The sequence below is a fragment of the Bradyrhizobium sp. B025 genome, assembly GCF_042257955.1.
GTDB lineage: Bacteria > Pseudomonadota > Alphaproteobacteria > Rhizobiales > Xanthobacteraceae > Bradyrhizobium > Bradyrhizobium diazoefficiens.
In genome coordinates, this window is record NZ_CP170150.1 from 2,522,854 (window position 1) to 2,637,648 (window position 114,795).

94 protein-coding genes and 1 pseudogene (2 of these 95 cut by a window edge) are annotated in these 114,795 nt (G+C 65.5%); 49 read left to right on the forward strand and 46 right to left on the reverse strand.

The features are described 5' to 3' along the window. The 4 genes from ACE10W_RS11625 to ACE10W_RS11640 all read right to left on the reverse strand — a co-directional run. Positions 1–979 carry the 5' portion of an SMP-30/gluconolactonase/LRE family protein gene (locus tag ACE10W_RS11625; protein ID WP_304551653.1) on the reverse strand. The gene continues 140 nt to the left of window position 1, outside the view, so 979 of the gene's 1,119 nt are visible here — the first part of the coding sequence; its start codon is at positions 977–979; its stop codon lies beyond the left edge, outside the window. A 128-nt stretch (positions 980–1,107) separates the two neighbouring features. Next, on the reverse strand, positions 1,108–2,022 hold the full coding sequence (locus tag ACE10W_RS11630; protein WP_028172363.1) for an SDR family oxidoreductase: 915 nt from the start codon (positions 2,020–2,022) through the stop codon (positions 1,108–1,110). A gap of 106 nt (positions 2,023–2,128) precedes the next feature. Further along, positions 2,129–3,268 carry a thiolase gene (locus tag ACE10W_RS11635; RefSeq protein ID WP_304551656.1) on the reverse strand — a complete coding sequence of 380 codons (1,140 nt, stop codon included), beginning with the start codon at positions 3,266–3,268 and terminating at the stop codon, positions 2,129–2,131. A gap of 3 nt (positions 3,269–3,271) precedes the next feature. After that, the gene (locus ACE10W_RS11640; RefSeq protein ID WP_028172362.1) at positions 3,272–3,685 is read right to left on the reverse strand and encodes a Zn-ribbon domain-containing OB-fold protein; all 414 of its coding nucleotides are present in this window, start codon (positions 3,683–3,685) and stop codon (positions 3,272–3,274) included. A gap of 179 nt (positions 3,686–3,864) precedes the next feature. Here ACE10W_RS11640 and ACE10W_RS11645 point away from each other — a divergent pair, with 179 nt between their 5' ends. The 5 genes from ACE10W_RS11645 to ACE10W_RS11665 all read left to right on the forward strand — a co-directional run bounded on the left by ACE10W_RS11645 (position 3,865) and on the right by ACE10W_RS11665 (position 8,887). Further along, on the forward strand, positions 3,865–5,214 hold the full coding sequence (locus ACE10W_RS11645) for an amidase (RefSeq protein WP_304551659.1): 1,350 nt from the start codon (positions 3,865–3,867) through the stop codon (positions 5,212–5,214). After that, positions 5,207–5,893 (forward strand): DUF2848 domain-containing protein, encoded by a 687-nt coding sequence (locus ACE10W_RS11650; RefSeq protein WP_060911117.1) that lies wholly within the window; start codon positions 5,207–5,209, stop codon positions 5,891–5,893. Before ACE10W_RS11645 ends, ACE10W_RS11650 begins: the two co-directional genes overlap by 8 nt. 282 nt (positions 5,894–6,175) lie before the next feature. Further along, positions 6,176–6,922: a 2OG-Fe(II) oxygenase gene (locus ACE10W_RS11655; RefSeq protein ID WP_011085746.1), complete on the forward strand. Its 747-nt coding sequence runs from the start codon at positions 6,176–6,178 to the stop codon at positions 6,920–6,922. A gap of 9 nt (positions 6,923–6,931) precedes the next feature. Then, complete coding sequence (gene alkB / locus ACE10W_RS11660; RefSeq protein WP_304551663.1) at positions 6,932–7,585, forward strand: DNA oxidative demethylase AlkB; 654 nt, start codon at positions 6,932–6,934, stop codon at positions 7,583–7,585. Positions 7,586–7,642: 57 nt separating this feature from the next. Then, positions 7,643–8,887, forward strand: coding sequence for an MFS transporter (locus ACE10W_RS11665; protein ID WP_304551664.1), 1,245 nt, complete (start codon positions 7,643–7,645; stop codon positions 8,885–8,887). Here ACE10W_RS11665 and ACE10W_RS11670 read toward each other — a convergent pair. The 6 genes from ACE10W_RS11670 to hpaH all read right to left on the reverse strand — a co-directional run bounded on the left by ACE10W_RS11670 (position 8,865) and on the right by hpaH (position 15,266). Continuing rightward, positions 8,865–10,490, reverse strand: a complete 1,626-nt coding sequence (locus ACE10W_RS11670) for a thiamine pyrophosphate-dependent enzyme (protein WP_304551665.1) — start codon at positions 10,488–10,490, stop codon at positions 8,865–8,867. The two genes, ACE10W_RS11665 and ACE10W_RS11670, sit on opposite strands and share 23 nt — an antisense overlap. Positions 10,491–10,515: 25 nt before the next feature. Next, complete coding sequence (locus ACE10W_RS11675) at positions 10,516–11,385, reverse strand: fumarylacetoacetate hydrolase family protein (RefSeq protein ID WP_304551666.1); 870 nt, start codon at positions 11,383–11,385, stop codon at positions 10,516–10,518. A gap of 3 nt (positions 11,386–11,388) precedes the next feature. Continuing rightward, positions 11,389–12,372 (reverse strand): 3,4-dihydroxyphenylacetate 2,3-dioxygenase, encoded by a 984-nt coding sequence (hpaD, locus tag ACE10W_RS11680; RefSeq protein WP_304551667.1) that lies wholly within the window; start codon positions 12,370–12,372, stop codon positions 11,389–11,391. Positions 12,373–12,498: 126 nt separating this feature from the next. Then, positions 12,499–14,037, reverse strand: coding sequence for a 5-carboxymethyl-2-hydroxymuconate semialdehyde dehydrogenase (hpaE, locus tag ACE10W_RS11685; RefSeq protein WP_304551670.1), 1,539 nt, complete (start codon positions 14,035–14,037; stop codon positions 12,499–12,501). Beyond that, positions 14,030–14,428 carry a 5-carboxymethyl-2-hydroxymuconate Delta-isomerase gene (locus ACE10W_RS11690; protein ID WP_304551672.1) on the reverse strand — a complete coding sequence of 133 codons (399 nt, stop codon included), beginning with the start codon at positions 14,426–14,428 and terminating at the stop codon, positions 14,030–14,032. The genes hpaE and ACE10W_RS11690 overlap by 8 nt, the downstream gene beginning before the upstream one ends. Positions 14,429–14,459: 31 nt before the next feature. Next, complete coding sequence (gene hpaH, locus ACE10W_RS11695) at positions 14,460–15,266, reverse strand: 2-oxo-hept-4-ene-1,7-dioate hydratase (protein WP_304551674.1); 807 nt, start codon at positions 15,264–15,266, stop codon at positions 14,460–14,462. Between the two features lie 111 nt (positions 15,267–15,377). Here hpaH and hpaR point away from each other — a divergent pair, with 111 nt between their 5' ends. The 17 genes from hpaR (at position 15,378) to ACE10W_RS11780 (ending at position 38,922) form a co-directional block, all read left to right on the forward strand. Beyond that, the gene (hpaR, locus tag ACE10W_RS11700; RefSeq protein ID WP_304551676.1) at positions 15,378–15,896 is read left to right on the forward strand and encodes a homoprotocatechuate degradation operon regulator HpaR; all 519 of its coding nucleotides are present in this window, start codon (positions 15,378–15,380) and stop codon (positions 15,894–15,896) included. A 126-nt stretch (positions 15,897–16,022) separates the two neighbouring features. Then, positions 16,023–16,214 (forward strand): hypothetical protein, encoded by a 192-nt coding sequence (locus ACE10W_RS11705; protein WP_370204060.1) that lies wholly within the window; start codon positions 16,023–16,025, stop codon positions 16,212–16,214. Positions 16,215–16,329: 115 nt separating this feature from the next. Continuing rightward, positions 16,330–17,106, forward strand: a complete 777-nt coding sequence (locus ACE10W_RS11710; RefSeq protein WP_008549964.1) for an HpcH/HpaI aldolase/citrate lyase family protein — start codon at positions 16,330–16,332, stop codon at positions 17,104–17,106. 168 nt (positions 17,107–17,274) lie between these two features. Continuing rightward, the gene (locus ACE10W_RS11715; RefSeq protein ID WP_011085758.1) at positions 17,275–18,798 is read left to right on the forward strand and encodes a UxaA family hydrolase; all 1,524 of its coding nucleotides are present in this window, start codon (positions 17,275–17,277) and stop codon (positions 18,796–18,798) included. A gap of 171 nt (positions 18,799–18,969) precedes the next feature. Next, positions 18,970–19,491 carry a PAS domain-containing protein gene (locus ACE10W_RS11720; RefSeq protein WP_304551679.1) on the forward strand — a complete coding sequence of 174 codons (522 nt, stop codon included), beginning with the start codon at positions 18,970–18,972 and terminating at the stop codon, positions 19,489–19,491. Then, complete coding sequence (locus ACE10W_RS11725; RefSeq protein ID WP_304551680.1) at positions 19,469–20,773, forward strand: methyl-accepting chemotaxis protein; 1,305 nt, start codon at positions 19,469–19,471, stop codon at positions 20,771–20,773. Before ACE10W_RS11720 ends, ACE10W_RS11725 begins: the two co-directional genes overlap by 23 nt. Before the next feature lie 294 nt (positions 20,774–21,067). Then, complete coding sequence (locus ACE10W_RS11730; RefSeq protein WP_304551681.1) at positions 21,068–24,337, forward strand: DUF2126 domain-containing protein; 3,270 nt, start codon at positions 21,068–21,070, stop codon at positions 24,335–24,337. Between the two features lie 27 nt (positions 24,338–24,364). Continuing rightward, a complete protein-coding gene (locus ACE10W_RS11735; protein ID WP_304551682.1) occupies positions 24,365–26,878 on the forward strand; it encodes a circularly permuted type 2 ATP-grasp protein in 2,514 nt (837 codons plus the stop codon). After that, positions 26,875–27,753 carry a transglutaminase family protein gene (locus ACE10W_RS11740; protein WP_304551683.1) on the forward strand — a complete coding sequence of 293 codons (879 nt, stop codon included), beginning with the start codon at positions 26,875–26,877 and terminating at the stop codon, positions 27,751–27,753. The genes ACE10W_RS11735 and ACE10W_RS11740 overlap by 4 nt, the downstream gene beginning before the upstream one ends. Positions 27,754–28,068: 315 nt before the next feature. Continuing rightward, positions 28,069–28,896, forward strand: a complete 828-nt coding sequence (locus ACE10W_RS11745; protein WP_028172344.1) for a metal-dependent phosphohydrolase — start codon at positions 28,069–28,071, stop codon at positions 28,894–28,896. 113 nt (positions 28,897–29,009) lie between these two features. Further along, positions 29,010–29,906 carry an alpha/beta fold hydrolase gene (locus ACE10W_RS11750; protein ID WP_304551684.1) on the forward strand — a complete coding sequence of 299 codons (897 nt, stop codon included), beginning with the start codon at positions 29,010–29,012 and terminating at the stop codon, positions 29,904–29,906. A gap of 78 nt (positions 29,907–29,984) precedes the next feature. Beyond that, the gene (locus ACE10W_RS11755; RefSeq protein ID WP_304551685.1) at positions 29,985–31,502 is read left to right on the forward strand and encodes an FAD-dependent oxidoreductase; all 1,518 of its coding nucleotides are present in this window, start codon (positions 29,985–29,987) and stop codon (positions 31,500–31,502) included. Positions 31,503–31,687: 185 nt separating this feature from the next. Beyond that, positions 31,688–34,321 (forward strand): ATP-binding protein, encoded by a 2,634-nt coding sequence (locus tag ACE10W_RS11760; RefSeq protein ID WP_304551686.1) that lies wholly within the window; start codon positions 31,688–31,690, stop codon positions 34,319–34,321. 3 nt (positions 34,322–34,324) lie between these two features. After that, positions 34,325–35,440 (forward strand): response regulator, encoded by a 1,116-nt coding sequence (locus ACE10W_RS11765; protein ID WP_304551687.1) that lies wholly within the window; start codon positions 34,325–34,327, stop codon positions 35,438–35,440. Positions 35,441–35,569: 129 nt separating this feature from the next. Beyond that, entirely contained in the window at positions 35,570–36,151 is a 582-nt protein-coding gene (locus tag ACE10W_RS11770; RefSeq protein WP_028172340.1) for an HdeD family acid-resistance protein, read from the forward strand. 119 nt (positions 36,152–36,270) lie between these two features. Then, positions 36,271–37,482 (forward strand): ABC transporter substrate-binding protein, encoded by a 1,212-nt coding sequence (locus ACE10W_RS11775; RefSeq protein WP_304551688.1) that lies wholly within the window; start codon positions 36,271–36,273, stop codon positions 37,480–37,482. 222 nt (positions 37,483–37,704) lie between these two features. Continuing rightward, complete coding sequence (locus ACE10W_RS11780; protein ID WP_304551691.1) at positions 37,705–38,922, forward strand: acyl-CoA dehydrogenase family protein; 1,218 nt, start codon at positions 37,705–37,707, stop codon at positions 38,920–38,922. A gap of 83 nt (positions 38,923–39,005) precedes the next feature. Here the strand turns inward: ACE10W_RS11780 and ACE10W_RS11785 are convergent, their stop codons facing one another. Continuing rightward, positions 39,006–39,995: an MBL fold metallo-hydrolase gene (locus tag ACE10W_RS11785; RefSeq protein WP_304551693.1), complete on the reverse strand. Its 990-nt coding sequence runs from the start codon at positions 39,993–39,995 to the stop codon at positions 39,006–39,008. A 586-nt stretch (positions 39,996–40,581) separates the two neighbouring features. On the opposite strand from ACE10W_RS11785, the gene ACE10W_RS11790 reads away from it, so the two are divergent. Then, on the forward strand, positions 40,582–41,073 hold the full coding sequence (locus tag ACE10W_RS11790) for a septal ring lytic transglycosylase RlpA family protein (RefSeq protein ID WP_011085776.1): 492 nt from the start codon (positions 40,582–40,584) through the stop codon (positions 41,071–41,073). Positions 41,074–41,316: 243 nt separating this feature from the next. On the opposite strand, the gene ACE10W_RS11795 is transcribed toward ACE10W_RS11790, so the two are convergent. Further along, entirely contained in the window at positions 41,317–43,047 is a 1,731-nt protein-coding gene (locus tag ACE10W_RS11795; protein WP_161535808.1) for a methyl-accepting chemotaxis protein, read from the reverse strand. Between the two features lie 212 nt (positions 43,048–43,259). Between ACE10W_RS11795 and ACE10W_RS11800 the strand changes: the two genes are divergently transcribed. The 4 genes from ACE10W_RS11800 to ACE10W_RS11815 all read left to right on the forward strand — a co-directional run bounded on the left by ACE10W_RS11800 (position 43,260) and on the right by ACE10W_RS11815 (position 49,745). Beyond that, a complete protein-coding gene (locus tag ACE10W_RS11800) occupies positions 43,260–44,642 on the forward strand; it encodes an ethanolamine ammonia-lyase subunit EutB (protein WP_304551698.1) in 1,383 nt (460 codons plus the stop codon). A 152-nt stretch (positions 44,643–44,794) separates the two neighbouring features. After that, on the forward strand, positions 44,795–46,381 hold the full coding sequence (locus tag ACE10W_RS11805) for a B12-binding domain-containing radical SAM protein (RefSeq protein ID WP_304551700.1): 1,587 nt from the start codon (positions 44,795–44,797) through the stop codon (positions 46,379–46,381). 6 nt (positions 46,382–46,387) lie between these two features. Continuing rightward, complete coding sequence (gene eutC / locus ACE10W_RS11810; protein WP_161535806.1) at positions 46,388–47,173, forward strand: ethanolamine ammonia-lyase subunit EutC; 786 nt, start codon at positions 46,388–46,390, stop codon at positions 47,171–47,173. Between the two features lie 205 nt (positions 47,174–47,378). Continuing rightward, a complete protein-coding gene (locus ACE10W_RS11815; protein ID WP_304551703.1) occupies positions 47,379–49,745 on the forward strand; it encodes an RND family transporter in 2,367 nt (788 codons plus the stop codon). Positions 49,746–49,773: 28 nt separating this feature from the next. Here the strand turns inward: ACE10W_RS11815 and ACE10W_RS11820 are convergent, their stop codons facing one another. Together ACE10W_RS11820 and ACE10W_RS11825 are read right to left on the reverse strand one after the other, a co-directional pair. Beyond that, positions 49,774–50,607, reverse strand: coding sequence for a hypothetical protein (locus ACE10W_RS11820; protein ID WP_304551704.1), 834 nt, complete (start codon positions 50,605–50,607; stop codon positions 49,774–49,776). Between the two features lie 75 nt (positions 50,608–50,682). Then, on the reverse strand, positions 50,683–51,180 hold the full coding sequence (locus tag ACE10W_RS11825; protein ID WP_027544089.1) for a hypothetical protein: 498 nt from the start codon (positions 51,178–51,180) through the stop codon (positions 50,683–50,685). A 459-nt stretch (positions 51,181–51,639) separates the two neighbouring features. On the opposite strand from ACE10W_RS11825, the gene ACE10W_RS11830 reads away from it, so the two are divergent. The 6 genes from ACE10W_RS11830 to ACE10W_RS11855 all read left to right on the forward strand — a co-directional run bounded on the left by ACE10W_RS11830 (position 51,640) and on the right by ACE10W_RS11855 (position 57,814). Beyond that, positions 51,640–51,873 (forward strand): hypothetical protein, encoded by a 234-nt coding sequence (locus ACE10W_RS11830; protein WP_028172330.1) that lies wholly within the window; start codon positions 51,640–51,642, stop codon positions 51,871–51,873. 191 nt (positions 51,874–52,064) lie between these two features. Then, a complete protein-coding gene (hpnC, locus tag ACE10W_RS11835) occupies positions 52,065–52,949 on the forward strand; it encodes a squalene synthase HpnC (RefSeq protein WP_060911136.1) in 885 nt (294 codons plus the stop codon). Further along, positions 52,939–53,778 (forward strand): presqualene diphosphate synthase HpnD, encoded by an 840-nt coding sequence (gene hpnD / locus ACE10W_RS11840; protein WP_011085786.1) that lies wholly within the window; start codon positions 52,939–52,941, stop codon positions 53,776–53,778. Before hpnC ends, hpnD begins: the two co-directional genes overlap by 11 nt. Further along, positions 53,778–55,034: a hydroxysqualene dehydroxylase HpnE gene (gene hpnE, locus ACE10W_RS11845; RefSeq protein ID WP_304551709.1), complete on the forward strand. Its 1,257-nt coding sequence runs from the start codon at positions 53,778–53,780 to the stop codon at positions 55,032–55,034. The genes hpnD and hpnE overlap by 1 nt, the downstream gene beginning before the upstream one ends. Positions 55,035–55,085: 51 nt before the next feature. Beyond that, the gene (gene shc, locus ACE10W_RS11850) at positions 55,086–57,068 is read left to right on the forward strand and encodes a squalene--hopene cyclase (RefSeq protein ID WP_304551711.1); all 1,983 of its coding nucleotides are present in this window, start codon (positions 55,086–55,088) and stop codon (positions 57,066–57,068) included. Next, positions 57,065–57,814, forward strand: a complete 750-nt coding sequence (locus tag ACE10W_RS11855; protein ID WP_028172326.1) for a phosphorylase — start codon at positions 57,065–57,067, stop codon at positions 57,812–57,814. Before shc ends, ACE10W_RS11855 begins: the two co-directional genes overlap by 4 nt. Positions 57,815–57,891: 77 nt before the next feature. Here ACE10W_RS11855 and hpnH read toward each other — a convergent pair whose 3' ends face one another. Continuing rightward, positions 57,892–59,052, reverse strand: a complete 1,161-nt coding sequence (gene hpnH / locus ACE10W_RS11860) for an adenosyl-hopene transferase HpnH (protein ID WP_028172325.1) — start codon at positions 59,050–59,052, stop codon at positions 57,892–57,894. Positions 59,053–59,087: 35 nt separating this feature from the next. Further along, the gene (ispH, locus tag ACE10W_RS11865) at positions 59,088–60,014 is read right to left on the reverse strand and encodes a 4-hydroxy-3-methylbut-2-enyl diphosphate reductase (RefSeq protein ID WP_011085791.1); all 927 of its coding nucleotides are present in this window, start codon (positions 60,012–60,014) and stop codon (positions 59,088–59,090) included. A gap of 463 nt (positions 60,015–60,477) precedes the next feature. Between ispH and ACE10W_RS11870 the strand changes: the two genes are divergently transcribed. Continuing rightward, on the forward strand, positions 60,478–63,066 hold the full coding sequence (locus ACE10W_RS11870) for an MMPL family transporter (protein ID WP_011085792.1): 2,589 nt from the start codon (positions 60,478–60,480) through the stop codon (positions 63,064–63,066). Here ACE10W_RS11870 and ACE10W_RS11875 read toward each other — a convergent pair. Then, the gene (locus ACE10W_RS11875; protein WP_028172324.1) at positions 63,034–63,696 is read right to left on the reverse strand and encodes a DUF2147 domain-containing protein; all 663 of its coding nucleotides are present in this window, start codon (positions 63,694–63,696) and stop codon (positions 63,034–63,036) included. The genes ACE10W_RS11870 and ACE10W_RS11875 overlap by 33 nt on opposite strands. 141 nt (positions 63,697–63,837) lie before the next feature. On the opposite strand from ACE10W_RS11875, the gene hpnO reads away from it, so the two are divergent. Further along, positions 63,838–65,229, forward strand: coding sequence for an aminobacteriohopanetriol synthase HpnO (gene hpnO / locus ACE10W_RS11880; protein WP_011085794.1), 1,392 nt, complete (start codon positions 63,838–63,840; stop codon positions 65,227–65,229). Positions 65,230–65,624: 395 nt separating this feature from the next. On the opposite strand, the gene ACE10W_RS11885 is transcribed toward hpnO, so the two are convergent. The 4 genes from ACE10W_RS11885 to ACE10W_RS11900 all read right to left on the reverse strand — a co-directional run bounded on the left by ACE10W_RS11885 (position 65,625) and on the right by ACE10W_RS11900 (position 68,370). After that, on the reverse strand, positions 65,625–66,392 hold the full coding sequence (locus tag ACE10W_RS11885; RefSeq protein WP_028172322.1) for an anti-sigma factor: 768 nt from the start codon (positions 66,390–66,392) through the stop codon (positions 65,625–65,627). Continuing rightward, the gene (locus ACE10W_RS11890; protein WP_028172321.1) at positions 66,389–66,937 is read right to left on the reverse strand and encodes a sigma-70 family RNA polymerase sigma factor; all 549 of its coding nucleotides are present in this window, start codon (positions 66,935–66,937) and stop codon (positions 66,389–66,391) included. The genes ACE10W_RS11885 and ACE10W_RS11890 overlap by 4 nt, the downstream gene beginning before the upstream one ends. A gap of 127 nt (positions 66,938–67,064) precedes the next feature. Further along, positions 67,065–67,400, reverse strand: a complete 336-nt coding sequence (locus ACE10W_RS11895; protein WP_011085799.1) for a cupredoxin family copper-binding protein — start codon at positions 67,398–67,400, stop codon at positions 67,065–67,067. A gap of 25 nt (positions 67,401–67,425) precedes the next feature. Beyond that, entirely contained in the window at positions 67,426–68,370 is a 945-nt protein-coding gene (locus ACE10W_RS11900; protein WP_011085800.1) for a metallophosphoesterase, read from the reverse strand. A gap of 179 nt (positions 68,371–68,549) precedes the next feature. Between ACE10W_RS11900 and ACE10W_RS11905 the strand changes: the two genes are divergently transcribed. Beyond that, entirely contained in the window at positions 68,550–69,416 is an 867-nt protein-coding gene (locus ACE10W_RS11905; protein WP_011085801.1) for a helix-turn-helix transcriptional regulator, read from the forward strand. A gap of 22 nt (positions 69,417–69,438) precedes the next feature. On the opposite strand, the gene ACE10W_RS11910 is transcribed toward ACE10W_RS11905, so the two are convergent. The 3 genes from ACE10W_RS11910 to ACE10W_RS11920 form a co-directional block, all read right to left on the reverse strand. Continuing rightward, positions 69,439–69,762 (reverse strand): putative quinol monooxygenase, encoded by a 324-nt coding sequence (locus ACE10W_RS11910; RefSeq protein ID WP_011085802.1) that lies wholly within the window; start codon positions 69,760–69,762, stop codon positions 69,439–69,441. Positions 69,763–69,807: 45 nt separating this feature from the next. After that, positions 69,808–70,170 (reverse strand): hypothetical protein, encoded by a 363-nt coding sequence (locus tag ACE10W_RS11915; protein WP_011085803.1) that lies wholly within the window; start codon positions 70,168–70,170, stop codon positions 69,808–69,810. A 147-nt stretch (positions 70,171–70,317) separates the two neighbouring features. Further along, positions 70,318–71,937, reverse strand: coding sequence for a GMC family oxidoreductase (locus ACE10W_RS11920; protein WP_028172319.1), 1,620 nt, complete (start codon positions 71,935–71,937; stop codon positions 70,318–70,320). A 174-nt stretch (positions 71,938–72,111) separates the two neighbouring features. On the opposite strand from ACE10W_RS11920, the gene ACE10W_RS11925 reads away from it, so the two are divergent. Beyond that, complete coding sequence (locus tag ACE10W_RS11925) at positions 72,112–73,284, forward strand: M20 aminoacylase family protein (protein WP_011085805.1); 1,173 nt, start codon at positions 72,112–72,114, stop codon at positions 73,282–73,284. 172 nt (positions 73,285–73,456) lie between these two features. Here ACE10W_RS11925 and ACE10W_RS11930 read toward each other — a convergent pair whose 3' ends face one another. Both ACE10W_RS11930 and ACE10W_RS11935 read right to left on the reverse strand, forming a co-directional pair. Next, entirely contained in the window at positions 73,457–75,085 is a 1,629-nt protein-coding gene (locus ACE10W_RS11930; protein ID WP_011085806.1) for an inorganic phosphate transporter, read from the reverse strand. A 98-nt stretch (positions 75,086–75,183) separates the two neighbouring features. Next, positions 75,184–76,601, reverse strand: a pseudogene (locus tag ACE10W_RS11935) (UdgX family uracil-DNA binding protein). Between the two features lie 166 nt (positions 76,602–76,767). Between ACE10W_RS11935 and ACE10W_RS11940 the strand changes: the two are divergent. The 3 genes from ACE10W_RS11940 to ACE10W_RS11950 are packed head-to-tail and all read left to right on the forward strand — an operon-like array spanning position 76,768 to position 82,551. After that, positions 76,768–77,553 carry an ImuA family protein gene (locus ACE10W_RS11940; protein WP_304551724.1) on the forward strand — a complete coding sequence of 262 codons (786 nt, stop codon included), beginning with the start codon at positions 76,768–76,770 and terminating at the stop codon, positions 77,551–77,553. Continuing rightward, positions 77,453–79,102 carry a DNA polymerase Y family protein gene (locus ACE10W_RS11945; protein ID WP_161535796.1) on the forward strand — a complete coding sequence of 550 codons (1,650 nt, stop codon included), beginning with the start codon at positions 77,453–77,455 and terminating at the stop codon, positions 79,100–79,102. Before ACE10W_RS11940 ends, ACE10W_RS11945 begins: the two co-directional genes overlap by 101 nt. Beyond that, entirely contained in the window at positions 79,099–82,551 is a 3,453-nt protein-coding gene (locus ACE10W_RS11950) for an error-prone DNA polymerase (protein WP_304551725.1), read from the forward strand. The genes ACE10W_RS11945 and ACE10W_RS11950 overlap by 4 nt, the downstream gene beginning before the upstream one ends. 251 nt (positions 82,552–82,802) lie before the next feature. On the opposite strand, the gene ACE10W_RS11955 is transcribed toward ACE10W_RS11950, so the two are convergent. Both ACE10W_RS11955 and ACE10W_RS11960 read right to left on the reverse strand, forming a co-directional pair. After that, a complete protein-coding gene (locus tag ACE10W_RS11955) occupies positions 82,803–83,573 on the reverse strand; it encodes an SDR family NAD(P)-dependent oxidoreductase (protein ID WP_038965747.1) in 771 nt (256 codons plus the stop codon). 229 nt (positions 83,574–83,802) lie between these two features. Further along, a complete protein-coding gene (locus ACE10W_RS11960) occupies positions 83,803–84,090 on the reverse strand; it encodes a hypothetical protein (RefSeq protein ID WP_028172312.1) in 288 nt (95 codons plus the stop codon). Positions 84,091–84,212: 122 nt separating this feature from the next. Here ACE10W_RS11960 and ACE10W_RS11965 point away from each other — a divergent pair, with 122 nt between their 5' ends. The 3 genes from ACE10W_RS11965 (at position 84,213) to ACE10W_RS11975 (ending at position 90,178) form a co-directional block, all read left to right on the forward strand. Continuing rightward, positions 84,213–85,613: a CoA transferase gene (locus ACE10W_RS11965; RefSeq protein ID WP_304551729.1), complete on the forward strand. Its 1,401-nt coding sequence runs from the start codon at positions 84,213–84,215 to the stop codon at positions 85,611–85,613. Positions 85,614–85,778: 165 nt separating this feature from the next. Continuing rightward, positions 85,779–87,023, forward strand: coding sequence for an efflux RND transporter periplasmic adaptor subunit (locus tag ACE10W_RS11970; RefSeq protein ID WP_304551730.1), 1,245 nt, complete (start codon positions 85,779–85,781; stop codon positions 87,021–87,023). Between the two features lie 38 nt (positions 87,024–87,061). Then, positions 87,062–90,178, forward strand: a complete 3,117-nt coding sequence (locus ACE10W_RS11975) for an efflux RND transporter permease subunit (protein WP_028172309.1) — start codon at positions 87,062–87,064, stop codon at positions 90,176–90,178. A 20-nt stretch (positions 90,179–90,198) separates the two neighbouring features. Here the strand turns inward: ACE10W_RS11975 and ACE10W_RS11980 are convergent, their stop codons facing one another. The 5 genes from ACE10W_RS11980 to ACE10W_RS12000 form a co-directional block, all read right to left on the reverse strand. Further along, positions 90,199–91,161 carry an amidohydrolase family protein gene (locus ACE10W_RS11980; RefSeq protein WP_304551733.1) on the reverse strand — a complete coding sequence of 321 codons (963 nt, stop codon included), beginning with the start codon at positions 91,159–91,161 and terminating at the stop codon, positions 90,199–90,201. 51 nt (positions 91,162–91,212) lie between these two features. Next, on the reverse strand, positions 91,213–91,770 hold the full coding sequence (locus tag ACE10W_RS11985) for a hypothetical protein (RefSeq protein WP_304551735.1): 558 nt from the start codon (positions 91,768–91,770) through the stop codon (positions 91,213–91,215). 25 nt (positions 91,771–91,795) lie between these two features. Beyond that, the gene (locus ACE10W_RS11990) at positions 91,796–93,226 is read right to left on the reverse strand and encodes a TolC family outer membrane protein (RefSeq protein ID WP_028172306.1); all 1,431 of its coding nucleotides are present in this window, start codon (positions 93,224–93,226) and stop codon (positions 91,796–91,798) included. Between the two features lie 186 nt (positions 93,227–93,412). Beyond that, positions 93,413–94,192, reverse strand: a complete 780-nt coding sequence (locus ACE10W_RS11995) for an enoyl-CoA hydratase (RefSeq protein WP_375762598.1) — start codon at positions 94,190–94,192, stop codon at positions 93,413–93,415. A gap of 182 nt (positions 94,193–94,374) precedes the next feature. Further along, positions 94,375–95,067 (reverse strand): hypothetical protein, encoded by a 693-nt coding sequence (locus ACE10W_RS12000; protein WP_060911156.1) that lies wholly within the window; start codon positions 95,065–95,067, stop codon positions 94,375–94,377. A 288-nt stretch (positions 95,068–95,355) separates the two neighbouring features. On the opposite strand from ACE10W_RS12000, the gene ACE10W_RS12005 reads away from it, so the two are divergent. Together ACE10W_RS12005 and ACE10W_RS12010 are read left to right on the forward strand one after the other, a co-directional pair. Further along, on the forward strand, positions 95,356–95,901 hold the full coding sequence (locus tag ACE10W_RS12005; RefSeq protein WP_028172304.1) for a sigma-70 family RNA polymerase sigma factor: 546 nt from the start codon (positions 95,356–95,358) through the stop codon (positions 95,899–95,901). 2 nt (positions 95,902–95,903) lie between these two features. Next, positions 95,904–96,542, forward strand: coding sequence for a DUF1109 domain-containing protein (locus ACE10W_RS12010; protein WP_304551741.1), 639 nt, complete (start codon positions 95,904–95,906; stop codon positions 96,540–96,542). Here the strand turns inward: ACE10W_RS12010 and ACE10W_RS12015 are convergent. Both ACE10W_RS12015 and ACE10W_RS12020 read right to left on the reverse strand, forming a co-directional pair. Then, the gene (locus ACE10W_RS12015; RefSeq protein ID WP_060911157.1) at positions 96,539–97,642 is read right to left on the reverse strand and encodes a DUF2336 domain-containing protein; all 1,104 of its coding nucleotides are present in this window, start codon (positions 97,640–97,642) and stop codon (positions 96,539–96,541) included. The genes ACE10W_RS12010 and ACE10W_RS12015 overlap by 4 nt on opposite strands. A gap of 62 nt (positions 97,643–97,704) precedes the next feature. Then, a complete protein-coding gene (locus tag ACE10W_RS12020; RefSeq protein ID WP_304551744.1) occupies positions 97,705–98,862 on the reverse strand; it encodes a GGDEF domain-containing protein in 1,158 nt (385 codons plus the stop codon). A gap of 439 nt (positions 98,863–99,301) precedes the next feature. On the opposite strand from ACE10W_RS12020, the gene ACE10W_RS12025 reads away from it, so the two are divergent. The 4 genes from ACE10W_RS12025 to ACE10W_RS12040 all read left to right on the forward strand — a co-directional run bounded on the left by ACE10W_RS12025 (position 99,302) and on the right by ACE10W_RS12040 (position 103,548). After that, positions 99,302–99,871 (forward strand): sigma-70 family RNA polymerase sigma factor, encoded by a 570-nt coding sequence (locus ACE10W_RS12025; RefSeq protein ID WP_038965738.1) that lies wholly within the window; start codon positions 99,302–99,304, stop codon positions 99,869–99,871. After that, positions 99,868–100,563: a hypothetical protein gene (locus ACE10W_RS12030; RefSeq protein WP_304551746.1), complete on the forward strand. Its 696-nt coding sequence runs from the start codon at positions 99,868–99,870 to the stop codon at positions 100,561–100,563. The genes ACE10W_RS12025 and ACE10W_RS12030 overlap by 4 nt, the downstream gene beginning before the upstream one ends. 15 nt (positions 100,564–100,578) lie before the next feature. Beyond that, the gene (locus ACE10W_RS12035; protein WP_304551747.1) at positions 100,579–102,264 is read left to right on the forward strand and encodes a S8 family serine peptidase; all 1,686 of its coding nucleotides are present in this window, start codon (positions 100,579–100,581) and stop codon (positions 102,262–102,264) included. 486 nt (positions 102,265–102,750) lie between these two features. Then, complete coding sequence (locus tag ACE10W_RS12040) at positions 102,751–103,548, forward strand: TIGR03809 family protein (protein ID WP_304551749.1); 798 nt, start codon at positions 102,751–102,753, stop codon at positions 103,546–103,548. Positions 103,549–103,666: 118 nt separating this feature from the next. Here ACE10W_RS12040 and ACE10W_RS12045 read toward each other — a convergent pair whose 3' ends face one another. The 11 genes from ACE10W_RS12045 to ACE10W_RS12095 all read right to left on the reverse strand — a co-directional run. Continuing rightward, entirely contained in the window at positions 103,667–105,037 is a 1,371-nt protein-coding gene (locus tag ACE10W_RS12045) for a TIGR03808 family TAT-translocated repetitive protein (protein WP_060911162.1), read from the reverse strand. Between the two features lie 213 nt (positions 105,038–105,250). Continuing rightward, positions 105,251–105,898, reverse strand: a complete 648-nt coding sequence (locus ACE10W_RS12050; protein ID WP_011085831.1) for a pyroglutamyl-peptidase I — start codon at positions 105,896–105,898, stop codon at positions 105,251–105,253. Beyond that, positions 105,895–106,884: a methylmalonyl Co-A mutase-associated GTPase MeaB gene (gene meaB / locus ACE10W_RS12055; protein WP_011085832.1), complete on the reverse strand. Its 990-nt coding sequence runs from the start codon at positions 106,882–106,884 to the stop codon at positions 105,895–105,897. Before meaB ends, ACE10W_RS12050 begins: the two co-directional genes overlap by 4 nt. 51 nt (positions 106,885–106,935) lie before the next feature. Next, positions 106,936–108,447: a tripartite tricarboxylate transporter permease gene (locus ACE10W_RS12060; protein ID WP_011085833.1), complete on the reverse strand. Its 1,512-nt coding sequence runs from the start codon at positions 108,445–108,447 to the stop codon at positions 106,936–106,938. A gap of 3 nt (positions 108,448–108,450) precedes the next feature. Further along, a complete protein-coding gene (locus ACE10W_RS12065; protein WP_011085834.1) occupies positions 108,451–108,942 on the reverse strand; it encodes a tripartite tricarboxylate transporter TctB family protein in 492 nt (163 codons plus the stop codon). 161 nt (positions 108,943–109,103) lie between these two features. After that, the gene (locus ACE10W_RS12070; RefSeq protein WP_060911166.1) at positions 109,104–110,096 is read right to left on the reverse strand and encodes a tripartite tricarboxylate transporter substrate binding protein; all 993 of its coding nucleotides are present in this window, start codon (positions 110,094–110,096) and stop codon (positions 109,104–109,106) included. 128 nt (positions 110,097–110,224) lie between these two features. Continuing rightward, the gene (locus ACE10W_RS12075; RefSeq protein ID WP_304553733.1) at positions 110,225–110,998 is read right to left on the reverse strand and encodes an RsiV family protein; all 774 of its coding nucleotides are present in this window, start codon (positions 110,996–110,998) and stop codon (positions 110,225–110,227) included. 32 nt (positions 110,999–111,030) lie between these two features. Further along, positions 111,031–111,327 carry a nucleotidyltransferase family protein gene (locus ACE10W_RS12080; protein ID WP_011085837.1) on the reverse strand — a complete coding sequence of 99 codons (297 nt, stop codon included), beginning with the start codon at positions 111,325–111,327 and terminating at the stop codon, positions 111,031–111,033. 37 nt (positions 111,328–111,364) lie between these two features. Further along, positions 111,365–113,521: a methylmalonyl-CoA mutase gene (gene scpA, locus ACE10W_RS12085; RefSeq protein WP_304553736.1), complete on the reverse strand. Its 2,157-nt coding sequence runs from the start codon at positions 113,519–113,521 to the stop codon at positions 111,365–111,367. Positions 113,522–113,544: 23 nt separating this feature from the next. Next, positions 113,545–114,009, reverse strand: coding sequence for a GFA family protein (locus tag ACE10W_RS12090; RefSeq protein WP_011085839.1), 465 nt, complete (start codon positions 114,007–114,009; stop codon positions 113,545–113,547). After that, positions 114,006–114,795, reverse strand: partial view of a methylmalonyl-CoA mutase family protein gene (locus tag ACE10W_RS12095; RefSeq protein WP_304551755.1) — the 3' end only. Its footprint extends 1,082 nt past the window's final position; the window shows 790 of its 1,872 coding nt (coding positions 1,083–1,872); its start codon lies beyond the right edge, outside the window — the gene reads right to left on this strand; it ends in the stop codon at positions 114,006–114,008. The genes ACE10W_RS12090 and ACE10W_RS12095 overlap by 4 nt, the downstream gene beginning before the upstream one ends.

A 114,795-nucleotide genomic window follows, 5' to 3' on the forward strand; every position in this document is an offset into this window, starting at 1 on the left:
CGCCGTCGTTCGGTGCGAACACCTGCACGCCGTCATAGCCCGGACCGACCCAGCCGGCGCCGACCCAGATGTTGCCCTCGGTGTCGACCCGCAGGCCGTCGGGGAAGCCTGACTTGCCGTCGAGCTTCATGTCGATCAGCCGCTTCGGGTTCGACAGCTTCGGCCCGTCGATGTCGTAGGACCACACCACGTTCTCCGCCTGCGGATAATGCGTGATGCCGGTGTCGCAGACATAGAGCTTCTTGTAGTCGTGAGAGAATGCGATGCCGTTCGGCTTGAACGGCTCGTCGGCGACCTTCGCGACCTGTCCGGTCTGCGTGTCGAGACGATAGACCGCTTCCTTCTGATACGGCTGCAACGAGCCGGTATTGGCAAGCTTGCCCTCGTAGATGCTGATCGCGCCATAACCGGGATCGGTGAACCAGATCGCCTTGTCGTTGGGGTGCACGACCATGTCGTTGGGGCCGTTGAGCGGCTTGCCGCCAGCCTGCTCGGCCAGCGTCGTCACCGAACCGTCATGCTCGTAGCGGACGAGGCGGGTGCGCTCGGCGCTGATCTGGCGGCCCTCGGTGTCGAACGAGTTGCCGTTGGCCTCGTTCGACGGCTTGTGGAACTGCTCGGAGATGTGCCCGTCGTCGTCGAGATAGCGCAGCTGCCGGTTGGCCGGGATATCGCTCCAGACGAGATATTGGCCCTGCGCATTCCACGCCGGTCCCTCCGCCCACAGGCAGCCGGTATAGAGCCGCTTGATCGCGGTGTTGCCGACCTTGGCCTTGAAGCGCTTGGGGTCGATGGCAATGATGTCAGGGTCGGGATAGCGCTGCGGCTCGGCATTGGCGCCGAACTCGCGGGCGTCAGCGCGCGAGGCGAGCAGGGCGGTTGCGGCCACCGTGGCCGCGCCCTTGAGAAGAGTGCGGCGGCCGAGACCGCCACGCTCGCTTGCAGTCGTATCGTCGGAGTTGGTCAGTATTCTTGTCATGGTTTCCTCCCAAAGTTTTGTTGGGAGGACAGCATCCGCCTGCAATCGGGCGTAAACCGGGGCGATCTCTGATCGAGACAACCAGAGATCGCAGGGCAGGGATGCCGGAAATGCGGCTGGACGGATCCTTACACGGGATCCCAGGGGAAGATGTCGGCGGAGCGGTCGAGCTTGTAGAACGAGCCCTTCAGCGCCGGCATGCCGTGTTCCGCGATCGATTGCGGCGTCCAGCCTTCGCTGCGATGCACCGAGCGCAGCGGGCGGTTCTGGCTGAACAGGAACAGCTCGTTCATGCGCGCGCCGAAGATCTGTCCGGTGACGTCCTTGGCGGCATCGGACAGCAGATAGGCGCAGACCGGCGCGATCTTCTCCGGGCCCATCTGCTTGATCTTCTCGACGCGTGCCTTCTCGGCTTCGGTCTCGGTCGGGATGGTGCCGATCATGCGGGTCCAGGCGAACGGCGAGACGCAGTTGGAGCGGACGTTGAAGCGGCCCATGTCGAGCGCGATCGACTTCGACAGGCCGACGATGCCGAGCTTGGCGGCGGCGTAGTTAGCCTGGCCAAAGTTGCCGATCAGGCCGGAGGTCGAGGTGAAGTGCACGAAGGAGCCGGACTCCTGCTCACGGAAAATCCGCGCCGCGGCGTGGCTGACGTAGAACGAGCCCATCAAATGCACCTTGATGACGGCCTCGAACGCTTCCACGCTCATCTTGTGGAAGATCATGTCGCGCAAAATGCCGGCATTGTTGACGACGCCGTCGAGCCGGCCGAAATGATCGGTCGCGGTCTTCACGATCTTGCTGGCGGGAATCGCTTCCGCCACCGACTCGAAATTGGCAACCGCCGCGCCGCCGCGCTTCTTGATCTCCTCGACCACTTCCTCGGCGGGAGAAGCGCTCGAGCCGGCACCGTCGGCGGCGACACCGGGATCGTTGACGACGACCTTGGCGCCTTCCGCCGCGCAAAGCAGCGCGATCTCCCGCCCGATGCCGCGGCCTGCGCCGGTGACGATGATGACCTTGTCTTGCAGTGATTTTGTCATGTGGGTGCCTCCTGTTATGCCCGTCATTCCGGGATGGTGCGAAGCACCAGACCCGGAATCTCGAGATTCCGGGTTCGCGCTGCGCGCGCCCCGGAATGACGGTGCGTTACCTCTCGTTCGTAAACACGATCGTGCCCGATGCCGCGAACATGCCGCCGACGCCATGGCACACCGAAATCTTCGCGTTCGGCACCTGCGCCGGCGCGATGCCGCGCATCTGGCGCACGCTCTCCTGGAGCGCGTACATGCCGTACATGCCCGAGTGCATGTAGGAGAGGCCGCCGCCATTGGTGTTGAGCGGTAGCTTAGCCCCGGGCCGCGTGTTGCCGTCGGCGATGAACTTCCCCGTTTCCTCATGCGGCATGAAGCCGAGATCGCCCAGGCCGAACAGCGGCAGATGCGCGAACGCGTCGTAGATCATGAGATGATCGACGTCCTTGTGCGCGATGCCGGCTTCCTTGAACGCGAGGGGACCCGCGGTCTTGAACGCGCGCGAGGAATTAAACGTCTCCATCTGGCTGACCATCGGCGTTTCCACGCTCTCGCCGGTGCCCATGATGTAGACGGGCTTGCGCGGAAAATCCCTGGCGCGGTCAGCCGAGGTCAGGATCAGCGCGCCGCCGCCGTCGGTGACGAGGCAGCATTGCAGCAGGCGGAACGGATAGGCGATCATGCGCGAATTGAGGACATCGGCGACCGTGATCGGGTCCTTCATCATCGCCCGCGGATTTTTCGCCGCCCATTCCCGCTGCACCACCGCGACCGCGGCAAGCTGCTCGTGGGTGATGTCGTAGGTTTTCATGAAGCGCAACACGGGGATCGGGAACATGCTGGGCGGACCATAGACGCCATAGGGCGCCTCGAACTGGCCGTTGAGGCTGTCCGCCGGCGTCGAGCGCGGCAGCTTGCCGATCATCGATTTGCCGCTCTCGGCATGGGTGATCAGCACGGTCTTGCACAGGCCGGCCTCGATCGCCGCGGCGGCATGACGAACATGCAGCATGAAGGAGCAGCCGCCGACCGAGGTGCCGTCCACCCAGGTAGGCCTAATGCCGAGATAGTGGCAGACCTGCTGCGGCGTTTCGACCGCTGTGGCAAAGCCGTCGATGTCGGAGAGCTTCAGCCCGGCATCGGCGATGGCGTTGAGCGCCGCGTCCGCGTGAAGCTGGAGCTGCGAGGCGTTGGGGACGATTCCGAGCTCGGTGGTCTCGGCCGCGCCGACGACGGCAACCTGGTTGCTGCGCATGGCTTACCCCTTCGCCGGACGGAAGACGGGAAGGGTGATCTTGTCGTCGAGCTCCTGGAAGGCGACCTCGAGCTTCATGTCGAGTTCGAGCGCTTCCGGGGTCTGCGGGCAGTCGATGATGTTGCTCATCATCCGCGGTCCCTCGGCAAGCTCCACCACGGCGATCGCATAAGGCGGCGTGAAGCCGGGCGCGGCGGGACGGTGGTTGATCACGTAGCTGTAGAGGAAACCCTTGCCGCTCGCCTTGAAGATGCTGACCTTGCGCGAGGCGCAGGACGGGCAGAACGGGCGCGGCGGGAAGTAGACATGTGCGCAGGCGTCGCAGCGCTGCAGGCGCAGTTCGCCCGCTTTCGTGCCGTCCCAGAAATGCTGGGTCTCCGGCGTCGGTTTCGGTCGCGCGCGCTGCGGTTCGGCCATGTCGGCGGGTCCTCCCGGGCGGCAGGCCTTTGTGCCTGCCTGCTTCGACCTTGATGCGACAATCGACCATGGCGCGTCAACGGTCCAGCAATGCGCATGCATGCCATCATGCGCACAATGCTTGTGTCGAACTGAAGCAGCGCTATAGATTGCGCGCGCAAATATTCCGTGAGACAGACATGCCCGATTTTCCGACACTGGCGAAGCTCGCCGAAGACCTCGAAAGCGGCCGCACCACCTCCCGCAAGCTGGTCGAGGCCTGTCTCGCCAGGATCGCCGACCCCGCCGGCGAGGGCCAGCGCACCTTCATCCACGTCGACAAGGACGCCGCGCTCGCGGCGGCGGATGCGATGGACGCCTTGCGCAAGGTCAAGGCCGCACCGTCGCGCTATGCCGGCATCCCGATCTCGATCAAGGACCTCTTCGACATCAAGGGCCAGGTGACGCGCGCCGGCTCCCGCGCGCTCGACGATTCCCCGGCGGCCGAGCACGACGCCGCGACGGTCGAGCGGCTGCGCAAGGCCGGCTTCGTCCTGATCGGCCGCACCAACATGACCGAGTTCGCCTATTCCGGCATCGGCATCAATCCGCACTACGGCACGCCGAAAGGCGCCTGGAACCGGGCCGAGGGCCACGTGCCAGGCGGCTCGTCCTCGGGCGCGGCGGTCTCCGTGCTCGACGGCATGGCGCATGGCGCGCTCGGCACCGACACCGGCGGCTCCTGCCGGATTCCGGCCGCCTTCAACGGCATCGTCGGCTACAAGCCGACGCAGCGTCGCGTGCCGCTCGACGGTGCGGTGCCGCTGTCGTTCTCGCTCGACAGCATCGGGCCGCTGGCGCGATCGGTCAGCTGCTGTGCCATACTCGACGCCGTGCTCGCGAACGAGCCGGTCGTCGCGCTGAGGCCGCGCCCGGTGAAGGGCATGCGGTTGGCGGTGCCGACCACGATTGCGCTCGACGACCTCGACAAGGCTGTGGCCGAGGCGTTCGAGCGCGCGCTGAAAACGCTGGCCGATCACGGCGCCATCATCGATCGCATCGAGATGGCCGAATTCCACGATATCGGCCCGATGAACGCCAAGGGCGGCTTTGCCGCGTCCGAGAGCTACGCCTGGCACCGCTATCTCATCACGACCAAGGGGGACGTCTATGATCCCCGCGTATCCGTGCGCATCATGCGCGGCGAGGCGCAGAGCGCGGCGGATTACATCGATCTTCTCAACGAGCGCCGCTCGCTGATCGCCCGCGTCAATGCGCACATCGCCCCCTATGACGCCTTGGTGCTGCCGACCACCGCCAACACCCCGCCGAAGATTGCCGACCTTGCCGACGACAAGGCGTTCACCACCCAGAACCTGCGCGCGCTGCGCAACTGCACCCTGATCAACATGATCGACGGCTGCGCCATCTCGCTGCCCGCACATCGCGAGGGCGACGTTCCCGTCGGCCTGATGCTGGCGGGTGCGGGCGGATCGGACCGCCGTATCTTTGAACTTGCTGCCGGCATGGAGGCCGTAATTCGTGTTTGACCTGACTTTCACCGTCGATGCCCAGGACGCCACCACGCCGCTGACGCTGGCGATCGACCAGATGGTCATCGCCGGCTGGACCGGCCGCGATCCCGTCGCGCGCGACAAGCACATCGCCGAGCTGCAAGAGATGGGCATCGCCCCGCCGGCCTCGACCCCGATCTACTACCGCGCCTCGGCGCGGAGGCTGACCATGGAAGACCGCATCGAGTGCTGCGGCGGCGACTCGTCCGGCGAGGTCGAGTTCGTGCTGATCGGCTGGCAGGGCCGCATCTTCGTCGGCTGCGGCTCCGATCACACCGACCGCAAGGTCGAGGCCTACAACGTCACAGTCTCCAAGCAGATGTGCGACAAGCCGATTGCGTCAGTGCTGTGGGAGCTCGAGGAGGTCATCGGCCACTGGGACAGGATGATTTTGCGTTCCTACGCCACGATCAAGGGCGAGCGCGTGCTCTACCAGGAGGGCACGCTCGACGCGATGCTCCCCGTCGCCGACCTGATCGCGCGCGGCTTCGACGGCACCAGGTTCCCCGACGGCTGCGCCATGTTCGGCGGCACGTTTGCGGCCAAAGGTGGCATCCGCCCCGCCGACCGGTTCGACTTCGAGCTGGAAGACCCCGTGCTGAAGCGGACGATCAGGCATGGGTACGACGTGGTGACGTTGCCGGTAAGGGGCTGAAGGCTCTCGAGCGTCATTGCGAGGAGCCCTTGCGACGAAGCAATCCAGACTGGTTCCCCGGTGGGATTCTGGATTGCTTCGCTGTGCTCGCAATGACGGGGAGGCAGTCGGAAATCGGGTGGTTACGGTCGTCAGGACTTGCGACACAACCTCCGTCATTCCGGGGCGCGACGACGTCGCGAGCCCGGAATCCATTCATCCGCAGTCTCTGCGGCTTGATGGATTCCGGGCTCGCGCCCAAGAGGGCGCGCCCCGGAATGACGGATGTGGATAGGATGAGCCATGGGCGTCGCCAAACGTATTGCCGCAACTGAATCCGGAACTGACGTTGCCTCCCAGGTCGATGCCCTCGACTGGCCCCAGATCACCGGAGACCTCGATACCCAGGGCTGCGCCGTCCTCAAGGGCCTGCTCAGCCCCGACCAATGCCGCGCCATCGCCGCGCTCTATCTCGATGACGCGCACTTCCGCAGCCGCATCGTCATGGGCCGCCACGGCTTTGGCCGCGGCGAGTACAAGTACTTCTCCTATCCGCTGCCTGATCTCATCGCGCAGCTGCGCCCGGCGCTCTATGCGCACCTGCAAGGCGTCGCCAATCGCTGGAACGAAGCGATGGGGATCGACATTCGCTACCCCGCCGCGCACGCGGCGTTCCTGAAGCGTTGCCACGAGGCGGGGCAGGCGCGGCCGACGCCGCTGCTGCTGCAATACGAGGCGGGCGACTACAACTGCCTGCACCAGGACCTCTATGGCGAGCACGTGTTCCCGCTCCAGGTCGCGATCCTGCTCTCCGAGCCCGGACGCGACTTCACCGGCGGCGAGTTCGTGCTGACCGAGCAGCGCCCGCGCATGCAGTCCCGCGCCGAGGTGGTCCCGCTGGCGCAGGGCGATGCGGTCGCCTTCGCTGTGCATCACCGCCCGGTGCAGGGGACACGCGGCACCTATCGGGTTAACCTCCGCCATGGCGTCAGCCGTATCAGGTCCGGCCAACGCCATACGCTGGGTGTGATCTTTCATGATGCCAAATGAGCGCAGGCGTTGACGGCGGATTTGTTTGATAGCGTCGCCGAGGCGCAGCCCTCGCGCGAGGAGATCGCCGATGGCGCCGTGCTGCTGCGCGCATTCGTCAGGCCGATCGAGAGTGAGCTGATTGCCGCCGTGCGCGCCATCGTGGCGCAATCGCCATTCCGGCGGATGACCACGCCCGGCGGCTATCAGATGTCGGTGGCGATGACCAATTGCGGTGAGCGCGGCTGGATCACCGATCACACCGGCTATCGCTACGACCCGATCGATCCGCGAACCGGCGCGCCATGGCCGGCGATGCCGCCGGTGTTCCGCGATCTCGCCCGCCGCGCGGCGGAGCAGGGTGGTTTTGACGGCTTTTCGCCCCAGGCCTGTCTCGTCAATCGTTACGAGCCGGGCACGCGGCTGTCGCTGCATCAGGACAAGGACGAGCTCGATTTCGCCGCGCCGATCGTCTCGGTTTCGCTCGGGTTGCCCGCGACCTTCCTGTTCGGCGGCATGGCGCGCAGCGACAAGCCGCGCCGCTTCCGGCTCGTCCATGGCGACGTCGTGGTCTGGGGCGGGGCCAGCAGGCTCGCCTATCACGGCGTGGCGCCGCTGGCCGACGGCGAGCACGCGCTGCTCGGCCGGCAGCGCATCAATCTGACCTTCCGCAAGGTGCTCTGAAGCAGTTCCTTAGGGCCTTGCCGTCGTCTAAGCTTCGGCGAGGGGGGAGGCAGCGACATGACCACTGCACAGGTCTCGACTGGCGCGAGCGCAAACGCGGCTCGCACGGGGCTTTATCTCGCCGTGCTGCAATTGGTGTTCACGCTGGGCTGGACGACGTATGTCGTCTACCTGCCAAGGCTCGCGGCCGATGTCGGCCTCGCGCCGGCGGCGGTGATTTTCATCCTGATGCTGGACCAGGCCATCTTCACCATCGCCGATACCGCGATGGGGATCGCGGCCGACAGGATCGCGCCCGTCGTCGGGCGGCTCGGTCTGTTCGTCGGCGTTCTGGCGGCGATCTCCTGCGCGGCCTTCGTCGCGCTGCCTTTCGTGGCCGGGATCGGCGCGGGTGCGCAGGTAGGGTTGATCGCGCTGATCGTGGTCTGGTCGGTCACGTCGTCGGCCCTGCGCGCGCCGCCGCTGACCTTGCTCGGCAAGTACCGCGCCAGGCCGCAGGTGCCGTTTCTCGCGGCGCTGGCCATGCTGGGCTATGGCCTCGCCGGCGCCGTCTCGCCCTATCTCGGCGTGATGCTGCGCGAGCACGACGCGCGGCTGCCCTTCGTGATCTCCAGCGCGGTGCTGCTGCTGACGGCGCTCGGGCTGTCGCGGATCGAGTACGACGTGGCGCGCGACACCTCGCCGCCGACGCCGGCCGAGGCGGCCAAGCCGCTGGGCCTGGTGCCGATCGCCTTCATCGTCGCGATGGTGGCGCTCGCGCTCGGCTATCAATTGCACTTCGCCATGAACAGCGCGCCGTTCTATCTGCGGTTCGCCAAGCCGGACGAGCTGCAATGGTTGATGCCGGTGTTCTGGATCGGCTTCAACATCGCGATGTTTCCGGCGAGCCTCGTCGTCAAGCACCGTGGCGGCCTGATCGTGATGGGCGCCGCCGGATTGCTTGGAGCGGTCGCGATCGCGGCAGCGGAGCTTGCCGGCAGCCTCAACACGCTGATCGCCGCGCAGTTTCTCGCCGGCGCGGCCTGGGGCTGCATGCTGATGAGCGCGATCTCGGCCGCGCTGGCGATCGGCTCGACCGGTGCGGAGGGGAAAGTCACCGGCCTCGTGTTCTCGGCGCTGGCGCTCGGCACCTTCGCGCGGATGGCGGCGGTCGCCGGCGGCTTGCAGAAGATGCCCGAGTACGCGCCGTTGCTGCACTGGGCCCCGGTCGCCTGCTGGTCGGTCGCAGGCGCGGGCCTGTTGGTGATCGCGGCGGCGCGACTTCAGGGCGCGCCCGGCCTCAAGGCTTCGGCGGGTGGATGAACGCCCACGGGCTGATTTCGGAGTCCCGCGTCACCTCGACCGAGATCAGATACGGCCCACCGTGGCTAAGCGCCTTCTCCATCGCCGCCTTGAACTGGTCCGGTGCGGTGACGCGCGCCGCCGCCACGCCAAAGGATTCCGCGAGCTTGACGAAATCCGGGTTGACCAGATCCGACGCCACCACGCGGCCGTCGAAGCGCTCGCGCTGGTCGCGACGGACATTGCCATAGGCGTTGTTGTTGAACACCAGTGTCACCACGCCGATGTTGAACTGCACGGCGGTGGCAAGTTCCTGCACGCCGAACATGAAGCCGCCGTCGCCGGTGATCGCCACCACCGGCTTGTCCGGGTTCGCCACCTTGGCGCCGAGCGCGGTCGGAAAGCCAGAGCCGAGCGTGCCCTGATAGCCTGACGTGATGAAGGTGCGCGGCTCGTAGATCGGGAAGCCGTACCAGGAGGCGAAGCCGACTTGCGACAATTCATCGGTGACGATCGCGTTCGCCGGCAGCACCTCGCGCAGGATGTTGAGGTACGCCATCTGCGGCTGGATACGCTGGATTTCGGCTTGCGCGGTCGCTGTGGCCTCGCGAATGGCCGCCCGGCGGCCGGCGGTCTTGCTGTAACCGGCCTTGCTGACGGCGGCGGCGAGATGGGCGGTCGCCGCCTTGGCATCGGCGACGATGGCGGTGTCCGAGATGAAGCGCCGCATCTCGACCGGATCGATGTCGATGCGGATGCTCTTCAACCCGTCGGGGCGGTAGGGCCAGCGCGACATGGTCGGCAGCTCCAGCCGCGAGCCGATGCCGATCATGAGGTCGGTGTTCGGCCACAGCTTGTAGGCGGCGGCCATGGTCAGGCCGAGCTCGTGCGCGTTGGAGACGATGCCGCGGCCGCTGCGGAAGGCGACCACGGGCGCATCGATCATCTCGGCGAGCTCGAGGATCTCCTCGCCCGCCTCGATCGCGCCGCTGCCGACGAAGATCATCGGCGCTTTGCTCGCCTTGATCAGCGCGGCCGCCTGCTTGATCATATCGGGGTCGGGAAGCGGTGCGGGCAGGGGCTCCAGCACCTGCGCCGCAGCCGTGTCCGCGCGCTGGGTGAAGATATCCCAGGGCATTTCAACCGAGGCGGGCCCGCGCCGTCCCGATGCCATCTCCTGGAAGGCGCGCGCCACGGTGGTCGGCGCGTTGCCGGGCGCTTCGATCCGGTCGGCCCATTTCACATAGGTGCGCAGGGTCGCGAGTTGGTCCGGCATTTCGTGCAGATGGCCGCGGCCTTTGCCCAAAAACTGCGTCGGCACCTGGCCGGTGACGCATAGCACCGGCTCGTTGCAGCCGTATGCGGTGAGCAGCGCCGCGCTGGCGTTGAGCACGCCGGGGCCGGGCACCACGCTGAACACGCCGGGCCTGCCGCTGGAGCGCGCATAGCCGAACGCCATGTAGCCGCAGGCCTGCTCGTGCCGCGCGCCGATCACCTTGAGCTGCGCCTGATGGAAGGCGTCGAAGAGGCCGTAGATTTGCGCGCCGGGCAGGCCGAACACGGTGTCGACGCCATGGGCGACAAGGCCGCTTACGATCGCTTCGCCGCCGGTGAGGGTGGTCATTCTGCTATTCCATTTCAATCGTTGGTCAGGCTTCGTCGACGACGCCGTTCCGCAGGCGCCCGATGCCCTCGGCTTCGATCTCGATCACATCGCCGGGCTTCAGGTATCGCGGCGGATCGAACCGCGCACCAGCGCCGGTTGGCGTGCCCGTCACGATGATGTCACCGGGAACCAGCGTTGCGAAGGTCGAGATATAGCTGATGAGGTAGCGGAACGGAAACATCAGCCGGCTGGTACGGTCGTCCTGCCGCAGCTCGCCGTTGACATGTGTGGTGAGCCTGATGTCGGCGATCTGCGATTCCCGCATGTAAGGCACCAGCCACGGGCCGAGGCTGCCGCTGGAATCGAAATTCTTGCCCTGCGTGACGTTGAACTTGGCGTGGCGCAGCCAGTCGCGCACCGAGCCTTCGTTGCAGAGCGTGAGGGCGGCGATGTGGTCGAGCGCGGTGCTTTCCGGAATGTGCCGGCCGGCCTTGCCGATGACGAGCACGATCTCGCCTTCATAGTCGAGCTGCGCGGAGGCGCGCGGACGGACCAGCGGCGTATCATGACCCACGAACGAACGGGGCGAGCGCATGAACATGCTCGGATATTTTGGCGCGTCCTGGCCGTCCTTGTACTCGGCATTGCGGTCGGGATAGTTGACGCCGATGCAGATGATCTTTTCCGGCGCAGGCACCGGCGGCAGCCAGGTGATCTCGCCGAGCGCGTGAACCGGCGTGCGGCCCGCGGCTTCCTCGGCAAGGCTGACGAGCTTTCCGGCGGCGATCACCTCGCGCAGCGTCGGATAATCCTTGGCGTAGCGCGCGGAGAGATCGACGATGCCGCCCTCGAGGACGGCGCCGTACCTGGGTTCACCCTTGACAGAATAGGTGGCGAGGCGAGGGAGCTTCATCGCTTAATCCGCCACCAGCACATCGGCGACGAATTTCGGCTCGCGCACGGTCTGGCCCGTGAAGGGTGAGCCTTGCTCGAACCAGGAGCGCGGGGCAGGTGCGCCCCACAACGTCTGGCGGCGCGGATCGCGCAGCGACCAGCGCAGCGGCTCGTGGTCGTGATCCCCGGTGAAATAGTCGCTGGTGTAGAGCTCGAGGCGGTGTCCGTCAGGGTCGCGGACGTAGAGGAAGAACGCGTTCGAGATGCCGTGGCGTCCGGGGCCGCGCTCGATGTTCTTGACGAAGCCCGAGGAGGCCATGACGTCGCAGAGATGGATGATGTTCATCGCCGTCGGCGTCCAATAGGCGAAGTGATGCAGCCGCGGGCCCTTGCCGTTGGTGATGGCGAAGTCGTGGACATTGCCCTTGCGATGCATCCAGGCGGCGGCGATGCGCCCGTTCGGCCCGTCTTCTTCCGCGTACTCGGTGAGGCGGAAGCCAAGCCGCGCATAGAAGTCCACGGTGTCCTGCACCTCGGCGGCGAAGACGTTGAAATGGTCGAGCCGCTGCGGGTGGCAGCCCCGGTAGAGGTCGTAGCGGCGAAGCAGATGCGGCCGCTTGTCCATCGCCGCATAGAGCTCGATCTGGAAGCCGAAGGGATCGGTGAATTGCAGCGTGCGGCCCTGGAACGGCTGGTCGACGAAGGCGTAAGCGAGGCCGTTCTCGGAGAGGAACGCGGCGGCCTTGTCGAGGTCCTTGTCGTTGCCGACCTTGAAGCCGAGCCGGGCGCAGGCGGGAGCAGCCGCCTTGCGCAGCACCAGCGAGTGATGCTGATGCTCCTCGGCGGCGCGCAAATACACGACCTTGTCGTCGGCATCCTCGACATGCAGGCCGACGGTGGTCTCGTAGAACGCGCGGCTGAGCTTCAGATCGGTCACGTCGAGCACGACGTGGCTCGAACGGATGATGTTGAAGGGCGGCTCGAAGATATGTTGCGGTACCGGCATTGGCGTTTCCCCTCGGTCCTGTCATTGCGGGGCGGCTCGCAGAGCCGAACCCGGAATCCATCGCGCAGCAGAGTTGGTGGATGAATGGATTCCGGGCTCGCTTCGCGCCCCGGAATGACCGTTTCCCTAAGTTCCCAGTTTCTGAATCTTGTGTGTGCCCCGCGCCAGCGAGACGTGCTTGGTTTCCATGTAGAAGTCGAACGAGTAGTCGCCGCCGTCGCGGCCGATGCCCGAGGCCTTCATGCCGCCGAACGGCGTCGGCAGATGGCGGACGTTTTCCGAGTTCAGCCAGATCATGCCGGCCTCCAGCGCGTCGGCGACGCGCAATGCGCGGCCGACGTCGTTGGTCCAGACATAGCCGGTCAGGCCGTAGCGGATGTCGTTGGCGATCTCGATCGCGTCGGCTTCGTCCTTGAAGGGCAGCACGGTGAGGAAGGGGCCGAACACCTCTTCCTGCGCGACGCGCATCTTGCCATGCGCGCCAGTGACCAGCGTCGGCTCGACATAATGTCCGCCGCCGGGGCCGTCATAGGCCTTGCCGCCGACCGCAATGGTCGCGCCGTCCTTCCGCGCGACGTCGAAATAGGAGCAGACTTTTGCCAGATGCCGCTCGTGGATCAGCGGTCCGATCTCGGTTGAGGGATCGAGGGGGTGGCCGACCTTCAGCGCCTTCACGCGCGCGGTCAGCTTCTCCACGAACTGTTCCGCGATGCTTTGCTGGATCAGCAGCCGGCTCGACGAGGTGCAGCGCTCGCCATTGAGCGAGTAGATCATGAACACGACGGCATCGAGCGCGCGGTCGAGATCGGCATCGTCGAACACGATCACCGGGTTCTTGCCGCCGAGCTCGAAATGCACGCGCTTCAAGGTCGGTGCACCCTGAACCATGATTGCCGAGCCGGTCGCGCTCTCGCCGACAAAGCCGATCGCCTTGATGGCGGGATGCTCGGTCAGCGCCTTGCCGGCCTCTTCACCGAAGCCGTGCACGGTGTTGAGCACGCCGTCGGGGACGCCGGCTTCCTTGACAAGTCTTGCGAGAATGGCGGCCGTCGCTGGCGACCACTCCGCCGGCTTGTGCACGACGGTGCAGCCGGCGGCCAGCGCAGGGGCGATCTTCCAGGTCGAGAGCATGAACGGCGTGTTCCACGGCGTGATCACGCCGACCGGGCCGATCGGCACGCGGGTCGAGACGTTCCAGTGCTCATCGCTCGGCATGTTCTGGCCGTCGCGGGCTTCCGCGCATTTGTCGGCGAAGAAGCGAAAATTCTCGGCGGCGCGGATCGCGGCCTTGGCCATGAAGCGATAGGCCTGCCCGGTGTCGATGCATTCCAGCACGGCGATGTCGTCGGCATTGTCCTCGATGGCATCAGCCACGCGATGCAGCAGCTTCTTCCGCATCGCGGGCCCAATCTCGCGCCACGACTTGAAGGCGAGCGCTGCGGCGGTTGCCGCGCGATCGATATCCTCGGCATTGCCGCGCGCGACGCTCGCGAGCACAGCGCCATCGACCGGCGACTTGGTCTCGAAGGTCTCGCCTGAAATCGAGGGGACGATCTCGCCGTCGATCATGTGGCCGATGCCGTCGGCGCGCAGCGTCTTCAAGAGCGGCGCGACGCGGTCGCGGTTGGCCTGGAACACATCGGCTTTCGGGGTGGGCTTATCCATGGGCGGCCTCCACTTTCAGGGCGTCGTGGATGTTGTTGCGCTTCCAGCTGGTGTCCTTGTCGTTGATCTGCATATCGAACGAGAGGGCGAACTTGCTGGCGGCGAAGACGGGATCGAGATGCCGCGAGAGGGCCTGGAAGACGTGCTCGCCGGCTGTCTTGCGGGTGGGGAGGTCGCGGCCCTCACCGATGCGCAGCACCATGTCGAGAAAGCCGTAGTCCTGCCTGTTATCCGCGATCGCATAATGCTCACACCTGACAGCGCGGACGCGGATGCCCCCGAGCGGGAAGATGCCGGTCTCCACCGCCGCCTTGCGCACCACTTCGCAGACCGCGCCGATGTCGAGGCGGCCATCGAGATTGGCCGAATACTCGATCGTGAAATGCGGCATGGCGGTTTCACTCCCTGTCTTTTTTGTTCGCCTAGGCGAAGTAGCAGCTCACCGAGCCGTAGGCGCCATAATCGGCCTGAATTGTGTCGCCCTTGCGGGTCTCGATCGGACGGATGAAGGAGCCGGCGAGCACGACCTGGCCGGGCTCCAGCGCAAGGCCGAGCGGCGCGATCTTGTTGGCAAGCCAGGCCACGGCGGTGGCGGGATGATTGAGCACGCCCGCGGCAAGGCCGGTCTCTTCCAACTGGCCGTTCTTGAAACACAGCGCGCCGATCCAGCGCAGATCGGCCTCCAGCGGGCGGATCGGCCGGCCGCCGAGCACGATGCCGGCATTCGCCGCATTGTCGGCGATGGTGTCGAAGATTTTTCGCGTGGCTTTGGTCTTGGGATCAACGCGCTCGATCCGCGTGTCCAGGATCTCCAGCGCCGGCACCACGAAATCGGTGGCGTTGAGCACGTCGAACATCGTGCTATCAGGCCCCGCGAGGCGCTTGCTCATGACGAAGGCGAGCTCGGCCTCGACGCGCGTCGCGATGAAGCGCTCGGTCGGGACCAGGCCGCCGTCAGCGAAGAACATGTCGTCGAGCAGCACGCCGGAATCCGGCTCGTCGATGTTGAGCGCACTCTGCATCGCCTTCGAGGTCAGGCCGATCTTGTGGCCCTTGACGAGGCGCCCCTCGGCGATCTTGACGTCGACCCAGGCCTTCTGAATCGCGTAGGCGTCAGTGATGGTGATGCCAGGGAAATCCTGCGAGAGCTGCCGGATCTGCGTGCGGGTCTTCTCCGCCTGGTGCAGACGTCTCGCGCAAGCTTGGATATCGTCGTTGGAAAGCGCCATCTGTGATCTGACAAATCGTGGTGCGGGGAGATACTTAACATGTTAAGTGAATGCGTCAAACAGAATCTGGCCGTGCTGCACTGCAAACATTTTGCGGCTTGAAAGGGCGTCATGACGAAGAGACCGGCCGATCCCGCCAACGCTAGCGCGCCTGCCGCACGGCAGGTTCCGATGCGCGATTTCTCGCGCTCGCTGCCGATGTCGCTCTTGCGCGCGCGAGAGGCGGTGATGCGGCAGTTTCGTCCCTCGCTGCGCGAGCACGGCCTGACCGAGCAGCAATGGCGCATCCTGCGTGCGTTGGCGGCCATCGACGCCGCAGAGGTCACGGAACTCGCGCGCACGGCGTTTCTGCTCGGGCCGAGCCTGTCGCGCATCCTGCGCGATCTCGAGGCGCGCAATCTGATCGAGCGCAAGATTGCGAAGGCGGACCAGCGCCGCAGCATGGTCTCGATCTCGAAGGAGGGCGTGAAGCTGATGGCCTCCGTCGCGCCGACGTCGGAGGCGATCTACGCCGAGATCACCAGCCGCTTCGGCGCCCGCAAGCTCGCCGAATTGCAGGAGATGCTCGGCGAACTCGAACAGAGTCTTGCGGGGCTCGGCGCCGGCAACGAGGCAAGTGCCGAGGAGTGAGGGCCGGGGGCGCGCTGACCGGAACCGGGGCCACCTCCTGCGGCCGGCGGTTTGCCGACGGCATGCTGGCCTTCCCTGTCGATCCCCAAGGCGGTCCATACCTCCCATGTGTTCGATGCAGAGGTCTTGCGCCATGTCGACTTCAAGCCGGTAGCAGGGCTCGATCAGGTGCTGATTCCCGGCGATCCCGGGCGGAAAACCCGCATCCAGCGCACCCAAAACGGCATCCCCTTGCCGGATGACACCCGGGCGGCGATAGTGAATACCGCCCGCGAGGTCGGCGTCAGCGAAGTCAGCATCCAGAGGGCGACTGCATAGGTCTTGCGTCATTGCGAGCGTAGCGCGGCGCTCCGGTTCGCGCTAACAGCGGGGCCGTGCTGTCGCGGCGCTCGTCATGGTGACGACGGCCCAAACAACAAAGAAGGAAGGCAACGTGGCGAACAAGGTCAAGGAAATCTGGAAGTCGGGCAAGGCCGTGGTCAACGCATGGCTCGCGATTCCCTCCGGCTTCTCGGCCGAGATGATCGCGCAATGCGGCTTCGACAGCGTCACGGTCGACATGCAGCACGGCGTGCAGGACTATCTGTCGATGGTGCAGTGCTTCCAGGCCATGGACAAGCATCCGGTGACCCCGATGGTCCGCGTGCCCTGGAACGAGCCCGGCATCATCGGCAAGGTGCTCGACGGCGGCGCCTATGGCGTGATCTGCCCGATGGTCAACACGCCCCAGGAAGCCAGGAACCTCGTCTCCTATTCGAAATATCCGCCGCAGGGCGTGCGCTCCAACGGCCCGATCCGCGCCGGCATGTACGGTACCGCGGGCTCCTACCAGAAGACGGCGAACGCCGACACCATTCTGCTGCCGATGATGGAGACCAAGACCGCGGTCGAGAACATGGAAGCGATCCTCGACGTCGAGGGCATCGACGGCGTCTATATCGGCCCGTCCGATCTCGGCTTCTCCTACGGTCTCGAGCCGAAGCTCGACCGCAGCGAACCGGAGATCCTCGCGATCTACGAGAAGATCATCAAGGAGTGCGGCAAGCGCGGCCTCAACCCGGGCATCCATTGCAGCGGCGCCGAAGGCGCGGCGCGCGCCATCAACATGGGCTTCAAGCTCGTGACGCTGTCGAACGAGGTCGGCCTGATGACGACCTACGCCAAGATGCAGGTGAATGCGACCCGCAAGGATTCGGGCGGCAAGGCCTGATCTCTCGTGTCCCGGACGCGATGCGGCGCCTAGCGCCGCTTCGCAGAGCCGGGACCCAGAAGCCAGTGAAGTACATGACGTAACAACTGGGCCCCGGATCTGCAGCGCACCGCTTCGCGCTGCGCAGCGTCCGGGGCACGATACTTTGAAGACCTAAGGAGACCTCTGATGACCATCAGCCCCGCCATCCGCCTGCATCCCGATGATGGCGTGCTGATCGCGCGCGCCAGCCTGCCGCCTGGAACAGCGGTGGCCGACGGCGTGACGACGGTCGAACGCATTCCCTCCGGCCACAAGGTCGCGATCAAGCCGATCGCGGTGGGCGAGCCGATCAAGCGCTACGGCCAGATCATCGGCTTTGCCACGGTGCCGATCGCGCCCGGCCAGCACGTGCACACCCAGAATTGCGGCATGGGCGATTTCGCCAAGGACTATGCCTATTGCGCCGACGTCAAGCCGACGCCGAACTTCGACCTGCCGGCGACCTTCGAAGGCATCCGCCGCCCGGACGGCCGCGTCGCCACGCGCAACTATATCGGCATCCTCACCTCGGTGAATTGCAGCGCGCATGTCGCGAGCCTCGTCGCCGACGTCTTCAAGAAGAACCCCTTCAGCGGCGACAACCCGCTGGCCGATTTCCCCAACGTCGACGGCGTGGTCGCGCTGACGCACAAGACCGGCTGTGGCATGACGCAGAACGAGCCGCTGGCGCTGCTCCGCCGCACGCTCGGCGGCTACGCGCGCCACGTCAATTTCTCCCACGTCATCGTGCTCGGCCTCGGCTGCGAGGTGAACCAGATCGGCGGCCTCATGGAGGAGCAGAAGCTCGCCGGCCGCCTGCGCGCGATGGACATCCAGGAGGTCGGCGGCACCCGCAAGACGGTGGAGGCGGGGATTGCCTTCGTGCGCGAGGCGCTCGCCGACGCCAACAAGGTGAAGCGCGAAACGGTGCCGGCAAGCGAGCTCACCGTGGCCCTGCAATGCGGCGGCTCCGACGGCTATTCCGGAGTATCGGCCAACCCGGCGCTCGGCGCCGCCAGCGATCTCATCGTGCGCCACGGCGGCACCGTGATCCTGTCGGAGACGCCGGAGACCTACGGCGCCGAGCACCTGCTCACCCGCCGCGCCGTCAGCCGCGAGGTCGGCGAGAAGCTGGTCGATCTCATGCGCTGGTGGGACGCGTACACCGAGCGCGAAGGCGCCGAGATGAACGCCAATCCGAGCCCCGGCAACAAGGCCGGCGGCCTCACCACCATTCTGGAAAAGTCGCTCGGCGCGATGGCCAAGGCCGGTACCACCAACCTCGTCGAGGTGCTGCGCTACGCCGAGCCCATCACCAAGAAGGGTTTCGTGTTCATGGACACGCCCGGCTACGATCCCGTCGCGGCGACCGGGCAGGTCGCCGGCGGCGCCAATCTGGTCTGCTTCACCACCGGCCGCGGCAGCGTGTTCGGCTGCAAGCCGGCGCCGTCGATCAAGCTCGCCACCAACACGCCCATGTACAAGCGCATGGAAGAGGACATGGACGTCAATTGCGGCACCATCCTCGAGGGCGAGGAGAGCGTCGAGCAATGCGGCCAGCGCATCTTCGAGCTCATCCTCAAGACGGCCTCGGGACAGCCGACCAAGAGCGAGAGCTTCGATTTCGGCGGCGCCGAGTTCGCGCCCTGGGTGCTGGGCGCGACGATGTAGCGGTGCTGATGCACCTCGCTGCAGGACGCGGACACCTAAGTAGTCATACGTAGGTGTCATATGACCGCAGGAGCTCCTGCGGTCACTCGGGATTAACATTTCGCACCGTAATCGTGAGGTGATGCGGGCGACTCCTTCGAGGGCGCTGCCCTTCGTGAGGAGTCGTCAACGATGACGCGTGCGATACGGCCGACTGGCGTGGAAAATCTCCTCGGTGAGGAGGAGCTGATCGTATCGAAGACCGACCTCAAGGGCCGCATCACCTACGCCAACGACATTTTCATCCGCATGGCGAAATACAGCTATGCCGAGCTGATGGGCGCCCCCCATAGCCTGATCCGCCACCCCGACATGCCGCGCTGCGTCTTCAAGCTACTCTGGGACACGCTTCAGTCCAAGCAGGAGATCTTCGCCTACGTCGTCAACCTGGCGAAGGACGGCAGTCATTACTGGGTGTTCGCCCACGTCACGCCGACGTTCGACGAACGCGGCAATATCGTCGGCTATCACTCCAACCGTCGCAAACCGGATCCGGCGCAGGTCGAGCGCATCAAGCCGATCTACAAGACGCTGTGCGCGGAAGAAGCGCGGCATGCCAATGCCAGGGACGGCATGCATGCGAGCTTCGATGCGATGGTCGGCCTGCTCAAGCAACAAGGTATCGGTTACGATGAATTTGTGCTCTCTCTCTAAGGCGCAGGGAGCGACCGCGCTCGCGTGTATCCTTGCCGTCGTTGCCTTCGGACTCTCGCTTCTCGGTGTGACTGGAATCATCAGTGCGGCGCTGTCAGGCGCGACGGTCGCGCTGCTCGGCTATGCCGTCTGGTGCCAGCGTCGCACGGCGGTGGCCGTCGATGAGGTCGCGGATGTGTGCCGCAAGGCGGCGCGCGGCGATCTCGAGGCGCGCATCCTGAGCGACCGTCAGGCCGGGCGGATCGGCGCTATCCAGAAGTCGGTCAACGACATGCTCGACATCACCGACGCCTATCTGCGTGAAGCCTCGGCGTCGATGGAGTATGCCAGCCGCGGCAAGTATTTCCGCAAGATCCTGGCGCGCGGATTGCCCGGCTCGTTCCGCCGTTCGGCCGCCGTCATCAATTCCGGCACCGACAGTCTCGGCCGCAGGGTCGTCGAGATCGCGGACCTCGCACAGCAGTTCGGCACGCATCTCGACCAGGTGGCCGGCACCCTCATGGGTGCCGCGACTGATCTCGAATCCGACGCCGGCCAGATGGCGGCGGCGGCCGAGAAGACCAGCCGGCAGACCTCCGGCGTGCTCAGTGCGTCCGATCATGCCTCGCGCAACGTCGCCACCGTCGCCGGCGCAGCCGAACAGCTTGCGTCCTCGATTGCCGAGATCGGCCGTCAGGTGACCGGCTCGACCGCGAGCACCGGACGCGCCGTGAACGAAGCCAATCGCGCCGGCAGCGAGATCCGCACGCTTGCGGATGCGGCGATGCGGATCGGCGACGTCGTCAAGCTGATCAGCGAGATCGCCGAGCAGACCAACCTCCTGGCGCTCAACGCCACGATCGAGGCGGCGCGTGCGGGCGAGGCCGGTCGCGGCTTCGCGGTGGTGGCCTCCGAGGTCAAGAGCCTCGCCAACCAGACCGCGAAGGCGACCGAGGAGATCAGCGCCAAGGTCGGCGAGATGCAGCAATCGACGACCAATTCGGTCGCAGCGGTCGAGGCGATCGCGCAGACCATCGCCGAGATCGACGGGATCACCGCTTCGATCGCGACCGCGATCGAGCAGCAAGGTCTTGCCACCCGCGAGATCGCCCACAACGTCCAGGAGGCGTCGGCCGGCACCTCCCAGGTCTCCTCCAACGTGACAGGTATCAGCGAGGCCGCCGCCGACACGGGGCGGGTTGCAAGCCGCGTCAACAGCGCCTCCGAACGCGTCCATGGCGAGGTCGAGACGCTCAAGCGCGAGGTCACGCAGTTCCTGCAGCGGCTGACGTCCGCGGCGTAGCGTCACCCTACAAGAGGTCGTCATGCCCGGGCTTGTCCCGGGCATCCACGTTCGTAGGGTGGGCAAAGGCGATCTTGCGCCGTGCCCACCATCGATCCACACGACGAAAGCGGTGGGCACGCTTCGCTTCGCCCACCCTACGATACTGCCCGTGTAGCTCGGATTACGCTTCGCTCCGTCCAGGCCTACGGGGCAACGACGGATACTTCCTAGGCACGGTCTGCCCGTTGTTAGTGCTTGATCGCACTGGCGTCAGGTGTTCTGCTCAAAAAAGCTGCTGGAGCACCGTACCCCGTGTCGATCTACGTCGCGTTACACCACGTCACGCACTACAAATACGACCGCCCGATCGATCTTGGTCCGCAGACCATCCGTCTGCGGCCGGCGCCGCACACGCGCACGCCGATCCTGAGCTATTCGCTCAAGGTCACGCCGGCCAACCATTTCGTGAACTGGCAGCAGGATCCGCAGGGCAACTGGCTGGCGCGCTACGTTTTTCCGGAGAAGACGACCGAGCTGAAATTCGAGGTCGATTTCACGGCGCAGATGACCGTGGTCAACCCGTTCGACTTCTTCGTCGAGCCCTATGCCGACAGCTTCCCGTTCGAATATCCCAAGGACCTGAAGACGGAGCTGGCGCCCTATCTCGAGACCGTCAAGCCGGATCGCCTGTTCGCAAAATTTCTCGACACGATCCCGCATGAAGCCCCGAACACCGTCAACTTCCTGGTCGATCTCAATCGCGAGCTTCAGAAACACGTCCGCTACATCATCCGCATGGAGCCCGGCGTGCAGACGCCGGAGGAGACGCTCTCCTCTGGCGCCGGCTCGTGCCGCGACTCCGCCTGGCTCCTGATCCAGACTCTGCGTCATCTCGGGCTCGCCGCCCGCTTCGTCTCCGGCTACCTGATCCAGATCCGTCCCGACATCGATCCGATCGAGGGACCGCCCGAGGTCGAGAACGACTTTACCGACCTGCACGCCTGGGCCGAGGTCTACCTGCCGGGCGCGGGCTGGATCGGGTTCGACGCCACCTCCGGCATGCTGGCGGGCGAGGGGCATATCCCGGTGGCCGCCACGCCGCATTATCGCTCGGCCGCGCCGATCTCCGGCGGTGCCGGCTTTGCCGAGGTCGAGTTCGCCTTCGACATGAGCGTGAAGCGCATCCGCGAGGCGCCGCGCATCACCAAGCCGTTCTCCGACGAATCCTGGGCGCGGCTCAACGATCTCGGCGAGCAGGTCGACGGCGATCTCGCGAGCGCGGACGTGCGGCTCACGATGGGCGGCGAGCCGACCTTCGTCTCGGTCGACGATCTCGAGGCGGGGGAGTGGAACACGGAGGCCGTCGGCCCGACCAAGCGCGCGCTCGGCGACGATCTGATCCGCCGCCTGCGCACGCGCTTCGCGCCGGGCGGGCTTCTGCATTACGGCCAGGGCAAATGGTACCCGGGCGAGAGCCTGCCGCGCTGGGCCTTCGGCCTCTACTGGCGCAAGGACGGCGTGCCGATCTGGAAGAATGTCGACCTGATCGCCAAGATCGAGAATCCGCGGCCGGCCCGGGCGAAGGACGCTGAGGCCTTCATGGAGGGCGCGGCGCTGCGGCTTGGGCTCGATCCCGGCTACATCATGCCGGCCTATGAAGACACCGCACTCTGGCTTCAGAAGGAGGCCGAGCTTCCCGTCAACGTCGATCCGACCGACTCCAAATTGTCCGATCCGGAGGCACGTGCGCGGATCGCGCGGGTGTTCGAGCAGGGCCTCAACACCCCGCGCGGCTTCGTGCTGCCGGTGCAGCGCTGGAACGCGCCGCCGCGCTGGCGCAGCGAGCGCTGGACGTTGCGGCGCAATCATCTGTTCCTGACGCCGGGCGATTCCCCGCTCGGCCTGCGTCTGCCGATCGGTTCGCTCGGCTACGTCCCGCCGAACCAATATCCCTACATCATCGAGCGCGACCCGATGGAGGCGCGGGGCAAGCTGCCGGTGTTCACCCTCGCGGCGCGCCCGGAAGCGCCGCCGCGGGTCGCGCCCGAGCATCTCAACACGTCGATCCCGGTGCGCACCGCGATGTCGGTCGAGGTCCGCGACGGCGTGCTCTGCGCCTTCATGCCGCCGGTCGAGCGGATCGAGGATTATCTCGAACTCGTCGCGGCGCTCGAAGCGACCGCCGAGGAGATGCAGCTCCAGGTCCATGTCGAGGGCTATCCGCCGCCGTTCGACCCGCGCATCGAGGTCATCAAGGTGACGCCCGATCCCGGCGTCATCGAGATCAACATCCAGCCGGCCAAGAGCTGGCGCGACGCGGTCGACATCACCTCCGGCCTCTATGAGGACGCGGCGAAGGTTCGCCTCGGCGCCAACCGCTTCCTGGTGGACGGCCGCCACACCGGCACCGGCGGCGGCAATCACGTCGTGGTCGGCGGCTCCTCACCTCAGGACTCGCCGTTCCTGCGCCGGCCCGATCTGCTGAAGAGTCTGGTCTTGCACTGGCAGCGGCATCCGTCTCTGTCCTACTTCTTCTCCGGCCTCTTCATCGGCCCGACCAGCCAGGCGCCGCGCATCGACGAGGCCCGGCACGACAGCATCTACGAGCTCGAGATCGCGCTCTCGCACGTGCCGCCGCCGGGCTACCAGACGCCGCTGTGGCTGGTGGACCGGCTGTTCCGGCATCTGCTCGTCGACATCACCGGCAACACCCACCGCGCCGAGATCTGCATCGACAAGCTCTATTCGCCCGATGGTCCGACGGGGCGGCTCGGCCTCGTCGAATTCCGCGCGCTCGAAATGCCGCCCGATCCGCGCATGTCGCTGGCGCAGCAGCTCCTGATCCGCGCGCTGATCGCAAAGTTCTGGCGCGAGCCGCAGGCAGGCAAGTTCGTGCGCTGGGGCACGGCGCTGCATGACCGTTTCATGCTGCCGCATTTCATCTGGGAAGACTTCCTGGACGTGCTCTCCGAGCTGAAGCAGTTCGGCTATCCGTTCGAGCCGGAATGGTATCTGGCCCAGCTCGAATTCCGCTTCCCCGCCTTCGGCCGCGTCCATCATGGCGGCGTGACGCTGGAATTGCGCCAGGCGCTGGAGCCTTGGCATGTGCTCGGCGAGGAGGGGTCGGCCGGCGGCACCGTGCGCTATGTCGACTCGTCGGTCGAGCGCCTCCAGGTCAAGGCGGAGGGTTTCGTCGAGGGCCGCCACATCGTGACCTGCAACGGCCGCCGCCTGCCGATGACCTCGACCGGTCGCTCCTCGGAGGCCGTGGCCGGCGTCCGCTTCAAGGCCTGGCAGCCGGCCTCCGGCCTGCACCCGACCATTCCGGTTCACGCGCCCCTGACCTTCGACCTGATCGACACCTGGAACGGCCGCTCGCTCGGCGGCTGCGTCTATCACGTCGCCCATCCGGGCGGGCGCAGCTACGACACGAAGCCGGTCAACACCTATGAGGCCGAGGCGCGGCGGCTGGCGCGCTTCCAGGACCATGGCCATACGCCGGGGCCGATGCAGCCGCCGCCCGAGGAACGCACAAATGAGTTTCCGCTGACCCTCGACTTGCGAACCCCGCTCCTGCAATGAGTATGAGGGTGGGGCAGGGAGAGGCGCATGGGCGAGGGCGCAGCCGAAGAGGACGACAAGGCGGGTAAGGCGCAAAGCCAGCGCCGGCTCGCGCAATGGGTCCGCGACTATAGCCGCCTGCCCGGCATTCCCGACGAGTTCCTGGGGCCCGACGGCGCCCCGCGCGCGGTCTGGAGCCGCTTCTTCGATGCCTTCGGCGCGCTTGCGCCCGACGAGATCGAGCGGCGGTTCGGCATGGCCGACCGCCACCTCCGCGAGGCCGGCGTCACCTACCGCGCCCCCGGCGACAGTGCCGACCGGCCGTGGTCGCTCAGCCATCTGCCGCTGCTTATCGACGAGGCCGACTGGAAGCAGCTTTGCGACGGCATCACCCAGCGCGCCGAGCTGCTCGAGCTCGTGCTGCGCGACATCTATGGCGAGGGCCGGCTGGTCGCGGAAGGCGCGCTGCCGGCGGCCGCGATCGCCGGCAGTCCCGAATATCTCCGTCCCGTCTGCGGCGTGCCGCCGCCGGGCGGGCGCTATCTCTCGCTCTACGCCGCCGATGTCGGCCGCGGGCCCGACGGTCGCTGGTGGGTGCTCGGCGATCGCACGCAGGCGCCCTCAGGCGCGGGCTATGCGCTGGAGAACCGCCTGGTGCTCTCGCGCGCCTTCTCTGATCTCTACAAGTCGATGAACGTGCCGCGCGTCGCGCCGTTCTTCGAGGCGTTTCGCGACAGTCTTCGCGCACGCGCCGACCGTGACGAGCCCAGGATCGGCGTGCTCACGCCCGGCAGCTTCAGCGAGACTTATTTCGAGCACGCGACGCTGGCGCGCTATCTCGGCTTCCTCCTGGTCGAGGGCGACGATCTCGCAGTCAGCGACAACCGCATCCACATCCGCACCGTCGCCGGCCTGAAGCGGCTCGACGTGCTGCTCCGCCGCGTCGATTCCAACTCGCTCGATCCGCTCGAGCTCGATGCGTCTTCGCGGCTGGGGGTGCCCGGCCTGATCGACGTGCTGCGCAAGGACGGCGTCGTCGTCGCCAACATGCCGGGCTCCGGCGTGCTGGAGGCGCGGGCGCTGCTCGGCTTCCTGCCGGCGCTCAGCCGCCGCCTGCTCGGCGAAGAGCTGAAGATGCCGCACATCGCGACCTGGTGGTGCGGCCAGCGCATCGCGCGCGACGAGGTGTTGTCGCGGCTCGACGAGGTCGCGATCGAGGGCGCCTACCGCCGCGGCGTTCCCGGCTTCGACAGCAACGGTCCGGTGCTGGCGAGCGAGCTCGACGCCGCCGGACGCCAGCGCCTGATCGACGCCATCGGCGCACGCGGCATGGACTATGTCGGCCAGGAGGTGGTGCGGCTCTCGACCATGCCGGTGTGGGAGCAGGGCCAGATCACGCCGCGCCCCTTCGTGCTGCGCGTGTTCGCAGCCGCCACGCCTGACGGCTGGGCCATCATGCCCGGCGGCTTCTGCCGCATCGCCGAGCAGGCCGATGCGCGCGCGGTGTCGATGGGCGACGGCGCCCGCGCCGCCGACGTCTGGGTCGTCTCGGGCAAGCAGGTCTCGACCGCGACGCTGCTGCCCGCGACCGACAAGGTGCGGATCCGCCGCATCGCCGGCGTGCTGCCGAGCCGCGCCGCCGACAATCTGTTCTGGCTCGGCCGCTATCTCGAGCGCGCCGAGGCGACCCTGCGGCTGGTGCGCGCGCTGGGCTCGCCGAGCGGGCCCAACAAGGGCACCGCGGCCTCGCTGCAATCGGCCGAACGCATCCAGCGCCTGCTGGTGGCCTGGGGCGCGATCTCGCAGACCTCGCGCGCGGCCCCCGGGCGGATCGCCGCCGAGGCGTTGCAGAGCGCGGAGCGCTTCGGCTCGGCCTTGTCGCTGGTGCGCGCGGCGCAGCGCACCGCGACCTCCCTGCGCGAGCGGCTGTCGCCCGATGCCTGGCAGGTCATCACCGAGATGGCTGAGCGCCTCGCCTACGAGGTCGAGGACGACGACAGCGTGCTGAGCGCGGCCGAGCTGACCTTGCAGGAACTGGCGAGCTTTGCCGGCCTTGCGCAGGAGAACATGAACCGCGCCGCCGGCTGGCGCTTCCTCGACATCGGCCGCCGCACCGAGCGCGCCATCAACACGGCGCGATTCGCGCGCCAGTTCGCCTATGACGAGGCCGGCGACGAGGATCTCGACATCCTGCTGACGCTGGTGGATTCCCAGATCACCTACCGCTCGCGCTATCTGCTGGCGCCGATCCTGGCGCCGGTGCGCGACCTCGCGGTGCTCGACGGCTTCAACCCGCGTTCGGTCGCGTTCCAGGTGGCGACGCTGAACGAGCACATCGCGGCGCTGCCGAGCCTGAAGGAGCACGGCCTGATCGAGCAGCCGCAACGGCTCGCGGTGGCGGTGCAGGCGATGCTGGCGACGGCCGAGGCCGAGAAGCTCGAGGTCAAGACGCTGTTCTCGCTGGAGCAGGATCTGCTCAGCCTCGCCGAGGCGATCGGGCTGCACTACTTCCCGCATGGCCCCAATGCCAGCCGGCCGGAAAAGCTGACGGGGCTGGCGTGATCTACGACATCCGTCACGTCACCACCTACGAATACGAGAGTCCGGTCAGCTTCGCCCGCTGCACGCTGCGGCTGGAGCCGAAGAGCGGCAGCGGTCAGGAACTGATCTCGCACCAGGTCGAGATCCGTCCGCGCCCGTCCGAGCGCAATATCCGCCGCGACTTCTTCGGCACGCTGACCGAGAGCGTGGTGATCGAAGCCGCGCATCGCAATTTGCGCATCGACTCGCGCTCGCGCGTCGCCGTCTCGCGCCAGCCGCCGGCGCGCGATGCTGTCAGCCCGGCCTGGGAGAGCATCCGCGACATCGCGTTCGAGGCAACCAGCCTCGGGCCGTCATCGCCGGTCGGCTACGTCTTTGCGAGTCCGCTGGTGCCGGTGCTGCGTCCGGTCAGCGCCTATGCGGCGGAGAGCTTTCCACCCGGCGAGGGCATCCTCAAAGGGGCGGTCGATCTCATGCACCGCATCCGCAACCAGTTTCGCTACGATCCCAAGGCGACAGTGATCTCGACGCCGCTCAACGAGGTCTTCGACAAGCGGCACGGCGTCTGCCAGGACTTTGCCCATGTGATGATCGCAGGGCTGCGCGGGCTCGGCCTGCCGGCGGCCTATGTCAGCGGCTATTTGCGCACCATCCCGCCGCCGGGCCAGCCGCGGCTGCAAGGCGCCGACGCCACCCACGCCTGGGTGTCGCTGTGGTGCGGGACGGAGCTGGGCTGGGTCGATTTCGATCCGACCAACGATCTTCTGGTCGCTGGCGACCATATCGTGCTCGCGGTCGCGCGCGACTTCTCCGACGTCTCCCCGGTCGATGGCATTATCGTCGGTTCGCCGAAGCAGAAGCTCGGCGTCGCCGTCGACGTGCTGCTGGTGGAATGACCGCGGGTCTCCGCCGTCCAGGACGATGCAGGCGCATGCGCCAGGCGGCGGCCCGTTCCCGTGGTCTCTTGTCAACATCCGATAAAGCGAATTTGATTTGTGTTGGGCGGCCGCAGTCCTGCCGGGCCCGCCCCGGGTGTATCGCGCCGTGACCGCAAACGCGATGTCGCAGCGCGCAACGCAACATATTTCCGTATTTTTGTTCCGGGATTTGGTCACCCGGCAAAAGATGGGCTATGCTGGCCTTTGCGTCGAGGACATGAATGAGACGTGGGGAGTTGGCGTGGAACACCACCGACAAGCGGGGCTGCATCCATGATCACGTTACCGAGGCTGGCGGCCGAATCCCTGGAGAAGTTGCTCGGTACGTTCATGCGTCGCCGGTACGATGAGACTTCTGCAAGTATCGTCGAGAGCGCGACCCGCACCGCGATGGAATGCATCGGCAATAGCGATGCGCTCTATCACAATATCGAGCATACGATGCTGGTGACGCTGGCCGGCCATTCCATCCTCAGTGGCCGAAGTCTTCATACGCATCTGTCGGCCGCGGATTACGTCCATATCCTGATCGCCTGCCTTGCCCACGACATCGGCTATGTGCGCGGCCTGTTCGAGGAGGATGACGTCGACGGCTTCGTGATCGATGCCGCCGACACCAAGATTTGTTTGCCGCGCGGCGCATCGGATGCCAGCTTGATGATGTATCACGTCGATCGGTCGAAGCTTTACGTGACGCGGCGGCTGCGACATATTCCCGGACTCGATCCGGAACGCATTGCCCGCGCCATCGAGGGCACGCGGTTTCCGGCCCGGGAAGGCCAGGACTATGACGACGAGGCCTCGATCCTGCGCGCCGCCGACTTCATCGGCCAGCTCGGCGATCCCAACTATTTGCGCAAGGCCAACGCGCTCTATTACGAGTTCGAGGAGGTCGGCATGAACCGACAACTCGGCTACGACTCGCCCGCCGACATCGTGAACCGCTATCCACAGTTCTATTGGAACAGCGTCGCACCGCATATCCAGACCGAGATCGGCTACCTCAACAAGACCGAGATCGGCCGGCAGTGGATCGCCAACCTCTACAGCAACGTGTTCCGCGCCGAACGCGACATCTCGCTGTCGGGCCCGCAGAAATAGCCCCGTTGTAGCCTGGATGGAGCGCAGCGACATCCGGGATTCGCGGATACAGGTGTCCCCGGATTGCGCTGCGCTCCATCCGGGCTACGAAGTCCCAAATCCGTAAGCAAATCATGCAACAAAAAACCATCACTACGGATGTCCTCGACATCGCCTATCTCGAATACGGCGCGCCTGACGGCTGGCCCTGCATCATGGGCCACGGCTTCCCCTACGACGTGAATGCCTATGCCGAGACTGCGCCGATCATCGCGCAGGCCGGCGCGCGGGTGCTGGTGCCCTGGCTGCGCGGCTACGGGCCGACGCGGTTTCGTTTCCCGGAAACGCTGCGCTCCGGTGAGCAGGCGGCGCTGGGCGCCGATCTGCTGGCCTTCATGGACGCGCTTCGCATCGAACGCGCGGTCGTCGGCGGCTATGACTGGGGCGGCCGCGCGGCCTGCGTGGTTGCGGCGCTGCACCCCGCGCGCGTTGTCGGGCTCGTCTCCGGCAATTCCTACAACATCCAGGACATCGCCCGCGCCATGGAGCCCGCGGCACCGGCGCATGAGGCGGCGCTCTGGTATCAATATCTCTTCCACAACGAGCGCGGCCGCCGCGCGCTGGAGCGCAACCGGCGCGGCTTCGCCCGCCAGCTCTGGTCGATGTGGTCGCCGACATGGGCCTTCGACGATGCGACGTTCGAGCGGAGCGCAACCTCGTTCGACAATCCCGATTTCGTCGAGGTCGTGATCCACTCCTACCGCCACCGTTACGCGCTGGTCGCGGGCGATCCCGCCTATGCCGGGATCGAGGAAAAGCTTGCGGCACAGCCGCCGATCCGCGTCCCGACGATCGCAATCGACGGCGACAGCGACGGCGTCAATACCGGCACCGCCCATCACGCGCGCAAGTTCGAGGGCTTTTTCGAGCGGCGCGTGTTCGCAGGCGCCGGTCATAACCTGCCGCAGGAGCGGCCGGCCGAATGGGCGCAGGCCGTGGCCGACGTGCGCAAGGCGGTTGCCGGGTCCTGATTTTAGCGATCGCGGGAACTTTTCGCCGGTCCCGCCGTCCAATCCTGAGCTGCGCGTTGAGTTGCGAGGGAGATGACCATGAGCGAGGAAAGCAAGCCCAGCGGACCGGATCTGACCGAAGGCGTGGCGCTCACCGCGTTCAGGGACGGCAAGCTGCTCGGCCATGTCGGCGCGGAAGATGTGCTGCTGGTCCAGGCGGGCGGCGAGGTCTTCGCGATCGAACCCGCCTGCAGCCATTATCACGGCCCGCTCGCCGAAGGCCTGGTGGTGGACGACACCATCCGCTGTCCCTGGCATCACGCCTGTTTCTCCTTGCGATCGGGCGAGGCGACGCGCCCGCCGGCCTTGAGCGCGCTGGCCGTATGGGAGGTGACGCGGGACCAGGACAGGATCATCGTTCAGCGCAAGCGTGAGGCACCGAAGCCGACCGCCCGCAGCGCGCCGGCGCCCGAGAAATTCGTCATCGTCGGCGGCGGCGCGGCCGGCTTCGCGGCGGCCGAGATGCTCCGGCGCGAGGGCTTTGCCGGCGCCATCACCATGCTCAGCGATGACGGCGCCATGCCGGTCGACCGGCCGAACCTCTCCAAGGACTATCTTGCCGGCAACGCACCGGAGGATTGGCTGCCGCTGCGGGGCGAGGACTATTATCGGGATGCGGGCATCGATCTCCGGCTGAACACGAATGTCTCCGCGATCGATGCGAAGACACGCAGCGTCACGCTGGGCAATGGCGACAGACTGCCGTTCGACCGGCTGCTGCTCGCGACCGGCGCCGAGCCGGTCAAATTGCAGATTCCGGGCGCCGACCAGCCCCATGTCCACACCTTGCGCTCCGTCGCCGACAGCCGGGCCATCATCAAGGCCGCCGGCAGCGCCACGCGCGTGCTGGTGATCGGCGCCAGCTTCATTGGCCTCGAAGTCGCGGCCTCGTTACGGGCACGCAAGCTGGAGGTCCATGTGGTCGCTCCGGAGGAGCGGCCGATGCAGCGCGTGCTCGGACCGGAGATGGGCGATTTCGTTCGCGCGCTCCATGAAGAGAATGGCGTCAACTTCCACCTCGGGGACACTGTGGAGAGGCTCGACGGTACGCGCGCGACGCTGAAGAGCGGCGGCGTCATCGAGGCCGACCTCGTCGTGGTCGGCATCGGCGTCAAGCCGCGCCTTGCGCTGGCCGAGAAGGCGGGGCTTGCGGCGGATCGCGGTGTCAGCGTGAGCGAATATCTCGAAACCAGCATCGCCGGCATCTTTGCGGCTGGCGACATCGCGCGCTGGCCCGATCCGCATTCGCGGCAAACCATCCGCGTCGAGCACTGGGTGGTGGCGGAGCGGCAGGGCCAGACCGCGGCGCGCAACATGCTGGGCCGGCGCGAACGCTTCGATGCCGTGCCGTTCTTCTGGAGCCAGCACTACGATGTGCCGATCAACTATGTCGGCCACGCCGAGAGTTTTGACGACATCGCGATCGACGGCAGCATTGCCGGCAGGGACTGTCTGCTGAAGTACCGCAAGGCCGGCCGCGTGCTTGCGGTCGCCTCGATTTACCGCGATCTCGACAGCCTCAAGGCCGAGCTCGAGATGGAGCGGCGGGGCCTGTGAGCCGCCGCCGTCGCTCCGGCGGTGCCCCCGGCGCGCCAATTCACCTGCCGGATCGTCGCAGGCGAGCAGTCGCGGCTCTGCCGCTTCCCTCGCGGCTGCTGCACGTATAGATTGCATACGTTGCAAAAAAGGCGGAAACATCGCTGACGTTCGATTCGAGCCGTCCCTTTCTCAAAGATAGCGATATGGACAGCGGGGCCAGCACTGCAAATCGATCGCTCAGTGTCGCGGGCGTCCTGATCGCCTTTGGCATTGGCAGCGTGTTTCTGCTCGGCGCCGGACGACAGAACTATCCGGAACTCCACACCATTCTCGACACCAGCATCACCCTCATCACGGGGCTGCTGGCATTGCTGCTCTGGGATATGGGCGCGCGCATCGAACAGCCGCTGTCCAAGCGGCTCGCGATCGCCTTCGGCGCGACCTTCGTCCTGGAGTTCCTCCACGTGCTGGTGATCGTGGAATGGTCGGGGTCGCTGGCGTTCGTCATGCAACTGCGGGAATTTCTCCGGCCGGCGACATGGCCGCCGGCCGCCCACATCCTCGCGATCGGAATTCTCGCCGCGATCTGGTCGGCGCGGCGGGATCGGGTCGGGATGCCGGCCTTTGCACTGTTCATGGCCGTCGTCGCCGTGCTGCTGATTGCGATCTTCCAGCGCCTTCCACCATATCGCCCGCCGGGTCTGCTCGATATCACCCGTCCGGTGTTGATCGTGGCGCCGCTGTTGTGGGCGATCACCTGCGTTCTGTGCTGGCGGCTGCGAGCGACGGACCGCATCTTCGGGCCGCTGGCCCTGATGGGCGCGGTCGTTCTGCTCGGCCACGTCGCGATGCTCTACTCGCAGGCACCGCACGACACCGAGGCGATGGTCGCTCACCTCGGCAAGGTCGCCGGGCGCCTCGTCCTGCTGCTCTCGATGATGCGGATGGCCTCGTCGGACATGCTGGAGCGGATGCGGGCGGAAGCCCAGCTCGCGCGCTTGAACGAGGAGCTGGAAGTGCGTGTCGAGGAGCGGACCGCACAGCTTGCAGCGTCCAATCTTGCGCTGGAATCCGAAATTCTCGTGCGCAGGCACGCGGAGCAGAAGGCCCAGGCGCAACTCGCCCGATTGAGCCTGCTGCACCAGATCACCCGCGCGATCGGCGAGCGGCAGGATCTCAACAGCATTTTCCAGGTGGTGGTTCGCAGTCTCGAAGACCAGTTGCCGGTGGATTTCGGCTGCCTGTGCTTTCACGACGCGGTCGATCACGTGCTGACGGTGGAATGCGTCGGGATCAAGAGCGGTGCACTGGCCATGGAACTGGCGATGCCCGAACGGTCGCGGATCGACATCGACGAGAACGGCCTTTCGCGTTGCGTGATGGGTCAGCTCGTCTATGAGCCTGACATCACGCGGTCGTCCTTTCCGTTCCCGGTCCGGCTCGCGCGGGGCGGGCTGCGGGCGATGGTGCTGGCCCCGCTGCAGGTGGAGAGCCGGGTGTTCGGCGTCCTCGTCGCGGCGCGGAAGGAGCGGGACAGCTTCAGCAGCGGCGAATGCGAGTTCCTGCGGCAGTTGAGCGAGCACGTCGCGCTCGCCGCCCATCAGGCGCAGCTCCATGGCGCCCTGCAACAGGCCTACGAGGATCTGCGGCAGACCCAGCAGGCCGTGATGCAGCAGGAGCGGCTGCGCGCCCTTGGGCAGATGGCGAGCGGCATTGCCCATGACATCAACAATGCGCTCTCGCCGGTGTCGCTCTACACCCAATCGCTGCTGGAACGGGAGCCGGGCCTGAGTGCGCGCACGCGCGATTATCTGGAGACGATCCAGCGGGCGGTCGAGGACGTGGCCCATACCGTGGCGCGCATGCGCGAGTTCTACCGCCAGCGAGAGCCGCAACTGACGCTGATGCCGGTTCATCTCAACCAGCTCGTGCAGCAGGTCGTCGACCTCACGCGGGCGCGGTGGAGCGACATGCCGCAGCTTCGCGGAACCGTGATCGCGCTGCGCACCGAGCTCGCGGAGCAATTGCCTGCGATCTCCGGCATCGAGAGCGAAATCCGCGAAGCGTTGATCAATCTCATCTTCAATGCCGTCGATGCGGTGCCCGGCGGCGGCACGCTGACGCTGCGCACCAGGCTTGCCGGCGGCGCGGACGGGCACGGCCAGGTGCGGGTCGAGGTCGGTGACGACGGGCTGGGCATGGACGAGGAGACCCGCCGGCGCTGCCTCGAACCGTTCTTCACGACCAAGGGGGAGCGCGGAACCGGATTGGGCCTCGCGATGGTCTACGGTGTCCTGCGGCGGCACAACGGCGAGATCGAGATCGACAGCGCCGTCGGTCGCGGCACCACCGTGTCGTTGAATTTTCCGGTCCCGCAGGCGGCGCCGGCCACGCCGTCGCAGGACAGGCTCGATTCCGCGAGGCTCTCCCGGCTGCGGCTGCTGCTGGTCGACGACGATCCGCTCCTGCTGAAATCATTGTGCAATACGCTGGAGGCGGAGGGGCACGTCGTGACGACGGCCAATGACGGCGTCGCGGGCATCGCCGCGTTCCGCGCCGCCTCCGCGCGCGGCGAGACCTTCGCCGCCGTGATCACCGATCTCGGCATGCCTGATGTCGACGGCCGCAAGGTGGCGAGCGCGATCAAGGCCGCGTCGCCCGCCACGCCCGTGATCATGCTGACAGGATGGGGCAAGCGCCTGATGTCCGAGGATGACATTCCGGCCCATGTCGACCACCTCCTGAGCAAGCCGCCGAAGCTTCGCGAATTGAGGGAAACGCTGGCGCAATGCTGCGAGCCTGGCCGCGCACAGGGTGCGATAGAGGTGAGCGAATAGGAAATGCCGACCGCAAAGTCAAAGGCCCGCATCCTGGTGGTTGACGACGAGGCTGCGCAGATGCGGGCGCTGTGCGACACGTTGCCCGCCGAGGATTACGATGCGGTCGGCTTCACCGACGCCAGATCCGCGCTGGCGGAGCTGCAGCGCACGAAATGCGACCTCCTGCTCGCCGACCTGATGATGCCGGGCATGGACGGCATCGAGCTGCTGCGGGCCGCGCGGGAGATCGATCCGCATCTGGTCGGCATCATCATGACCGGTGACGGAACCATCGCGACGGCGGTCGAGGCCATGAAGGCGGGGGCACTCGACTACATTCTCAAGCCGTTCAAGCTCAGCGTCGTCATTCCCGTGCTGGAGCGCGCGCTCGCGGTGCGGCGCCTGCACCTGGAGAATGCGGAGCTGGCGCTGCGGGTCCGCGAGCGGACCCTCGAGCTCGAAGCCGCCAACCGGGAGCTCGAGGCATTCGCCTATTCCGTCGCGCACGATCTGCGCGGTCCGCTCTCGGTCATCGTCGGCTATGCGGAGACGCTGATCGAGGATCATTCCGCGCAATGGCCGGACCAGCCGCGGCAGCTGGCCGGCGCCATCCTGGCAAGCGGCGAGCACATGCAGCGCCTGATCGACGGACTGTTGCGCCTGTCGCAGTTCGGCCGCCAGCCGCTGTCGAAGGGGCCGGTCGATACCAGAGCACTCGTCGGCGAGGTCGTCGACGAACTGCGCCGGCAGCATGCCGGCCGTGAGGTCTTCGTCCATGTCGGCGAAATTCCCGGATGCGTCGGCGATCAGGCACTGCTGCGGCAGGTGCTCGTCAATCTTCTTTCCAATGCGTTCAAGTTCACCCGCACCCGGGAGAAGCCGCTGGTCACGGTGATCGGCTGGACCGAAGGGCGCGAAACGGTCTATTGCGTGCGCGACAACGGCGCCGGCTTCGACATGCAGCAGGCCGACAAGCTGTTCGCGGCGTTTCAGCGATTTCACGATTCCGATGAGTACGAGGGCACGGGGATCGGCCTCTCGATCGCATCGCGCATCGTGCAACGCCATGGCGGACGCATCTGGGCCAGCGCCGAGGTGGGCAAGGGGGCGGCGTTCTATTTCAGCATTCCGGACTGAAGCGCCGCATTCGATCTTGATTTGCGTCAATGTTGCTGCCGGTGAAGGCTGCTCTGCTGGCTGTTGCCCGGGTGCGGTGCGTGCTAGTCTGGCGTGTGCCCGCGGGCTTCGCATGCAGGAGTGGCCGCCATGACAAGTGCTTCGGATACGTCTCACCATCCCAGTCTCGGCTCGGGCATCACCGCGCTGCATGCCAAATGGGGATGGATCGTCGCGCTCGGTGTCGTTTATCTCGTCGCCGGCTTCGTAGCGCTCGGCAGCATGGTCATGGCGACGGTGGCGAGCGTGATCGTGGTCGGTGCGATGATGATCGTGGCCGGGGTCACCGAAATCATCGGGGCGTTCCAGATGAAGAGCTGGGGCAAGTTCTTGATCTGGGCCCTGCTCGGCGTGCTCTACGTCGTCGCGGGCTTCCTGACCTTCGAGAATCCGCTGTTCGCCGCCGTCCTGCTGACGCTGTTCCTCGGCGCCTCGCTGCTCGCTTCCGGCGCGGTCAGGTTGTTTCTCGCCTTCAGCATGAAGCGCGAAAGCCCGTGGGTGTGGGTGGCGCTCTCGGCCGTGATTACGCTGCTGCTCGGATTGTTGATCCTGGCGCGCTGGCCGGTCAACAGCGTCTACATCCTCGGCCTGTTCCTCGGCATCGATCTGATCATGGCGGGCGCGGGCTGGGTCAGCCTGGGCTTCAGCCTGCGGCGGCGCCACACTAGCTAACCAGCAACTCGACGCAAGACCGTGTTGCGGAACTCCGGTGATCTGACGCGCTGACAAAAAGCAGCGCGTCGCGCGTTCGCCTGATGGCGTCGCGCGGCGATAATCATCGGGGAGAAACCATGAAAGCCGCTTTGGCCCTGGCCGCAGCATTGGCTGCCGCCTGCCTGTCCACGCCCGCTTCCGCACAGAAATCCTACGGTCCCGGCGTCAGCGACACCGAGATCAAGATCGGCAACACCATGCCCTATAGCGGGCCGGCTTCGCCGCTCAGCATCACCGGCAAGGTCATCGCGGCCTATTTCGACGAGGTCAACGAGAAGGGCGGCGTCAACGGCCGCAAGCTCAATCTGATCTCGCTCGACGACGCGTTCTCGCCGCCCAAGACCATGGAGGCGGCGCGCCGGCTGGTCGAGAGCGACGGCGTCGCCTTCATCTTCGCCACCATGGGCACGGCGCCGAGCTCGGCGATCGCGAAATATCTCAACAGCAACAAGGTGCCGCAGCTCTTCTTGATCAGCTCCGCCTCGAAGTGGAACGATCCCGTCAACATGCCGTGGTCGATGGCGCTGCCCTGGGCGCCGAACTACACCAGCGAGGCCGCGATCGACGTCGCCTATGCCCGCGCCAAGAACCCGAATGCGCGGTTCGCCGTGCTCTATCAGAACGACGACGCCGGCAAGGAATATCTGCGCGGCGTCAAGGAAGCGCTCGGCGCTGACGCCGACAAGGCGATCGCGATGGCCTCGAGCTTCGAGGTTGCCGATCCGACCGTCGATTCCCAGGTGCTGACGCTCGCCAACACCAAGGCCGATGTCTTCCTGATCTATTCGGTGACGCCGCGCGCCTGCGCGCAGGCGGTCCGGAAGGCGCACGAGGTCGGCTGGCAGCCGCAGCGCTTCATCGCCAGCGGCTGCGCCAACAAGGCCACCGTGATGGTGCCGGCCGGCCTCGATGCCGGCAAGGGCGTGCTGTCGCTCGGCTCGCTCAAGCCGTTCGTCGAGGCGCCGAAGGACGATCCGGCGATGACGGCCTATATCGACTTCATGAAGAAGCGCCTGCCCAATGCCGACATCAATAATGTCGCCGGTCTCTACGGCTACACCGTCGCCGAGGCCCTGGTGGTCCTGCTGAGGCAGTGCAAGGACAATCTGACGCGCGAGAACATCATGGCGCAGGCGGCCAACTTAAAGAGCGTGCCGCTGTCGCTGCTGATGCCCGGCATCACGCTCAACACCACGCCGCAGGATTTCCGCCCCATCAAGGACGGCTATATGCTCCAGTTCGACGGCAACGACTGGGTCGTGGCGAGCGAGCTGTTGCGCGGGACGTGAGGCGAATAGGCCGGCAAGCAACCACGGAGAAGGTGCACCCTCTCCCCCCTATGGGAGAGGGTGGATGCGCGAAGCGCAGCCGGGTGAGGGGTATCTCTCCGCGACTCGTCTCTACATTTGAATGCGCGGATACAACCCCTCATCCGGCGCTTCGCGCCACCTTCTCCCACAAGGGGAGAAGGGAAGAGGCATCTGCTTTGGCGGCACGAACAGGAGACCCCAATGGACTTTCAACACTCCGCCCGTTCGCTGGAGCTCCAGGAGCGCGTCCGCCGGTTCATGCGGACGCATGTCGAGCCGGTCGAGGAGCTCTATTACGAGCAGGTGAAACCGGAAGCCACGCGTTACAAGACGCCGCAGGTGCTGCAGGACCTGAAGCGGCTGGCGCGCGAGCAGGGGCTCTGGAACCTGTTTCTGTCAAGCGAGCACGGACCCGGATTGACCAACCTCGAATACGCGCCCGTGAAGGAAATCATGGGCCGCATCCTCTGGGCGCCCGAGGTCTTCAACTGCTCGGCGCCTGATGTCGGCAACATGGAGGTGCTGGCGAATTACGGCACGCCGGCGCAGCAGGAGCGCTGGCTGACGCCGCTGCTGGAGGGGCGCATCCGCTCCGGCTTCTCGATGACGGAGCCGCAGGTCGCCTCCAGCGACGCCACCAACATCCAGTGCGAGATCAGGCGCGATGGTGACAGCTACGTCATCAACGGCCGCAAATGGTTCACGTCAGGCGCCATGAACGAGGATTGCGAGATCCTGATCGTGATGGGCAAGACCGCGCCCGATCATCCCGACCGCCATCGTCAGCAATCCATGATCCTGGTGCCGAAGGCGACGCCGGGCGTGCGCATCGTCCGCGACATGCTGACCTACAGCTACGACGACGCCCCGGTCGGCCATCCCGAGATCGTCTACGACAACGTCCGCGTGCCCGCGGAGAACATCCTGCTCGGCGAGGGCCGCGGCTTCGAGATCGCGCAAGGGAGGCTCGGCCCCGGCCGCATCCATCACTGCATGCGGCTGATCGGTTGCGCCCAGCGTGCGCTGGAATTGATGTGCCAGCGCTCCGTGTCGCGCGTCGCTTTCGGCAAGCCGCTGGCCGAGCAGGGCTCGGTGCGCGAGGACATCGCCAACTCCTTCTGCGAGATCGCGCAGGCGCGGCTCTTGACGCTGCAGGCCGCCGACAAGATGGATCGCGAGGGCAACAAGGCGGCGCGCGACCTGATCGCCGCGGCCAAGATCGTGGTGCCCAGCATGGCCGCCCGCGTCATCGACCGCGCCATCCAGATCCACGGCGCCGCCGGCGTCTCGCAGGACACCTTCCTCGCCCGCGCCTATGTCTACGCCCGCTTCATCCGCATCGGCGACGGGCCTGACCAGGTGCATCTGGCCGCGGTCGGCAAGGAGCTGATCAGGCGGGGCGGGGTGGGCGTGGCGTAACGACCCGGGCGCCGTGAACTAACCCAGTCGCTCCCCGATTTCGACTTGATCGGCCGATGGCAGCGCCGCTCTCTCGCGGGAAATCAGTCTTCGCGACTGGCAAGCTTGCGATAGACCGCGAAATCGTCAAGCGCCGGCGCCTCGCCACGCCGGACGTTGGAATTGATGTCGGGCCCGATAACCAGCGATGTACCGAGACCGGCATAGATGTATCGCGCGCCGAATGCCTTCTTCAGCGCCGCAAACGTCGGTTCACCCGTGCAGTGACCGGGGGCAATGTTCTCGACCCGGAACTTGTCCTTGAGGGCGATCACGATCTTCTCGATGGCGTCGTCGGTGGCAACCACAAGGTGGAAGCCGCCGGCAACGAGATGAATCTTCGGATTGATGACTGTTGCGGCCTCTACGATGCGTTCGATTCCGGGATGCGAACAGCCGACCACGAGAACCACACCATCCGGCGTGTTCACGGCAAGAGAAAGTTCCTTGAGTTCCTTCGTCCCGGGAAGATCGGAGATCAGAGCGATCAGGGTGATGCCCGGCATGATCTCCGTCGTCTGATCGATCAATTGGAAGTTGGCAGTGGGCCAGGCGGTGCCGAACTCTATGATTTTCGGCGGTTTGCCGCTGTAGTATCGCATCTCCTCGGGCAGGGAGTCGTCCTTGCGATAGAACGTCGAGGGGAGCGATGAACCGTAGATGCCAAATCCTTCCTTGGGTGCGTAAATCGTGATCTTCGGGTTCACACTCAGGACATGGCTCAATCCAGCCATGTGATCGGCGTGACGATGGGAGAGAACGACGAAATCGAGCGTGGTAAGATCAACCCCCTTCGCCTTGACATTCTTCTCGAAGATCTCGGCGTTATCTCCAGTGTCAAAGAGAATGCGCTTTCCTGCGACTTCCACCAGCGCAGAGAAACCCCAGTCCTTTGTCATTGCTGGATCGGCGCCGAACGCGTCATACAAGATCGTAATCCTGCCGTTCGGCTCAGCTGCGATGGTGGCCGGAGAGATCGCCGTCGTGGCGCACATCGAAAGGGCGGCGATGAAAATCCATCTTGCGAATTTCATGGTCGTGCCTCCTCTTCGGTTGGGATGGGCCGAAACAGTACTCCTGTAGCTTGCCTGCGGCGCATTGCGTGCGCGGGGCCTCCGCCTGACGACGGTTTCGGCCTAATGCGTTATCTTCGGATGCTATCGACCAACCGGCAACACGATATTTGCACGCTAAAGACTTAACCCTTTCGGCGGCTCCAAAGCCGGGAGCGCGTCAATACCCCCAGGTCGTCGCGATCTCGTTGTTTGTATGCGCGCGGTCGTTTGCCTGCGCGATCTTCTTGATTTTGGAGCTGCACGATCCCTTCACGGGACTCCTCGGGATTGCAAGCTCGATACTGCGCACTTTTACCGCCGTACTCACACGGTCGCGCTATTTAGCGGTGGCTCTCGTCGGTCATTCTGCTGACGCAATCCCTGTCTTAGACGGCGAGAATTAAAACACTCCGTGGGACCGCTCTGGTTCCCACAACGGTTCCGTAGCCAGGGGTTGGCTCGAATCCGCAAAAGATTGGCGCAAGTTCCTGAACGCTTCAGCGTTCGCTTGTTCATGTCTTGCGGCATCCGGAACCGGACGATCGAGAAAATCAAAGGAGATATAATGGTGTTCCGCTCGAGCGCCGCAATTTGCGGCGCCGTGGTTGCGCTTGCCGTTTCTGTTACCGTTGCTCGAAGTGAAACGGGTGGAGCTCACTCAAGCGCTATCGTCAATGCCGCCTCTGGGGATGCGATCGTTGGCGCAGCATCCATGTACAATCCGTTCAAGCCCGGCAAGGAGGAGGGCGGCCCAAGCACAGCCTCGGGCGAGCGTTATGATCCCTCGCTGTGGACGGCTGCCATCAAGACGAGTTTGCGTCAGAAATTTGGTGGGGTCCAATTTGGCGCTCGGCCGAAATATGCTCTCGTCGAGGCCGCAGGCAAGAAGGTCATCGTCAAGATAAACGACGTGGGGCCGCTCAGGCCTGGCCGCATCATTGATCTCAATGAGCGGACGATGCGCCATTTCGATCCGAGCCTGGAGCTCGGGGTCATTCCCGACGTAACAGTGAGGCCGCTTTCCGGCGACGATTGGATTCCCGGACCGGTTGGCTGAACAAAGAGGCAGAGCACAGCCGTTCGGGACGGAAGGGTACGGTTCGGCGAACTGCACCGCCGCCATGGTGACATCATGCCGGTGTTTTGCCGGACGAGTCAAATCGACTTCGTAAAATCCGCACAGTGTCGCGCCGCCGGCCAAGCTATTGAAAAAACTGTCCCCGGCTACTGTGCATGGGGTTGTTTTCGCGTTTTTTGTCTGGGGCATGCCCCCGCCGGCTTCACGGCGGCGAACGCGCCGCTATCCCGCCCTGGCGGCGCGGGCATCCGACCGCAGGTTCTGGAAGAACTTCTCCACCTCGCGCGACAGCGTCTCCGCGGTCGCGGTCAGGCTGCTCGCCGCGGTCAGCACGGAGGATGCCGCCGTATCGGTCTCGCCGATGGCGTCGCGCAGCGAGGTGATGTTGGCGACCAGCGTCTCGTTGCCCTGGGCGGCGCTTTGCGCGTTGGAGGAGATCTCGCGCGTCGCCTGGTCCTGCTGGCCGACGGCGCCGGCGATCGCCGAGGTGACCTCGTTGATCTCGCGCACCGCGCCGCCGATCTCGCGCACGGCATCGACCGCGTTGCGGGTGGAGGCCTGGATCATGGAGACGTTCTCACCGATCTCGGCGGTCGCCTTGGCGGTCTGGCCTGCGAGCGCTTTCACTTCGTGCGCGACAACGGCAAAGCCGCGGCCGGCGTCGCCGGCGCGGGCGGCCTCGATGGTGGCGTTGAGCGCTAGCAGATTGGTCTGCTCTGCGATCGCCTGGATCAGGTTGAGCACGCCGTCGATGCGCTGGGTGGCGGCGGCGAGGCTCTCGATCTCCGAGATCGATTTCTCGGTGCGCTGGCCGGTCTGCTCGACCGCGCCGGCGCTCTGCCGGACCTGCCGGCCGATCTCTTCGACGGAGGCCGACAGCTCCTCGGCCGCGCCTGCGACCGCCGTGACATTGTGCGAGGCCTGCTGGCTGGCGTTTGCGGCCATGCCGGCCCGGTTGCTTGCATCCGCGGTGACGCGCGTGATGGTCTGCGCGGTCTCGCGCATGACCGAGGCGTTGTCGCCGAGGCCGCGCATGATCGCGCCGATCGCGTCGCGAAACTCCTCGACGGATTGTTCGATATGGCGGGCGCGCTGCTCGCGCGCGGCGGAATCCTGCGAGACCTGCGAGGCGAGGTTGCGGTTGCGCCCCATCGCGTCCTGGAAGATCTGGATCGCGCGGGCCAGCCCGCCGATCTCGTCGGCGCGGTTGCCGTACGGCACCACGACGTTCTCGGCGCCATCGGCGACCTGCTTGATGGTGGCGGTGATCGAGGCGAGCGGCCGGGCGATCGAGCGGGCGATGATGACGATGCCGATCACGACGAGCGCCAGCGCCACGCCGGCAAGGCTGGTCAGGACGAAGGACAGGGTGCGATTGGTCTCGGTCTGCCGGGCGATCTGTTTGCCGCGCTCGGCATAGACCTTGGACAGCGCCTCGAGATCCTTGTTCAGCGCCGAGCGCACGGCGCGGTTGGCGTCGTTGTCGCCCCATTCGCGGCCCGCGGCCGCATTGATTTCGACGCCGCGGCGGACCAGCTCCTTGCGAAACTCGACGAACTGCTCGATGCGCTTCCTGAAGGTGGCGAACTGCTCGGCATCGTCGTCCCTGACGATGGTTTCCCAGCGCTTCACGACGTCGAGGATCTGCGCGTTGAACTTGAGCAGGCCCTCGCCGTATTTCTTCACGACGGCAGGCTCCGTCGACATGTAGACGCCGCGCGATTCCATCACCACCGCATAGACCAGCGAGTTGACGCGCTCGACGTTCAGCGCGGCCGCGTTCGCCGTCTCGATCGCGCTGATCAGGTCGGCGCTGCGGCGGCTGTTGTAGTCGGACAGCATCGCAATCGCCGCCGTGAGCAGTGCGAACAGCGCGAAGATCGCATAGAGCTTGGTGGCAAGCGTGAAGCGGCCGGCCAGGCCGGCGGCATTCCCAGATTGGTCGATGGTCATGGTTTTCAGGGGCCCGAATGGCCTGAGGCGGCCGGTGAGCGCGGTCGTGTAAAAATCTATGCAAAACTATGCAGAACGAAGATGGACGCGGCGTTAACGCGCCTTTGTCCTTGGTCGAAAGAAAGGTAAGTTATTTCAGCGTCTTGATCCGAAGGTATAGTTTCAGGATAGTCCTGGAGTCGGCCTTTGGCCGACGAACCCCGGAGGGGACCTTGGTCTATCGCCATACCATCGACGCCACGACCTATGCCTTCCCGGATCTGCGCGACCTGCTCGCCAAGGCGACGCCGCCGCGCTCCGGCGACCGGCTGGCCGGAATTGCCGCTGCCAGCGCCGAGCAGATGATCGCGGCGCGGATGGCGCTCGCGGATGTTCCGCTCGGACAGTTCTTGCAGGAAGCGCTCATCCCCTACGAGACCGACGAGGTCACCCGCCTCGTCATCGACAGCCATGACGCAAGGGCCTTTGCGCCGGTGGCCTCGCTCACGGTCGGCGCCTTCCGCGACTGGCTGCTGTCGGACGCAGCGACGCCCGAGATCCTGCGCAAGCTCGCCCCCGGCATCACGCCGGAAATGGCGGCCGCGGTCTCGAAACTGATGCGCAACCAGGATTTGATCCTGGCGGCGCGGAAATGCGAGGTGACCACCGCCTTCCGCAACACCATCGGGCTGAAGGGGCGGATGAGCACGCGGCTCCAGCCCAACCATCCGTTCGACGATGCCAGGGGCATCACCGCCTCGATCCTCGACGGCATCCTGCTGGGGGCCGGCGATGCCTGCATCGGCATCAATCCCGCCAGCGACGACCCGACCGTCATCGCCCAATTGCTGCGCCTGCTCGACGAGATCATCGCGCGGCTGAAGATTCCGACGCAAGGCTGCGTGCTCACCCATGTCACGACGACGCTGTCGCTGATCGGGCAGGGCGTGCCGGTCGACCTCGTCTTCCAGTCGGTCGCCGGCACCGAGGCCGCCAACCGTAGCTTTGGCGTCGATCTCGACTTGCTCCGGGAGGCGCAGGAGGCCGGGCTGTCGCAGCGGCGCGGCACGGTCGGGCAGAACGTGATGTATTTCGAGACCGGCCAGGGTTCGGCGCTGTCCGCCAATGCCCATCACGGCGTCGACCAGCAGACCTGCGAGGCGCGCGCCTATGCGGTCGCACGCGCCTATGCCCCGCTGCTGGTCAACAGCGTGGTCGGCTTCATCGGCCCGGAATATCTCTACGACGGCAAGGAAATCATCCGGGCGGGGCTGGAGGATCATTTTTGCGGCAAGCTGCTCGGCCTGCCGCTCGGGGTCGACATCTGCTACACCAACCACGCCGAGGCGGACCAGGACGACATGGACAACCTGCTGACGCTGCTCGCCGCCGCCGGCGTCACCTTCATCATGGGCGTCCCCGGCGCCGACGACGTCATGCTGAATTACCAGTCGACGTCTTTTCACGACGCGCTCTATGTCCGCGACGTCTTCGGTTTGCGCCGCGCGCCGGAATTCGACGACTGGCTGGCGCAGTCGGGCATCGTGGGCGCCGATTTCCGCCTTGCCGGCGATGCAGGCCTGCTGCCCGATTTTGCCTCCCGGCTGATCGCCTGAGGTGAGGGAGGCGCCAGCTCGCCCCCGGAAACCATTGGCCGCTCTCGGAATTAAGCTCACGCCACAATATTGAGAAATTCCGGCGACAGCATTACGCTATGTGTCTGGCTGGCAATTTCCGCAACCAGGTCGAGCGTGGCGGGGGAGCTTTGATGCGAGCTGAAAGCAACGGTACGTCGCGGCGGATTCTTTGCGTGTTTCCGCGTTACACATCGTCGTTCGGTACGTTCGAGCATTCCTATCCGCTGACCGACGGCGTCCGCGCCTTCATGCCGCCGCAGGGGCTTTTGCTGCTCGCGGCCTATCTGCCCGAGGACTGGCAGGTCAAATTCGTCGACGAGAACCTGCGCCGCACCACGAAAGAGGAGTTCGGCTGGGCGGAAGTCGTCTTCGTCAGCGGCATGCACATCCAGCGCCAGCAGATGAACGACATCTGCCGCCGCGCCCATGAATTCGATCTCCCGGTTGCGCTCGGCGGGCCCTCCGTCAGCGCCTGCCCGGATTATTATCCGTCCTTCGACTATCTGCATGTCGGCGAGCTCGGCGACGCCACCAACCAGCTGATCGAGATTCTGTCGCGCGACATCTCGCGCCCCGAGACCCAGGTGGTGCTGACCACCAAGGACCGGGTGCCGATGACGGAGTTTCCGATCCCGGCCTACGAGCTTGCCGACGTGAAGAAATACTTCCTCGGCAGCATCCAGTATTCAAGCGGCTGTCCCTATCAGTGCGAGTTCTGCGACATCCCCGGCCTCTACGGCCGCAACCCGCGCATCAAGTCGCCGGAGCAGATCATCGCCGAGCTCGATCGCCTGCGCGAATGCGGCATGACCGACACGGTCTATTTCGTCGACGACAATTTCATCGGCAATCGCAAGGCGGCGATGGACCTGCTGCCGCATCTGATCGAATGGCAGAAGAAGACCGGCTACGTGGTGCGGCTCGCCTGCGAGGCGACGCTCAACATCGCCAAGCGCCCCGAGATCCTGGAGAAGATGCGCGAGGCTTATTTCATCACCATCTTCTGCGGAATCGAGACGCCCGATCCCGATGCGCTGAAGGCGATGCACAAGGACCACAACATGATGGTCCCGATCCTGGAGGGCGTGCGCACCATCAACTCCTACGGCATGGAGGTGGTGTCCGGCATCATCATGGGGCTCGACACCGACAAGCCGAACACCTCGGAGGCGCTGCTCGCCTTTGTCGAGGAGTCCCGGATTCCGCTGCTCACGATCAACCTGCTCCAGGCGCTGCCGAAGACGCCGCTGTGGGACCGTCTGGAGCGGGAAGGGCGCCTGATCGAGGACGACGGCCGCGATTCCAACGTCGACTTCCTGCTGCCCTATGACGACGTCGTCGCATCCTGGAAGCACGCCATGGGCGTCGCCTACGAGCCTGAGAAGGTTTACGCGCGCTTCCAGTATCAATGCGACCAGGTTTATCCTCACCGTCTCAAGATGCCGGTGCCGGACGAGATGAAGACCTGGCCCAACATCAGGCGCGGTCTCGTCATGCTGCGCAACATCTTCTGGAAGGTCGGCGTGCTCGGCGACTACAGGCGCGTGTTCTGGAAGTTCGCGTTGGGTCGCATCAAGCGCGGCGACCTCGAAGGCCTGATCGGCTGCACCCTGATCGCGCACCATCTCATCACCTTTGCGCGCGCGGCCTCCAGCGGCAAGCAGAACGCCTCGAACTATTCGATCCGGCTGCGCGAGGCTTCCGTTCCCGCCGAATGACGCAACATGTCTGATCCGGCCGTCCCGCGCCGCCCGACCCTCGATCTGCGGTCGTTCACGCCTGCGCGCGTTGCACTCGGCCGCAGCGGCGCAAGCGTGCCGACACGCGCGCTGCTCGACTTCACGCTGGACCACGCCCGCGCCCGCGATGCCGTGCATGCAGTCTTCGACGTACCGCGGCTGCTCGCGGATCTCGGTGCGCTCGGCCTCGCCGTCACCGAGGCGAGGAGCCAGGCGGCCGACCGCAGGGACTATCTGCGGCGGCCGGATCTGGGGCGGCAGCTTGATGCCGGCTCAATCGAGGCTCTGGCGCGAATTGCCTCAAGGCCATGCCAGCTTGCGATCGTGATCGGCGACGGCCTGTCGGCGGCGGCGGTCCACGCCCATGCGGTGGCGCTGGTGACGCGCCTGCTGCCGCTGCTCGCAGCCGACGATGCTGTCGCGCTCGGCCATGTTGTCGTCGCCTCCGGCGCGCGCGTCGCGCTCGGCGACCAGATCGGCGCCATTCTCGGCGCGCGCATGGTCGTGACGCTGATCGGCGAGCGGCCCGGCCTGTCCGCGCCCGACAGCCTCGGCGCCTATCTGACCTTCGCGCCGACGCCGGGCCGCACCGATGCCGAGCGCAATTGCGTGTCGAACATCCACCACGCTGGGTTGAGCAATGACGAGGCCGCCTTCAAGATCGCCTGGCTCCTCCGGGAGGGGCTGGCAAGGGAGGTCACCGGCGTCGCGCTGAAAGACGAGAGCGCGGACCGGGCGCCGCGTCGAATTGGCACGTCCTTGCCCGAATAACGGGCATTCCGGCAAAATCGCTACATCTTGATCGATTTGGCCACACTTCGCCTGCTTGCGAGGGAGGCTATGGACCTGCTAAACCCCTCGCGGCGATTTTCCGCGCATTTTCAAGGGGCAAGCCTCCCATTGGTATGGCGTTTTCAAGCCGTTCGCGGAGCGCAATAAGCTCACAGACCGAGCCGTTTTAGGAACTGGATAAGGCATGCTCGAAAAGCACAGCGAGAGTGAGGTTCATGTCGACAAGGTCGAGCAGGGACCCGCGTCCTCCATCGCCTTCGGGTTGGAGCGCATCGGGCTGATCGCCGTCCGGGCGCCGATCGTCTCCTGCATCGTCCTGTTCGTCCTGATCGTGGGCGCCGTTTTCGGCATCCACCGGATCAAGATCGACGATTCGCTGTCGCAGCTGTTCCGCTCCGACACCCGCGAATTCCACCAGTACGAAGAGGTGACGAAGAAGTTTCCGGCCGAGGAGTTCGACGTCCTCGTCGTGGTCGAAGGCAAGAACCTCCTGGCTCGGAACAACCTCGAGAAGCTGCGCGACTTCATCACCGACATGCAGCTGGTCGAAGGCACCCGCGGGCTGGTCTCGCTGTTCTCGGCGCGCCAGGCGCCGGCCCCGGGCAAGCTGCCGGCGGCGCTGTTCCCGCCCGAGCTGCCCGAGGGCGCGGCCTATGACAAGTTCATCGAAACCGTCAAGAACAACGAGATCATCCGCGGCAAGCTGTTGTCGGAGGACGGCACGCTGGCGCTGATCGTGCTGTCGCTCGATCCGGAAGTGGTCGCCTCCAGCAAGCTGACCAAGACCGTCGCCGACATCCGCGCGCTGATGAAGGAGGATCTCGGCGACACCGGGCTCAACGTGCAGCTGTCCGGCGTGCCGGTGATGCAGCTCGAGATCCGCAACGCGGTCGAGCGCGACGGGCTGACCTACAACATCCTCGGCATTCTCGCCGGCTGCGTCATCGCCATCATCTTCTTCCGCAAGATCTCGTTCATGATCGCGGCCGCGTTCCCGCCGATGATCGCGATCCTGTTGGCGCTCGGCGCGCTCGGCTGGGCCAATTTTAATCTCAACATGTTCCTGAACGTGATGACGCCGCTCATCATGGTCATCAGCTTCTCGGACTCGATGCAGCTGACTTTCGCCGCGCGCGACCGGCTGATCGCGGGCCAGGACAAGTTCACCGCGTTCAAGAACGCCGTGCTCGTGGTGGGACCCGCCTGCGTGCTGACGCACGGCACCGCCGGTATTTCCTTCATCGCGCTCCAGTTCTCCAGCTCCGACCTGATCCGCAAGTTCGGCGAGGCGGGGCTCGCCGCCACCATCATCGCGCTGGTCGCGGTGCTGTCGCTGGTGCCGGTGTTCGGCGTGCTGTTCGTGCGCAACGAGAAGGTCTTCGCGGTCAAGTTCCAGGGGGCGGACGCCGGCGTCCAGGCGCTACGCAATTTCTGCTACTGGATCGCGGTGCGCATGGTCGGCCGGCCAGGCCTGTTCAGCCTGATCGCGGTGCTGTTCGTCGGCGGCCTCGGCGTCATCTACGCCAATCTGGAGCCCCGCTACCGGCTTGCCGACCAGGTGCCGGACAAGCGCCAGGCGGTCGCCGCCAGCGACCGGCTCGACGCCAAGCTCACCGGCGCCAACCCGGTCAACGTGCTGGTCCAGTTCCCCAAGGGTGAATCGCTCTATTCGCCGGAGACGCTGCAGACGATCGCCGACGTGCATGCGACCGTGGAGAAGGCGGCCGGTGTCGGCAACGTCTGGTCGGTCGAGACCCTGCGCCGCTGGCTCGCGGAAAAGGCCGGCAGCGCCGACGTTGCGACGCTGAAGGAATATATCGGCGTCATTCCCGAGCATCTGGTGCGGCGGTTCATCGACGCCGAGCAGGATGCGGTCGTCGTCGCAGGCCGCGTGCCGGACAAGGATTCCAGCCAACTCCTGCCGATCGTGGACAAGCTCGATTCCGAGCTCGACGCCGTCCGCAAGAAGCATCCCGGCTACGAGGTCGCGGTGACGGGCCTTGCCGCCATCGCGGCGCGCAATTCGGCCAGCATGATCGAGAAGCTGAACCGTGGGCTCACCGTCGAATTCGCGCTGGTCGCGATCTTCATCGGCCTCGCCTTCCGCTCCTGGGTGGTGATGTTCGCCTGCATCCTGCCGGGCATCTTCCCTGTCGTGATGTCGGGGACGGTGCTGTGGGCGATGGGCGAGGGGCTGCAATTCGCCAGCGTCGTCGCGCTCACCGTCTCGTTCGGCCTGGGATTGAGCGCCACCATCCACTTCCTCAATCGCTTGAGGCTGGAGAGCAAGCCGGGCGTCGGCTCGGCGCTCGCGGTGGAGCGGGCGACCGTGCTGGTCGGACCGGCCTTGATCCTGACCACGGTGGTGCTGGCCTGCGGCCTCGTCGTCACCGTGTTCTCCGACTTGCCGTCGCTGCGGCTGTTCGGCTGGCTCAGCGCCTTCTCGATGGTCATGGCCCTGGTCGCCGACCTCTTCATCCTGCGGCCGACGGCGATGTGGCTGATCAACCTGCACGCCAAGCTTCAGGGCGCGGACAAGCGCGCGATCTAAGCGCGGGGCGGCGAACGCTGCCCTGTGCTCAGGCTTCGATGCGGATGATGCCGTACGGGTTGAACTTGAAGTCGTCGTCGGCGTAGTCCTGTTCCCGCGAGAGTGTAAGCTTGCGATCGCGCAGCGTCGGGTCGATGCCGCGCGCGGCCATCGCGTTTGCGATCTCCTCCATGAGCATCACCGCGGACCATTCGTTGCCGCGCGATTTCGCGACATAGATCTCCGGTAATCCGACGAGGTGATAGCCGACGGTCTCGTAATAGCGATCGCCGCCGAGCGGGCGCTTGGCGAAGGCAAGACGACAGGCCTTCGCGAGGGCGAGCGTCATGCCAAGGCCCTCGCTGGTCTTTGCGCCTGTGCGTGCCTGATCGGCGAGACTGCGCCATCGCGCAAGCCCGTGGGCAACGCCTGCGCTTTCGCCCTTCACGGCGGTGGCACCGGCCTCGATCATCTCCTCGACGATGCGCAACGCCGCGGCCGAATAGGTGACCGTCTTCTGCTGGTCCATCGGCGGGCTCAGCACGTAGAGCACCGATTTGTGGTTGGCCACGGCTGCTTCGTCGGCGGCAGACCATGCATTGGGAAAGACACGGTCCCAGCACACGCCGAACGACCGCTCCATGTGCGGATCGGGCTTGGCTTGCGAATACGTGCGGTCGATCTCGAAGTTGAAATCCGCGATCGTCCTGGCCACCGCCTTCGGTGGCTGCAGCAGGCTGTCGTCCTTGCCGAGGAAGCAGAGCACGTGACGTGGCTTCACGGACGAAGGCTGCATGCTCGTTCCCTGCTGGTCATTTGCGAAGGCGCGACTGGCGACGATAAGGCCGGCGGCCTTGAGCAGATGTCTGCGAATTGGGTCCATGTCCGCAACAATGTCAGCAAAAAGCCCCCGGTTCGCGAGAACCGGGGGCGTGTTCCTCTCGACGCGGGAAGGGCTTCAGCCCTTCGTCATCGTGATGTTGACGCCGCGGATCTCGCCCTTGGAGCTGATCTGCACCGTCTGCTTGGTGCCGTTGGTGCGCAGCGACAGGTTGGCGGCGAAGCCGTTGGCCTCGACGAACACCTCGATCTGGCCGCCGCCGGCGGTGCCCTGGAGATTGCCGAAGATGTTGCGGCTGGCCTCGCTCCAGTTGCCGGAGATGCGGTCGCCCTGGCTCGTCACGTCGCTGGTGAGGTCGAACTTGTAGCTGTCGGACGCGCAGTGCAGCGCCTGCTTCAGGTTGAGACCGCTGCCGGCGACCTTGTAGTCGGCCTTGCAGCGGATGCGCTCGGTGGAGCCGTCGGACAGCGACACCGTGCCGGTGCCGGTCCACGCGCCGTCAAAACCGGCAAACGGTCCGGACGACTGTGCGTGGCTTGCCGAAACCGAGAAGAGCAGCGCAGCCCCGATGCCGGCCGCCTTGATTGCCAGTCCAGATCGCCCAAAGAATTTCATCACAAATATCCCGTTTTGGAACGACGTCCGCTCAAGATCGGGACGTCTCGCCACATCGAAGGTTTAGTGCTTCGAGCCCGTGTCAGGTTCAAAGCCTGGCCGCCAGAGATGGCGGTTCATGAGGCCTTGCGCCATGCCCGGCGGCTGCGATCTCCCATGTTTCGGCATGTTTCCGGCCGAAACGGAGGGGTTGAGCGATGCAGCTCTGCAACAGGCGTGCAGCAAAATGCGGGCCGCCTGAATTATGACGTAGTATCAACCTCTTACATCTGCCAATGAAGGCGCAGGGAAGACCTGATTTGGTGGGTGTGGCGCCAATTTGGCCGCATTTGCCAGTGCTTGTGCCTTCTCCGAGGCCGCACGCTCCGCGGCGACTTGCCATCAGAACATTCCGTTCCGGTCGTCCGCCCTGTGCTGTCCGGGATTGGTGCGATTCTGCCGTCAGAATGAAGGAATACAATGCGTAAGCTTCTCGTCGCTCTCACCCTGCTGTCGGCGTCCCTTTCCACGGCGGCATTTGCCCAGCAAGGGCGTGGCACGGACTCCGAGCAGAAGGCCTGCACGCGCGATGTGCAGAAGTTCTGCCGTCCGGTCATCGATCAGGGCGATTTCACCATCCTGGCCTGCCTGAAGGAGAACCGGACCAAGATCTCGCAGGCCTGCGACCAAGTTCTGAAGAACCACAACCAGTAAGCTCGGCCACTGGCCCACAAGGGCGGCCCCGGGGCCGCCTTTTTCAGGCCGGATCCGCAGGGCAGCCTTCGAGAGACAGGATTGGTTTTGCGGCCGTATTCCCCTATATGGGGGCCGCGGCGGCATCGCCGGCACGAGCCCGCGCGAGCGAAAAAGCTCTTCCTGTCCAAACGATTGTAAACCAGCCCTCGATGACCTCTGCGAGCGAATTGCGATCCGGCAAGGGTGACCGCGACGAGAATTTTCCCGTCGCGTCCTGGATCATTCATCCGCGTCATCGCGCGCTGATCCTGGCGTATTACAATTTCGTCCGTACTGCCGACGACATCGCCGACCACGCGACGCTGCCAGGCGACCAGAAGCTCGCCTATCTCGACCTGCTCGAGGCGGAACTGCTCGGCAAGGGCGACACCCAGGCCGAAGCCGTCGTCTTGCGGCGCGCGCTCGCCGAGCGCGGCATGGCGCCGCGCCACGCGCTCGACGTGCTCATCGCCTTCCGCATGGACGTCACCAAGCTGCGCTACGAGAACTGGGACGAGGTGATCCACTATTGCCGTTACTCGGCGATGCCGGTCGGCCGTTTCATGCTCGACGTCCACGGCGAGAGCACCTCGACCTGGGCCGCGTCGGACGCGCTTTGCGCGGCGCTCCAGATCAACAACCACCTCCAGGATTGCGGCAAGGATTTTCGCGAGCTCAACCGCGTCTATCTGCCGCGCGATGCGCTGGCCGCGAGCGGCGCCTCGGTCGAGCAGCTCGGCCTTGCCCAGTCGCCGCCGGCGATGCTGGCCTGCCTGCAGTCGCTCGCCGCGCGCAACGAAGCGCTGCTCGACGAGGGCAGGTCGCTAGCTGCGGAGATCCGGGATTTCCGCCTCGGCATCGACGTCGCGGTGATCCAGGCCTATGCCGACCGCATCGTGCGCCTGCTCAAGGTGCGCGATCCCCTGCGTGAGCGCGTGCATCTCAACAAGTTCGAGCTCCTCACCTTCAGCCTCGCCGGCATGATCGGCGAAGTCGGCCGCCGCGCGATCGGACGCAAGGCCATTTCCAGACCGGGGACTGCACATGACGCTTGAGGCGACCTCGCCCGGCGCCAGTTATGGCTCGACCGCATCCGGCAGCTCGTTCTACGCCGCGATGCGCATCCTGCCGCATGACCAGCGCGAAGCGATGTTCCAGATCTACAGCTTCTGCCGGCAGGTCGACGACATCGCCGATTCCGACGGCCCGCGCGAGGAGCGACTCGCCGCGCTTCAGGCGTGGCGCACCGACATCGACGCGCTCTATCAGGGCAATCCGCCGCCGCGGCTGAAGGACTACGTCGCCTCGGTGAAGACCTTCGGGCTCAAGCGCGAGGATTTCCTGGCCATCGTCGACGGCATGGAGATGGACGTGCCGCAGGACATCCGCGCGCCCGACATGGCGACGCTCGATCTCTATTGCGATCGGGTCGCCAGCGCCGTGGGGCGGCTGTCGGTGCGGGTGTTCGGCCTGCCGGAAGAAGACGGCATCCAGCTCGCCTATCATCTCGGCCGCGCGCTCCAGCTCACCAACATCCTGCGCGACATCGACGAGGACGCCGGCCTCGGCCGGCTCTATCTGCCGCGCGAAGCGCTGCTGCATGCCGGCATCACCTCCAACGACCCGAATCGCGTCATCGCCGAACGCGCGCTGCCGAAGGTCTGCCTGCCGCTGGCGCAGCGTGCGAAGGTGCATTTCGAGAAGTCGGACGAGATCATGAACCGCAACAAGCGCCGCACCGTGCGTGCGCCGCGGATCATGTCGAAATACTATCATTCCATTCTGGACCTCCTGATCGCGCGTGGCTTCAACGCGCCGCGCGAGCCGGTGCGTGTGTCGAAGGTCACACGCATCCTGATCCTGCTCCGTTACGCTTTCATCTGATGCAAAACACAGCTCACATCATCGGCGCTGGAATTTCCGGCCTCTCCGCCGCCGTGCGGCTCGCCAATGCCGGCTTCAAGGTCGCCGTGCACGAGGCGACGCACCAAGCCGGCGGCCGCTGCCGTTCTTATTTCGACGGCGCAACCAACCTCACCATCGACAACGGCAATCATCTGCTGCTGTCGGGCAACAGCCATGCGCGCGCCTATGCGCGCTCGATCGGGACCGAGGCGGGCCTGGTCGGCCCTGAAAGCGCGCAGTTTCCCTTCGTCGATATCAAGACCGGGCAGCGCTGGCAGATCGATCTCGGCACCGGCCGGCTGCCGACCTGGGTGCTCGACGAGAGCCGCCGCGTTCCCGACACAGGCCTCACCGACTATCTCAAGCTGGCGCCGCTGATCTGGGCCTCGGAGGAGACGCTGGTCGGCAAGTCCATTCCTTGCGAAGGCGTGCTCTATCAGCGCCTGGTGCAGCCGCTGCTGCTCGCCGCGCTCAACGTCGATCCGCCCGAGGGCTCGGCCGGGCTCGCCGGCGCGATCGTGCGCGAGACGCTGCTTGCCGGCGGACAGGCTTGCCGTCCCTTGATCGCGCGCGACGGCCTTAGCGCCGTGCTGATCGAGCCCGCGGTGAAGTTCTTGCAGGAGCGCGGCCACTCGGTTCAGCTCGGCCATGAGCTGCGCGCGTTCGTGACCAATGACGGCAAGGCCGGCGCGCTGAATTTCGGCGGCGAGGACGTGATCCAGCTCGCCGACGGCGATGTCGTCGTGATGGCGGTGCCGCCGCGTGCCGCCGCCAGCCTGCTGCCGGGCCTGAAGACGCCGACCGAATTCCGCGCCATCGTGAATGCACATTTCCGTTTTGAGCCGCCGCCGGGTTCGCCGCCGATCCTGGGCGTGATCGGCGGCATCGTGGAATGGCTGTTCGCGTTTCCGAACCGGCTCTCGGTGACCATCAGCAACGGCGACCGTCTCGTCGACATGCCGCGCGAGGAACTCGCGCAGACGATCTGGAACGATGTCTGCGAGGCAGGCGGCGTCTCCGGCGAGCTGCCTCCCTGGCAGATCGTGCGCGAACGCCGCGCCACCTTTGCCGCCACGCCGGCGCAGAATGCCCTGCGTCCGGGGCCGGTCACCGCGCTGAAAAACCTGTTCCTCGCCGGCGACTGGACTGCTACGGGATTGCCTGCAACCATCGAGGGATCGGTCCGGTCCGGTGATCGCGCCGCCGATCTGGTGCTGGCCGCACAGCGGCCCTGACGGGAATTTGTCCCGGTCAATTCAAATCAACTATCGGAGTAATCGAGCCAGATGGATTCCTTGAACGCGACCGCCCGCGAAGCCCAGGAATCCAAGATCTTGGAATCGAAGATCTTGGAATCGAGCATTGCGTCCGCCACGCAAGGCGTCCTCGGCTTCCAGCAATCCGACGGCCATTGGGTGTTCGAGCTCGAGGCCGACTGCACGATTCCGGCCGAATACGTTCTGTTGCGCCACTATCTCGCCGAGCCGATCGACACCGTGCTCGAGGCCAAGATCGGCAATTATCTCCGTCGCGTGCAGGGCGCCCATGGCGGCTGGCCGCTCGTGCATGACGGCGAGTTCGACATGAGCGCCAGCGTGAAGGCGTACTTCGCGCTGAAGATGATCGGGGATTCCATCGACGCCCCGCACATGGTGCGTGCGCGCGAGGCGATCCACGCCCGCGGCGGCGCCATTCACAGCAACGTCTTCACGCGCTTCATGCTCGCGATGTTCGGCATCGTGACCTGGCGCGCGGTGCCGGTGCTGCCGATCGAGATCATGCTGCTGCCGTTCTGGTCGCCGTTCCACATCAACAAGATCTCCTACTGGGCGCGCACCACCATGGTGCCGCTGATGGTGATCGCCGCGCTGAAGCCGCGCGCGAAGAATCCGAAGGGCGTCGGCATCGACGAGCTGTTTCTCCAGGATCCGCGCTCGATCGGCATGACCGCGAAGGCGCCGCACCAGAGCATGGCCTGGTTCCTGCTGTTCCGTTCGCTCGATGCGATCTTGCGCGTCATCGAGCCGCTGTTTCCGAAGAGCCTGCGCAAGCGCGCCATCGACACCGCGCTCGCCTTCAGCGAGGAGCGGCTCAACGGCGAGGACGGCATGGGCGCGATCTATCCGCCGATGGCCAACCTCGTCATGATGTACGACGCGCTCGGCAAGGACGAGAACTATCCGCCGCGCGCGGTCACGCGCCGGGGCATCGACAAGCTGCTCGTAATCGGCGACGACGAGGCCTATTGCCAGCCCTGCGTCTCGCCGGTGTGGGATACGACGCTGACCGCCCACGCGCTGCTGGAAGCCGGCGGCGACAAGGCCGTGCCTGCGGCGAAGCAAGGCCTCGACTGGCTGATCCCGAAGCAGGAGCTCGAGGTGAAGGGCGACTGGGCCGTGAAGCGGCCCGACGTGCGCCCGGGCGGCTGGGCGTTCCAGTACAACAATGCCTACTATCCCGATCTCGACGACACCGCGGTCGTGGTGATGTCGATGGACCGGATGCGCCGGGAGCACGGCGTCACCGGCTATGATTCCGCGATCGACCGTGGCCGGGAGTGGATCGAGGGCATGCAGAGCGACGACGGCGGCTGGGCCGCCTTCGACGTCAACAATCTCGAATATTACCTGAACAACATCCCGTTCTCGGACCACGGCGCACTGCTAGATCCGCCGACCGAGGACGTCACCGCGCGCTGCGTCTCGATGCTGGCCCAGCTCGGCGAGACCGCCAAGACCAGCAAGCATGTGGCCGACGGGGTCGCCTACCTCCGCAAGACCCAGCACCCGGAAGGGTCCTGGTACGGCCGCTGGGGCATGAACTTCATCTATGGAACCTGGTCGGTGCTCTGCGCCCTGAACATGGCCGGCGTCCGCCACGACGACCCGATGATTCGGAAAGCCGCCGACTGGCTGGCCTCGATCCAGAACAAGGACGGGGGCTGGGGCGAGGACGCCGTCAGCTACCGGCTGGACTACAAGGGCTGGGAAGCCGCCCCCTCGACCGCCTCGCAAACGGCATGGGCCTTGCTTGCCCTGATGGCGGCAGGCGAGGTTGATCACCCGGCCGTCGCCCGCGGGGTGGAGTACCTGATTGCAACACAGAACGAAAAAGGACTGTGGGACGAGCAGCGGTACACCGCCACAGGCTTTCCCCGTGTATTCTATCTACGGTATCATGGTTACTCGAAGTTCTTCCCGCTGTGGGCGCTGGCGCGGTACCGGAACTTGCGGAACACCAACAGCAGGGTGGTAGGGGTCGGAATGTGACTTTGGGGACGGGGGACTATCTTACCGCGGGCAATGCCATTGATCCGCGGCCAATACTCATTGTGACCGGTCTGGTTCAGGAGGCCCGCATCGCGGCGGGCCCCGGAATGGCCGTCATCTGCTCGTCCAGCAGCCCGACCCAGTTGCGGGCGCTCCTGACCGTGGTGGATCCTGAGACGATTCGCGGCGTGATCTCGTTCGGCGTGGCCGGCGGGCTCGACCCGACGCTGCGCTCCGGCGACGTCGTGCTGGCGACCGAGGTGCTGTCAGGCGACACCCGTTGGGCTGCTGGCCTATCGCTCGGCGACGACCTGATCGACCGCCTCACGTCAGGGCGCCGCCGCGTGGTGCGCGGCAGCCTCGCCGGCGCCGAGGAAGTGGTCACCGGGCGGTCCTGCAAGGCGGCGCTGCATTCGGAGACCGGCGCCTCCGCCGTCGACATGGAAAGCCACATCGCGGCCGCCTACGCCGCCGAGGCGGGGCTGCCCTTTGCCGCGGTCCGCGTCATTAGCGACCCCGCCCATCGCGCGCTGCCGGCGCTCGCCCGCGCCGCGATCAAGCCGAACGGCCAGATCGACCTCGCGGCCGTCCTGCGTGGCATCGTGCGCAATCCGACGACGCTGCATGCCCTGGTCTCGACCGGCATCGACTTCAACCGCGCGCTGCGCTCCCTGCGCGGCTGCCGCGACTTCCTGATCGGCACCGAGCTGGTCGACAGCGAGGCGCTGGTCGCCGAGACGGTCTGAGCGTCTCGATCTGACAAAAGAAAAGGCCCGGTCGCCATTGGCGACCGGGCCTTTTTCGTTCGTGGCGTTGTTCTCGCTTACGCCGCCGTCGAGGCCTTCCGTGCGGCCTTCTGCTCGGCGGCGGCGGCCTCGTCCTTGCGGATCTCGGAGAGCTTCTTCTGGACCTGCTCCGAGAAGATGTACTGCGCCGGGCGCTGCTTGCTCATGTCGATCTCCGGCGCCATCGGGCCAGAGGTCTTGACGCCGCGCAGCGACACCCACATCGCCTTCAGCGGGTTGTTCAGCGCTGCGGTCGCCGCGGTCGGCTCGTAGCCGCAATGGGCCATACAGTCGGCGCACTTCTCGTACTTGCCGGTGCCGTAGGTCTCCCAGTCGGTGGTGTCCATCAGCTCCTTGAAGGTCTTGGCATAGCCTTCACCGAGCAGATAGCAGGGCTTCTGCCAGCCGAAGATGTTGCGCGCGGGCATGCCCCACGGCGTGCACTCGTATTCCTGGTTGCCGGCGAGGAAGTCGAGGAACAGGCCGGAATGCATGAAGTTCCACTTCTTGCCCTTGCCCATCGCGAAGACGTCGCGGAACAGCTTCTTGGTCTTGGTGCGGTTGAGGAAGTGCTCCTGGTCCGGCGCGCGCTCATAGGCGTAGCCCGGCGACATCGAGACGCCGACACCGAGCTCGACCGTGAGGTCGAGGAACTTCGCGATCTCCTCGGCCGGATGGCCGTCGAAGATGGTGGCGTTGACGTTGACCGTGAAGCCGCGCGCCTTGGCCGCCTTGATCGCGGAGACGGCGCGGTCGAACACGCCCTTCTGCGACACCGCCTTGTCGTGATGGTCCTTCAAGCCGTCGAGATGCACGGAGAAGAACAAATACGGGGAAGGCTCGAACAAATCGAGCTTCTTCTCGAGCAGCAGCGCGTTGGTGCAGAGCGACACGAACTTCTTGCGCGCGACGAGGCCGCGCACGATCTCGCCGATCTCCTTGTGGATCAGCGGCTCGCCGCCGGGAATGGCGACCATCGGCGCACCGCATTCGTCGGCCGCGTCCCAGCACTCCTGCGCCGTCATGCGGCGGTTCAGGATCGCATCCGGATAATCGATCTTGCCGCAGCCGACGCAGGCGAGGTTGCAGCGGAACAGCGGCTCCAGCATCAGCACGAGCGGATAGCGTTTGCGGCCAAGCAGTTTCTGCTTGAGCAAATAGCCGCCGATACGCATTTCCTTGAAGAAGGGGATAGCCATTACACGTTTCTTTCTGGGCTTGAAATTCGGGTGGGTCAGCTCGCAGCCAGTTCGGCCGGAAGCCGGAATTCGATGTTTTCCTCGCGGCCCGGCAGCACCTGGACCTTGACTGGTCCGATCCGCCGCATCGCTTCGATCACGTCATCCACGAGTACCTCGGGCGCCGAGGCGCCGGCCGTGACGCCGACGGTCCTGGCATCTTTCAACCACTCCGGATTGAGCTCGCTGCCGTCGGCAATCAAATAACTCGCGACACCGGCTTCAGTGCCGATTTCGCGGAGCCGGTTCGAGTTCGAGCTATTGGCAGCGCCCACCACCAAGATCACGTCGACCAGCTTGCTCAAGTCCCTTACCGCAGATTGGCGGTTCTGTGTCGCATAGCAGATATCCCGGATATCCGGGCCTTGAATATCTGTAAAGCGGGCCTGAAGGGCCGAAATGATGTCCCTGGTGTCGTCCACCGACAGGGTGGTCTGGGTGATGTAGGCCACTGGCGTATCCGCCGGCAGCGTGAGGGCGTTAACCTCTTCAACGCTTTGAACAAGCAGCACGGGGGCGGGAACCTGGCCCATCGTGCCCTCGACCTCGGGGTGGCCGGCATGGCCGATCAGGATCAGGGTGCGGCCCTTGGTGATATAGCGCTTCCCCTGATTGTGAACTTTCGTGACCAGGGGGCAGGTGGCATTGAGCACCGGAAGGTCGCGCGCGGCGGCCTCTTCCTCGACGCTGCGGGCGACGCCATGGGCGCTGAAAACGGTCACCGCCTTTGGCGGAACCTCGGACAGCTCCTCGACGAAGATAGCACCCTTGTTCTTCAGGCTCTCGACCACGTATTTGTTGTGCACGATCTCGTGGCGCACGTAGACGGGCGGGCCGAACTTCTCCAGCGCCCGTTCCACGATCTCGATCGCCCGCACCACGCCCGCGCAGAAACCGCGCGGTTGCGCTAGATAAACTTCCATAGGACGCCCATCACGCAAGTTGCACCAATCCGCTTCAAAGTTCCCGGCGGCACCTCGATACTGACCAATGAGTTGCAATATCCGCACCATTGGTTTCGCGCACGCGGTAGCCACCCACCCCCGTCGGGGCTCCGGCGCATGGAGGCGCAATACTTTGTGTCAAAAAATCGGCAGAAAGGAAAGGTCGGATAGACCTTTGGTTCCCCGCCGGCTCAATCGCACGGTATTATAGTATGGAAATTGCCATGAGCAAAATGGCGACATTTGTGCTCACCCCTTCGTCACTTTCCCGCCTCAACTCCCCGGCTATACCGACCGCCCCGCATGATTTTGCCACGGTCCGCGCCGTTTACCTCGAACCTTCTTGCGGCGAGAGCCACTTAAAACAGCAATAGGTTTCGCCCGGGAACTCCGATAAACAGCGGGCGTTTTCGGCAAGCTGTTAACACCAGAAAGAAAAGATGTGCTGCAAAGCGTAGTCGTTGCCATCGTCAGGGCCTGTACCCGGTTTGCCTCCCTCGTCGTCGTTCTCGGGCTCCTGCTTGCGGTGGGGGCCGGCTATTACACGTCCAAGCACTTCGCCATCAACACCGACATCAACTCGCTGATTGCCCAGAATCTGGACTGGCGCCAGCGCGACCAGCAATTCGACCGCGCCTTCGACCGCGACGCGACGATTACGGCAGTGGTCGAGGCAAAGACGCCGGAAATGGCGACCGCGGCATCGGACGCGCTGTTTGCCAAGCTAAAGGACGACAAGACCAACTTCCAGTCGATGCAGCAGCTCGGCACCGGCGAGTTCTTCGAGAAGAACGGCCTCTTGTTCCTGCCGACCGAGGAGGTCGCCAAGGTCACCGGCGAGTTCGAATCGGCGGCGCCCCTGATCGAGATCATGGCGGGCGACCCCTCGATCCGCGGCCTGACCGGCGCGCTGGAGACGGGACTTGCCGGCGTCAAGCGCGGCCAGGTCAAGCTCGACAATACCGCGCGGCCTTTCAACCTGATCGCGCAGACGGTCGAGACCGTGCTCAACAAGGGCAATGCGAGCTTCTCGTGGCGCGAACTCGTCAGCGACGAGCCGCTGTCGGATTCCGACAAGCGCGCCTTCATCGAGTTCAAGCCGATCCTCGACTACAACGCGCTGGAGCCCGGCAAGGGCGCTACCGACGCGATCCGCAAGGCTGCGGCGGATCTGGATTTCGCGACCAAATACCAGGCGCGGGTGCGACTGACCGGCCCGGTGCCGATCGCCAATGAGGAATATGCCACCGTCCAGGAAGGCGCCGTCGTCAACGGCGTCGGCACCGTCCTCGTCGTGCTGCTGATCCTGTGGCTGGCGCTGCACTCGGCGAAGATCATCTTCGCGGTGTTCGTCAATCTCTTCGTCGGCCTTGCCATCACGACCGCCGCCGGCCTGATGATGGTCGGATCGTTCAATTTGCTGTCGATCGCGTTCGCGGTGCTGTTCGTCGGCCTCGGCGTCGATTTCGGCATCCAGTACAGCGTCCGCTACCGCTCGGAGCGCTACAAGCACAACGACCTTTCGGGTGCGCTGGTGCTGGCAGCGAAGCGCTCTGCGGTGCCGCTGTCGCTTGCGGCGATGGCGACCGCGGCAGGCTTCCTTTGCTTCATGCCTACGGACTATCAAGGCATCGCGGAGCTCGGCCAGATCGCCGGCGTCGGCATGCTGGTGGCTTTCCTCTCTTCGATCACCGTTCTGCCGGCAATGCTGAAGCTGCTCAACCCACCCGGCGAGAAGGAGCCGGTGGGCTACGCCTTCCTGGCGCCGCTCGATCACTTCCTGGAGAAGCATCGTGTGCTGGTGGTGGGGGGCACGCTGCTGCTCGCGCTCGCCGGCTTGCCGCTGCTCTATTTCATGAAGTTCGACTTCAACCCGATGAACCTGCGCAACCCGAAGGCCGAATCGATCGCGACCTTCCTCGACCTGCGCAAGGATCCCAACACCGGTGCCAATGCCATCAACGTGATGACGACGTCCGAGGAGCAGGCACGGCAGGTCGAGGCGAAGCTGGAGAAGGTGCCGGAGGTGCTGCGCGTGATGTCGCTCGACAGCTTCGTGCCGCAAGACCAGCAGCCGAAGCTGAAGCTGATCGCACAGGGCGCCAAGGTGCTGAACCCCGCGCTCAATCCCGACCAGATCGATGCCGCGCCGTCGGACAAGGAGAACGTCGATGCGCTGAAATCCTCGGTCGACAATCTGCGCCGGACCGCCGGCGATGCGAAGGGGCCGGGCGCGGTCGCCTCGCGCCGCCTTGCGGACGCGCTCGAGAAGCTCGCCAATGCCGACGAGGCCATGCGCAACAAGGCGCAGGACGTGTTCGTCACGCCGATGAAGATCGTGTTCGACCAGCTCAGGAACGCGATGCAGGCCGAGCCGGTCACCCTGAAGTCATTGCCGCCCGATCTGGTCAGCGCCTGGAAGAGCAAGGACGGCATCATCCGCGTCGAGGCGCTGCCCAAGGGCGATCCCAACGACAACGACACCCTGCGCAGATTTGCGGCGGCGGTGCTCGTTGCCGAGCCGACCGCGATCGGCGGGCCGGTCTCGATCCTGAAATCCGGCGACACCGTGGTGAAGGCGTTCATCCACGCCGGCGTCTACGCGCTGCTGGTGATCGGCCTTCTGCTGTGGATCACGCTCCGCCGGTTCGTGGACGTGCTGATGACGCTGGTGCCGCTCCTGGTTGCCGGCGCGGTCACGCTCGAGATCTGCGTGCTGATCGGCCTGCCGCTCAACTTCGCCAACATCGTCGCGTTCCCGCTGCTGCTCGGCGTCGGCGTTGCCTTCAAGATCTACTATGTCGTGGCCTGGCGCTCGGGCAGAACAAACCTGCTTCAGACCAGCCTGACACGCGCGATCTTCTTCAGCGCGCTGACGACGGCGACGGCGTTCGGCAGCCTGTGGCTGTCGAGCCATCCCGGCACGTCCAGCATGGGCAAGCTGCTGGCGCTCTCACTGGTGACGACGCTCGCCGCCGTGCTGCTGTTCCAGCCGGCCCTAATGGGCAAGCCCCGCAATCTCAGGGAGTAGGCAGATGTCGCCGACGGGGTCGGCGGCGCCCTTCTGACCGGGCTTGGCCGTCGTGGCGGTTTTCGGGGCCGGCGCGGGCGCAGGCGCTGTGGCGCCCGTCGTGCCTTGGGGCGCCGTGCCTTGGGGTGGTGCAGTGCCTTGGGCTTTCGGCGCCGCGCCGGTGGGCTTCGGCGCGCCCTTGGCCATGGCGTTGGCGGGGCTCAAGGGGATCGGCGGTCCGACCCGGGTCCAGGTTTCGCCGCCGCAGAGGAAGCCCATCACGCAGCCCTTGATCTCAAGCTGGTCGGTACCGGCCGGAGTGATGGTCGCGCTGTAGAGCTGGCCGTCTTTCGCGTTGTAGACCTGTCCTTCCCACTGATCGACGCCGGGCTTCTTCTTCATGTCGATCAGGGTCGCCATGCCCAGCGTCGGCCTGTTCTGTTTCGAGACATCCGGGTTGTTCTCGTCACGGCCGCCAGGCTGCTTTTCCCAGGAAACCGCGCCCCACATGCTGCCATTGCATTGGGCGACACGGATGTTGGCGACGCCGTCGGCGACCCGCCAGTCGCCGGTGGGGTCGGCGGCGAGAGCAGGAGTCAGGCAGGCGTAACCGCCAGCCAGTATAATTCCGGTGTAAAGGGCCAAACGCATGAGTGTTCCTTGGCAGTGCAACATGGTTTAAAGCTGTGCTTGCGAAGATGGTCCGAAAAAGGGCAAAAGGCCGCACAGACCGTTTTCTGTAACGGTCCGTTTCCAGTTGACGAGACGGCCCTCAACCGAAGTATGTAGCGGATGCACAGCCCAAATCCAGACATGTCTCAACTGTTCGCGGACCGTCAGGCCCAGCGCAGTGCCCTGCATAATCGGTATCTGAACGAGCAGTTCGTTCGGGTTCTCAAGACCATCGGCTACGACGTCGGCTTCCAGAAGGGGCAGGGGCAGTACCTCTACGACCGCGACGGGGCGCGCTATCTCGACCTGTTGTCCGGCTTTGGCGTGTTTGCGATCGGGCGCAATCATCCGGTCATGCGCGATGCGCTCAAGAGCGTGCTCGATGCCGACCTGCCCAACCTCGTCCAGTTCGACGTCTCGACGCTCGCCGGCGTGCTCGCCGAGCGCCTCCTGAAATACGTTCCCTATCTCGACAAGGCGTTCTTCGCCAATTCCGGGGCGGAATGCGTCGAGGCCGCGATCAAGTTCGCACGTGGCGCCACCGGCCGTCCCGGCATCGTCTATTGCGCCCACGGCTATCACGGCCTGACCTATGGCGCGCTGTCGCTGACGGGTGACTCGAACTTCCGCACCGGTTTCGAGCCGCTGCTGCCCGGCTGCACCCCGGTCCCCTTCAACGATCTCGCCGCGCTCGAAAAGGCGCTGGCCTCGCGCGAGGTCGCGGCCTTCGTCGTCGAGCCGATCCAGGGCAAGGGCGTCAACATGCCCACCGACGAGTTCCTGCCCGGTGCGGCAGCACTCTGCAAGAAATACGGCACGCTGTTCGTCGCCGACGAGATCCAGACCGGCATGGGCCGCACCGGCCGCTTCCTCGCGGTCGAGCACTGGAACGTCGAGCCCGACATGGTGCTGCTGTCGAAGTCGCTGTCGGGCGGCCACGTGCCGGTCGGCGCGGTGCTGACGCGCAAGGGCATCTTCGACAAGATCTTCAACCAGATGGATCGCGCGGTGGTGCACGGCTCCACCTTCTCCAAGAACGATCTGGCGATGGCCGCGGGCATCGCCACGCTCGATGTCATGGAGTCCGAGAAGCTGATCGAGTCCGCCGCCAAGCGCGGCGCCGAGCTGCGCCTTGCGCTGACGCGCATGGTGCCCGGCTACGAGCTGATGAAGGAAGTGCGCGGCAAGGGCCTGATGATCGGCGTTGAGTTCGGCCCGCCGAAGTCGCTGCGCCTGCGGGCGTCCTGGAACGTGCTGGAGGCCGCCAACAAGGGCCTGTTCTGCCAGCTCATCACCGTGCCGCTGTTCAAGGATCACAAGATCCTGACGCAGGTCGCCGGCCACGGCAGCCACACCATCAAGCTGCTGCCGCCGCTCACCATCACCGAGGAAGACTGCGGCTGGATCGAGCGCGCCTTCGACGACGTCATCGCCGGCAGCCACAAGGTCCCCGGTGCGATCTGGTCGCTCGGCAAGACGCTGGTGGACAACGCGGTGCGAAGGTCGGCTTAGGCACCGTCCGCGTTATCGATATAGTTTGCGGGAGCGCTTGGCCTCGCGCAATGCGGGCAAGGGTAGAGATCTCGTTCTATGCGATCGATGATTGCGCTTGTCTCGGTTCTCTTATTTCTGACGTTCGCGATATCCGTCTCTTTCGCTTGGCTCAGCTATGATAGTTACAAGCGATCGGTGCCTAAACCCCACATAGTCGGACCTCTCACCGCCATACGTGCGTCCATGCGTACAGTGCACCTTCCTTACGAGCCTGCTCTGTCCGAGGCCTGCTTGATGTACCTTAAGCGCTTCAGGATCGCGGCCATGGTTGCCGCCATGGCGTCGATCCTGATGGTGGCATTTGTCGTGGCAGTGCGAGCGCTTGATCTCCAGCGTCACCTTGACTGAAGAAGCTACCCCTCCACATTCACCTTCATCGCCGCCCCGAACTTGTCGACGAACTCGGCGAGCTCGTCGGCGCCGAGATCGCTGACCGCCCAGAAATTCAGGCCGCGATCGCCCCAGCGGCGGCAGTTGAAGCCCTGCATGGTCTGGGTCTTCGGCGGCCGGTGTTCGGTGCTCGAGGTCTGCGACACGAACAGGTTGATCACGTGCTGCCGGCGCCGGTAGACGACGGCGCCGATGGCGCGGGCGTCGATATAGTCGAGCCGGCCGCCGACCAGCGTAAAACCCTGCGCGGTGAGGTCGATCACGGGCGGGGCGACGTCGAGCTTGCCGTTGAACCAGGGTTTGACGGTGTGCTGGTCGGTCGAGATCACGTCGGTGAGATGGCCGGCCTGAAGCGAGCGTAGATGGGCGGAGACGACCTCCGACAGGATGCGCTGCTGGTCGTCCTGGCGCAGCACCACGGCGACGACGCCGGAGGCGGCGAGCGCGGAGACCGCCGAGCCCATCGCAAAGCCGCGCAGCACGGAGCGGCGGGTCGGTTGCAGGCGCTGCGGCTGAGGCATCGAGGCCTCGATGCGGGCGCGCAGGCTCGCCGGTGCGGTGTAGCGCAGATTGGTGTCGGCCAGCACGCGCTGCATGTCGCGTTGTGCCGCAAGCTCCGCGGCGCAGGCCGGGCAGCCGGCGATATGGGCTTCGACTTCGCGCGCGTGGCCGGCATCGAGCTCGTTGTCGATCAGCGCGTGAAGCAGGATTCTTGCCTCGTCGCAGGTCATCTTGGATGCTCCTCTTCCGCCGTCCAGGCCGCGCGCAGCATGGCGCGGGCGCGGGCGAGGCGGGACATCACGGTGCCGACGGGGGCGCCGACGGCCTCGGCGATTTCACGATAGGACAGGTTGTTGATCTCGCGCAGCACGAAGGTTTCCTTGAACGGCTCGGCGAGCGTGTCGATCAGCTTGCGGATGGCGCCGGCATCGCGGCTGCGCAGCACTTCGGTTTCCGGGCTTGCCCCGGTCTCCTGCCAGATCGGCGTCTGCTCGGCGGCGCCGGGCGTATCCTCGATCGCGCTGGGCCTGTGCGCGCGACGCGCATATTCTGCGTTGCAGACGTTGCGCAGGATCGCGAACAGCCAGGGCTTCATCGCCGGCCCGCGATAGCTGTCGAAGTGCTTCAGCGCGCGCAGATAGCACTCCTGCACCGCGTCCTCGGCATCGGAGGCGTCGCGCAGCAGATAGCGCGCGAGCGTGTAGACGTCGTCGAGATAGGGCAGCGCCGCTTCGCGGAAGCGCTGCGCCTTCTGCAGATCGTCGGTGGCGGGCATCGCTCCTCGCTTTGCCTCTTGTTCTGCCTGTGGCTTCGTTCCGTCCCTGTGTGTGACGGAACGCACACGAGCCCGGCCGGCGTGGGACCACCGGCCGGGCAAGACGTTGATGCCTTGGTTGGAGACGTTACTCAACCTTGATCATCCCCGTCATGTGCGGGTGCAACGAACAAAAATATTTGTAGTCGCCCGCATTGGTGAAGGTGAACGAGAACTTGTCGTCGGTGTCCAGGGTCTTGGACCTGAACTTGCCGGCCGAGACGATCGTGTGCGGGATGTCGTCCCGGTTGGTCCAGGTCACGGTGGCGCCGACCTTGATCTTGAGTTCGGCCGGCTGGAAAACGAAGTTGTCGATGTGCACGTCCATGTCGTCGGCACGGGCGGTTGTTGCGGGCAGCAGGACGGCCGCGGCCAGAGCGAGACCGAGGTCGACGCCGAAGTCGCGGCGATTGAGTGTCTTCATTGTCAGCTTCCATTCAACCTTGGATTCAGCCCTGGAGCGGCGTGTCGATGATCGCGAGCCGCTGCTCGTTCTGCTTGAAGTTGATGCTGGCGACGCCGAGCATCGAGCGCAGCCTTGCGTCCTCGACCTTCATCGGTCCGGGCGAAGGAGCTGCCCCCGGCGCCGGCTGCGGGAAGGCGGTCGAGCGCGCGGTGTGGAAGGTGACGTTGCCCTCGACCTTCTGCATCACCTGGTGGATGTGGCCGTTCAGCACGGTGACCGAGCCGAAGCCCTTGACGTATTCGAGCGCGCGGCCGCCATCCTCGGTGCCCCAGCCCCATTCCGGATAGACGGTCCAGAGCGGGATGTGGGCGAACAGCACGACCGGCGTCGATTTCGACTTGCCGCGGAGATCGTCCTCCAGCCAGGCAAGCTGCTCGGCGCCGAGATTGCCGAGGCCGCCGGCCTTGAGGTCGACGACGTTGACGAGGCCGACGAAGTGCACGCCGCCGGCATCGAAGGAGTACCAGCCGTGCCCCTTGGTGCCGCGGCCGTAGCGCTCGCGATAGAGCTTCACCTCCTCGTCGATGAAGTCATGCTCGCCGGGGACGTAGTGCACGTCGAGCTTGGTCTGCGAGATGATGCGTTCGGCATTGTCGAACTCGGCGGCCTTCGACAGATGGGTGATGTCGCCGGTGTGGATCATGAACGACGGCTTGGCCGGCATCGCGTTGATCTTGTTGATGGCTTCCTCCAGCGTGCCGAGCGCGTTGGGATTGGCCGGCTTGTCGAAGCCGACATGGCTGTCGCTGATCTGGAGGAAGGTCATGCCGGGCGCGGCCGCGGTCGCGGCCTGCGCGGAATCGATGATGCCGAGCGAGCGCGGCACGCCGCCCGTGATGGTCCAGAGCACCCCGGTGCCGGCCCAGGTCATGCATTCCAGCACCTTGCGGCGGTTGACGCCGTCATCCCCGTGATCGTGTCCGCTCATCGCAACGTCTCCACTTCGCCCGGAATTGGGCTTCGGGGAGGTGATTGGGGGAGGGCGGGGTTTATTCCTGGATGGGATGACGATTTCGTGAAGTCGGAAGGTGGCGCGACTTGGAATGCATGGCAATCTTGACCTCGGAGGTCATTTTCTATGGCCGGGCCCAAAGCTAGGCTGGCCCCATGACAGCGCACCAGCTTCCTTTCGGGATCCTCTTGAGACGTTGGCGCGAGCGGCGACGCCTCACGCAGACCGATCTGGCTCTCGCGGCCAATAGCTCAACCCGGCATTTGTCATGCCTCGAAACCGGGAAAGCGCAACCAAGCCGGGCCATCATCAACCGTCTGACAGACCTTCTCGATGTTCCGCTTCGGGATCGCAACAGATTGCTGCTCGCGGCGGGGTTTGCGCCAGCGTACGAGGAGACGTCGATCGACGGCCTCGAAGCAGCGAGGGCGGCGATGGATCGCATTCTCCAGGCACACAAGCCCTTTCCCGCCTTCGCAGTGGATCGGCGTTGGAACGTGGTGCTTTCAAATGGCGCGCTTCCCCAGCTCTATGAAGGATGTTCGGAAGCACTCCTAGAGCCACCCATCAACGCGATGCGTCTCATGCTGCATCCGGAAGGCATGGGACCGCGAATCCTGAACCTCGCGGCATGGCGCGCCTATTGCTTGAGTGTGTTGCGTCAGCAGATCGAGGCCGGGGCCGATCCCTGGCTGCAAAATCTGCTCGCAGAGGTCGCAGCGTATCCCGCCCCGTCAGACTCGACCACCAGCATGGGCTTCGAGCAGTCCGAGCGGCTAGCCACCCCGCTGCGTATCACGACGCGCCTCGGCACCATGTCCTTTCTGAATACCGTGACCGTCTTCGGCACCGCCACTGACATCACCTTGGCCGAACTCGCCCTCGAAATGCTGTTTCCGGCAGACAACCGTACGATCGAGCTTGCAAACCTGATGCAGTCGGAGCTTGTCGATCAGGCATCGCCGGTCGCTGTCGAGAGGGGACGGGCAGGCGCCAGAGAGCACGTGCTCATGCGCAGATAGCGCCGCCCGATTCTCCACGAGGTCATCTGGTCTTCGGGGAGCGCTTCGGATCCGCCCTAATTGGTTCCCACACGCCGATTTTGCGCTCACTCGCCAGTATTCTCGGGAGAGCATCATGCCACGCGTGCCGGTAGGGACGGTTCAGTTGCACGTTGACGACATCATCGTGGTTGTCCCACGTCTCGTAGAGCATGAAGTGGTTTTCGGACGTCGGATCCTGGTGCAGGACCGCCTCACAATATGTCGTCTCGACCTTCATCGCGTCCAGGACTTCACAGAGGCGCTCCAGAAATTCCTCCCGCTTGCCGGGGACAACTTGAAACTCGATGGCATATGAAACGGGCATGAATCACTCCGCCTTCGTGTCGTCGGACATTGCGATGCGGGCCTGTCAGGCCGGATAGAACTGGTAGTCCTGGACTATCTTTCCAGCATCCGAGACGACAACGAATTCCAGGCCTTTGCCCAGCACGGTATCCGCGTTGGCCGGCAACATCTCCCAATAGAATGCCACCACGTTGCCTTCCCGGCGAGCGCCGGGCACTGCGCGAAAGCGATTTCCCGCATCGCGCACGAATTCGTTGTGCGATTCAATGATGCGCAGCTCGAGCGCATCATGCCCAACGACCTTGCGCGACTCGACATAGTGCTCACCTTGCGGAATCCATAATTCCGCGACTTGTCGCTTCCGCTTTTCAGAGTCCCGCTCGTTCCACACAGCCACATATCGATCGGCAAGCTCGTTCAAATTCATTTTCTGCTTCCTCGTCTTGCGTCACCCGCTGAGAGCGCAGACGCCTGTCCGCGCTGCGCCTGGCCCTCATACCTGCAGGCCGACGGGCGGTCGATGACGTGGGAAGTCAAAAACGAAATCATCCGACCTAAGGACTGGAAGTTCGACTTACTTCGCATCCTCCAAAATCATCGTCGCACCTTTCTCGGCGATCATTGCGGTCGGCGTGTTGGTATTGCCCGACGTGATCGTCGGCATGATCGAGGCATCGACGATGCGAAGGCCGCTGAGGCCGTAGAAGCGGAGGCGTTCGTCGACCACCGCCATCGGATCGTTCGCCGCGCCCATCTTCGCCGTGCCGACGGGATGGAAGATGGTGGTGCCGATATCGCCCGCGGCTTTGGCGAGCGAGGCATCGTCGTCGCCGACGGAAGGGCCGGGCAGATATTCGCTCGGGTGATATTTTGCCAGCGCCTTCTGCTGCATCAGGCGGCGGGTGGTGCGGATGGCGTCGGCGCCGACCTGGCGGTCGTCGTCGGTCGACAGGTAGTTCGGCGCGATGATCGGCTTCTCGTCCGGGCTCGCCGAGCGCAGCCGCACGGTGCCGCGCGAGGTTGGCTGCAAGTTGCAGGCGCTCACGGTGATGGCGGGGAAGCGGTGCAGGGGATCGCCGAACTTGTCGAGCGACAGCGGCTGTACGTGGAACTGGATGTTGGCGCGTGCGCGCGTCGCATCGGAACGCGTGAAGATGCCGAGTTGCGACGGCGCCATCGTCAGCGGTCCGCGGCGGCGGAAGGCGTAGTCGAGCCCCATCAGGCCGCGGCGGAACAGGTTGTAATAGGTCTCGTTCAGCGTGCGCACACCCTCGACCTTGTAGATCGCGCGCTGCTGGAGATGGTCCTGCAGATTGCGGCCGACACCGGGCTTGTCCATCATCACGTCGATGCCGAGCGGCGACAGCCAGTCGGCAGGCCCGATGCCGGAGCGATGCAGCACTTGCACCGAGCCGATCGCGCCGGCCGACAGGATCACCTCGCGCTTCGCGCGCGCTTCGATGATCTCGCCGTTCTGGACGAAACGCACGCCGACGGCGCGGCCCTGCTCGATGATGAGACGGTCGACCAGCACGTGCTTCTCGAGCCGCAGGTTGGGCCGGTTCAGCGCGGGCTTGAGGAAGCCGCGCGCCGAGGACCAGCGCCGGCCGCGCTTCTGGTTGACGTGGAAATAACTGGTGCCTTCGTTGTCGCCGGTGTTGAAATCCGGGATGCGCTTGATGCCCATCTCTTCTGCGGCATCGCCGACGGCATCGAGAACCTCCCACGACAGCCGCGGCGCCTCGATGCGCCAGCCCCCGCCGACGCCGTGATGCTCGCTCGCGCCCAGGAAGTGATCCTCGATCCGCTTGAACAGCGGCAGCACGTCGTCATAGCCCCAGCCGGTCATGCCGAGCTGGCGCCAATGGTCGTAATCGGCGGCCTGTCCGCGCATCGAGATCATGGCGTTGATCGCCGAGCAGCCGCCGATCACCTTGCCGCGGGGATAGGCCAGCGCGCGGCCGTTCAGGCCCGGCTCGGCCTCGGTCTTGAACATCCAGTCCGAGCGCGGATTGCCGATCGCGAAGAGGTAGCCGACCGGAATGTGGAACCAGATCCAGTTGTCGTCGCCGCCGGCTTCGAGAATGAGGACGCGATTTTTCGGATCGGCCGACAGGCGGTTGGCGAGAATGCATCCTGCCGTGCCTGCCCCGACGACAATGTAGTCAAACTCACCTTCGAGCCGCCTTGGCATTCTGCTTCCACCCGGATGGTCACTTGATGTTCCGTCCTAATAGGCAGACGCAGCGGTTCGGGACAAGTCCGGCCATGACGAGAGGGCAGGGCTCCCCCCGATCCGCGGCGGTTAGGTGGACTGCGGCTTGCATGGTAGACAGTCCTGTATTCCCAACAAAGCTTGAGACCATCCATGCCCATCGTGAACCGCGTCGCCGACCTTCAACCCGATATTCAGGCCTGGCGCCGGGACATCCACCAGCATCCCGAATTGCTGTATGACGTTCACCGCACCGCAGCATTCGTCGCGGACCGCCTGCGTGAATTCGGCTGCGATGAGGTTGTGACCGGCCTCGGCCAGACCGGCGTGGTCGGCGTGATCAAGGGCAACAAGCCAGCCGGCGAAGGGCTCAAGACCATCGGCCTGCGCGCCGACATGGACGCGCTGCCGGTCGAGGAGCAGACCAACCTGCCTTACGCCTCGAAGAATCCGGGCAAGATGCACGCCTGCGGCCATGACGGCCACACCGCGATGCTGCTTGGGGCGGCCCGCTACCTCGCCGAGACCCGCAATTTTGCCGGCGATGCTGTCGTGATCTTCCAGCCGGCCGAGGAGGGCGGTGCCGGCGGCGCGGCCATGGTCAAGGACGGGCTGATGGAGCGCTTCGGCATCGAGCAGGTCTACGGCATGCATAACGGCCCGGGCATCCCGATCGGCTCGTTCGCGATCCGGCCGGGCCCGATCATGGCGGCGACCGACGAGGTCGATATCATGATCGAGGGCCTCGGCGGCCATGCCGCGCGACCGCACAAATGCATCGATTCCGTGCTGGTCGGCGCGCAGGTGATCACCGCGTTGCAGTCGATCGTGGCGCGCAGCGTCGATCCGCTGGAATCGGCGGTGATCTCGATCTGCGAATTCCACGCCGGCAACGCCCGCAACGTCATTCCGCAGACCGCGACGCTGAGGGGCACCATCCGCACGCTGTCGCCGGACGTGCGCAAGCTGGTCGAGAAGCGCGTGCACGAAGTGGTGGCGGGCGTGGCGCAGATCACCGGCGCGAAGATCGACCTGCACTACAAGCGCAACTATCCCGTCGTGAACAACCACGCCGCGGAGACCGAGGTGGCGCGGCGTATCGCAAGGCAGGTCGCGGGCGAAGCCAATGTGCACGAGATGCCGCCGCTGATGGGCGGTGAGGATTTTGCCTATATGCTGGAAGCGCGCCCCGGCGCCTTCATCTTCTGCGGCAACGGCGACAGCGCCGGCCTGCATCACCCCGCCTATAATTTCAACGACGAGGCGATCGTGTTCGGCACGTCCTACTGGGTCAAGCTGGTCGAGGAGTCGCTCGCAGCGTCGTAGGCGCGGCGTCCTTCACCTCGCCCCGCTTGCGGGGCGAGGTCGGATTTTTCGCGAAGCGTAAAATCCGGGTGAGGGGGACTCTCCGCGAGTCCGTCTCTCACCGTGATCGCGGAGGCAGCCCCTCACCCCAACCCTCTCCCCGTAAGAACGGGGAGAGGGAGAGGAGAGGTCTTCAGAAGATTCGCGAGAAGATCACGTAGAGCGTGGCCGACAGCATGATCGCGCAGGGCAGCGTCAGCACCCAGGCCATCAGCAGGTTGCGGATAGTCGCCATCTGCAGGCCCGAGCCGTTCGCGGCCATGGTGCCGGCGACGCCGGACGACAGCACATGGGTTGTCGAGACCGGCAGGCCGAACACGTCGGCGGCACCGATCGTGGCGGCGGCGACGAGCTCGGCGGAGGCGCCCTGTGCGTAGGTGAGATGGGTCTTGCCGATCTTCTCACCGACCGTGACGACGATGCGCTTCCAGCCGATCATGGTGCCGAGGCCGAGCGCGATGGCGACCGCGATCTTCACCCAGTTCGGGATGAACTTCGTGGCGGCGTCGAGCGAGCCCTTGTAGGCGTTCAGGGTCGCGACCTCGTCCTTGTTGAGATCGTTCTCCTTGTCCTTCATCAGGAAGCGGATCGCTTCCGAGGTCAGGTACATGTCGTTGCGGGTGTTGCCGACGGCTTCCGCTGGCACCTTGTTCAGCGTGCCGTATTTGGCGACCTGGTCGCCGACATCCTTCACCAGCACGGCGAGCGAGGGATAGGTGCCCTCGTTGATCTGATGCAGTGCGATGTACTGCGTCACCGCCGGACGGGGATCGCCGATGATGCTGTGCCCGGCGCCCTTGGCCGAGATCACCCTGGCGGCGGCCTCCGAGGTCTTCTGGAACTGGGCGACCTGGGATTCCGGTAGAGCGCGGTTGAGCGCGTAAGCGGTTGGAACGGTGCCGATCAGGATCAGCATGATCAGGCCCATGCCCTTCTGGCCGTCGTTCGAGCCGTGCGCGAAGCTGACGCCGGTGCAGGTCAGGATCAGGAGGCCGCGGATCCAGAGCGGCGGAGCCTTGTTGCCTTCGGGCGCGGCGTACAGAGCCGGGTTGCGCACGATGAACTTGAGCACCAGCAGCAGCACGGCGGCGCAGGCGAAGCCGACCAGCGGCGACAGCAGCAGCGCGTAGCCGATCTCGGTAGCCTTGCTCCAGTCCACGCCCGAGGTGCCGTCGCGGCCGCGCATCACGGCGTTGGCGATGCCGACGCCGATGATGGAGCCGATCAGCGTGTGCGAGGAGGAGGCGGGCAGGCCGAAATACCAGGTGCCGAGATTCCACAGGATCGCGGCGATCAGCAGCGCGAACACCATTGCGAAGCCGGCGCTGGAGCCGACCTGGAGGATCAGCTCGACCGGCAGCAGCGAGACGATGCCGAAGGCGACCGCGCCGGAGGACAGCAGCACGCCGAGGAAGTTGAAGAAGCCCGACCACATCACGGCGACTTCAGCCGGGAGCGAATGGGTGTAGATCACGGTCGCCACCGCATTGGCGGTGTCGTGGAAGCCGTTGACGAATTCGAAGCCGAGCGCGATCAGCAGCGCGACGAACAGCAGGATGTAGGGCAGGAAGGTCGTGACCCGCGTGCCGGTCGCGTTGACGTCGGCATAGATGCTGTAGGCGACGAACAGCAGGCCCGCGGCGAGGATGCCGAAGAACAGGATCATCGTCAGCGGATTGAAGCCCTTGTCGAGATTTGGCCGCGAGGCCGGCTGGATCGGCGCGGGATCGGCTACCGCGCGGTCGAATGCTACATCGGTCATGTCTGGACGCCCCTTAACTTTCAGGTAAGGGTATTGTCCGCGATGGATTTGAAGGCTGGATGACAAGCGGTGGTTGAAAGGCGTTTTCCCGCCCGTATTTAGGCGGCGCGCGCGGATTTCCTCTGCAGGCTGGCGGCGATCTTCAGGTCTTCGACAAAGCGCTGATATTCCAGCACTTTGGCTTCCGGGTCGGGCAGTCGCAGCAGATAGGACGGGTGCACCGTCACCAGCGCCTTGCGGCCGTCGGGAAGGTCGATGAGCCGGCCGCGGGTCTTGCCGATTGGGGTGATCTTGCCGAATACGCTTTGCGCGGCGGTGGCGCCCATCGCGACGATGAGCTCGGGCTGGATTGCCGCAACTTCCCGCTCATACCATGGCCGGCACGCTTTGATTTCCGGTGTTGCCGGCTTCTGGTGCAGGCGGATCTTTCCGCGCGGCATTTGAAGTGCTTCACCGCATTGGTGACATAGACCTTCTTGCGGTCGACGCCGGCTTCCTCCAGCGCGCGGTCGAGCATCTGCCCGGCCGGTCCGACGAAGGGATGGCCGGCGAGGTCTTCCTTGTCGCCGGGCTGCTCGCCGACCAGCATGATGGTGGCGTCTTTCGGGCCTTCGCCGAACACGGTTTGCGTCGCGTCCTTGTAGAGCGGGCAGGCACGGCAATGCGCGGCCTCCTCGCGGAGCGCTTCGAGATCGTTGGCGGCGGCTTTGTGTCCCATGATGGCTTCCGGACGTGGGGAGATCCGTCCGCCGGTCCAGCGTTCGGCATCGGCGAGCAGGGGTCCAAGTATCGATCCAAGTACCGATCCAAGTACCGATGCGTCCTGGAGGTTCCTCCGGAGCTTCACCGGCGCGTCGGTCGTCATCAGCCGGCCGGGCTGGAAATGGCGCCGCCAGGTTTCCTCCAGGCGGCCTGGGGCCGGCCACTCCGTCCGGCTGATTCCGGGCGTGAAGGAGATCGCGTGACCATTCCAATGGGCACAAACGTCAGGCGTGAGGATCGACCAGGGCATGTCGGCAAAACGACGCGCAAAGAACGGCGCGGCGAATGCGACGATGTGATGCTCCGGCTCGAACCAGGCGGCGTAATGCGCCTTCTGCTCGCGCCCGATCTCGCGGAAGCGGACGAGATCGCGCATCCGCTGTGCATCGCGCTGCACGCTGCCAGCCATCGCGGTTGCCTGCGCCACGTCGGGATCGCTCATCGTTACGAGCAGGTCGTGATCGGCCTTCAACCGCCAGAGCAGGCGATAGAGCAGCGCAAATCGCTCGCCCTCGCGATGCAGGATCGCGATGCGGGCAAGCTCGATGAAATTGGCCGGCACGGTGAACGTGCTCTCGGTCTCGATCGGCGGAAGGCTCGGCGCTTCGGACAGGCCGGGCGGCATCTGGTCTTTCGTCTGGCCTTGCACGTGCCACACCACGTCCGCCGGGGCGACGTGGTGCAGCGCGAATGCGCGTGCGGCTTTACGCCAGCCGTCGAAATCGGTCTCGCTGTCCAGGGTGACGAGGTACATGGCACTCGAATCCTCTTGATTCCGCTCATGAATCCATGGGCGCGCCAATTCGATTGACTCCAGGGGCGCCGTTAGCTGTATATTAGAACATATCATGAACAAATGAGCCAGCCGCTGGTTCTCTTTTTGAGAGCCACCGGCAATCACCTCTGAAGGAGCGGCGTATATGAGCGGCGCACGCACAAGCGCGCTTGCGACCTTGCGCAGCCAGATCGAGCGCATCGAGACGGCGGAGGTCGTGCATCAGCATGATCGCGTCGCGCTTGGCCACGGCGAGGTCGACAGCGCGCTGAAGGGCGGGCTCGCGCGCGCGGCGATCCACGAGGTGTTTTGCGAGGGGCGCCAGGGCGCCGCCGCGACCGGGTTTGTCATGGGTGTTGCGGGACGCGTGACCGCGCGCCGGCCGCTGTTGTGGGTGCGGCAGGATTTTTCGGAACTGGAAGCCGGCGCGCTGTCGATGAGCGGGCTCGCCGAGCTCGGCCTCGACCCGCGCCGCGTGGTGATGGTGCGCGCGGCCGATGTCGAGAGTGCGCTGCGCACTTCGGCCGATGCACTGGCCTGCGATGCGCTCGGCGCGGTCGTACTCGAGCTCTGGGGCGAGACGCGGCAATTCGATCTCGTGGCGAGCCGCAAGCTGACGCTGGCCGCGCAAGGCTCCGGCGTCACCGGCCTGCTGTTGCGGATGGCCGCGCAGCCGCTGCCCTCGACTGCCGAGACCAGATGGATGCTGCGCGCGGCGCATTCGCCGCCGGGCACGATGTGGAATGCCTGGGGCGCGCCGCGCTTCGATGCCGAGCTGTTGCGCAATCGTCATGGCCCGTGCGGCCGGTGGATCATGGAATGGAAATGTGATGAGTGCCAGTTCAGTGAACCGTCGACGTATTCTCAGCCTGTGGCTGCCGCGCCTGCCCATCGACCGGATCCAGCGGTTCTTCAACGGCGGGCTGGGTAAGACCAAAGCGTTTTCGAGCGAAGTGGGTACCGGTTCGCGTGAAGAAAACGCGTCAAAACAAAAAGACGAGCCCAGCATCGTCGTCATCAAGGAGACCAATGCGCTGGTGATCCATGCGCTTGACGATGCGGCGTCGCGGCTGGGCCTGCATATCGGTCAGCCCCTGGCCAATGCGCGGGCGATGTGCCCGGACTTGCGGGTGTTCGACGCCGATGTCGTCGCCGATGCGAAGACGCTGAGCGACATCGCCGACTGGTGCGACCGTTTCACGCCGCTGGTGGCGCTAGATCCGCCGCACGGGCTGTTCCTTGATATCACCGGCTGCGCGCATCTGTTCGGCGGCGAAGCCGCGCTGTTGCAGACGCTCATTCGCGCGCTCGGCCGACAAGGCTTTGCCGTCAGCGCGGCGATTGCCGGCACCTCGGTCTGCGCGCGGACGCTGACGCGCCAGGTCACAGGCACCATCGTCGTCGATGGCGGGGAGGCGGAGGCGATCAGCCGGCTGCCGGTGTCCGCGCTCGGCGCGGGCGAGGCCATCACCACCGGCCTGCGCCGTGCCGGCCTGAAGACCATCGGCGATGTCGCATCGCGCGGCGCCCACGAGATCACGGCGCGGTTCGGCGCGCGGTTCTCCACGCTGCTCGCGCATGCGCTGGGGCAGGGCGATGCGCCGATCAATCCGCGAAAGCCGCTGCCTGACTACATCGTGGAGAAGCGCTTTGCCGAGCCGATCGCGACCGACACGATGATCGCGATGACGCTGTCGCGGCTCGCCGACACGTTGATCGCGTCCATGGAGAAGCAGGGCAAGGGCGCGCGGCGGCTGGAAGCCGCCTTCTTCCGCACCGACGGCGTGGTGCGCGCGATCATGGTCGAGACCGGACGGCCGGTGACGCGAAGCGCCGTCATCGACCGCCTGTTCCGCGAGCGGCTCGATGCGCTCGCCGATCCCCTCGATCCCGGCTTCGGCTTCGACATGGTGCGGCTGTCGGCGAGCCGCACCGAGATCGTGGTGCAGGAGCAGCGCGATCTCGACGCCCATGTCCACGACAATGACGAGCTCGCCGCGCTGATCGACCGCATCGCGGCGCGGATCGGCGGAAAGCGCGTCGTCGTGCACCTGCCGCAGGACACGCATGTCCCTGAATGTGCGGTGCTGGCCGCGCCGGCGCAGCATCACCTTGCCGCCGCCATGCAGGCCGAATGGCCGGCGCGCGCCGAGGGCGAGCCGCCGCTGCGCCCCTTAAGGCTGTTCGACAAGCCGGAGCCGGTCACAGTGCCGTTCGCGACCGTGCCGGATGGTCCGCCGCATCAATTCACCTGGCGGCGCGCGAAACACGCGGTGGTGCGGGTGGAAGGGCCCGAGCGCATCGCGATGGAATGGTGGCGTCAGGACGGCAAGCAGTTGACGCGGGATTATTTCCGCATCGAGGATGCCGAAGGCCTGCGCTTCTGGATTTTTCGCGACGGTCTTTACGAGGGGGAGGTGTTCGACGCCGACGGCAAGCCCGCTCCTCCCAACTGGTATGTGCACGGTCTCTTCGCATGAACACGCCTGCTTATGCCGAGATCGGCATCACCACCAATTTCTCCTTCCTGCGGGGCGGTTCGGATCCGCGGGCCTATGTGCATCAGGCGAGCATCCTCGGCATTCCCGTGATCGGCATTGCCGATCACAACACGCTGGCCGGCGTGGTGCGGGCCTACAAGGAGCTCGACAATGACAAGGTGCTGCACAAGCCAAAACTGCTGATCGGCGCGCGCATCGTCTTCATCGACGGCACGCCCGACATTCTTGTCTATCCGCGCGACCGTGCGGCCTATGGCCGGCTCTGCCAGCTTCTCACCCGGGGCAAGCGCGGCGACGACGTCACGCGGATCGAGAAGGGCGAGTGCCGTCTTGCCTTCTCCGATCTCCTCGCGTTTTCGGAAGGCCAGCTCCTGGTCTTGACCCTGCCGCATCGCTTCGAGCCGGCGCAGGCGCTGGATGTCCTTGCAAAGCTCAAAGCGACCCGCGCCGAGGGCGTGTGGCTGGCGGCGAGCCTGGTCTATCGCGGCGATGACCGACGCCGCCTGGCGCGGCTCGACGATCTCGCGACGACGGCAAAGGTGCCGCTGCTCGCGACCAACGAGGTGCTCTATCACGATCCTGCGCGCCGTCCCCTCCAGGACGTGCTCACCTGCATCCGGGAAAAGACCACGATCGAGGCGGTCGGACGAAAGCTCGAGGCCAATGCCGAGCGCTTTCTCAAAACTCCGCGCGAAATGTCGCGGCTGTTCCGTGACTTCCCCGACGCGATCGCGGAGACCATGCGCTTTGCCAACAAGATCGACTTCTCGCTCGACCAGCTTAGATATCAATATCCGGACGAGCCGGTGCCGCCGGGCAAGACCGCGCAAGGGCATCTGGAGGACCTGACCTGGGCGGGCGTCGATAAATATTTCGCCGGCAAGATCGATGACAAGCTGCGTGCGACACTCAAGAAAGAGCTCGCGCTGATCGCCGAGCTGAAATACGCGCACTACTTCCTCACCGTGCACGACATCGTCCATTATGCGCGCAGCCAGAACATCCTGTGCCAGGGGCGGGGATCGGCGGCGAATTCAGCGGTGTGCTACGTGCTCGGCATCACCTCGGTCGACCCGACCAAGGTCGATCTCTTGTTCGAGCGCTTCATCTCCAAGGAGCGGCTGGAGCCGCCCGACATCGACGTCGATTTCGAGCATTCGCGGCGCGAGGAGGTGATGCAATATGTCTATCGCCGCTATGGCCGTCACCGCGCCGCGATCATCGCCACGATCATCCATTATCGTCCGCGCAGCGCCATCCGCGACGTCGGCAAGGCGCTGGGCCTGACCGAGGACGTCACCGCCGCGCTCGCCGACACCGTCTGGGGAAGCTGGGGCAGTGGCCTCAACGACATGCAGGTGAAGCAGGCCGGGCTCGATCCGCAAAACCCCATGATCAACCTCGCGGTCGAGCTTGCGACCGAGCTGATCGAATTCCCGCGCCATCTCTCCCAGCATGTCGGCGGCTATGTGCTCACCCAGGACCGGCTCGACACCTATGTGCCGATCGGCAACGCCGCGATGGACGACCGCACCTTCATCGAATGGGACAAGGACGACGTCGACGCGCTCAACATGATGAAGGTCGACGTGCTTGCACTGGGCATGCTGACCTGCATCCGCAAATGTTTTGACTTGATCGACCAGCACAAGGGCGAGCGCTGGGTTCTGGCGAGCGTTCCGCAGGACGATCCGAAAGTCTACGACATGCTGTGTGACGGGGAGTCGCTCGGCGTGTTCCAGGTCGAGAGCCGCGCCCAGATGAACATGCTGCCGCGCCTGAAGCCGCGGACCTTCTACGACCTCGTGATCGAGGTCGCGATCGTGCGGCCGGGGCCGATCCAGGGCGACATGGTGCATCCGTATTTGCGACGACGGAACGGCCAGGAGAAGGTGAGCTATCCCTCGCCATCGCCCGAGCATGGTCCCGCGGACGAGCTCTACAAGGTGCTGCACAAGACGAAGGGCGTGCCGCTGTTCCAGGAGCAGGCAATGCGCATCGCGATCGAGGCGGCCAAATTCACCTCCGAGGAGGCCAACGGCCTGCGCCGCTCGATGGCGACCTTTCGCAATGTCGGCACGATCGGCCAATACGAGGAGAAGCTGATCGGCAACATGGTCGCGCGCGGCTACGATCCCAACTTCGCCAGAAGCTGCTTCGACCAGATCAAGGGTTTTGGTTCCTACGGTTTTCCGGAGAGCCACGCCGCGAGTTTTGCGCAGCTCGTCTACATTTCGTCATGGCTGAAATATCATCATCCCGATGCGTTCTGCTGCGGCCTCTTGAACTCGCAGCCGATGGGCTTTTACGCGCCGGCGCAGATCGTCGGCGATGCCCGCAAGAACGGCGTCGAGGTGCGCGACATCGACGTGTCCTACAGCTTTGCGCAGAACACGCTGGAGCAGGGGAGCGGCAAATATTGCGCGGTACGCCTCGGCTTCCGCCAGATCGACGGTTTTCATTGGTTGGACGAGGATGAGGAGCGCCTGAAACACTCCCAGCTGTCATTCCGGGGCGACGCGTCAGCGTCGAGCCCGGAATCCATAACCACGATCGGGAGTATGGATTCCGGGCTCGCGCCAAGAGGCGCGCCCCGGAATGACGGCGGAGCGTTAGACTGGGCCGACCGCATCGTCGCCGCCCGCAACCGCCGTCCCTTCACCTCGCTCGAAGATTTCGCCCGCGACACCGGCCTGCCCAAGCGCGCGCTGATCCTGCTCGCCGATGCCGACGCCTTCCGTTCGCTCGGGCTCGATCGCCGCGAGGCGCTGTGGCAGGTGCGGCGGCTGCCAGATGACGTGCCGTTGCCGCTGTTCGAGGCCGCCACCGCCCGTGAGCAGCCCGACGAGCATGCAAAGCCATTGCCCTTGATGCCGCGCCCCGAGCAGGTGGTCGCGGACTACCAGACCATCCGGCTATCGCTGAAGGGCCACCCGATGGAATTCCTGCGCGAGATGTTTTCGCGCGAGCGCGTCGTCGCCTGCAAGGACGTCAATCATCAGAACGAGCGGCGGCGCGTCCGCTGCGCCGGCGTGGTGCTGGTCCGGCAGCGGCCGGGCAGCGCCAGCGGCGTCGTGTTCATGACGCTGGAGGACGAAACCGGCATCGCCAATGTCGTGGTGTGGCCCAAGATCATGGAGCAGTACCGCAAGGAGGTGATGGGCGCGCGCCTCATCCTGGTCGAAGGCTATATCCAGAGCAGCCCCGAGAAGGTGACGCATCTCATCGCCCAGCGCATGGTCGACCGCTCGCACGATCTGATTGGACTGGCCAACGATGCCTTGACCCGCAGGCATCCGGTGCCATCAGGCGCCGCCCTGATCGAGCCGCTCAACGACGACCGTCGCGACCACGCGGATGCCCCGGCACAGAAAATCCGCCACCCCCGCAACGTCCGCATCCTGCCGCCGTCGCGGGATTTTCATTGAGGTTGTCGCGCGGGATGCTGCCACGCCGTCATTGCGAGCGTAGCGAAGCAATCCAGACTGTTGCCGCGGAAAGATTCTGGATTGCTTCGCTGCGCTCGCAATGACGAGTTTGTTGAAGCGATCGCGCCTCACTCTCAGTCGTCATACCCCGCAAAGGCGGGGTATCCAGTACGCCGCGGCCTCTCGGTTCTAGCCGCACTGTCTCTGGAATACTGGACCGCCCGCCTTCGCAGGCGATGACAGCGTGCCCCTCAAAAATTCACCCGGTTCGAGATCGCGCCGTCCACGACCAGATTGGATCCCGTGGTGAACCCCGACACCGGGCTGGCCAGAAACACCGCCGCGCTTGCGATCTCCTGCGGCGTTGCCATGCGGCCGGTAGGGTTGCGCTTCATCGCATCCTTGTAGCGCTCGGGCATGTTCTGCTCGATCGTGTTCCAGACGCCGCCCTTGAAATAGACGGTGCCGGGCGAGACCACGTTGACGCGGATCTTCTTCTTCGCATATTGCCGCGCCAGCCCCTTGGCCATGTGGATCAGCGCCGCCTTGATCGGGCCGTAGGAGCTCGCGAGATCGGCCTGTGCCGCCGAGATCGAGGCGATGATGACGAAGGCTGCGTCGCCGCTTGTCTCGCCGCTCGCCTCGAGGAACGGTCGCGCGGCATCGAACGCATGCACGGCGCCGAGCACGTCGAGCCGGAAGTTCTGCTCCCAGGACGCTGCATCCTGACCTTGCGCCATCGCGCCGGCATTGGAGAACAGCATGTCGATGCCGCCGAGCTCCTTTGCAGCGCCCTCGACCCAGGACTTCAACGCCGCGCCGTCGGTGACGTCGACCGGGCTGCCGGTGGCGCGGATGCCGCTCGTCTTCAGCTCAGTGACGGTGGCGGCAACCTGATCCGCATTGCGCGCGCACACCGCGACATTGGCGCCTTCGCCGGCCAGCGTCGCCGCAATCGCCCGCCCGATGCCGCGCGTGCCGCCGAGCACGATGGCGTTCTTTCCCTTGAGACCGAGATCCATTGTTTTGTCTTCCTTGTTGTTGGTCGCGCGCCGTCGTCGCGAACGAAGCGCAGTGCCTCCTCCAATGTCGTCCTGGCGAAAGCCAGGACCCATTACCACGAACTTGCGCTGCTGTGCGATGTTGTGGCCAAGACGTGCTGTAACAACATTCGACCGGGGTAATGGGTCCTGGCTTTCGCCAGGACGACACCGAGCGTGTGGTTAGGTTGCTTCGCCTGCGGCGACGACCTCACTCCGGTGCCGCCCCCACCGGCGGGCCGCCGGGCGGGCGGTGCAGGTAAGTCAGCGAGACGTAGGCGCCGGCCCAGGAGCCGAGCGCCGCGAAAGCGACATAGAAGGCGTTTTCGGTGTAGCTGATCACCGCGTAGGAGGAGAGCAGGTACCAGACCGCGCTCCAGTTCGCCGCTGGCACGCGCTTGCGCGCGATCACGGCGGAGGTGAACATGACATAGACCGCGTCGGTGGCCGCCGTTGCGATGAACACGGCGCCGGCGGTAAGGGGATCGATGGCGGCCATTGCATTCCTTTCTGCGATCATGACATGGTCGCGAAAAGTACAGCATGATCCGGTAAAGTGCGCAGCGGTTTTCCGGAAGGATCGTACGCAAAACAAATAACCCGAAAGGGAGAGAAGCGGCCATGCAAAGCCCTGCCGATATTCTCGAGGGCATCTGGACCTCCGCCGGCGGCGATAAGGCCGCGCTTGCACGCGTGCGACTGACCGGCGAAGAGCCGCAGATCCCGTCCTCGTTTCGTGTCGCTGTCGCCGGCCAAACCACAATCGCTGCCGCGGGCCTTGCTGCCGCCGAAATCTGGCGATTGCGCAGCGGCGAGGTGCAGGACGTCCATGTCGACATGCGCCATGCCGTGGCCGAATGCCGTTCGGAGCGCTATTTGCGGCTCGACGACAAGCCGCCGCCACCGGCCCGGGACGCCATCGCCGGCGTCTACAGCACAGGCGATGGCCGCTTCGTCCGCTGCCACACCAACTTTCCGCATCACCGCGACGCGGTCTGCAAGGTGCTGGCTTGCGAGGCGGAGCGCGAGAAGGTGCAGGCCGCGTTGATGCGGTGGAAGGGCGAGGATTTCGAAACCGCGGCCTACGCTGCCGGCGGCGTCGTTGCCCTGATGCGCTCTCACGACGAGTGGTCCGCACTGCCGCAGGCACGTGCGCTCGCCGAACTGCCGTTGATCTCGATCGAGGAGATCGGCGAGGCCCCGCCAAAGCCGTGGCCTGAAGGCGATCGCCCGCTCGCCGGCCTCCGCGTGCTCGATCTCTCCCGCGTCATCGCGGGCCCCGTCGCCGGCCGCACGCTCGCCGCGCACGGTGCGGATGTGCTCCTGGTCTCGGGGCCTGAGTTGCCCGCCATTCCCTGGCTCACCATCGACACCGGCCGCGGCAAGCTCACCACCTTCATCGAGCTGAAGAGCGAGGCGGGCAGGGCGCAGATGCGTGCGCTGTTGAAGGACGTCGACATCTTCTCGCAAGGCTATCGCCCGCACGCGCTCGCAGCTCTGGGCTTCTCGCCCGAGGAGGCAGCGAAGATCAATCCCGGCATCGTCTACGTGACTTTGTCAGCCTACGGTCATGCCGGACCCTGGGCCGAGCGGCGCGGCTTCGACTCTCTGGTGCAAACCACCACCGGCTTCAACCATGCCGAGGGGAAGGCCGCCGGCATCGACGGTCCCAAGGAATTGCCGGCACAGATACTCGATCACGCCACCGGCTATCTCATGGCGTTCGGCGCGATGATGGCCAGGGCGCGCCAGGCCCGCGAAGGCGGCAGCTGGCACGTGCGCGTGTCGCTGGCACAGACCGGCCGCTGGTTGTGGAATCTCGGCCGGCTCGACGGCGGACTGGACACCCCGGATATTACGGGCGAGGCCGTACATGCAGCGTTCATCGAGAGCATGCCATCTGGCTTCGGCACGTTGAATGCGGTGCGCCATTCGGCGCTGCTGTCGAGAACGCCGGCGCAATGGAGCCGTCCGGCGATGCCGCTCGGCAGTCATCCGGCGCAGTGGCCGGTGAGAAGCTGACACTGAGCTTACTTGGCTTACTTGGAGCTGACGCGTCGCAAAATTTTAACGCAAACGGAAAGGTGCCGGGCGTTTTTTAGGTTGTTTGAAATCTGAATTCGGCACTATTAGCGCGACCGATGAGGCAATTGTTTGCCGAGATCGTCGCAGACATGACCGGGCCCCATGGTAGTTGAAAATACCAAGCGATTGCAGGTGCTTACAAAACAGCGGGTGATCTCATCCGTAGTTTTACTGGCACTCGCCGGCGCCGGTGCCTACGGCTTCCTCTATGCGGGGGCCAAGGAAAAGAGTCATTCCGAGGTCTCCAGCCAGTCGCGCAGGAATGCGCAGAATTTCACGCCGACCCCGTCCGAATGGGCGACCCTGACGATCGAGCCGGTCAAGGCCAAGACCTTCCGGGCCGAATATGTCACCGAGGGCAAGGTCGCGGTCGACGAGGACCGCTCGACACCGGTGTTCTCGCCCTATGCGGGCCGGGTCACCAAGCTGCTCGCCAAGCCCGGCGAGATGCTGAAGCAAGGTCAACCGCTGTTCACGATCGAGGCCGCCGACACCGTGCAGGCCCAGAACGATTTCATTGCGGCGATGACCTCGCAGAACAAGGCGAAGTCGGCGATCGATCTTGCCGACATCCAGTTCAAGCGGGCCAAGGATCTCTATGAGGGCCACGCCATTCCGCTGAAGGACTATCAGCAGGCGGAAGCCACCCAGGTCCAGGCGCAGAACGACATGCGCTCCTCGGCGACGGCGCTGGAAGCCGCACGCAACAAGCTGCGGATTCTCGGCTTCACCGACGAAACCATCAAGGCGTTCCAGGACAAGGGCGTCATCGATCGGGAGATCACGATCTACTCGCCGATCTCCGGCACGGTCGTGCAGCGCAAAATCGGCCCGGGCCAGTACGTCAATTCCGGCGCCAGCGATCCGGTCTTCGTGATCGGCGACCTTTCCACAGTCTGGCTCACCGCCTTCGTGCGCGAGAGCGATGCGGCCGCGGTGTGCATCGGGCAGGACATCACCGTCAACGTGATAGCGCTGCCGGGCCGGCCGCTGACCGCCAAGATCAACTACGTCGCCGCCGCGATCGATCCCAGCACCCGCCGTCTGCTGGTTCGCGCCACCATCGACAACAAGGACGGCGTGCTCAAGCCGGAAATGTTCGCCAACGTCACGATCTACTCGGCCGGCGACCGCGCGGCACCTGCGGTGCCGAAACAGGCGTTGATCTATGAAGCCGACAAGGTTCGCATCTGGGTGGCGCGCGAAGACAAGTCGGTCGAGCTGCGCCAGATCAAGATCGGCCTGATCAACGGCAACCTCGTCGAAGTCACGAGCAACCTGCAACCCGGCGAGCAGATCGTCACCAAGGGCAGCCTGTTCATCGACCGCGCGGCGTCCGGCAGCTGATCGACGACCCAAAAACTGAAAACAAACTGAAGACCTGAATGGATCGTCTCGTCGCCCTTGCCGTCAACCGGCGCTACCTGATGGTCGGCATGTTCGTTGCCGTGCTGATCGGCGGCTTGATCGCGTTCAACCAGCTCAATATCGAGGCCTATCCCGACCCGACCCCGCCGATGGTCGACATCGTGACGCAGAGCCCGGGCCTGTCGGCCGAGGAAATCGAGCGTTACATCACGATCCCGATCGAGACCCAGGTCGCGGGTCTGAAGAACCTCACGACCATCCGCACCATCTCGCTCTACGGCCTCTCTGACATCAAGCTCCAGTTCTCCTTCGCCTACACCTACGACGAGGCGTTGCAGCAGGTCTTGAACCGCCTGGCGCAGCTCGCGCCGCTGCCGGGCAATGTGCAGCCGCAGATCTCGCCGCTCAGCCCGATCGGCGAGATCTTCCGCTACCGCCTGGTCGGCCCGCCGAACTACAGCGTGCTCGACCTCAAGACCATCCAGGACTGGATCCTGCAGCGCCGCTTCCGCGCCGTGCCAGGCGTCATCGACGTCACCGGGTGGGGCGGCAAGAGCAAGACCTACGAGCTCCAGGTCGATTTCAACAAGCTCGTCGCCAACGGCCTGACGCTGCCGCAACTGCTCCAGGCGGTCGGCAATGCGAACGTCAATGTCGGCGGCAACACCGTCAATATCGGCCAGCAATCGGCCGTGGTGCGCGGCGTCGGCCTGATACGTTCGATCGACGACCTTGCCAACACCATGGTCTCGCAGACCAACGGCAACCCGGTGCTGGTCAAGGACGTCGCCACAGTCACGGTCGGGCAGAGGCCTCGCCTCGGTATTGCCGGCATCGACGATGCCGACGACATCGTGCAGGGCATCGTCCTGATGCGCCGCGGCGAGCAGAGCTCGCCAACCATCAAGCGCGTCCACCAGCTCGTTCAAACCATCAACAACTCCAGCATTCTGCCGCCCGGCGTGCGCATCGAGCGCATCTACGACCGCGGCGACCTGATTGAGCTCACGACCCACACCGTGCTGCACAACATGGTGGTCGGCATTCTGCTGATCGTGCTGTTGCAGTGGATCTTCCTCGGCGACCTGCGCAGCGCGCTGATCGTCGGCGCCACCATTCCGTTCGCGCTGTTCTTCGCGGTGATCATCCTGGTGCTGCGCGGCGAATCGGCGAACCTGCTGTCGGTCGGCGCGATCGATTTCGGCCTGATCGTCGATGCCACCGTCATCATGGTGGAGGCGATCTTCCGCCGCCTGACGCAGACGACGCCGGTGTCCGAATCCGAGCACATGTCGTCCGAGACGCTGTTCGGCATGAAGAGCCACGCCATCCTCAGCGCCGCGGCCGACGTGTCGCGCTCGATCTTCTTCGCCGCCGCCATCATTATCGCGGCCTTCCTGCCGCTGTTCACGCTCTCCGGTGTCGAAGGCAACATCTTCGGACCGATGGCGCGCACCTATGCCTATGCGCTTGCCGGCGGGCTGCTGGCCACCTTCACGGTGACGCCGGCGCTGTCCGCGATCATCCTGCCCGCGCATGTCGAGGAAACCGAGACCAAAGTCATGTTGATCCTGCACCGGATCTACATGCCGGTGCTGCATTGGGCCGTCGCCAATCGCGGCATCATGCTCGGCGGTGCGGTCGGCCTCGTGCTGATGACGGTGGCGCTCAGCCGGCTGCTCGGCCTCGAATTCCTGCCCAAGCTGGAAGAGGGCAATCTCTGGATCCGCGCCACGCTGCCGCCGACCATCTCGCTCCAGGAAGGCAACACCTACGTCAACGAGATGCGCAAGGTGATCCGCGCCCGGCCCGAGGTGGAATCGGTGGTGTCGCAGCACGGCCGTCCCGACGACGGCACCGACGCGGCCGGCTTCTTCAACGCCGAGTTCTTCGCGCCGCTCAAGCCCGTGAGCCAATGGCCCGGCACGCGCGACAAGGAAGAGCTGACCGCGCAACTGCTCAAGCAGCTCGACGACCGCTTCCCCGGCGTCGAGTTCAACTTCTCGCAATATCTCCAGGACAACGTCTCCGAGGCCGTCTCCGGCGTGAAGGGCGAGAACTCGATCAAGCTGTTCGGCAGCGATCTGCAGGCGCTTACCGACACCGCCAACAAGATCAAGCAGGTGCTGTCGACGGTGCAGGGTGTCACCGACCTTGCGGTGTTCACCTCGCTCGGGCAGCCGACCATCCAGATCGACATCGACCGCGCCAAGGCCGCGCGCTACGGCCTCGCACCGGGCGACATCAACGCCACCATCAAGGTCGCGATTGGCGGCGACACCGCGGGCGATCTCTACGAGCCCGGAAGCGACCGCCATTTCCCGATCATCGTTCGGCTTGCGCCGGAATACCGCCGGAGCGCGGAGGCGATCCAGAACCTGCGCATCGGCGCGCCGGGGCCGAACGGGACCGTCACGCAGATCCCGTTGAGCGAGGTCGCCACCATCAGCCTCGTCTCGGGCGCGGCCTACATCTACCGCGAGCAGCAGGAGCGCTACCTGCCGATCAAGTTCTCGGTCCGCGAGCGCGATCTCGGCAGCGCGATCCGCGAGGCGCAACAGAAGATCGCCGACCAGGTGCAACTGCCGCCCGGCTCGCACATGGACTGGGTCGGCGAGTTCGGCAATCTCCAGGACGCGATCCGGCGCCTGTCGATCGTGGTGCCGATTTCGCTGGCGCTGATCGGTGTTCTGCTCTGGTTCAATTTCGGCTCGATGACCGACACGCTGCTCGCGATGAGCGTGATCCCGATGGCGATCTTCGGCGGCGTGCTCGGGCTGTTGATCACCGGCACGGCGTTCAGCGTCTCTGCGGCGATCGGCTTCATCGCGCTGTTCGGCATCGCGGTCATGGATGGCATCATCATCCTGTCGCAGTTCAACCAGCTCATCGAGGAAGGCATGGACCGCGTGAGCGCGGTGATCCGCACCGGCGAGCTTCAGCTTCGGCCCGTGCTGATGACCTGCGTCGTCGCCGGCGTCGGCCTCTTGCCCGCTGCCCTGTCGGAGGGCATCGGATCGCAGGTGCAGAAGCCGCTCGCGGTCGTCGTCGTCACCGGCATGATGCTGGCGCCGGTCGTGATCCTGGTGACCTTACCGGTCCTGATCTCCTTCTTCTCCCGTCGTGCGCGCTGATCGCGGGCGGCCGTCGCGACTCAGAATCCGTAGAGCCGCCCCGGATTGTCGACCAGGATCTTTTTGCGCACATCCGCATCCGGTGCCCACACCGGAAGCTGGTTGAGCAGGCGGCCGTCATCGATCTGGTAGAGAGGCGCGATGTCGGTGGCTTTCCGTCCCTCGACATGGCTCGAATCCGGATGCGGCCAGTCGGTGCCCCAGACGATGCGATCCGGATTGGCCTCAATCAGCGCGCGCGCAAAGGGCACCATGTCCTGATAGTCCGGCGCGAGTTTTGACGAGCGATAGGCGCCGGAGATCTTCACATAGACCTTGCCGGATTTGACGAGCGCGACCAGGTCGGAAAATCCCGGCTGCTCCAGCCCGAGCGAAGCCTCGAGGCCGCCGAAATGATCGAACACCGCGGGCACGGGCGCGGCCAGCACCAGGTCCTTGATCGCCGAGATCATCGGCAGCGTGGTGTAGAGCTGCACGTGCCAGCCGCGCGCCTTCATGCGCTCGACGGCCGCAGTGAAGCGGGCCCGGCCGACATTGGGATCGCTGATGCCGCCGGTCGCAAGGTTGATGCGGATGCCGCGGAAGCCTTCCTGCTGCATCGCATCGAGCTGCGCGTCGGTCGTCTTGTCGTCGATCACGGCGACCCCGCGCGCGGTTCCGCCACGCGCCTTCATGCCGAACAGAGTGGAGGAGTTGTCGGTGCCGTAGACGCTTGGCGTCACGATCACCACGCGCTCGATATGCAGCGCCTTGTGCAGCGCGGCCATTTCTTCAGGGCTCGCCAGCTCCGGCGTATAGACGCGGCCTGCGAAGAACGGAAACTTTTCGGGATCGCCATGGATGTGGGTGTGGCAGTCGCAGGCATCCGCCGGAACGTCGAAATTGACCGGCGTCGCGGGCTGCGACGCGCGGGCGTGGGCTTTGCTGGTCATGGCTACTCCGGCGGCAAGTGAGGCAAGCAGGACGCTGCGTCGGTCGAGCATGGTTTCTCTCCCTGCTTCGTTATTTGGAGGTTGGACCGAGACAGTATCACATCAGCCCGGCAATCGCTCCGCTTCGCTGCATAGCTGCTCGACAAGGTTCGCAAGCGGGTGTGAGCCGTCAACGCGCACGACCGGGCAGGGCAGGCCCGCGAGCCAGGCCTCATCTCTTGCGAGACTGCGGCCCTCGCGATCGCCGGCTTCGTAGCGCGAGGCCCATTCGACGAACGACTCCGTCTCCTCATGACGCCAGCCGCCCTGTGCGACGGCATCAGCTCCGAAATGCGCAGCCTCGCGGCCACGCAGGCGCTGCAAGCGAAGCTCGCGCGGCGTCGTCACAGAGACGACAAGATCGAAGAACGGGACGAGCTCGTTGCCCCAGCCGGTGACGGTTCCGCTCAGCACCCAATCGAGACGCGGCAGAAACATCTCGCGCATCAGGCGCAGGCGCTCTGCGGCGGGGCGCGTCGTCTGGTAGGGCGGCGCGGTCGGCAGCCAGAAATAATCATCGCTGTCGTGATGCGGAAGCGCAAGCCGCCCGGCGAGCGCGCGACCGAGCGTCGTCACGCCGGAGCCCGAAGCTCCCATCAGATGGATGCGGCGGCTCTTCATGGGCACCGGGGCCAGAAGATTGAAACTACTGCCCCGACGGCGTGCGCAGGCCGTGCCAGGCGTCGCGGACCTGCTGGTAGTGCACCTCCGGCAGGTAGTCCGGCGTGTTCAGGCTCAAGGTCTTGACGTCGAGATGGCCGACGGCGCTGAGTAGCGTGTAGGAGGCGATCACGCGGTCGCGCAGCGCGCCGATCAGACGGGCCTTGGCCTGGATCAGATCGGCCTGCGAGTTCAGCACGTCCACCGTCGTGCGCTGTCCGCCGGCGGCCTCGCGCTGCACGCCCTGGAGCGCGACGGTCGCCGCCTTCACTTCGGACTCGGAGGCCGAGACCGCGATCTTGGCGCCTTCGTTCGCAACCCAGGCGCTGACCGCCGCGGTGCGGGCCTGATTGCGCACCTGGTCGAGCACGAGCCGGCTCTGAGCGGTGATCTCCTTGGCCTGCCGGGTCTGCGCGGCGGCCTGGCCGCCGTCATAGATCGGCGCGGTGACGTTGGCGACGATCGAGGCCTGGTCCTCTGCGAACGTGCCGAGTGTGGGGTCGTTGTTGCGGCTTTTGCTGGCGCTGCCCTGGATGCTGGCGCTCGGCAGCAGGGCGCCTTCCGCGACGCGGATGTTGGTGGAGGCGACATCGACGTCGAAGCCTGCCGCCATCACGGCTGGATGCTGACGGATCGCCATTGTCAGCGCATCCTCGCGGCTCTTCGGCAGATAGCGGTCGACCACTTCGGCGGCCCGAAGCTGCGATGGCGCATTGCCGATCACCTGCGCGTATATTGCCTGGCTCACCGCGAGCGCGACTTCGGCGGCATTGAGGTCGGAGAGCCCGCGGTTGAGACGGGCCTCGGCCTGCGCGGTGTCGGTCGGCGTGACGTCGCCGGCGTTGAGGCGGCGCTGGGTGACGGAAAGCGTCTCGCGCAGGAAGGCGACGTTGGAGCGCTGCGCCTCCACCAGCGACTGATTCGCCAGCACATTGGTGTAGGCGGTGACCGCGTCGAGCAGCACGCCCTGGCCGACATTGCGCAGCGCCTCGCGGCCCGACTGCACCTGGAGCTCGGCGGCCCGCACGTTATTGGCGGTGCGGAAGCCGTTGAACAGGGTCTGCGTCACGGTGACGCCGATGACCCATGGCGTCAGATTGGCGGTCTGGATCGTGTTGTTGGGCAACAGGTTGCGCACCGACTGCAAGCCGGCGCTGAGGCTTGCAACGAGTTGCGGCCGGTAGCCGGCGAGCGCCTGCGGCACGTTCTCATCGGTCGCACGCTGCCGCGCGCGCTCGGCATTGAGCTGCGGGTTGGTCTGGTAGGCCTTGGCCAGCGCCTCCGGCAGGGCTTCGGCCCCGGCGGCCGAGGGCAGGGCGCAACAGAGCGCCAGCGCGGTCCATGTCGCAAGCACAGGACCCACGCCCGATCGATGCCGCGTCATCACGCGACCAACTCTGGCGGCACGCCCAATCATGTAATCCCGCTAAACCCCGGCTGTCCGCCCCCGCCGACGGGGCCTCTTAACTGTTTAACCAGCCGGGGTCCCGCAGGCAAACTGCCGCGGGGAAAACCCCCATGTATTCCGTGCTTGTTGCAGGCGCGTCACAGGGGTTGTGCGGGAAAGCGTCAGAGCCTTACACCGGCCTGACCAGGTGCTGCCTCAGCGGTTCTTGTTCACCGGTTTGCGCTTCTCGATGAACGCGGCCATGCCCTCGGAGCGGTCTTCCAGCGCGAAGGTCGAGTGGAACAGGTTGCGCTCGACGCTCATGCCCTCGGCGAGCGTGGTCTCGAAGGCGCGGTTCACCGCTTCCTTGGCCAGGGCGACGGCGGGCCGTGACATCGACGCGATCTTTTCGGCGGCAGCCATCACCTCGTCCATGAGCTTGTCGGCGGGCACGATGCGGCTGACAAGGCCGCTTCGCTCGGCTTCCGCCGCATCCATCATGCGGCCGGTGAGGCAGAGGTCCATCGCCTTGGACTTGCCGATCGCGCGGGTCAGGCGCTGGGTGCCGCCGATGCCGGGAATGGTGCCGAGCGTGATTTCGGGCTGGCCGAACTTGGCGGTGTCGGCGGCGATGATGAAGTCGCACATCATGGCGAGCTCGCAGCCGCCGCCGAGCGCGTAGCCCGCAACAGCGGCGATGGTCGGCTTGCGGCAGCGCGCGACGCGGTCGCCGCCGATCGCGGCGAAATCCTCGGAGAACATGTCGATGAAGCCCTTCGGCTGCATCTCCTTGATGTCGGCGCCGGCGGCAAAGGCTTTCTCGCTGCCGGTCACGACGATGCAGCCGATGGTATCATCGCCCTCGAGATCGTCGACGGCGGCCGCAATCTCGCGGAAGACGCCGAAGGAGAGCGCATTGAGCATCTTCGGCCGGTTCAGCTTGATGATGCCGACCGCGCCTTGGCTTTCGACGATGATGTGTTCGAACGTGCTCATGCTCCACCCACGCTTTTGATTGGGCGGGCAATGTGCCTGCTGCCGCAGTGGGCTTCAAGGGGCCCCGAAAAGCTGCCGGAACAAGGCCGCCCGGGACGCGCAGCCAACTGCGCGTCCCGGGCGAGGTTCGTCGGGCCAAAAGATCAGGCCAAAAGATCAGGCCAAGAACTCAGGCCAAGAGATCAGGCCATGAACATCCGCGCGGCGGAGGCCAGCGTCAGCAACGTGCCGACGCCGATGAAGATCTTGCCGATCAGGGAGCTCTGGTCCCAGGCCGAGCTCTGGTGGCTGCTCGCCATCACCGGCGCGGGTCGCGGCTGCGCGTCGGTTGCGGCGATCACCGCGTTCTGCTTCTGCGCCGGCGGGCTGTCCTGTTGCAGGGCGCGGTCGAGATCGTTGAGCTGGTCGGGCGCCACCACCTGGCTCTCGGCATTCGGGGCGGCGGTATTATCGGCCGCTGCCTGGACGTTGTCGTTGGCGCGGTCCGTCATCGCGGAGGCCGCAGCCGCGGGCGGCGTATCGGCGGCGGCGAGCTGAGCCTTAGCGTTGGCGACCTCCGGCGGCATCTGGCTCGAGGCCGGCACATCGCCACCAGCCTTGTTGTCGGCCTTGCTGTCAGCCCTGGCCGCGTCGGACTTTGCCGCAGCGTCCGTCTTGCCGGCCTTGTCGTCGGAGGACTTCTGCGCCGTCTTGCTGCTGGTGCGGCGCGCAGAGTGACGCCGGTGCTTGCTCGGCTGGACTGCATCAGCCTGTTTGCCTGCGCTGTCCGATGGGCTGCTCGCAGCCGAACTCGGCGCCGCCTGTGCAGCGCCTCCGAACAGCAGGAAAAGCCCGGCCAAAAGAATCAGGGCAGCGCGCCCGCTGGCTTTGATCATGTTGACGATCTCCCCAATCCACCCATGCCCGGACCGAACAGAGACGCCGTGGCGTGACGATAGCGGGGCAAAAAATGGGAATCTTCGGGCTAGACCGGGCAAAAACGGGGCAAGCCGCCCCTTCGCGGCCGGCCGCCGGATGCGGACGGGACCGATCGGTGTTATGAGCCGTCGCGGATTTCCACGGCCGCATTGGACGGTGGCACAGCATCTATCACGAAACCGTGATCGTACCGGTGCCGGCGTAACAAATTGAAAGAGCGGCCGAATTGCATGATGAGGGCGCGGGTGCGCGGACGTGAGGACGAATGGACCGGCCTGATGCGGTCGGCCATGGCGGGCGATGATGCGGCGTATCATCGCCTGTTGAAGGCGGTCACGCCGGTGCTGCGCGCTGCCGCGAGGCGCGGGCTGGCGCGGGCCGGCCAGCCTCCCGACCAGGCCGAGGATATCGTGCAGGAGATTCTGTTGGCGGTGCATCTGAAGCGGCACACCTGGGACAGCGAAGCCCCCTTCGCACCCTGGCTGTTCGCGATCGCCCGCAACAAGCTGATCGATGCGCTAAGACGACGTGGCCGGCGGGTCTTCGTCAACATCGATGATTTCGCCGAGACCCTGCCGGGCGAGACGCCGCAGGAGACTGCTTCGGCGGGCGAGGTCACGGCGCAGCTCAACACGCTGCCGCAGCGCCAGCGCGACGTGTTGCAGTCGATCGCGGTCGACAGCGCGTCGATCAAGGACACGGCGGCAAAGTTTTCGATGAGCGAGGGCGCAGTACGGGTCGCGCTGCATCGCGGACTTGCGGCGCTCACGGCCAAACTGCGGGACCACTAGTCATGGATACCGATCAACTCATTCGCTCGCTTGCGGCCGACAACGCCCATCGCACCCCGCGCGTCGGCGCCGTGCTGACCATGGCGCTCCTGGTCGCCGCGCCGCTGTCGATCCTGATCTTCGCGACGTTCCTCGGCGTGCGGCCCGACGTGATGAGCGCCATGCATAACCCGTTCTTCGACATGAAGTTCGCGGTGACGCTGTCGCTCGCGATCCCCGCGATCATCGTCAGCCTGCATCTGTCGCGGCCCGAGGCCTTGCTGCGCGGCTGGGGCTGGTTGTTGCTGCTTCCCGTCGGCCTTCTTGCGGTCGCGATCGGCGGCGAGACGATGATGGCGCCGGCCATGCCGATGTCGATGCGCTTGATGGGCAAGAACTCCAGGGTTTGCCTGCTGGCGATCCCGGCGATGTCGCTGCCGCTGCTGGCGGGAGCGCTGTTCGGCCTGCGCCACGGCGCGCCATCGCACCCCGCGCTCGCCGGTGCGCTCGCCGGCCTGGTGTCGGCCGGGCTCGCCGCGACTCTCTACGCCTCGCACTGCACCGACGACTCGCCGCTGTTCGTCGCGACCTGGTACACGATCGCGACCGCCCTGGTAGCCGCGATCGGAGCGGCGGTTGGGGCGAGGGTGTTGCGGTATTAGGCCGCGGGCGTCGTGCCGTGCTGCATGCGGTGGAAACGCAGCACCTGCTGCGCGGTCGATGAGCGCAGGGCCTCGTAGGTATCGCGCAGCGTCAGCATGTCGGTCTGCGAGCCGCCCGAGAGCTTTTCGCGCAGGGCGATGATTGCGCGCACGCTCGCCCACGACATGCCCGCGACCTTGGCGAGGATCATCACGCCCTCGGTGCGGCTCTCGATCATCATGTTCTCGGCGGTCTCGACCGCAACGCCGGCGAGCGCCGCGAGGCCCGCATTGGTCTCGTCGAACTTGCCTTGCTCGGCGAACGCGGTGACCTGGAATTCGTTGAGGCGGCCGTCCTCGTGGAGCGACTTCACCAGCGCGCGCGCTATCTCGGTTTGCCGGGTCATGGCCGCGGCGCGGACCCGCTGGGCCGCTTCCTGGACCACGCTCGACACCTCGTCCGCGAGCTCCGGATGCGCGGCCTCGAGCTTCCTGCGCACGCTCAGGGACGCCTTCGCGACCAGCTTCAGGTAGTGATGGCGCGGCAGGTCGGGCCGCAGGCCGATGCATGTGGCGAGGTCGTCATCGCGCTCGGCCCGCGTGACGAGGTCGGAGAGGCTGTCCTCGGAGAGCTGTGCGCCGGGATTGCCGACGGTCGATTGCACGACGTCCTCGTTGCCGCGCGTCACCAGCACGTCGGTGAGTGCTGCCGACAGCACCCGCCGCAGCGAGATCGCCTTCAGATGCGCCTGACCCCGCGTGCGCGCGATCTCGATCAGGGTCGCCTCGTCCAGCCGTTCCGATTTCGACAGCACCGGTCCTGCGACCTCGATCACCTCGTCGAGCGCGAGCGTGCGGATGATCTTCGGCGGTGCCGCCGCGATCGGTGCGAGGCGGTCGGCGAGCAGCGTCCTCGCCGAGGTCTCGATCTGTTCGATCAGGCACTGGAATACGTCGTCGAACACGCGGATGTGCTCGTCGGAGTAATCCACTGCATTGCCCACGAACAGATCGGTGACGCGGCGCAGCGCCTCGACCCGGCGCACAACGGTGCCGTGCGAGAGCGCAGCCTGCAATTCCTCGAGCAGGTTCTCGGATGGTCTGGCGGATCTGGATATCATTGCCCTGTCCTGGAGCGTTTGGTCCGGCGGCGGCTTCTCACGTGCCGGAGAAAATGGGTTGGTCAGTTCGTTGCAATACGGTTGCGGCCTTGCGCCTTGGCTGAATAGAGCGCGCTGTCGGCGCGCGCGAGAAACGTGTCGGCAGTATCAACGTCGCGCAGCGTCACGACGCCCGCGGAAATCGTCACGCGCATGCCGGGGGAGAATGCGCTCCAGTCGAGATCGGCGACGATGCTGCGCAAGCGCTCGAGCATGCGCGAGGCCGCCTCGCCGTCGGTGTCCGGCAGCAACAGCAGGAATTCCTCGCCGCCGTAGCGGCCGAAGCAGTCGGTCGGGCGGATGTTGGCGAATATGGTGATCGCGAAGGTGCGCAGCACCTCGTCGCCGATGGGATGGCCGTGGGCATCGTTGATGCGCTTGAACCAGTCGAGATCAATCAGCGCGATCGTGCAAGATGTCGATGCCCGCCGCGACTTGTCCATCTCGGCGTCGAGCAGTCGCATGATGCAGCGGCGGTTGTAGGAGCCGGTCAGCTCGTCGAGCTCGGCCAGTTCCTCGATGCGCTGATAGGCAGCCTTCAGCTCGATGCTGCGCTGGTACAGGATCTTGCGTAGCGTGGCGCCGAACAGGCCGAGGAAGGCGCACTGGCCGATCACCAGCACGAAGCACAGCATCGAGGCGGTCCGCTGCAGCCGGGTAGCAACGGGCATGCCGATCGGCAGGTCGGAGGCGAGGAAGACGGCGGCAAGGCCGATGGCCGCGAGCGTCCAGGTGATCATCGCCTGGGCCGAGGTCATGCGCAGCGTGCCGAAGGCGAAGATCAGGAACAGCACGCAGATGAAGGCGATGCCGATGGTCGGGACCGACAGCAGGAACACGAATTGCAGCGCCATATGCGCCGAGATCTGGAAGACGGTGAGGTAGTGGTCGGTGAATCTGTCGCCGATGCCGGCTTCCGACAGCACGGTGAACGTGCCGATGATCAGGAGGCCGCCGAACCAGAACAGCGAGGCAATGTCGACCGAGATCGTGCCGTCATAGGCGTAGATCAGCAGGACCGAGGCGCCGAGCGAGTAGCTCGCCACCTGGCCGACATACATCTGGCGGCGCTGCCGGGCCCGGCGCTCCCGGACTTCGGGGGCCGCCGCCTCGGGCGCGAGAACGAGTTCCGCGACCTCAGCGGCATTCCTCTCCGGAAAGGACGTCGCGGCCGTGTTCATGGTCCCGCCAATGGTGGATGTCAGCCCAAAAATCTACGTGGCAAGCCTTTAGGTTTGGTATCCTTTGAAAGCGAATCCGAACCGTGCAGCGCAGAACAGGGTGATGTCGGTCGCTGGGGGAATTTGCCGGCGATTAGGCATCGTTTGCGATGCGGTCGAGCCAAAGCAGGCCTTCGTGAGACATACGTCGTGCAGGACTGCTATGGAACCGAACTTGGTCGGCCCGCCCGTGACCGGGCAGGCGTTCCGCAGGGAAATGTTGCAGTATTATGTTACCGATCTGGATCCAAACGGCCGACCCGCACGGGCGGGACAGGAAAAATCCGCGTATGTGGGGTAGATCACACAAGCTCCCGTATGACTGCGGTAGGTTGAACAATTTTGCACCTTCCGTCGAACCGTCCGCTGCATCGACCCGACCAACCTTGCGAGACGGCCTTTGAGCGTGACACAGGCGGCTTCGGACGAGATCCTCATCGCCAGGATCGCTCAGGGTGACCGGCTTGCCATGCAGGTGCTGTACGGGCGGCACCATGTCAGGGTCTACAGGTTCGGCCTCAGGCTCGTACGGGACGAGCAGGCGGCGGAAGACCTCATCAGCGAGGTGTTTCTCGACGTCTGGCGTCAAGCCGGCAAGTTCGAGGGTCGATCCGCAGTTTCCACTTGGCTGCTGGCCATTACCCGATTCAAGGCCCTCTCGGCGCTCCGGCGCAGGAAGGACTTTGAGTTGGACGAAGACGCCGCGAACGCGATTGAGGATACGTCCGACAATCCGGAAACGGTGGTGCAGAAGAAGGATACCAGTGAAGCGTTGCGGGAGTGTCTGACGGGCCTCTCGCCGGAACACCGGGAAATCGTCGATCTCGTCTACTACCACGAGAAGTCCGTGGAAGAAGTGGCCGAAATCGTCGGGATACCGGAGAACACTGTAAAGACGCGCTTGTTCTATGCGCGCAAGAAACTGGCCGAACTGCTGAAGGCAGCCGGCGTTGAGCGAGGCTGGCCATGATGGCTTTGAGCAAAAAGATGCTGGAGCAAGAGCCCAGTGAGATTGAACTGCTGCTGCCGTGGCACGCGGCCGGCACGCTGAACGCGCGCGACGCCCGCCGCGTCGAGGACGCGCTGGCGCGTGATCCCGAGCTCGCGAAACAATATGCCGCGATCCGCGGCGAGTACGAAGAGACCATCCATCTGAACGAGAGCCTGGGGGCTCCGTCGGCACGCGCGATGCAGAAGCTGTTCGGCGCGATCGACGCCGAGCCGGCGCGTGAGACCGGATCGCTGCCGCTGTCGGCGCGCATCGCGACCTTCTTCGCGAGCCTGTCGCCGCGGACCCTGGCCTGGTCGGCGAGCCTCGGTGCAGTCGCGCTCGTGCTCCAGGCCGGCATCATCGGCGCGGTGCTGATGAAGACCCAGCCCACGACCTTCCAGACCGCCTCGCTTTCGACCAGCGCGCCGATCACGCGCGAGCTTGGCGCTGCCGTTGCGCCGGCGCGCGCGCTGGTGCGCTTCACGCCCGAGGCGCGGGTCGCCGACATCACGGCGCTGCTCGACAGCTACCAGGCCTCGATCATCGGGGATGCCAAGGGCGGCATGTTCCGCCTCCAGTTCGACAAGGCGATGAGCCAGGAGGAACTCGCCTCGCTGCTCGGCAGGATGCAGCGCGAGAAGTTCGTCAACCTCGCCGTCGCGGCGCCGTAAGGCGCCGCTGAACCGATGACGCGCAAGTCCGAGAGTAAGTCGCGAGCCGGGGCCTACGCTTCGTCGGTCGGAGCCGCGCTCCTGCTCGCCGCCAGTCTCGGCGTCGAGGTTGCGCAGGCGCAGGCGATCATGCGCACGCCCACGATCAGCGTTCCCTCGCGCACGCCGACCATCTCTCCCAACGTCGCTGCGCGGGCGGTGAGCATTGATCGCGGCCCGCGCACGATGACGACCGCACGTATCTCTACGCCCCGAATAGGGCCGGCGCCGGTGCTGCCTTATGCGCGCTACTCGCCGAACCTGTATCCGTCCTGCACGGCACCGTACCGCGACGCCGACGGCGAATGCCTGGCGCAGCCAAATACAGGCGGTGACGGCGCCGGCAAGCCCGGCAAGAAGAGCGCGGGCAAGGGGCGCGGCAACAACACGCCCGTCGCCCTGAACCAGCGCATCTTCGCAGGCGAATTCGTCGCCGAGATCGACGGCGCGCTATCGGTGACCGAAGCCGATGAGCTCGCGCGTCGCCACGGCCTCGCGCGCGTCGCGTCCGAGAATTTCCCGCTGATCGGGGCGACCTTCGGCCTGTTCCGCATCACCGACGGCCGGCCCGCCGAGACGGTGCGGCGCGAATTCGCCGCCGACGGCAGCGTGCGCTCGGTCCAGCCCAACTTCCGCTACGTGCTCCAGGACCAGAAATCCTCCGTGCCGACCGAGGGCGATCCGGCGCAATATGTGCTGACAAAGCTCCGCCTCCCGCAGGCGCACACGCTGGCGCACGGCGCCAACGTGACGGTTGCCGTGATCGACTCCGGCATCGACGCCAAACATCCCGAGCTCGCCAATTCCATCGCCGACAATTTCGACGCGCTCGGCAGCGCCGAGGGCCCGCATATTCACGGCACCGGCATCGCCGGGGCGATCGTGGCGCATGCCCGGCTGATGGGCAGCGCGCCCGAGGCGCGCATCATCGCGATCCGCGCCTTCGGCGGCACCACGGGTGGCGCCGAGAGCTCGTCCTATATCATCCTGCGCTCGTTGAACTACGCCGCCGAGCATGGCGCGCAGATCGTCAATATGAGCTTTGCTGGTCCGAAGGATGCCGTGATCGAGCGGGCCATCGCGGCGACCGCGGCGCGCGGCCTCGTGCTGATCGCGGCCGCCGGCAATGCGGGTGCGAAATCGCCGCCGCTCTATCCCGCCGCCAATCCCAACGTGATCGCGGTCAGCGCGACCGACCAGCAGGACAAGCTGTTCACCGCCTCGAACCGCGGCAACTACATCGCGCTGGCGGCGCCGGGCGTCGACATCTTCCTGCCGGCGCCGGAAGGCAAATACCAGATGACGTCGGGAACCTCGTTCTCGGCGGCCTATGTCTCCGGCGTCGCGGCGCTGCTGCTCGAGCGCAACTACGCGCTCAAGCCGGAGGCGCTGCGCATGACGCTTGCGAAGACCGCGCGCGATCTCGGCTCACCCGGGCGTGATGATCTGTTCGGCGACGGCGAGGCCGATGCGTTTGCCGCGGTCATGGCTGTCCCCGCCGACAGCGCGACGCCGGTTGCGGCCGCGTCCGGTACAACAAAACGTGAAGATGGGCAGCCACGTCGCGACGAGCCCGGCATCCGCGCGATCGAGCAGCCCTCGCTGTCGAGCTCGGATGATAAATCCACGATTTCTCAGGTGGATAGGCCGGCGACGCGATAGGCGCTGCGACAACTTTGCGCGCGGGCCGAAGGTTAAATAATCGAACGCCGCATTGAACGTTCAGCCGGCTGCCACGACCAAATTATGTGGGAGCGGTCATCCCTCCCCATCAGTCATATCAGGCGCGAGCGCCCATCCACCCCAAGCGCCCATATGGCTCGACCCGTCCGGTTGTCCCCCCGGACGGGTCTTTTCTTTTCGGGGCATCCGATTCCTTGAAGCCGTGTTTGAGATCAGCTTCCGGTAGAGCGATCGCGCTTGCGTTCGTCGTCATCGGTCGGCCGGCATCCCGCACGCCCGCTATGCTTGTGCGAAGCTTGACTCGAAAACACAGCAAATCTCCGCACGACTACGGTCTTTGACGACGAACGAGGTGTCGTTGCTGGACAAGTCAAAACTTTTCCACAAAATATTCATGTCGCGTCTAAATTGATTCGTGTGCGTTGCGTCCCCCGCGTCCGTATTTTTCTCCTGACGGGCTGGTCCATGACACATCGCCAAGAGTCTGTTCGCGATCTTGTTCGCGGCGCGGCTGGTAGCCGTGAGATCGCGGCACGCTGGTGCGTTCTCGCCGAACAGCGGCTGCAACATCTCTCCGAAATGTTCGAGACCGGACGCTGGCGCCGCTATCACTCCGAGATCGCATTCCTCGAAAACATCCAGGAAGCCAAGCGCGCCGTCCAGACCTGGCGCGCCATCGCCACCGGCGGGGACGTTGCCGCGGCGGCCGCGAGCGTCACCCCCGCATTCGGCTGGTCGCCGGCGACGATGCCCCGCATGGCGCCGCGCGAGCAGCAGGCCCAGACCATGCAGCCGAAGGCCGTCCACATCGCCCCCGAGACCGCCGTGCCGGTCAGGCTCGCCCCCACGCCGAATGTGCTCGCCGAGGTGACCGAAGCCCCGCTCGTGCCGCTCGCTCCCAGCGCACCGCTCGCGGCGCCCGCTGCGGTGGCATCGTTCACTGCACCCGCCGCCGTCCCCCCGCTCAAGGCTCCCGCGGCGAGGGCGCTGCCGACGGTACCTGTCGTGAGGACGCCGTCCGCAGCGCCTGCTGCGTTGGCGCCGCGCACCGCGCCTCCCGTGAGGTCGCCGTTCGCCGAACCCGCTGCAATAGCATCGGTTGCCGCACCTGCAGTGAAGGCGCCTGCCGCGGTGGCAACGCTGCTGCAGCAATTCTCGCCCCCGGCGGACGAAATCGTCGCCGCCCCCGAGCGCGTCGTCGAATTCACCCTCAGCCTCGACGGCATCGAAGCGAAATACCCGCTGCTGCGGAATACGTTCTAAGAGGAAAGGTGAGGCGGCCGCGCCTTTTCAAACCCGTCATCCTGAGGTGTGAGGCATGGGACGCAACGCGTCCCATGGGGAGCCTCGAAGGATGAGCGGCCCGTCCGCTGCCGCGCATCTACCGCCGCACCGCGTTCCCGCCGACCATCACCTGCGCAAAGCGCTGCGCGCCGTCCGCCGCCAGATCCGCCGTCACCGCGCGCGCGTGATCGAGGCCGACCACAGCGCCGCGCGGGGTCTCGGAGATCATGTTGTTGTTGACGAGCGCGGTGCCGGCGCCCGGCACCACGGAGACGCCGATTCCGGCCAGCGCCTTGCGGATCACGTTGCCCGTGATCGCGACGTCGCGCAGATATTTGCCCCAGCCGGCGACGATGCCGTAGGACGGCACGTTCTCGATCACGTTGCCGGTCACCGAGGTATCCGCCTCGATGTAGATGCCGACGCCGGCATCGTCGTCAGGCGCGGTGCCGATCGGCCGCTTCGGGATCAGATTGCGGATGATGTTGCCCTGGACCACCGCGATGCGGCCGCCCTCGTTGAAATTGCAGACGGAGACACCGACGGCGGCGCCGTCCACAATGTTGTTGGCGATCACCGCCGCCTCGAACGCGAACTCGGAATAGAGCGCGACCTCGCGCACATCGCTGACGCTGTTGCCTGTGATGTGGATGTTGGAGGCGGAATTGCCGCGCACCGCGGAATAGTCGCAATTTTTGATGCGGTTGCCGCGCACGATCACATTGCCGGCGCGGAAGGCGTTGATGGCGTTGCCGTACTGGCCGGAGCCGCCGGGGCCGGCCTTGATGTCCTCGATGCGGTTGTCTGCGACCAGCGTGCCGTCATCGCCGATCGCGCTGCGCAGGATCTCGATGCCGTTGTCGTTGGTGCCGATGATGGTGTTGCGGGCGACGCTGAGGCCCTTGGCGTCGAACGAGACCACGGCCGTCACCGCGATGCTGGTGAAGATGTTGCCGGAGATATCGCCTGAGATCTGCTCGAGCCAGATGCCGCTGCCGCCGGAGCCTGTGATCTCGCAATCGGTGATGCGGACGTCGCGGCCGCCGAGAACGTGGATCAGTCCGCGCCGTGTCGGCAGCGGGATGCCGCCACCGTCGAAGGTGATGCCGGAAAGGCCGATTGCATCGGCGCCGTCGCTCTGGATCGCCGACGGCCCGCCGGTGAAGACGAATTTCGTCGCGCCGCGCACGCCGATCAGTTGTGTGCCGTTCGGCAGCCGTAGCAATCCGCTGCGGTAGACGCCTGGCGGCAGCGCCAGCGGCATCTGCGCTCGCGCGGCCTCGTCGATGGCGCGCTGGAGTCCGCGGGTCTGGTCCTCGCTGCTGCCGGGCCGCACGCCATATTGCGTGGCATCGCGGCCGAGCAGCGACGTCAGCGGCGCCGCGCGCGCAGCGTCGGCCGGCATGGCCAGCGCGCCGGCGATGCCGGCGGTCGAGGCTCCGATGAGATGACGCCGGTTGAGGTCCATGGATGCGTCCTCCGGCGGACGCGGGAAGTGTCCGCAGCGGTTAGGTAGCGCAGAAATGGCGCACGGCGGCCGGGGCGATGAGGATTGTTCGCGGTAGGGTTAAATGTTTACGCAAAGCGAGATGCCGTAGGGTGGGCAAAGCGCAGCGTGCCCACCATTGTCACCCGGATCGAAAGAGATGGTGGGCACGGCGCAAGTGCGCCTTTGCCCACCCTATGAAGTGCGGGCCTTCCGGGCCAATCGCACCATTTCCATCAGCATGGCTTCCCCGGCATCCACCAGTTCCTCCAGCGTGATCCGTGGCGCACCCTTGAGCCGCACTGCACCGCTGCGCGCAAGCAGCGGAATATGGATGAACGCCGCCAGCCGTGGCCCGCCGTCCCTCGCGTTCTCGATCGCGCGCCAGCTTAAGTAGTTGCAGAGATAGGCGCCGGCATCGCGCGAGGCGCGTGCATCGATGCCGGTGAGGCGTGCCGCGCGCAGCAGCCTTGCGGTGTGCGGGCCGAACAGCATCGCATCCGCATGGCCGGCGATGCCGCGCTTGCTCGAGCGGGTGTTGGCGGCATCGGGCCAGAGCAGGGTGACCGCGTTGCGCGCGCGGGTCTCGATGCGCAGGTACGAGGTCCGCGCCGCGAGGCCGAACATCAGCAGCGCGTCCGGTTTTTGCGCCGCGAGCACCTCCGGCAATTGCCGGTCAACGGCGGCATAGGTCACAGGGAAAATGTGGGTCGCAAGCTCGACGTCGTCGAGTGCCGGGCGGCGCAGCCGCGCCAGCCGTGCCACCAGCGGCTGTGTCGGGTTATAGGGCGCGCCGGGGAAGGGACCGAAGCCGGTCAGGAGAACCCGGAGCTTTTGGCTCATTGCAGCAGCCCCAGAATTTGCTCGGCGGCGAGCGCCGGCGTGAGATGACCATCGGCGACTTCGGCCTCGATCTTCCGGACCCTGGTCCGCACCGATGCCTCGCTGCGCAGCCGCGCCAGCATGCGCTGCTCCAACATCGACCACATCCATTTCACCTGCTGCTCGCGCCGGCGCGCGGCGAAATCGCCGGACGCGTTCATCGCCTTGTGGTGATCGAGGACCTTTTGCCAGATCTTTGCGATGCCGTCGCCGGTCAGCGCCGAATAGGTCTCGACCGGCGGGTGCCAATGCTCGGACCGCGGCGCCAAAATATGCAGCGCGCTGCGATAGTCGGCGGCGGTGATGTTGGCGCGCTTGAGATTGTCGCCGTCGGCCTTGTTGATCGCGATCATGTCGGCGAGCTCGACCAGGCCCTTCTTGATGCCCTGGAGCTCGTCCCCGCCGCCGGGCAGCATCAATGCGAGGAAGAAGTCGGTCATGTCGCAGACCGCCGTCTCGGACTGGCCGATGCCGACGGTCTCGACCAGCACGACGCCGAAGCCGGCCGCCTCGCATAGCAGCATCGCCTCGCGCGTTTTCGCGGCGACGCCCCCGAGCGTGCCCGAGGATGGCGAGGGGCGGATGAAGGCGTCATCCGACGCCGACAGCCGCGCCATCCGCGTCTTGTCGCCCAGGATCGATCCGCCGCTGCGCGCCGAGGACGGATCGACCGCGAGCACTGCGACCTTGTGGCCCTGCTCGATCAGATAGGTGCCGAGCGCGTCGATGGTGGTGGACTTGCCGACCCCGGGCGAGCCGGTGATGCCGACGCGAAACGCCTTGCCGGTGTCGGGCAGCAGCATTTGCACGAGCTCCCGCGCCAGCGCCTGGTGGTCGCCGCGCCGGCTCTCCACCAGCGTGATGGCCCGGGCGAGGGCCGCGCGACTGCCGGAGCGGAGGTCGCGCGCGAGGGATTTGATGTCCAGTGAAACCTTCTTCTCAACCATGCCTTGCTTTACAACGCCCCGGCGGGGCAGGCGAGGGCCGCCCGCCCCCTATCACCGGGATGTTGCTGCCGCCGTCTGCACCGGTTTCACCTTGCGCCAGACCCATACCATCACCGGCCACAGCAGCGCGCCGATCGCCATGGCGGCGAGGATGGCGGCGACGGGGCGTTCGAAGAACGGCAGGATACTGCCGTCGGACTTGATCAGCGAGGTCACGAAGGCCTGCTCGACCATGGTGCCCATGACGATGCCGAGCACCATCGCGGCGACGGGATAGCCGTTCGCCTCCATCACGTAGCCGATCACCCCGAAGGCGGCGACGGTGACGACGCCGAACATGTTGTTGCCGATCGCGAACGAGCCGACCGCGCAGCACAGCATGATGATCGGCATGATGGCGGAGCGCGGTGCCAGCAGGATGTAGGCGGCGATCCGGATCATGGCGATGCCGAGCGGGATCATCAGGATGTTCGCGATGATGAACATCAGGTAGATCGCGTACATGCTCGACGCCTTCTCGGTGAACAGCGTCGGGCCGGGATTGAGCCCCTTCATGTAGAGCACGCCGATCGCGATCGCGGCGATGGTGTCGCCGGGAATCCCGAACAGCAGCGAGGGCACCCAGCCCGAGGCGATGCTGGCATTGTTGCTGGCGCCGGCCTCGACCAGGCCTTCGACATGGCCGGTGCCGAATTTCTCCGGCTCCTTGGAGAAGCGCTTGGACATCGCGTAGCTGACCCAGGCGGCCATGTCGGCGCCGGCGCCGGGCAGCACCCCGATGATGATGCCGACGATGTTTCCGCGCGTCATCTGCCAATGGTATTTCCTGGTCAGCTTCCACTGGCCGGCCATGATGCTTCCGAATTTTCGACGCGGCAGTGGAGGTGGTTCCGGCGTCAGCATCGCGCGCATCACCTGCGCCACCGCGAACACGCCGACCAGCGCCGGGATCGGCTCGATGCCGCCGAACAGGTCGGTGATGCCGAAGGTGAAGCGCGGCACGCCGCCCGGATTCTCGATGCCGATGCAGGAGACGAGCAGGCCGAGGAACATGCCGGCGATCGCCTTCACCGGCGAGGAACGCGCGACCAGGGTGGCGCACATCAGGCCGAGCAGCGCCAGCCAGAAATATTCGAAGGTGGAGAACGACAGCGCGACCTCGGCGAGCGGCGGCGCCAAGATCATCAGCGACAGCACGCCGGCGATGCCGCCGACCGCTGAGAACCAGACGCCGGCCCCGAGCGCCAGCTCGGCCTGGCCCTTGCGCGTCATGGCATAGGCTTCGTCCGCATAGGCGGCGGACGCGGGCGTTCCGGGAATGCGCAGCAGGGCGCCGGGAATGTCGCCGGAGAAGATCGCCATCGAGGACGCCGCGACGATGGTCGCGATCGCGGCGATCGGCGACAGATAGAAGGTGACGGGGACGAGCAGGGCGGTCGCCATCGTCGCCGACAGGCCCGGCAGCGAGCCGATGACGAGGCCGTACACGGAGGCCGCGAACATCGCGATGACCACCTCCCAGGTGGAGATCAGCGCGAATGCTTCAATCAGGGTCTTCAGCATGGATCACCAGGGCGTCGGCAGCAGGCCGGCAGGAAGCGGCACGCGCAGCAGCTTGCCGAAGATGAGGTGGATGGCGAAGGGCGACAGCGCGGCGAGCGGCAGCGCCAGCTTCCACTTCGCGCCGAGCGCGGTCGAGGTCACGTAGACCATGATCGCCGCGGTGATGATGAAGCCGAGCCGGTCGGCGGCGACGACGTAGAACAGCAAAAGCGCCGGCGGCAGCAGCGCACGCAGGCCGTAGAGCTTGCCCTGCGGCGGCGGGCTTGCTGCCTGGCCGCCCTCCAGCGGGATCAGCTCTTCCTCCTCCTCGAAGGAATGGCCGATGCCGAACACGATCGCGAGCCCGCACAGCGCAAGCCCGGTGCCGATCACGAGCGGAAACACGTTGGGGCCGACCGGCTGCCCCGGCACCGGCGGCAAGATGTAGCCGCCATAGGCAGAAGCGGCGCCGAGCACGACGAGAAACGAGCCCGTGACGGAGTCGGGAAGACGCATGGGAGGAGTCCTGTGGGGTTTCTTCTCCCTCTCCCCGTTCTTACGGGGAGAGGGGACTTTCCGCGCGGACGGTGAGAGTTGGACTCGCGGAGCCCCCCCTCACCCGAATTCGAGCGGAGCTCGAATTCGACCTCTCCCCGCACGCGGGGAGAGGTGAAGGTTCACGCCTTGCTCAAACCTGCGGCCTTCATCGCTTCGCCCATCTGGGCGTCGCCCTTGTCCATGAAGCCAGCGAACTGGCCGGCATCGCCCCACACCGTGCCGAAGCCGCGATTGCTCATGAAGTCCTTGAACTCGGCGGAGTCGTAGACCTTCTTCAGCGCCGCGGTGAGCTTCGTTGCGAGCTCCGGGGGCAGGTTCTTGGGCGCGCCGATGCCGCGCCAGGCGCCGGTCGCGTATTCGATGCCCATCGCCTCCTTCAGCGTCGGCACGTCCGGGAAGATCGGGTTGCGCGCCGGCGCCATGATGGCGAGGCTCCTGGCCTTGCCGGCCTCGATGATGGCGCGCGCTTCCGGCACCGAGCAGGTGGTGAGGTCGAGGCCGCCGGCGGCGAGATCCTGCATCGCGGGCGCGGCGCCGTTCGACGGCACCCAGGCGACCTGGTTGGCGGGCAGGCCCATCGCCTGCATCCAGCCGACCAGCGCCAGATGCCAGATGCCGCCCTGGCCGGTGCCCGAGGCCTTGAACTTGCCGGGCGGCGCGGTCTTGATCGCTTCGGCAAGGTCCTTGACCGTCTTGTAGGGCGAGGAGGAGGAGACCTGGATGCCGGGCGGGTCCTCGTTCATCAACGCCAGCGGGGTGTAGCTCTTCGGCGTCAGCTCGGTGAGGCCCTGCCAGTGCATCATCGAGATCTCGACCGTGAGCATGCCGATCGTGTAGCCGTCGGGCTGCGCAGTCGCGATCGCGGTATGGCCGACCACGCCGGAGCCGCCGGTGCGGTTCACCACGTTGAAGGGCTGGCCAAGGTCCTTTTCCAGCAGGGCTGCGACAATGCGCGCAGTCGCGTCGGTGCCGCCGCCGGCGCCCCAGGGCACGATCACGGTGACCGGCCGCGCCGGATAGGCTTGGGCGCGGGCGGGCGTGAGACCGAATGCGGCGGACGCCGCGACCGCGGCGGATGAAGCCGCAAAAGCGCGGCGCGTAATCTTGGACATGAATGCCTCCCAGCGGCGCCCGTGACACCGGACGCTCTTAATGACGGCATTCTAGTCAGCTTTGCAGCGCGGCTGCAAGGTAGCGCTACCAGAGCGCTGTGAGCAATGTGTCGTTGCTCACACGATGATCATTGCGGCTCTTCCACATCGCCCTTCGGTCGTGCGCCGCCGAAAATGCGCGTGCCTTCCGCGGTGAGGTAAGGCTTCAGCATCTCCCACGGCACGAATGCGACATATTCGCCTTCGGCGTAGGGACCGACCGCGTAAGGCGGATAGTGGAACGTGAGCCCGGAACTCTTGCCGGCTTCGGTCGACGGGGCGAGCGTCACCGCGCCGATCTTGAGCAGGCTCGGCTCCACGCTCTTGAACCACTCGTCGGTTGCGGTCTCGCTGGTGTCGCGCTTCTTCTTCTCGGCCTTGAGCGAGGCGATCACGGCTTTCAGCATCGCCTTCATGGTCGGGCCGCCATCGGCGGTCTCGTTGAAGAACGGGCGGATCGAGATGCGCTTGCGCTCGGTCTTGTCCCAGAGGATCGTGTTCACGTCCGAATTGGGATGGGCGCCGTGGGTGTCCATGTAGTCGTTGCGCAGGATGCTGGCATAGCGGTCGGCAACGACCGAGCGGATCGCATATTTGCGCTCGAAGTCCCAGCCGCCGTCCTTGAAGAACTGCGGATCTTCTTTGCGCGCGGCGGCGGCCTCGGCCGCGTTCTTGTCGAGCCACTTCCTGCCTTCGGCCAGGCAATCCGCCGCGAGCGCTGCATCCGCCTTGATCCTGTCGTCGAGGAAGACGCGCGCCTCGATGCTCTTGGTCTTGACGACGGCGTCGGGCTTTGGATCCGCGGCGAAGGCGGAGATCACGCACGTTGCGCTAAGCGCCATGGCGACGCTCAAACCGATCATGAACTTCAAGGGGAGTGCTCCTTACGTGAGCGTCAGAATATTTCGAGGATGTCGTCTGCGATCTGCTGCGCAGAGTGGGGGGAGGCGGAGCGCCGGACAGTCGCCTGCGCCTGCAAGCCGGTCGCGTCCTCGATGATCTGCTCGACGTCGATCAGGTTGAGCAGCGAGAAAGAGGCCTCCGGTTCGACCTCGACCAGGACATCGATGTCGCTGTCCGGCCGATAGTCGGCGTCGGCCCGCGAGCCGACGATGGCGAGCTTCGAGACGCCCTTGGCTTTGATGGCATCGGCGTTCTTGCGGATCGCAGCGATGATCTCATCACGTGTCATGAAGACAACCCGACCGGTGATACGGCCAGCGTAGCATCTACTCCGCCGCCTCGCTATGCCCGAGCCGGGCGTTCAGCTTGCGGATCAGCTCCTCGGCGGCGTCGGCGATCACCGTGCCCGGCGGGAAGATCGCTTCGGCACCGGCCGCGTAGAGCGCCTCGTAATCCTGCGGCGGCACCACGCCACCGACGATGATCATGATGTCGTCGCGGCCCTGCTTCTTCAGCGCGGCCTTCAGTTCAGGCACGGCGGTGAGGTGGGCCGCGGCAAGCGAAGAGACGCCGAGGATGTGGACGTCGTTCTCGACGGCCTGTCGCGCCGCTTCATCGGCGGTGGCAAACAGCGGCCCGATGTCGACGTCGAAGCCGATATCGGCGAACGCCGAGGCGATCACCTTCTGGCCACGGTCGTGGCCGTCCTGGCCGATCTTGGCGACCAGGATGCGCGGACGGCGGCCCTCAGCCTCCTCGAAGGCGTCGATCAGCGCCTGAACCTTCTCGACCCGGTTACCCATGCTGGACGCCTCCCGCTTGTAGATGCCGGTGATGGACTTGATCTCGGCGCGGTGCCGGCCGAACACCTTCTCCATCGCGTCCGAGATTTCGCCGACGGTCGCCTTGGCCCGCGCGGCATCAATGGCGAGCGCGAGCAGATTGCCGTTGCCCTCGCCGGCCGAACGCGTGATCGCGGCAAGCGCGGCATCGACGTCCTTCTGGTTGCGCTCGGATTTCAGCCGCGTCAGCTTGTCGATCTGGAGCCGGCGGACGTTGGTGTTGTCGACCTTGAGGATATCGATCGGGGCCTCGTCGGTCGGCTTGTACTTGTTGACGCCGATCACCGCCTGCTTGCCGGCGTCGATGCGGGCCTGGGTCTTGGCGGAAGCCTCCTCGATGCGCAGCTTGGGCACGCCGGCCTCGATGGCCTTCGCCATGCCGCCGAGCTCCTCGACCTCCTGGATGTGGCTCCACGCCTTGGCGGCGAGATCGCGCGTCAGACGCTCGACATAATACGAGCCGCCCCAGGGATCGATGATGCGGGTGGTGCCGCTCTCCTGCTGGAGGAAGAGCTGGGTGTTGCGGGCGATGCGGGCCGAGAAGTCGGTCGGCAGTGCCAGCGCCTCGTCGAGCGCGTTGGTGTGCAGCGACTGGGTGTGGCCTTGCGTGGCCGCCATCGCCTCGACCGTCGTCCGCATCACGTTGTTGAAGACGTCTTGCGCGGTCAGCGACCAGCCCGAAGTCTGGCAATGCGTGCGCAGCGAGAGCGAGCGCGGGTCCTTCGGGTTGAACGGCTTGAGCAGCTTCGCCCACAACAGGCGCGCGGCGCGCATCTTGGCGACTTCCATGAAGAAGTTCATGCCGATCGCCCAGAAGAACGACAGCCGCGGCGCGAAGCGGTCGACGTCGAGGCCTGCGGCAAGTCCGGCGCGCAAATATTCGACGCCGTCGGCGAGCGTATAGGCGAGCTCGAGATCCTGCGTCGCGCCGGCCTCCTGCATGTGATAGCCGGAGATCGAGATCGAATTGTATTTCGGCATCTTCGTGGAGGTGTAGGCGAAGATGTCGGAGATGATCCGCATCGAGGGCGCAGGCGGATAGATATAGGTGTTGCGCACCATGAACTCTTTCAGAATGTCGTTCTGAATGGTGCCCGAGAGTTTTTCCGGCGGCACGCCCTGTTCGCCCGCGGCGGCGACGAATAGCGCGAGGATCGGCAGCACCGCGCCGTTCATGGTCATGGACACGCTCATCTGGTCGAGCGGGATGCCCGCAAACAGCGTGCGCATGTCGTAGATGGAATCGATGGCCACGCCGGCCATGCCGACGTCGCCGCCGACGCGCGGATGATCGCTGTCATAGCCGCGATGGGTGGCGAGGTCGAAGGCGACCGAGAGGCCCTTCTGGCCGGCCGCTAAGTTGCGGCGGTAGAACGCGTTGGAATCCTCCGCCGTGGAGAAGCCGGCATATTGCCGGACGGTCCAGGGCTGGTTGACATACATGGTCGGGTAGGGGCCGCGCAGGTAGGGCGCGATGCCCGGATAAGTCTCGAGGAAATCGAGCCCGGCGAGGTCGGCCTCGCCATAGGCGGGCTTCACCAGGATGCCCTCGGGCGTCAGCCACGGCTCGGCGCTGCCGGCCGGCGCGGCGGTGGTTGCTCTCTCGAAGGCGACATCGGCGAAATTGGGAATGCGGCTCATGGTTTCGACCATATCATAGACGCTCAATCATGGTCCGGATGCTGATGGCTGACGATGGTCGCCATCTTCTCCGGCCCGTAATTCTGTTGCGTGGTCTGGCTCGGCAAATTGGCGATCCCGACCACCCAGCCGAGGCGGGATTCGGTTCCATATTGCCGTGTCGGCACCACGTGATCCGGACGATCGAACGTACCGGTCATGATCTCGATGCGCGGGCCGTCGATGCGGCGGAAGCTCAGCGGCGTGCCGCAGGCGGCGCAGAAATCGCGCATCGCGATGGACGAGGAGCGGAACGCAGAGGGCGTGCCCTTGGTCCAGGCGAAATCACCCTTCTCGATGTCGGCATAGGAGGCGAACGGCGCACCGGTCGCCTTCTGGCACATCCGGCAATGACAGATGCTGATCTTCGCCGGCGCTGCCAAGACCGCAAAGCGGATGGCGCCGCATTGGCAGCCGCCGGTGAGAACTGGTTTGCCTGGCTCGGTCATGCCTGCTCCATCCGTCGATAGGCGTCTTGCAGCGTGGCAAGCGCATCGCCCCCGGCGAAGACAAAACCCGTGACGCCGGCGGCCCGTAAACCTGCCTCGGCCTCGGTCGGGCGGCCTGCCAAATAGATATGTCTGGTGCCTGCGGTTTGCAGGGCCTTTGCCGCGGCTTCGGCGTGTTCCGCATAGACCTTGTCGCTGGAACAAAGGCAGGCAAGCTCTGCACCGGAGGCCCTGAACGCGGCGGCCAATTTGGCCGGATCGGCAAAACCCTCGCTGTCGATGGCCTGGATGCCGCCGGCCTCGAAGAAGCTCTTCGCAAAAGTTGCGCGCGCCGTGAAATCGGCGGGCGTGCCGAGATTGGCCAGGAACACCTTTGGCCGCGCGCCGCGCGCCTTCAACGCCGCGTCGGATTTGTCGCGCAGCGCTTCGAACGGTTCCGCCAGTCGTATCGGCGGCAGCGCGTCGAACTTGTATTTCTGTTCGCCGTAGGGTGCGAGCGCGACCGGCGTCGCCTTCAGCACCGCCGTCTCGCGCTCATGCAGGTTCGGAAACTCGCTCGCGCCGGTCAGGACGTCGCGGCGTTTTGCAATGTTGGCATCGCGCGCTTTGCGGGCGGCCGCGACCTTGCTCTGGAACAGGCCCTGCTGAAGCGCGGCAAAGGCGCCGCCGGCCTTCTCGCTCTCCTGGAACAGTGCCCAGGCCGCCTCGCAAAGCTGCGCCGTGAGCGTCTCGATGCCGCCTGCGCCCGCCGCGGGATCGCTGACCTTGGCGAGGTTGCTCTCCTCC

What these genes read in the sequence shown, in the direction of transcription:
- ACE10W_RS11895 (WP_011085799.1), bottom strand. Translation starts at nt 67,400, where the DNA reads ATGAAGACACTCAATCGCCGCGACTTCGGCGTCGACCTCGGTCTCGCT.
- ACE10W_RS11725 (WP_304551680.1), top strand. Translation starts at nt 19,469, where the DNA reads ATGAATTTGTGCTCTCTCTCTAAGGCGCAGGGAGCGACCGCGCTCGCG.
- ACE10W_RS11815 (WP_304551703.1), top strand. Translation starts at nt 47,379, where the DNA reads ATGCTCGAAAAGCACAGCGAGAGTGAGGTTCATGTCGACAAGGTCGAG.
- ACE10W_RS12045 (WP_060911162.1), bottom strand. Translation starts at nt 105,037, where the DNA reads ATGGACCTCAACCGGCGTCATCTCATCGGAGCCTCGACCGCCGGCATC.
- ACE10W_RS11630 (WP_028172363.1), bottom strand. Translation starts at nt 2,022, where the DNA reads ATGACAAAATCACTGCAAGACAAGGTCATCATCGTCACCGGCGCAGGC.
- ACE10W_RS11795 (WP_161535808.1), bottom strand. Translation starts at nt 43,047, where the DNA reads ATGACCATCGACCAATCTGGGAATGCCGCCGGCCTGGCCGGCCGCTTC.
- ACE10W_RS12070 (WP_060911166.1), bottom strand. Translation starts at nt 110,096, where the DNA reads ATGTCCAAGATTACGCGCCGCGCTTTTGCGGCTTCATCCGCCGCGGTC.
- ACE10W_RS12060 (WP_011085833.1), bottom strand. Translation starts at nt 108,447, where the DNA reads ATGCTGAAGACCCTGATTGAAGCATTCGCGCTGATCTCCACCTGGGAG.
- ACE10W_RS12030 (WP_304551746.1), top strand. Translation starts at nt 99,868, where the DNA reads ATGATGGCTTTGAGCAAAAAGATGCTGGAGCAAGAGCCCAGTGAGATT.
- ACE10W_RS11970 (WP_304551730.1), top strand. Translation starts at nt 85,779, where the DNA reads ATGGTAGTTGAAAATACCAAGCGATTGCAGGTGCTTACAAAACAGCGG.
- hpnD (WP_011085786.1), top strand. Translation starts at nt 52,939, where the DNA reads ATGACGCTTGAGGCGACCTCGCCCGGCGCCAGTTATGGCTCGACCGCA.
- ACE10W_RS12075 (WP_304553733.1), bottom strand. Translation starts at nt 110,998, where the DNA reads ATGATCGGTTTGAGCGTCGCCATGGCGCTTAGCGCAACGTGCGTGATC.
- hpaH (WP_304551674.1), bottom strand. Translation starts at nt 15,266, where the DNA reads ATGGCGCTTTCCAACGACGATATCCAAGCTTGCGCGAGACGTCTGCAC.
- ACE10W_RS11975 (WP_028172309.1), top strand. Translation starts at nt 87,062, where the DNA reads ATGGATCGTCTCGTCGCCCTTGCCGTCAACCGGCGCTACCTGATGGTC.
- ACE10W_RS12010 (WP_304551741.1), top strand. Translation starts at nt 95,904, where the DNA reads ATGGATACCGATCAACTCATTCGCTCGCTTGCGGCCGACAACGCCCAT.
- ACE10W_RS11655 (WP_011085746.1), top strand. Translation starts at nt 6,176, where the DNA reads ATGGGCGTCGCCAAACGTATTGCCGCAACTGAATCCGGAACTGACGTT.
- ispH (WP_011085791.1), bottom strand. Translation starts at nt 60,014, where the DNA reads ATGGAAGTTTATCTAGCGCAACCGCGCGGTTTCTGCGCGGGCGTGGTG.
- ACE10W_RS11925 (WP_011085805.1), top strand. Translation starts at nt 72,112, where the DNA reads ATGCCCATCGTGAACCGCGTCGCCGACCTTCAACCCGATATTCAGGCC.
- meaB (WP_011085832.1), bottom strand. Translation starts at nt 106,884, where the DNA reads ATGGTTGAGAAGAAGGTTTCACTGGACATCAAATCCCTCGCGCGCGAC.
- ACE10W_RS11645 (WP_304551659.1), top strand. Translation starts at nt 3,865, where the DNA reads ATGCCCGATTTTCCGACACTGGCGAAGCTCGCCGAAGACCTCGAAAGC.
- ACE10W_RS11915 (WP_011085803.1), bottom strand. Translation starts at nt 70,170, where the DNA reads ATGAATTTGAACGAGCTTGCCGATCGATATGTGGCTGTGTGGAACGAG.
- ACE10W_RS11825 (WP_027544089.1), bottom strand. Translation starts at nt 51,180, where the DNA reads ATGAAATTCTTTGGGCGATCTGGACTGGCAATCAAGGCGGCCGGCATC.
- ACE10W_RS11690 (WP_304551672.1), bottom strand. Translation starts at nt 14,428, where the DNA reads ATGCCGCATTTCACGATCGAGTATTCGGCCAATCTCGATGGCCGCCTC.
- ACE10W_RS11920 (WP_028172319.1), bottom strand. Translation starts at nt 71,937, where the DNA reads ATGCCAAGGCGGCTCGAAGGTGAGTTTGACTACATTGTCGTCGGGGCA.
- ACE10W_RS11635 (WP_304551656.1), bottom strand. Translation starts at nt 3,268, where the DNA reads ATGCGCAGCAACCAGGTTGCCGTCGTCGGCGCGGCCGAGACCACCGAG.
- ACE10W_RS11785 (WP_304551693.1), bottom strand. Translation starts at nt 39,995, where the DNA reads ATGAAATTCGCAAGATGGATTTTCATCGCCGCCCTTTCGATGTGCGCC.
- ACE10W_RS11805 (WP_304551700.1), top strand. Translation starts at nt 44,795, where the DNA reads ATGCGAGCTGAAAGCAACGGTACGTCGCGGCGGATTCTTTGCGTGTTT.
- ACE10W_RS11875 (WP_028172324.1), bottom strand. Translation starts at nt 63,696, where the DNA reads ATGCGTTTGGCCCTTTACACCGGAATTATACTGGCTGGCGGTTACGCC.
- ACE10W_RS11755 (WP_304551685.1), top strand. Translation starts at nt 29,985, where the DNA reads ATGAGCGAGGAAAGCAAGCCCAGCGGACCGGATCTGACCGAAGGCGTG.
- ACE10W_RS11890 (WP_028172321.1), bottom strand. Translation starts at nt 66,937, where the DNA reads ATGCCCGCCACCGACGATCTGCAGAAGGCGCAGCGCTTCCGCGAAGCG.
- ACE10W_RS11930 (WP_011085806.1), bottom strand. Translation starts at nt 75,085, where the DNA reads ATGACCGATGTAGCATTCGACCGCGCGGTAGCCGATCCCGCGCCGATC.
- hpnH (WP_028172325.1), bottom strand. Translation starts at nt 59,052, where the DNA reads ATGGCTATCCCCTTCTTCAAGGAAATGCGTATCGGCGGCTATTTGCTC.
- ACE10W_RS11820 (WP_304551704.1), bottom strand. Translation starts at nt 50,607, where the DNA reads ATGGACCCAATTCGCAGACATCTGCTCAAGGCCGCCGGCCTTATCGTC.
- ACE10W_RS11980 (WP_304551733.1), bottom strand. Translation starts at nt 91,161, where the DNA reads ATGCTCGACCGACGCAGCGTCCTGCTTGCCTCACTTGCCGCCGGAGTA.
- ACE10W_RS11830 (WP_028172330.1), top strand. Translation starts at nt 51,640, where the DNA reads ATGCGTAAGCTTCTCGTCGCTCTCACCCTGCTGTCGGCGTCCCTTTCC.
- ACE10W_RS11765 (WP_304551687.1), top strand. Translation starts at nt 34,325, where the DNA reads ATGCCGACCGCAAAGTCAAAGGCCCGCATCCTGGTGGTTGACGACGAG.
- ACE10W_RS11885 (WP_028172322.1), bottom strand. Translation starts at nt 66,392, where the DNA reads ATGACCTGCGACGAGGCAAGAATCCTGCTTCACGCGCTGATCGACAAC.
- ACE10W_RS11675 (WP_304551666.1), bottom strand. Translation starts at nt 11,385, where the DNA reads ATGAAGCTCCCTCGCCTCGCCACCTATTCTGTCAAGGGTGAACCCAGG.
- ACE10W_RS11985 (WP_304551735.1), bottom strand. Translation starts at nt 91,770, where the DNA reads ATGAAGAGCCGCCGCATCCATCTGATGGGAGCTTCGGGCTCCGGCGTG.
- ACE10W_RS12035 (WP_304551747.1), top strand. Translation starts at nt 100,579, where the DNA reads ATGACGCGCAAGTCCGAGAGTAAGTCGCGAGCCGGGGCCTACGCTTCG.
- ACE10W_RS11940 (WP_304551724.1), top strand. Translation starts at nt 76,768, where the DNA reads ATGAGCGGCGCACGCACAAGCGCGCTTGCGACCTTGCGCAGCCAGATC.
- shc (WP_304551711.1), top strand. Translation starts at nt 55,086, where the DNA reads ATGGATTCCTTGAACGCGACCGCCCGCGAAGCCCAGGAATCCAAGATC.
- ACE10W_RS11950 (WP_304551725.1), top strand. Translation starts at nt 79,099, where the DNA reads ATGAACACGCCTGCTTATGCCGAGATCGGCATCACCACCAATTTCTCC.
- hpaR (WP_304551676.1), top strand. Translation starts at nt 15,378, where the DNA reads ATGACGAAGAGACCGGCCGATCCCGCCAACGCTAGCGCGCCTGCCGCA.
- ACE10W_RS11910 (WP_011085802.1), bottom strand. Translation starts at nt 69,762, where the DNA reads ATGCCCGTTTCATATGCCATCGAGTTTCAAGTTGTCCCCGGCAAGCGG.
- hpnC (WP_060911136.1), top strand. Translation starts at nt 52,065, where the DNA reads ATGACCTCTGCGAGCGAATTGCGATCCGGCAAGGGTGACCGCGACGAG.
- ACE10W_RS11990 (WP_028172306.1), bottom strand. Translation starts at nt 93,226, where the DNA reads ATGATTGGGCGTGCCGCCAGAGTTGGTCGCGTGATGACGCGGCATCGA.
- ACE10W_RS11665 (WP_304551664.1), top strand. Translation starts at nt 7,643, where the DNA reads ATGACCACTGCACAGGTCTCGACTGGCGCGAGCGCAAACGCGGCTCGC.
- ACE10W_RS11900 (WP_011085800.1), bottom strand. Translation starts at nt 68,370, where the DNA reads ATGAGCGGACACGATCACGGGGATGACGGCGTCAACCGCCGCAAGGTG.
- ACE10W_RS12020 (WP_304551744.1), bottom strand. Translation starts at nt 98,862, where the DNA reads ATGAACACGGCCGCGACGTCCTTTCCGGAGAGGAATGCCGCTGAGGTC.
- ACE10W_RS11760 (WP_304551686.1), top strand. Translation starts at nt 31,688, where the DNA reads ATGGACAGCGGGGCCAGCACTGCAAATCGATCGCTCAGTGTCGCGGGC.
- hpnE (WP_304551709.1), top strand. Translation starts at nt 53,778, where the DNA reads ATGCAAAACACAGCTCACATCATCGGCGCTGGAATTTCCGGCCTCTCC.
- ACE10W_RS12065 (WP_011085834.1), bottom strand. Translation starts at nt 108,942, where the DNA reads ATGCGTCTTCCCGACTCCGTCACGGGCTCGTTTCTCGTCGTGCTCGGC.
- ACE10W_RS11905 (WP_011085801.1), top strand. Translation starts at nt 68,550, where the DNA reads ATGACAGCGCACCAGCTTCCTTTCGGGATCCTCTTGAGACGTTGGCGC.
- ACE10W_RS11995 (WP_375762598.1), bottom strand. Translation starts at nt 94,192, where the DNA reads ATGAGCACGTTCGAACACATCATCGTCGAAAGCCAAGGCGCGGTCGGC.
- ACE10W_RS11965 (WP_304551729.1), top strand. Translation starts at nt 84,213, where the DNA reads ATGCAAAGCCCTGCCGATATTCTCGAGGGCATCTGGACCTCCGCCGGC.
- ACE10W_RS11745 (WP_028172344.1), top strand. Translation starts at nt 28,069, where the DNA reads ATGATCACGTTACCGAGGCTGGCGGCCGAATCCCTGGAGAAGTTGCTC.
- ACE10W_RS11780 (WP_304551691.1), top strand. Translation starts at nt 37,705, where the DNA reads ATGGACTTTCAACACTCCGCCCGTTCGCTGGAGCTCCAGGAGCGCGTC.
- ACE10W_RS12015 (WP_060911157.1), bottom strand. Translation starts at nt 97,642, where the DNA reads ATGATATCCAGATCCGCCAGACCATCCGAGAACCTGCTCGAGGAATTG.
- scpA (WP_304553736.1), bottom strand. Translation starts at nt 113,521, where the DNA reads ATGAGCCGCATTCCCAATTTCGCCGATGTCGCCTTCGAGAGAGCAACC.
- ACE10W_RS12000 (WP_060911156.1), bottom strand. Translation starts at nt 95,067, where the DNA reads ATGATCAAAGCCAGCGGGCGCGCTGCCCTGATTCTTTTGGCCGGGCTT.
- hpaD (WP_304551667.1), bottom strand. Translation starts at nt 12,372, where the DNA reads ATGCCGGTACCGCAACATATCTTCGAGCCGCCCTTCAACATCATCCGT.
- eutC (WP_161535806.1), top strand. Translation starts at nt 46,388, where the DNA reads ATGTCTGATCCGGCCGTCCCGCGCCGCCCGACCCTCGATCTGCGGTCG.
- ACE10W_RS11775 (WP_304551688.1), top strand. Translation starts at nt 36,271, where the DNA reads ATGAAAGCCGCTTTGGCCCTGGCCGCAGCATTGGCTGCCGCCTGCCTG.
- ACE10W_RS11960 (WP_028172312.1), bottom strand. Translation starts at nt 84,090, where the DNA reads ATGGCCGCCATCGATCCCCTTACCGCCGGCGCCGTGTTCATCGCAACG.
- ACE10W_RS12040 (WP_304551749.1), top strand. Translation starts at nt 102,751, where the DNA reads ATGACACATCGCCAAGAGTCTGTTCGCGATCTTGTTCGCGGCGCGGCT.
- ACE10W_RS11955 (WP_038965747.1), bottom strand. Translation starts at nt 83,573, where the DNA reads ATGGATCTCGGTCTCAAGGGAAAGAACGCCATCGTGCTCGGCGGCACG.
- ACE10W_RS11770 (WP_028172340.1), top strand. Translation starts at nt 35,570, where the DNA reads ATGACAAGTGCTTCGGATACGTCTCACCATCCCAGTCTCGGCTCGGGC.
- ACE10W_RS12050 (WP_011085831.1), bottom strand. Translation starts at nt 105,898, where the DNA reads ATGAGCCAAAAGCTCCGGGTTCTCCTGACCGGCTTCGGTCCCTTCCCC.
- ACE10W_RS11750 (WP_304551684.1), top strand. Translation starts at nt 29,010, where the DNA reads ATGCAACAAAAAACCATCACTACGGATGTCCTCGACATCGCCTATCTC.
- ACE10W_RS11720 (WP_304551679.1), top strand. Translation starts at nt 18,970, where the DNA reads ATGACGCGTGCGATACGGCCGACTGGCGTGGAAAATCTCCTCGGTGAG.
- ACE10W_RS11735 (WP_304551682.1), top strand. Translation starts at nt 24,365, where the DNA reads ATGGGCGAGGGCGCAGCCGAAGAGGACGACAAGGCGGGTAAGGCGCAA.
- ACE10W_RS11790 (WP_011085776.1), top strand. Translation starts at nt 40,582, where the DNA reads ATGGTGTTCCGCTCGAGCGCCGCAATTTGCGGCGCCGTGGTTGCGCTT.
- hpnO (WP_011085794.1), top strand. Translation starts at nt 63,838, where the DNA reads ATGCACAGCCCAAATCCAGACATGTCTCAACTGTTCGCGGACCGTCAG.
- ACE10W_RS12080 (WP_011085837.1), bottom strand. Translation starts at nt 111,327, where the DNA reads ATGACACGTGATGAGATCATCGCTGCGATCCGCAAGAACGCCGATGCC.
- ACE10W_RS11670 (WP_304551665.1), bottom strand. Translation starts at nt 10,490, where the DNA reads ATGACCACCCTCACCGGCGGCGAAGCGATCGTAAGCGGCCTTGTCGCC.
- hpaE (WP_304551670.1), bottom strand. Translation starts at nt 14,037, where the DNA reads ATGGATAAGCCCACCCCGAAAGCCGATGTGTTCCAGGCCAACCGCGAC.
- ACE10W_RS11640 (WP_028172362.1), bottom strand. Translation starts at nt 3,685, where the DNA reads ATGGCCGAACCGCAGCGCGCGCGACCGAAACCGACGCCGGAGACCCAG.
- ACE10W_RS12090 (WP_011085839.1), bottom strand. Translation starts at nt 114,009, where the DNA reads ATGACCGAGCCAGGCAAACCAGTTCTCACCGGCGGCTGCCAATGCGGC.
- ACE10W_RS11715 (WP_011085758.1), top strand. Translation starts at nt 17,275, where the DNA reads ATGACCATCAGCCCCGCCATCCGCCTGCATCCCGATGATGGCGTGCTG.
- ACE10W_RS11945 (WP_161535796.1), top strand. Translation starts at nt 77,453, where the DNA reads ATGAGTGCCAGTTCAGTGAACCGTCGACGTATTCTCAGCCTGTGGCTG.